This window comes from Polyangium sp. 6x1, assembly GCF_029946515.1.
Classification (GTDB): domain Bacteria; phylum Myxococcota_A; class Polyangia; order Polyangiales; family Polyangiaceae; genus Polyangium.
Genome location: NZ_JARZHH010000011.1, coordinates 115,344 through 199,836 on the forward strand (window position 1 = coordinate 115,344; position 84,493 = coordinate 199,836).

General features: G+C 69.5%; 65 protein-coding genes, 3 tRNA genes and 1 other RNA gene (1 of these 69 running past the window's edge). 36 read left to right on the forward strand and 33 right to left on the reverse strand.

The features are described from left to right. Together QHF85_RS13765 and QHF85_RS13770 are read right to left on the reverse strand one after the other, a co-directional pair. Positions 1-2,181: the 5' portion of a tetratricopeptide repeat protein gene (locus QHF85_RS13765; protein WP_281327615.1), read on the reverse strand. It extends 228 nt beyond the left edge of the window; only the first 2,181 of its 2,409 coding nucleotides appear in the window; it begins with the start codon at positions 2,179-2,181; the stop codon falls past the left edge of the window. A 177-nt stretch (positions 2,182-2,358) separates the two neighbouring features. Continuing rightward, positions 2,359-2,781 (reverse strand): CopD family protein, encoded by a 423-nt coding sequence (locus QHF85_RS13770; RefSeq protein ID WP_281327616.1) that lies wholly within the window; start codon positions 2,779-2,781, stop codon positions 2,359-2,361. 137 nt (positions 2,782-2,918) lie between these two features. Between QHF85_RS13770 and QHF85_RS13775 the strand changes: the two genes are divergently transcribed. The 3 genes from QHF85_RS13775 (at position 2,919) to pdxA (ending at position 6,218) form a co-directional block, all read left to right on the forward strand. Continuing rightward, entirely contained in the window at positions 2,919-4,367 is a 1,449-nt protein-coding gene (locus QHF85_RS13775; RefSeq protein ID WP_281327617.1) for a metallopeptidase TldD-related protein, read from the forward strand. A 61-nt stretch (positions 4,368-4,428) separates the two neighbouring features. After that, positions 4,429-5,169 (forward strand): response regulator transcription factor, encoded by a 741-nt coding sequence (locus QHF85_RS13780; RefSeq protein ID WP_281327618.1) that lies wholly within the window; start codon positions 4,429-4,431, stop codon positions 5,167-5,169. After that, on the forward strand, positions 5,166-6,218 hold the full coding sequence (gene pdxA / locus QHF85_RS13785; protein WP_281327619.1) for a 4-hydroxythreonine-4-phosphate dehydrogenase PdxA: 1,053 nt from the start codon (positions 5,166-5,168) through the stop codon (positions 6,216-6,218). The genes QHF85_RS13780 and pdxA overlap by 4 nt, the downstream gene beginning before the upstream one ends. Here the strand turns inward: pdxA and QHF85_RS13790 are convergent. From QHF85_RS13790 to QHF85_RS13805, 4 genes are read right to left on the reverse strand one after another with little or no spacing between them, the layout of a single operon-like run. Continuing rightward, a complete protein-coding gene (locus QHF85_RS13790) occupies positions 6,213-7,187 on the reverse strand; it encodes a 2-dehydropantoate 2-reductase N-terminal domain-containing protein (RefSeq protein ID WP_281327620.1) in 975 nt (324 codons plus the stop codon). The two genes, pdxA and QHF85_RS13790, sit on opposite strands and share 6 nt — an antisense overlap. Positions 7,188-7,231: 44 nt before the next feature. Further along, entirely contained in the window at positions 7,232-7,681 is a 450-nt protein-coding gene (dtd, locus tag QHF85_RS13795; RefSeq protein ID WP_348652736.1) for a D-aminoacyl-tRNA deacylase, read from the reverse strand. A 7-nt stretch (positions 7,682-7,688) separates the two neighbouring features. Then, positions 7,689-8,105 (reverse strand): hypothetical protein, encoded by a 417-nt coding sequence (locus QHF85_RS13800; protein WP_281327622.1) that lies wholly within the window; start codon positions 8,103-8,105, stop codon positions 7,689-7,691. After that, positions 8,102-8,710 carry a hypothetical protein gene (locus QHF85_RS13805; RefSeq protein WP_281327623.1) on the reverse strand — a complete coding sequence of 203 codons (609 nt, stop codon included), beginning with the start codon at positions 8,708-8,710 and terminating at the stop codon, positions 8,102-8,104. Before QHF85_RS13805 ends, QHF85_RS13800 begins: the two co-directional genes overlap by 4 nt. Positions 8,711-9,256: 546 nt before the next feature. Between QHF85_RS13805 and QHF85_RS13810 the strand changes: the two genes are divergently transcribed. Next, the gene (locus QHF85_RS13810) at positions 9,257-10,735 is read left to right on the forward strand and encodes a DUF882 domain-containing protein (RefSeq protein ID WP_281327624.1); all 1,479 of its coding nucleotides are present in this window, start codon (positions 9,257-9,259) and stop codon (positions 10,733-10,735) included. A 23-nt stretch (positions 10,736-10,758) separates the two neighbouring features. Here QHF85_RS13810 and QHF85_RS13815 read toward each other — a convergent pair whose 3' ends face one another. The 6 genes from QHF85_RS13815 to QHF85_RS13840 form a co-directional block, all read right to left on the reverse strand. After that, positions 10,759-11,217 (reverse strand): hypothetical protein, encoded by a 459-nt coding sequence (locus tag QHF85_RS13815; protein ID WP_281327625.1) that lies wholly within the window; start codon positions 11,215-11,217, stop codon positions 10,759-10,761. Positions 11,218-11,289: 72 nt separating this feature from the next. Next, on the reverse strand, positions 11,290-11,868 hold the full coding sequence (locus QHF85_RS13820) for an HD domain-containing protein (RefSeq protein WP_281327626.1): 579 nt from the start codon (positions 11,866-11,868) through the stop codon (positions 11,290-11,292). Positions 11,869-12,094: 226 nt separating this feature from the next. After that, positions 12,095-15,562, reverse strand: a complete 3,468-nt coding sequence (locus QHF85_RS13825; protein ID WP_281327627.1) for a UvrD-helicase domain-containing protein — start codon at positions 15,560-15,562, stop codon at positions 12,095-12,097. Then, positions 15,559-18,822, reverse strand: a complete 3,264-nt coding sequence (locus QHF85_RS13830; RefSeq protein WP_281327628.1) for a PD-(D/E)XK nuclease family protein — start codon at positions 18,820-18,822, stop codon at positions 15,559-15,561. The genes QHF85_RS13825 and QHF85_RS13830 overlap by 4 nt, the downstream gene beginning before the upstream one ends. Before the next feature lie 142 nt (positions 18,823-18,964). Continuing rightward, positions 18,965-19,996 (reverse strand): RNA 3'-terminal phosphate cyclase, encoded by a 1,032-nt coding sequence (rtcA, locus tag QHF85_RS13835; protein ID WP_281327629.1) that lies wholly within the window; start codon positions 19,994-19,996, stop codon positions 18,965-18,967. A gap of 5 nt (positions 19,997-20,001) precedes the next feature. Further along, a complete protein-coding gene (locus tag QHF85_RS13840) occupies positions 20,002-21,228 on the reverse strand; it encodes an RtcB family protein (protein WP_281327630.1) in 1,227 nt (408 codons plus the stop codon). Between the two features lie 153 nt (positions 21,229-21,381). Between QHF85_RS13840 and rtcR the strand changes: the two genes are divergently transcribed. Together rtcR and QHF85_RS13850 are read left to right on the forward strand one after the other, a co-directional pair. Continuing rightward, entirely contained in the window at positions 21,382-23,010 is a 1,629-nt protein-coding gene (rtcR, locus tag QHF85_RS13845) for an RNA repair transcriptional activator RtcR (protein WP_281327631.1), read from the forward strand. A 22-nt stretch (positions 23,011-23,032) separates the two neighbouring features. Continuing rightward, positions 23,033-23,827, forward strand: a complete 795-nt coding sequence (locus tag QHF85_RS13850) for a sulfite exporter TauE/SafE family protein (protein WP_281327632.1) — start codon at positions 23,033-23,035, stop codon at positions 23,825-23,827. Here QHF85_RS13850 and QHF85_RS13855 read toward each other — a convergent pair whose 3' ends face one another. Then, entirely contained in the window at positions 23,828-25,357 is a 1,530-nt protein-coding gene (locus QHF85_RS13855) for a hypothetical protein (protein WP_281327633.1), read from the reverse strand. Then, the gene (locus QHF85_RS13860; RefSeq protein WP_281327634.1) at positions 25,354-25,902 is read right to left on the reverse strand and encodes a hypothetical protein; all 549 of its coding nucleotides are present in this window, start codon (positions 25,900-25,902) and stop codon (positions 25,354-25,356) included. Before QHF85_RS13860 ends, QHF85_RS13855 begins: the two co-directional genes overlap by 4 nt. Before the next feature lie 164 nt (positions 25,903-26,066). On the opposite strand from QHF85_RS13860, the gene QHF85_RS13865 reads away from it, so the two are divergent. The 7 genes from QHF85_RS13865 (at position 26,067) to QHF85_RS13895 (ending at position 31,482) form a co-directional block, all read left to right on the forward strand. Then, positions 26,067-26,927, forward strand: coding sequence for an urease accessory protein UreD (locus tag QHF85_RS13865; protein ID WP_281327635.1), 861 nt, complete (start codon positions 26,067-26,069; stop codon positions 26,925-26,927). Positions 26,928-27,001: 74 nt separating this feature from the next. Then, a complete protein-coding gene (gene ureB, locus QHF85_RS13870) occupies positions 27,002-27,763 on the forward strand; it encodes an urease subunit beta (RefSeq protein ID WP_281327636.1) in 762 nt (253 codons plus the stop codon). A 30-nt stretch (positions 27,764-27,793) separates the two neighbouring features. Next, a complete protein-coding gene (gene ureC / locus QHF85_RS13875; protein WP_281327637.1) occupies positions 27,794-29,509 on the forward strand; it encodes an urease subunit alpha in 1,716 nt (571 codons plus the stop codon). 13 nt (positions 29,510-29,522) lie between these two features. After that, positions 29,523-30,191, forward strand: coding sequence for an urease accessory UreF family protein (locus QHF85_RS13880; RefSeq protein WP_281327638.1), 669 nt, complete (start codon positions 29,523-29,525; stop codon positions 30,189-30,191). Between the two features lie 17 nt (positions 30,192-30,208). Then, entirely contained in the window at positions 30,209-30,934 is a 726-nt protein-coding gene (gene ureG, locus QHF85_RS13885) for an urease accessory protein UreG (RefSeq protein WP_281327639.1), read from the forward strand. A 154-nt stretch (positions 30,935-31,088) separates the two neighbouring features. After that, positions 31,089-31,211 (forward strand) — tRNA-OTHER (locus QHF85_RS13890). Between the two features lie 145 nt (positions 31,212-31,356). Continuing rightward, positions 31,357-31,482 (forward strand) — tRNA-OTHER (locus QHF85_RS13895). A 90-nt stretch (positions 31,483-31,572) separates the two neighbouring features. Here the strand turns inward: QHF85_RS13895 and QHF85_RS13900 are convergent. The 4 genes from QHF85_RS13900 to QHF85_RS13915 all read right to left on the reverse strand — a co-directional run bounded on the left by QHF85_RS13900 (position 31,573) and on the right by QHF85_RS13915 (position 34,419). Then, positions 31,573-31,962 (reverse strand): hypothetical protein, encoded by a 390-nt coding sequence (locus QHF85_RS13900; RefSeq protein WP_281327640.1) that lies wholly within the window; start codon positions 31,960-31,962, stop codon positions 31,573-31,575. Positions 31,963-32,091: 129 nt separating this feature from the next. Further along, a complete protein-coding gene (locus QHF85_RS13905) occupies positions 32,092-32,607 on the reverse strand; it encodes a GNAT family N-acetyltransferase (RefSeq protein ID WP_281327641.1) in 516 nt (171 codons plus the stop codon). A gap of 102 nt (positions 32,608-32,709) precedes the next feature. Next, positions 32,710-33,324, reverse strand: coding sequence for a DUF308 domain-containing protein (locus QHF85_RS13910; RefSeq protein ID WP_281327642.1), 615 nt, complete (start codon positions 33,322-33,324; stop codon positions 32,710-32,712). Between the two features lie 141 nt (positions 33,325-33,465). After that, a complete protein-coding gene (locus QHF85_RS13915; protein ID WP_281327643.1) occupies positions 33,466-34,419 on the reverse strand; it encodes a hypothetical protein in 954 nt (317 codons plus the stop codon). Positions 34,420-34,546: 127 nt separating this feature from the next. Between QHF85_RS13915 and QHF85_RS13920 the strand changes: the two genes are divergently transcribed. The 4 genes from QHF85_RS13920 to QHF85_RS13935 all read left to right on the forward strand — a co-directional run bounded on the left by QHF85_RS13920 (position 34,547) and on the right by QHF85_RS13935 (position 39,368). Next, positions 34,547-35,218, forward strand: coding sequence for a response regulator transcription factor (locus QHF85_RS13920; protein WP_281327644.1), 672 nt, complete (start codon positions 34,547-34,549; stop codon positions 35,216-35,218). Continuing rightward, positions 35,215-36,690, forward strand: coding sequence for a HAMP domain-containing sensor histidine kinase (locus QHF85_RS13925; RefSeq protein ID WP_281327645.1), 1,476 nt, complete (start codon positions 35,215-35,217; stop codon positions 36,688-36,690). The genes QHF85_RS13920 and QHF85_RS13925 overlap by 4 nt, the downstream gene beginning before the upstream one ends. 297 nt (positions 36,691-36,987) lie before the next feature. Next, positions 36,988-38,622: a TROVE domain-containing protein gene (locus tag QHF85_RS13930; RefSeq protein ID WP_281327646.1), complete on the forward strand. Its 1,635-nt coding sequence runs from the start codon at positions 36,988-36,990 to the stop codon at positions 38,620-38,622. A gap of 56 nt (positions 38,623-38,678) precedes the next feature. Continuing rightward, positions 38,679-39,368, forward strand: a complete 690-nt coding sequence (locus QHF85_RS13935) for a hypothetical protein (RefSeq protein WP_281327647.1) — start codon at positions 38,679-38,681, stop codon at positions 39,366-39,368. Positions 39,369-39,371: 3 nt separating this feature from the next. On the opposite strand, the gene QHF85_RS13940 is transcribed toward QHF85_RS13935, so the two are convergent. Further along, positions 39,372-40,685 carry a hypothetical protein gene (locus QHF85_RS13940; RefSeq protein ID WP_281327648.1) on the reverse strand — a complete coding sequence of 438 codons (1,314 nt, stop codon included), beginning with the start codon at positions 40,683-40,685 and terminating at the stop codon, positions 39,372-39,374. A gap of 255 nt (positions 40,686-40,940) precedes the next feature. Here QHF85_RS13940 and QHF85_RS13945 point away from each other — a divergent pair, with 255 nt between their 5' ends. The 3 genes from QHF85_RS13945 to QHF85_RS13955 are packed head-to-tail and all read left to right on the forward strand — an operon-like array spanning position 40,941 to position 45,617. Beyond that, entirely contained in the window at positions 40,941-42,728 is a 1,788-nt protein-coding gene (locus QHF85_RS13945) for a von Willebrand factor type A domain-containing protein (RefSeq protein ID WP_281327649.1), read from the forward strand. A gap of 56 nt (positions 42,729-42,784) precedes the next feature. Beyond that, positions 42,785-44,041 (forward strand): phospholipase D-like domain-containing protein, encoded by a 1,257-nt coding sequence (locus QHF85_RS13950; RefSeq protein ID WP_281327650.1) that lies wholly within the window; start codon positions 42,785-42,787, stop codon positions 44,039-44,041. 37 nt (positions 44,042-44,078) lie between these two features. Continuing rightward, positions 44,079-45,617: a hypothetical protein gene (locus QHF85_RS13955; RefSeq protein ID WP_281327651.1), complete on the forward strand. Its 1,539-nt coding sequence runs from the start codon at positions 44,079-44,081 to the stop codon at positions 45,615-45,617. A 4-nt stretch (positions 45,618-45,621) separates the two neighbouring features. Here QHF85_RS13955 and QHF85_RS13960 read toward each other — a convergent pair whose 3' ends face one another. After that, on the reverse strand, positions 45,622-47,583 hold the full coding sequence (locus tag QHF85_RS13960) for an ABC-F family ATP-binding cassette domain-containing protein (protein ID WP_348652737.1): 1,962 nt from the start codon (positions 47,581-47,583) through the stop codon (positions 45,622-45,624). Positions 47,584-47,687: 104 nt separating this feature from the next. Between QHF85_RS13960 and QHF85_RS13965 the strand changes: the two genes are divergently transcribed. Then, positions 47,688-49,691: a protein kinase gene (locus tag QHF85_RS13965; protein ID WP_281327653.1), complete on the forward strand. Its 2,004-nt coding sequence runs from the start codon at positions 47,688-47,690 to the stop codon at positions 49,689-49,691. A 60-nt stretch (positions 49,692-49,751) separates the two neighbouring features. On the opposite strand, the gene QHF85_RS13970 is transcribed toward QHF85_RS13965, so the two are convergent. After that, positions 49,752-51,053 (reverse strand): DUF362 domain-containing protein, encoded by a 1,302-nt coding sequence (locus QHF85_RS13970; RefSeq protein WP_281327654.1) that lies wholly within the window; start codon positions 51,051-51,053, stop codon positions 49,752-49,754. Between the two features lie 115 nt (positions 51,054-51,168). Here QHF85_RS13970 and QHF85_RS13975 point away from each other — a divergent pair. Together QHF85_RS13975 and QHF85_RS13980 are read left to right on the forward strand one after the other, a co-directional pair. Beyond that, positions 51,169-51,251: transfer RNA gene (locus QHF85_RS13975), tRNA-Leu, on the forward strand. A 78-nt stretch (positions 51,252-51,329) separates the two neighbouring features. After that, positions 51,330-51,983 carry a DUF721 domain-containing protein gene (locus QHF85_RS13980; RefSeq protein WP_281327655.1) on the forward strand — a complete coding sequence of 218 codons (654 nt, stop codon included), beginning with the start codon at positions 51,330-51,332 and terminating at the stop codon, positions 51,981-51,983. Here QHF85_RS13980 and QHF85_RS13985 read toward each other — a convergent pair. The 4 genes from QHF85_RS13985 to purD all read right to left on the reverse strand — a co-directional run bounded on the left by QHF85_RS13985 (position 51,865) and on the right by purD (position 55,636). Further along, a complete protein-coding gene (locus QHF85_RS13985) occupies positions 51,865-52,734 on the reverse strand; it encodes an FHA domain-containing protein (RefSeq protein WP_281327656.1) in 870 nt (289 codons plus the stop codon). The two genes, QHF85_RS13980 and QHF85_RS13985, sit on opposite strands and share 119 nt — an antisense overlap. A gap of 9 nt (positions 52,735-52,743) precedes the next feature. After that, positions 52,744-53,682, reverse strand: a complete 939-nt coding sequence (locus tag QHF85_RS13990; RefSeq protein WP_281327657.1) for an FHA domain-containing protein — start codon at positions 53,680-53,682, stop codon at positions 52,744-52,746. Between the two features lie 79 nt (positions 53,683-53,761). After that, a complete protein-coding gene (locus tag QHF85_RS13995; protein ID WP_281327658.1) occupies positions 53,762-54,265 on the reverse strand; it encodes a hypothetical protein in 504 nt (167 codons plus the stop codon). Between the two features lie 27 nt (positions 54,266-54,292). After that, positions 54,293-55,636 (reverse strand): phosphoribosylamine--glycine ligase, encoded by a 1,344-nt coding sequence (gene purD, locus QHF85_RS14000; protein ID WP_281327659.1) that lies wholly within the window; start codon positions 55,634-55,636, stop codon positions 54,293-54,295. Positions 55,637-55,809: 173 nt separating this feature from the next. On the opposite strand from purD, the gene ffs reads away from it, so the two are divergent. The 4 genes from ffs (at position 55,810) to QHF85_RS14020 (ending at position 58,128) form a co-directional block, all read left to right on the forward strand. Further along, positions 55,810-55,897, forward strand: an RNA gene (gene ffs, locus QHF85_RS14005) — signal recognition particle sRNA small type. A 68-nt stretch (positions 55,898-55,965) separates the two neighbouring features. Then, positions 55,966-56,757 carry a hypothetical protein gene (locus QHF85_RS14010; RefSeq protein ID WP_281327660.1) on the forward strand — a complete coding sequence of 264 codons (792 nt, stop codon included), beginning with the start codon at positions 55,966-55,968 and terminating at the stop codon, positions 56,755-56,757. A gap of 64 nt (positions 56,758-56,821) precedes the next feature. Then, on the forward strand, positions 56,822-57,583 hold the full coding sequence (locus tag QHF85_RS14015; RefSeq protein ID WP_281327661.1) for a TerC family protein: 762 nt from the start codon (positions 56,822-56,824) through the stop codon (positions 57,581-57,583). Then, on the forward strand, positions 57,580-58,128 hold the full coding sequence (locus QHF85_RS14020; RefSeq protein ID WP_281327662.1) for a hypothetical protein: 549 nt from the start codon (positions 57,580-57,582) through the stop codon (positions 58,126-58,128). The genes QHF85_RS14015 and QHF85_RS14020 overlap by 4 nt, the downstream gene beginning before the upstream one ends. Before the next feature lie 39 nt (positions 58,129-58,167). On the opposite strand, the gene QHF85_RS14025 is transcribed toward QHF85_RS14020, so the two are convergent. Further along, on the reverse strand, positions 58,168-58,923 hold the full coding sequence (locus QHF85_RS14025) for a DUF4360 domain-containing protein (protein ID WP_281327663.1): 756 nt from the start codon (positions 58,921-58,923) through the stop codon (positions 58,168-58,170). A gap of 75 nt (positions 58,924-58,998) precedes the next feature. Here QHF85_RS14025 and QHF85_RS14030 point away from each other — a divergent pair, with 75 nt between their 5' ends. Further along, positions 58,999-61,731 carry a phosphoenolpyruvate carboxylase gene (locus QHF85_RS14030; RefSeq protein WP_281327664.1) on the forward strand — a complete coding sequence of 911 codons (2,733 nt, stop codon included), beginning with the start codon at positions 58,999-59,001 and terminating at the stop codon, positions 61,729-61,731. On the opposite strand, the gene QHF85_RS14035 is transcribed toward QHF85_RS14030, so the two are convergent. Beyond that, the gene (locus QHF85_RS14035; RefSeq protein WP_281327665.1) at positions 61,728-62,489 is read right to left on the reverse strand and encodes a hypothetical protein; all 762 of its coding nucleotides are present in this window, start codon (positions 62,487-62,489) and stop codon (positions 61,728-61,730) included. The genes QHF85_RS14030 and QHF85_RS14035 overlap by 4 nt on opposite strands. Before the next feature lie 170 nt (positions 62,490-62,659). Then, on the reverse strand, positions 62,660-63,061 hold the full coding sequence (locus tag QHF85_RS14040) for a DUF6184 family natural product biosynthesis lipoprotein (protein ID WP_281327666.1): 402 nt from the start codon (positions 63,059-63,061) through the stop codon (positions 62,660-62,662). 162 nt (positions 63,062-63,223) lie between these two features. On the opposite strand from QHF85_RS14040, the gene QHF85_RS14045 reads away from it, so the two are divergent. From QHF85_RS14045 to QHF85_RS14065, 5 genes are all read left to right on the forward strand, one after another. Further along, positions 63,224-64,009, forward strand: a complete 786-nt coding sequence (locus QHF85_RS14045; RefSeq protein ID WP_281327667.1) for a sterol desaturase family protein — start codon at positions 63,224-63,226, stop codon at positions 64,007-64,009. Positions 64,010-64,107: 98 nt separating this feature from the next. After that, a complete protein-coding gene (locus tag QHF85_RS14050; RefSeq protein WP_281327668.1) occupies positions 64,108-67,596 on the forward strand; it encodes a protein kinase in 3,489 nt (1,162 codons plus the stop codon). A gap of 56 nt (positions 67,597-67,652) precedes the next feature. Continuing rightward, on the forward strand, positions 67,653-69,032 hold the full coding sequence (locus tag QHF85_RS14055) for an NfeD family protein (protein ID WP_281327669.1): 1,380 nt from the start codon (positions 67,653-67,655) through the stop codon (positions 69,030-69,032). Positions 69,033-69,038: 6 nt separating this feature from the next. Beyond that, entirely contained in the window at positions 69,039-70,022 is a 984-nt protein-coding gene (floA, locus tag QHF85_RS14060; RefSeq protein ID WP_348652739.1) for a flotillin-like protein FloA, read from the forward strand. A 4-nt stretch (positions 70,023-70,026) separates the two neighbouring features. Further along, positions 70,027-70,425 carry a hypothetical protein gene (locus QHF85_RS14065; protein ID WP_281327671.1) on the forward strand — a complete coding sequence of 133 codons (399 nt, stop codon included), beginning with the start codon at positions 70,027-70,029 and terminating at the stop codon, positions 70,423-70,425. Positions 70,426-70,427: 2 nt separating this feature from the next. On the opposite strand, the gene QHF85_RS14070 is transcribed toward QHF85_RS14065, so the two are convergent. Continuing rightward, the gene (locus tag QHF85_RS14070) at positions 70,428-71,282 is read right to left on the reverse strand and encodes an SIMPL domain-containing protein (RefSeq protein WP_281327672.1); all 855 of its coding nucleotides are present in this window, start codon (positions 71,280-71,282) and stop codon (positions 70,428-70,430) included. A gap of 241 nt (positions 71,283-71,523) precedes the next feature. On the opposite strand from QHF85_RS14070, the gene QHF85_RS14075 reads away from it, so the two are divergent. Then, positions 71,524-74,934: an ATP-binding protein gene (locus QHF85_RS14075; RefSeq protein ID WP_281327673.1), complete on the forward strand. Its 3,411-nt coding sequence runs from the start codon at positions 71,524-71,526 to the stop codon at positions 74,932-74,934. Positions 74,935-74,937: 3 nt separating this feature from the next. Here QHF85_RS14075 and QHF85_RS14080 read toward each other — a convergent pair whose 3' ends face one another. After that, the gene (locus QHF85_RS14080) at positions 74,938-77,337 is read right to left on the reverse strand and encodes an FG-GAP-like repeat-containing protein (RefSeq protein WP_281327674.1); all 2,400 of its coding nucleotides are present in this window, start codon (positions 77,335-77,337) and stop codon (positions 74,938-74,940) included. 160 nt (positions 77,338-77,497) lie between these two features. Between QHF85_RS14080 and QHF85_RS14085 the strand changes: the two genes are divergently transcribed. Beyond that, positions 77,498-79,303, forward strand: coding sequence for an NYN domain-containing protein (locus QHF85_RS14085; protein WP_281327675.1), 1,806 nt, complete (start codon positions 77,498-77,500; stop codon positions 79,301-79,303). Positions 79,304-79,324: 21 nt separating this feature from the next. Further along, entirely contained in the window at positions 79,325-80,890 is a 1,566-nt protein-coding gene (locus tag QHF85_RS14090) for a carotenoid oxygenase family protein (RefSeq protein WP_281327676.1), read from the forward strand. Here the strand turns inward: QHF85_RS14090 and QHF85_RS14095 are convergent, their stop codons facing one another. From QHF85_RS14095 to QHF85_RS14105, 3 genes are all read right to left on the reverse strand, one after another. Then, a complete protein-coding gene (locus QHF85_RS14095) occupies positions 80,891-81,730 on the reverse strand; it encodes a hypothetical protein (protein WP_281327677.1) in 840 nt (279 codons plus the stop codon). A 1-nt stretch (position 81,731) separates the two neighbouring features. Further along, positions 81,732-83,348, reverse strand: a complete 1,617-nt coding sequence (locus QHF85_RS14100) for a PAS domain-containing protein (protein ID WP_281327678.1) — start codon at positions 83,346-83,348, stop codon at positions 81,732-81,734. Positions 83,349-83,457: 109 nt separating this feature from the next. Next, a partial coding sequence (locus QHF85_RS14105) for a plastocyanin/azurin family copper-binding protein (RefSeq protein ID WP_281327679.1) occupies positions 83,458-84,493 on the reverse strand: 1,036 nt, incomplete at its 5' end.

Genomic DNA, 84,493 nt, shown 5'->3' on the forward strand with positions numbered 1-84,493 from the left:
GGCGAGCTCGTACGCGAGCGCGAGCTCTTGCTCCCGCGTCTTCTGCCGCGCCTCGAGACCGCGCAAGAACGCGTCGATCGCCGCGTCCACGTTGCCGAGCTGCAGGTGGATCATGCCAATGACCGACCTGCACACGCATTCGCGCGAAGGGTCACGCGCCGCGACCTCGAATTCGTGGATCGCGTCCATGAACATGCCCATCTCGCGGTAGGCGACGCCGAGATCGTAATGCGTCGCCGAATCCGCGTCCGAGATCTGCGCCTGGACGCCCTGCTTGAATTCGTCGAAGATCTTCTCGACGTTGACCCCGGGGAACTCGGGCGGCGCCGCTGCGGCCTCGGGCGCGAACTCCAGCTCATTGATCATGTTCTGGATCGACTCGAAGTCGCTGTCGGCCGGGTACTCGCTCTTCTTCGTGAGGATCCCGCTGCCGCCGCCCGGCAGATCCGGCACGTACGACGGGCGCCCCATCTGCTCGAGCTCGGCGCGCTTGTAGAGCAGGAGCGGGTGATTCGGCAGGAGCGCGAGCTGCTCGTCGAGCATGACCCGCGCCTCGTCGATCATGCCCTGGTTCGCGTAGGAATCGATCGCCTCGAGGACGTCCTCGTCGAGGGTATGTCCCGTCGTGCTGCGCGTCGGCGCGGGCGGCTGCGGAGGCGCGTAGGGCTGCGCCGGATATTGCGGCTGCTGCGCGTACGGGTACGGCTGCTGCGCCGACACGCCCGCGAATGGATCGTCGAGCGCGCCGAGCTGGCCCGGCTGCGGCGCGTAGACCGGCTGCTGCGGCTGCGGCGGCTCGACCTGATAGCCGAGCGCGCGCAGCATCTGGATCGCCTCGGGCTGCGAGGGATCCATGAGCCGGACCTCGTCGAGCAGCTCCGCCGCGCGCTTCACGTCGCCCGCGACGCTGAGCTGCTGCGCGAAGATCAGCATCTGCCGGATCGCGCCCTCCTCGTCGCCGGCCTCCTTGAGCACGTCGACGAGCCGCGATCGCAGCTCGTGCGACGTGGGCACCATGGAGACGGCGTCGAGCAGGATCGCGATCGCCGAGGGGTAATCGTACTGGCTGCGGTACGCCTCCGCCCGCTGCAGGTGTTGCCGCGCGAGGAGCGCATCGTTGCCCGGGTGCGGAGGCTGGAGCTCGATCGGCGGGACCGAGGACTCGGGCAGCTCGTCGATGTCGACGTCGTCGTAGACCTCCTGCACGACGATGACCGAGTCGTCCTCGACCTGCTTGCGCACCGGCGCGGGCCGCTGCGCCGCGAGCTGCCGGACCGCGTCGTCGTTCGGCGCGCGCACGAGGAGCGCGTCGACGAGCTCATTGAACTCGTCGTTTTTCTTGGCGTCCTTCGCGAGGCGCGCGGCCTCCTTCAGAACCTCGGTCGCCTTCGGTCCCTGGCCGAGTTTGTCGAACGCCCTCGCCAGGAGGCCGAGCGTCTCGAGGTCCTTCGGGTTTTCCTTGAACGAGATCTGGAGCTTCGCGAGCGCGGTCATCGCGTCGGTTTGCTGCGCGCGCTCCAGGTACATCTTCGCCGCGACCTTGGCGTACTTGCCTTCGGCCTTGATCGAGAGCAGCCGGTCGAGGACCTTCAGCGCGTCGTCGCGCCGGCCCATCTTGACGAGGACCTCCGCGGCCTGCCCGAGCTGCCCGATCGCCGCCGGCGTGTCCTTGATCCTGCTGTACGCCTCGGCGAGGCGCAGGCGCGGCACGGGGTTGTGCGGGTCGAGGTCGACGACCTTCTTCAGCGGCTCGATCGCCTCGCGATCCTTGTTCGCCTTGTGCAGGCGGTTCGCGATGTCGTCGTACGTCGCGGCCGCATCACTCGTCAGGCCGAGCTGCGTGTAGAGCTCCGCGAGGCGCGGCAGGACCCAGCCGAAACGTTCGAGGAGCTTCGGCGCGCGTTTGTCGATGATCTCCAGGATCTGACGGTAGACGCGGATCGCCTTCAGCGGCTCGGGCGGCTTCTGCTCGATGTAGAGCCGCGCCACGATCTCGTACGTCTCGATGGCCTCGGCGTACTGCTCGATCTTGAGGTGGCAGTCGCCGATCTTGAGCAGGACCCGGAGGTCCTTCGGATCTTCGGCGATGAGCTTCTGGAACTCGGCGATCGCTTTGTCCCAGCGCTTTCCCTCGACGAACTTCTGCGCTGCTCGGAGCACCTTGTCGCGATCGACCGCCACGGCGATGGGATTCTCCTCGAGAGAGCGACCCGGGGACGAGCCGACGCGACGCTTCGCGCCACCTCATCCACGATTCATCATCTAACGGAAACACGACCCGCACAAGCACGGTCGCGTGAGAACGGACTATCGAAACGAAAACCGGGCGATCTCAGGTGAGCCGCGATCCCGGTTTTTTCAGTTCGGCAGCTTGAAAATCGCGAAGAAGGCGGCGATGACCGCCGACGCCGCGAGGATCGCCGCCATCATAGCAGTCGGCCCGGCGTCCTGCACAGTTCCCCGCGCGAGCTTCTTCGCCCGGCCGCCGATCACGTGGTGGATCCCGATCACCGCGAGCGCGAAGAGCAGCTTCGCGTGCATCCAGTGGTGCTCGACGAGGTAGTAGTGCGTGTCCATCAACAGCCGCGCCACGCCGGTCACGAACGAAAGCACGAACGCGGGCACGCTGAGCAGCCGGTAGATCCGCTCCCCCACCGCGCCGCGAACCTTCGGGTCCGCGCCGCCCGCCGTGAGAGCGAACGCGACCGCGAGGATCGAGCCGATCCAGACGAGGTTGCCCGACACGTGAAGCCACACGAGGGCGATCTGGGGTCCGTTCATCGTGAAACCGCGTTACCGCGTCGCCCGAGCGACGTCGACTTTTCTGCGCCCACGGTCGCGAGAAACCCCACGCCGAGGCGGGATTTCCGGGGCTTCGGCTCGACCGATCCAGAGGCGCGCTCTACATTGGGTGGCCCATGACCAGAAGCGCTGCCTATCGTGCCCCGTTCGCGCCGGGCGGGGACAACGAGATCGACGCCGACCTGTGCGGTCGCCTGCTCGCCGTCGCCCTCTCCAAGGGCGGCGAGTACGCCGATCTGTTCTTCGAATACCGCGCCGGCGGCGGCTTCTCCTTCGACGAAGGCATCCTGAAGGCCGCCTCGCGCGGCGTGTCCATGGGCGTCGGCGTGCGCGTGCAGCGCGGCGACGCGACGGGCTACGCCTACACCGAGGATCTCTCGTGGGAGTCGATGAAGCGCGCGGCCGAGACCGCCGCGCAGATCGCCACGAGCTCGGGCGGCGTGACGCACGTGCTGCCGAGCTTCCGCGACCTGCCGAACCGCTACGACGTGCCGCTCGTCTCGCTCGACGTGCCCGGCATGGAAAAACGCGCGCTGCTCGAACGAGCGAGCGCCGCCGCCCTCGCCGAAGGTCCGCACATCGTGAAGGCCGAGGCGAGTTTCTCCGAGGAGATCCGCGAGATCCTGCTGGCGACGAGCGACGGCGTCATGGCGCACGACGTGCAGCCGCTCTTCCGCTTCGGCGTGCGCGCGATCGCGGAGCGCGACGGCAAACGGCAGGAAGGATCGAGCGGCGGCGGCGGACGAACCACGCTCGCGGCCTACTTCGCCGACCATTCGCCGGAGATGCACGCCCGCGAGGCCGCGCGGCAAGCGGCGACGATGCTCGACGCCGAGGAGGCGCCGGCCGGCGAGATGAACGTGGTGCTCGCCCCCGGCGACAGCGGCATCCTCTTGCACGAGGCCGTGGGCCACGGGCTCGAAGCCGACTTCAACCGCAAGGGCACGTCGAACTACGCCGGCAAGGTCGGCGAGCCGGTCGCGAGCCCGCTCTGCACCGTGGTCGACGACGCGACGCTCACGTCGTCGCGCGGCGCGATCAACGTCGACGACGAGGGCAACGAGCCCGGCAGGAGCGTGCTCATCGAGAACGGCACGCTCGCCGGCTACATGCACGACCGGCTCTCGGCCAAGCACTACAAGCTGAAGCCCACGGGCAACGGCAGGCGTGAGAGCTTCGGCGCCGCGCCCTTGCCGCGCATGACGAACACGATCCTGCTCGCAGGCCCGCACGATCCGGAGGAGATCGTTCGCACCGTCAAACGCGGCGTCTTCGCCAAGAAGTTCGGCGGCGGCCAGGTCGACATCTCGAACGGCGACTTCGTGTTCTCGTTGACCGAGAGCTACCTGATCGAGGACGGCAAGATCACGCGGCCTTTGAAGGGCGTGAACCTCATCGGAAACGGCCCCGACGTGCTCGGCAAGGTCACGATGCTCGGCACGGACCTCGCGATCTCCGACGGCATCTGGACGTGCGGCAAGGACGGCCAGAGCGTGCCCGTCGGCGTCGGATGCCCGACGATCAAGATCGACAAGATCACCGTGGGCGGCACCAAGATCGGCTGAAGTCTCGGCGCGGCAGGCTCGTGCTTGCCGCGCCGCAGCATGAGCTTTATAGCGACGGCCGATGTCGCGCCGCTCGTCGTTCATCGTCATCGTCGGGCACGGGCCCGAGCTCGAGCGCGAGGAGGGCGCGGCGAGCGTGCTACGCGGCCTCGGCGCCACGGTGCGCACGCTCGACCTGTGGGACGAACCCGCGCCCTGTTTCCAGCGCGAGGAGGACGAGGCGCGGGCGATCCTCGTGGAGACGCCGGAGCGGCCGGACCTCGCGGCGGCGGCGCTCCGGGCGCTGCGACGCGAGCCGCGTCTCGCGGGCGTGCCGGCGATCGCGGCCGTCTCCGTCGCGCAGGTCGCGCGGATGGATCCCGCGAGCGGCTTCGACGATTTCGTCCTCTCGCCGTACGTGCCGGCGGAGCTCTACGCGCGCATCCGCAAGGCCGAGTGGCAAAAGAGCGAGTTTGCCACGGAGGAGCGCGTGAAGGTCGGCGCGCTCCTCGTCGATCGATCGGCGCATGAAGCGTGCATCGACGGTCACAGCGTGCCGCTCACGGCGAAGGAGTTCGCGCTGCTCTCGTATCTCTGCGAGAAGCGCGGCAAGGTCGTGTCGCGCGAGGAGCTGCTCGTGAAGGTCTGGGGCCCGCGGTACGAAGGCGGTCCGCGCACGGTGGACATCCACGTGCGGAGGTTGCGCTCGAAGCTCGGCGTCGCGCTGCCGCTCGTGACGCTGCGAGGCGCGGGCTACAAGCTCGAAGCGCCCGACACGCCGGCCCGGCCCACGACCGAGCTGCGGAGGGCGATGCTCGCATGAAGCGGGTGACGATCGCCGTGAGCGTGGGTTGCCCGAGCGGGATCGGGCCTGAGGTCGCGGTGCACGCGGCGGCGAACGCCGAGGCCGAGGCGCGGTGTGTGCTCGTCGGGGACGCCGAGGCGCTGCGGCGCGCGGCGCACGATGGGAAGATCGCGACGGCGAGGCTGCGCGTCGTGGCGAGCGCGGAGGAGATCCAGGCCCTCGCGCTCGGCGAGATCGGCGTGTGGGGGCCGAGCACGCAGCTCTTCCGGCCCGCGCGGCCCGGCGCGCCGGATCGCGACGCCGGCGCCGCGCAGCTCGCGTGGGTGAACGAGGCGCTCTCGCTCGTGCAAGACGGCACCGCCGCCGCGCTCGTGACCGGGCCGGTGTCGAAGCTCGCGATCGCGACGAGTGGCGCGCGGGGCGCAAAAGGTTTTTCGGGACACACCGAGCACCTCGCGGCGCGGCTCGGGGCGCGCGAGGTGGTGATGGCGTTTCGCGCGGCGAACATCACGACGGCGCTCGTCACGACGCACCTGCCGCTCGCGGAGGTCCCGACGGCCGTGACGCCCGTCGCGGTGGCGACGAGCTGTTACTGGCTCGTGCGGCTGCTTCGATCGCTCGGCACGGAGACGCCGCGCGTGGTCGTCGCGGCGCTGAACCCGCACGCGGGCGAGGGCGGGATGCTCGGGACCGAGGAGGTGACGTGCATCGAGCCGGGGATCGAGCGCGCGCGCGAGCGGCTCTCGGCCGGCGGGTTCTCCGCGGATCTCGTGGGCCCGCTCGGCGCCGAGACCGCGTTCCGCAAGCAAGCGGCGGGGGCCTTCGACGGGGTCGTCGCGATGTACCACGACCAGGCGACGATCCCCTGCAAGCTCGTGGGGTTCGGCGAAGCGGTGAACGTGACGCTCGGCCTGCCCGTGATCCGCACGAGCGTCGATCACGGCACGGGCTACGACATCGCGGGCACGGGCAAGGCCGATCCACGCGGGATGGAGAGCGCCCTCGCGCTCGCGCTCACGCTCGCGAAGGTACGCGGGCCCGCGGCGCTCACCGCGGGCGCGTCATGACGTGCGAAGCCGCTGCATGAGGTGATCGAGCTGGGGCATGTCGAGCCCCTGCTCACGGCCGAGCTCGCGGATGCTGTCGCCCATCGCGAGGTGCTGGCCGTGGAGCTTCGCGCCAAAGTGGCGCTCGACGAAGCGCACGGTCTCGGGGGCGAGGCGGCGCGCGAGGGCCACGCCGGGCTTGAGGGTGTACGGACCGACGAACCGCGTGAGCACGTGCGCCCACGGCGCGACCTTGCCGAGTTTTTTCGCGAGGCCGTCGCACTCCTTGGCGGCCGCGAGCGCGGTGTCGAGCAGGTCCTTGTCGTGGAGCACGCCGTCGATGCCGCGGCCCGCGTCGATCGCCGCGATGAGCGGAAAAAACGAGACCGTGCTGGCGGCGTCGAGCGAGGCGACGTCGCGCTCGAAGCGCGTGGGCAAGCCGCCGTTCGTGAGGCGACGGGCGAGGACCTCGAGCGTGTCGCGGGACATCGAGTGCGCCGGGCCCGAGGCGTCGTCGTCGAGCAGCGTCGAGGCGATGCCGGTCGACCAGTACCGAACGACGCCGCGATCGTCGACGTCGTCGACGTACCCCGCGACGCCGGGCATGGCGCTGACGGCGCGCCGCCCGATCGCCTTCTCCAGCGAGGAGAGCTGCGGCGGCAGGGCGGGCGTGAGCACGACGAGCGGCACGGCGGGGCCCTTGCGCAGCGCCTCGGCGAGCGCGTCGTCCTGGTTCTGGCGGAGCTCGTCGAGCTGATCGAAGCGCACCGCGAGGAGGACGAGCGTCGCGTCGTCGGGGATCTGCTCGATGCGGCGCGGCTCTGCGATGACGTCGCGACGCTTCTCCCCGTTCACCTGCTCGACGACGAACGAGTACGTCTCGGCGAGGCGCGAGGGCCGGACGACGAACGAAACCTGAACGCCCGCCGCGGCGAGGCGTACGCCATAGATGCGCCCGAGCGCGCCTGCTCCGAAGACGATCACGTGCATGGTGAGCGGTTACGTACCGCCGCGCGTGGCGCCTGGGAAGTCGGTCAGAACAGGCGACGCGAGTCGACGAGGATCGTGACGGGTCCGTCGTTCTCGACGAACACGCGCATGTCCGCGCGGAAGCGCCCGGTCTCGACCGGGACGCCACTCTTGCGAGCGGCCTCGACGAAGCGATCGTAGAGCGCCTCGGCGCCCGCGGGCTCCATCGCGCCGTCGAAGCTCGGGCGCAGGCCCCGACGCACGTCGCCGAAGACCGTGAACTGGCTGATGACGAGCAGGCCCCCGCCGACGTCGGCGAGCGCGCGGGTCATCTTGCCGCTCTCGTCGGGAAAGACGCGGAGGCCGAGGACCTTGCTCACCACGTAGTCGAGGTCGGCCTGCGCGTCGCCCTTCTCGGCGCCGACGAACGCGACGAGGCCCTGGCCGATGCGGCCCGTGACCTCGCCGTTCACTTCGACGCGGGCCGAGAGAGCGCGCTGCACGACCGCGCGCATCGCTCGATCAGCCGAGGCCGAGCTCGCGCGTGAGGCGGCTCGTGATCGCGAAGTACGTGCTGCGGTCGTAGGGCTTGTTCAGGATGTGGAAGTCCTTGCGAACGAGCCCGACGCAGCCGAAGCAGTACGTGCACTCGGTGCAGTCGACGGAGCGGACGACGTAGGAGCACTGGGTGCAGCGCTCGCACGCGACGCAGTGGTTGCAGCGCACGAGGTCGCGCGAGCCGCGGCAATGCGTGCTGTCCGAGCAGCGCTGCGAGTCGACGCAGTAGTGGCAACGCGCGAGCGCCTTCGAGTTCTTGCAGAACGTGCAGTCGACGCAGCGCTCGCAGCCTACACACTGCACACAGCGCTCGTTCTCGGTGCGGGACTCGTGGGCCTGGAAGAGCTTGCGCAGCTCGGCCTCGAACTCGGCTTTGTTCATTGGGCGGACTGGTTCTGCGTGTCGGGCCTGCCGCTCACCTGCCTGCGGAGCTGCGCGGCGGCGTCGCGGGTGGACTCGTCTTCGGCAAACTCCTCGATGCGGCGCAGGCGCGACTCGAGCACGGCGCGGCGCTTCGGCAGCTCGCCGACGAGGAGCGACGAGAGCGAGGAGAGCGCCTCACGCACGCGACCCTCGTCGCTGTGCTCGAGGAGCTTCAGGTGCACGTCTTGATCGTCGGGGAAGTTGAAGCCGGCGCCGAGGAACTCGTTCGCGGCCTTCGTGATGTGCGGTCGCCCCTCGGCGCCGAGGAGCTTCGACAGGAGCCGCTGGCGCTCCGTGGCGCGAGGATCGCTCTGCGGAGGCGGCGCGAGCACGATGCGGCCCGGCTTCGGTGTCGAGTCGCGGCCGTTCTTGCCGCTCTTGCCGCCCTCGGGCTCGGGGTCCCGGCGCGGCGCGAAGAGCGCCTCGAGCGCGGCGCGATGCTCCTTCGCGACGCGGCTGTCCTGTTGGGTCGTGTTGTTCCGGCTCGTCGCGCCGGCCTTCGGCGCCCGCGCGAACGGCGCGAGCTCGGGGTTGTGCCAGACCTTGGTCTCGTCTTTCCGCATCCGCCGCATAAATTCGTCCTTGCTGCCGCCGGAGGGAGATGGCTGGGCAGTGCTCGCGGTTCTTGGTCCCGGGACTCATGAGCCCGGAGGCAACGTTCATGCTCGACGTCCGCGCGTCGTTTCGTGCGCGTGCTCCGTGGCACTCGCTCGCTCACGCGCGGGCTCGCCGTGCGGCGCTACCCTTCTGGTTCTCCAAGAACGCTCGTCTGCTTCGAGCCGACCTTTCCCCCGGTGCGGGCCAACTGCGCGGGCGCCTCGGTTGGACTCTGCCCGCCGCCGTCCGAGCGACGGGACGTGCCATGAACGAGGGCGACGTCCGCGCCATCGAGGCGCGCTTGGCGCCGCGATGGGTGCCCCATCTCTACCACAGGGACCTGTGGAAGCCTCAGAAAATTAGGCCCGCGCACCCACCCCATGACACAACGCGAGACACCGGCGTACCCAGCGTCCCCCGCATGGACGGATGGGCGTCGGTGGAGAGCACGACACATGGTCAGCGGTCGTTACGGTCGGATCAGGCGTAGGGTTGCGTCCACGCTCGCGGCGGTGTTGACGCTCGCGGCGCCCTTCGCCTTCGGCGAGGCGTTCGCAGAGGAAGCGGCGGCGCCGAAGGCGGCGGAGCCCGCGAAGGCAGAGGCGCCCGCGAAGACGGAGAAGGCGCCCGAGGAGCCCAAGAAAACCGCCGCTGCGCCGAAGAAACGCAAGAGCCGCCGCAAGGCCCCGCCGAAGCGCATGGTGCAGGCCGAGCCGAAGACGGCCGAGGCCCCGAACAAGGCCGCGTCGACGAAGGCCAAGCCCGAGCCTGCCACGAAGCCCGCCACGCACGACAAGGGCGCGACCACGACCGCGAGCACGAAAACCGCGGCCGCGAAGAAGTCCGACGGCGCGACCACGACCGCGAGCACGAAGACCGCGGCCGCGAAGAAGTCCGACGGCGCGACCACGACCGCGAGTGTGAAGAGCACGGCGCCGGCGGGGAGCACGAAGACCGCGAGCGTGAAGAAGACCGAGGGCGCCGCAGGCGTGTCGCGCTCGAAGAAGGCGTCGACGCGGACGCCGAGCAAGAAGCGCAAGGGCACGAAGAAAGCCGAAGCCGAGACGGATCGCCCACCCTGCTTCGCGCCCGCGATCTCGATCGATCGGAACGGCCTCGAAGGCGAGACGTTCTCGCTCGTCGACTGCAAGGGCAAGGTGCTCGACGAGGCCCGCGAGAAGCTCAGCGTGCTCGCACGGCCCTGGGGCACGCCGCGGCCCGAGCTCCCGAAGGCGAAGAAACCCGAACCGCGCACGGCAAAGCAGGAGAAGCCGGGCTCGGCCAAGGGCAAGGAAGGCAAGGAGAAGGCGGCGACGCCGGCGCTCGCATCCCAGGAGATCGCGCCGAACGTGCGTCTGCTGGATCCGGGGCTCCTGTCGAGGGTCGAGGCGATCGCGAAGCATTTCCCGGGCAAGGGGATCTCGCTCGTGAGCGGCTACCGCCCGAAGAGCCGGGGCAGCTTGCACCAGAGCGCGCGCGCGCTCGACCTGCGCGTCACGGGCGTGTCGAACGAGGAGGTCGTCGCGTTCTGCAAGACGATCGCGGACACCGGCTGCGGCTACTACCCGAACAGCTCGTTCGTCCACGTGGACGTGCGCACGCCGGGGACGGGCTCGGTGACCTGGATCGACGCGTCGGGCCCGGGAGAAACGCCGCGCTACGTGAGCGAGTGGCCGCCGCCGCCCGAGCCCGCGGACGCGCAAGCGACGTCGCCCGTCGCCGCCGTGGACGAGGCGATGGAGCAGCAGGGCAAGGACGCGCCGGCCTCGAAGGAACAACCCGCGGCGAAGGAACAACCGGCGCCGAAGGAACAGTCCGCGGCGAAGGAACAACCCGCGGCGCAGGCGCAGCCGCCCACGAACCCCACGGCGCAGCCGCCGGCGGAAAAGGACGAAGATCCGAAGGAAGCCGACCCCAGGGATCCGGTGCCTCCGCCGAAGAAGACGCAGCCGACCCCGCCCCCCGCAGCGAAGTCACCGACGGCTCGATAACGCCCAGCCGAGGCGCGCGCGCTTCACGGTGTGCTCGTCGGAGCCGCCGGCGCGGTCGCCTCGGACGGGAACCGGAACTGCGCCAGCACGGCGAGTTGGTCCGGCGCGGCGACGGGTTTTCCGCCGAGCGCGCCCGTGACGCACGTCGCATCGACGCCTTCCGTCACGACCTTGCCGATCGTGCCCTTCTCGACGCGAAACCAGATGCCCACGTTCTCGCCGCGCTGCCCGGCTTTCACCATCTCCGGGCAGAGCTCGACCGCCGCGTGCAGGGCTGCGCCGATCACCGGGACGAGCGGCGCGAGGTCGGTCCCTTTGGTCACGGCGACGGCGATTTCATAGTCCGGCACCCCGCGCTTCGTCTCCATCCGAAGGCCGATCGGCTCTCCATACTCGACTTCGGGCTCCCGGGGCTCCGAGCGGCATGCGGAGGAAAGGACGAACAGGAGCGCGAGCCCTACCCACGAGGTTCGGTGTTTCATGCGGAATACGATCCGGGCGTCGCGCCGTCGGCGGCGCCGGGCGCATCCGCACATATCACAGACCCCGGGCGATCAGGCCGAGCGATGTTCGAGGGCGACGCCGGCCGGGGCGGCGAGGACGTCGGCGAAGGCGTGTTCGAACTCGTCGATCAAGGGGTGCGGCGGCAGGCGCACGATGCGCTCGCGCAGCGCGCGGAAGCCGGCGATCTGAGTGTCGCGGCCGCGGCGGAACATGGGCCAGGGGTCGCCGTGGGTGGTCGCGCAGACGACGATCGATTGGAAGTTGTCGATCTTGTCCGCAATGGTGATGGCCTGGGCGTCCCAGGGGTTCTTCGCGAATTGCTCGAGGTAGCGCTGTTTGCGCTCCTCCCAGGCGAACGACTTCGCGGGCTCGGTCACGGCGAGCACGAGATCGGCGACGCGGCGCCCGAAGAGCCGCGTGATGTCCTCGGCCGTCGCGCCGGTGTCCTCGATGGCGTCGTGCAGCGCCCCCGCCGCGATGACCTCTTCGTCGAAGCCATGCTTCGCGAGGAGGACCGCGACGCCGGCCAGATGGCTCACGTACGGCACGTCGACGCCGGGGTACTTGCGCTTCTGTCCCCGATGCCAAACCGCCGCCTGATCGAGCGCGCGCTTGAGGAGGGGCGTCATGCCTGGAATCTAGTGTCCGGAAGGCCATTCGGCGAGCGCCGAGCGCGCGCGTCTCGACAACTTCACGCCGCCGTCAAGCCGGCGCGCCTGCTTCGGGCCGCCTCGACCCAAGGACATGTGCGGGGCCTGCCGCGCCGGGCAAAATCGCCCGGACGGACATGAACACGCTGGAAAACCCGGCGCGCGGGCGAGCTTTGGAGGTACGCCCGTCCTCTCCAGATTCGATTCAAACCCGTAACAAAATGGCCGCGCACGCCTCGCCGGTCGCTCGGCCGATCGCCGTCGCATACAGCGACACCTGCCGCCGATACACGGGCCCCGCCCGGTCGATCTCGCGGTCCGTCTTGAAATCGACCACGGTCCATCCGCTCGGCTCGCGAAACGCGAGGTCGACGATGCCCTCGATCAGCGTCCCGTCCTCGGCCATCAGGCTGAGCGGCGTCTCTCGCCGGCATTCGCCCCGCGCCTCGGCCGCGCGTGCCCTCTCGATCACCGGATGCGCGAGCGCGAGGATCACCGCGCGCACCGCCGCCGCCTCCTCGATCTCCGTCGCGCCGAAGAGCCGCGCCGCGAGCGCCGCCGCCTGCTCCACGACATCGCGGTCGGCCGACAGCGGGACCTGCGCGAGCACCGCATGCACGAGCTCGCCGAAGCGAGCCCCGCCCGGCCGGCCGGCCTCGCGACCGACGTCGAGGATCGGCACGTCGAGGGCAGGTGCTTCGTTCGAGGTCTCGGCTCGCTCCGTGACCGTCTGGACCGCGTAGAGCGGCCGCGCTCCGCGCTCCCGATCGGCCGCACGCTCCCGCGCCCAGCGGCGGTACGTCTCGAGGTCCTCTTCCACGCGGCCGACGGGCGCGTCCTTGCGCAGCATGTCCTCGCGGCGCACGCCGAACGCAGGCTCGCGCGCGAGGTCGAGGCGCGTCACGTCCCACCACACGACGTCGCGGCCGTCGGGCAAACGATATCCGCCCGGACAAACCGTCGCCGGCCCGCGTGACACACCTGTCGGCCGCGACAGGACCGTATCGTCGCCGAACGGCGGACAGCCGGGCGCCGCGTCCTCGGAAGGCGTTGCGCCGGACGGAGGCGCGATCGCGGCGTGGATCGGCCCGATCCACGACTGCTCGGGGAAGCGCGGATCGTCGCCCACGGCCGGCACGACGACGAGGTCGCGCGCGCGCGTCGCGGCCACGTACACGAGCCGCGTGCCTTCGGCCTCGTCGCGCCGCATCTCCAGCGCCTCGTGCTCCACGAGATCCCAGGGCGCGACGCTCCCGAGCCGCAGCGCGCAGAGCGAGCGCGAGGCGTCGACGTAGCGGCTCACCGCTTGCGCGCCGAGGCGCGCGGTGACGTCGGCGAGCACCACGACGGGGAATTCGAGGCCCTTGGCTCGATGCGCCGTCATGATCCGCACGCCGTCGCCGCCCTCTTCGAGGATCGGCGCTTCGGGCGCGCGGCCGCGCTCGGCGTCCTCTTCGAGTTGCTCGACGAACGCGCGGAACGACGTGCCGCCCGATGCTTCGTAGGCGCGCCCGAGCTCGGCGATGTGCAGCACGTTGGCGAGCGCGCGTTCGCCCGAGGGGCGCAGGGCAAACCCCACGCAGGCGCGTGTCGCGTCGCAAAGCTCGGTCACCGTCGTCTCGATCGGCCGCGCGTTTCGACCCTCGGAGAGCCTCGCGAGCAGCGCGAGCGCCGCGGCGATCGGAGCGAGGTGCGGCGGCAGCGGGGCCTCGGGGATCCGTTGGGGGGAAAGCTTCCCGTAGGTGAAACGGTATTCGAGCAGCGCCTCGTCGCCGACGGCGAAGAGCGAGCCCCGCAGCGTCGCGAACACGGCGAGCTCGTCCTCGGGCCGCTCGATCGCGCGCAGCGCCGCGAGCATCGTCTCGACCTCCTCGCGGGCGTAAAACGACTTTCCGCCGACGAGCACGTGCGGGATGCCGCGCGCTTCGAGGGCCTCGACGTAGGCGCGCGTGACGTCCTCGCCGTGGCTCTCGAAGCGACGGAAGACGAGACAAACATGCCGCGCCGCGACGGGGACGAGCTCGCCTGGCTGATCTCGCTCGGTCACCTTCCAGCCGCTCTCGTGCAAGAGCCAATCGAGGTACGCGCCCACCGCGGCAGGCACGCTCTCTTCGACCGCGGCCGAGGTGAGCCGCTGCTTGCCGTACGGCTCGGGCACGGGCACGCACACGATCGACGGCTGCCCCGCGATGGCCTTTCGCGCGGGCCGGAGCGGCACGTACCGCGCGGAGAGCGCCTCGCGATCGCCCACCATCACGGGCGCGAAAGCGGCGTTCACGAGCTTCTGGATCGCGGGCACCGATCGGAAGCTCGTGCTGAGCTCCACGAAGAGCGCGCCGCGCCGGACGAGCAGCTCCTTGACCTCCTCGTACACGGAGAGATCGGCCCTTCGAAACCGGTAGATCGCCTGCTTCGGATCCCCGACGAGGAAGAGCTTTCCGGGCACGGGCTGCACGTCGCGGTAGGCGCGGACGCTCGGATCGTCGGCCGCGAGCAGCATGAGGATCTCGGCCTGGAGCGGGTCCGTGTCCTGGAACTCGTCGACGAAGATGCAGCGATAACGCTCCTGGAACGCGCGGCGCACCTCGCCTTGATCGCGCACGAGGTCGCGCGTGCAGACGAGCAGATCCTCGAAGTCGAGCGCGCCCACCTCGGCCTTGCGCGCCTGGTACGTCGCGACGAGCGCGCCGAGCTCCTCCTGCAAGAGCGCGGCGAGATCCCCGTCGGCCGCGCGCTGAAAGCCTTCGAGCGAGGCCACGAGCGCCGCGTGCGCCGCGAGCAGATCGGCCCGCGTCGTGTGCGCTCCGTAGCGTGATCCCGCGCCGCGGCGCGGGCGCATGAAGTCGCGTTGCCGGCCGAGCGCGCAGAGCTCGGCCTCGATCTCGTCGCGGTCCCAGTGATGTTCGCCCTCGGCGCGCAGGCGCGTGACGAGCGCGCGCGCTGGCTCGGTGTCGCGGTGCAGCGGATCGTTTCCGTGGAGCGCGCCCTCGCTCCCCTCGGCGAAGGCCGACATCTCCGCGAGGATCGCGTCGACGGCGCGGTCCCGATCGAACGCGGGACGCTGCCAGCGCGCGGTGAAATGTCGCCAGGCGATGAGCTCCTGTCCGGCGCGGCGCAGCCGCTCGATCGGCCCGGGGCCGTGCTCGCGCCGCCGCAGGAGCCTGCGAACGCCTTCGGGCGGGCGACCGAGGATCTGCTCGAGCCACCGATGGAACGCCTCGCCGTAGCGTCGATCCGCCTCGGCCTCGGTCATCACGCGGAAGGCCGGATCGACGCCCGCCTCGACGGGACGCTCGCGCAAGAGGTCCGCGCAGAACCCGTGGATCGTGCTGATGCGCGCCTCTTCCAGGTGCGCGAGCGCCCGCTCCAGGTTCGCGCGCTTTTCCTCGTCCGGGGCGAGCCTCCGCGCGCGCTCGATCCCGCTGCGCAGCCGGAGCTTGAGCTCACCGGCCGCCTTCTCGGTGAACGTGACCGCGACGATCTCCTCGATCTCCGCGCGCCCCTCGGCGAGCACGGCGACCATGCGCAGCACGAGCTCGGTCGTCTTGCCCGTGCCGGCCGCGGCCTCGACGATCATCGTGCTGCCGAGCGCGCCGCGGATCAGCGCGCGCGCCTCCGCGTCGGCGAGCCCCTCGCCTTGCAGCGCCTCGAACGCGATCGCGCCCTCGGTCACGGCTCACCTCGGAGCACGCGCAGCCGCGTGAACAGCGCGCCGCCGTCGAGCGAGGTCTCGTCCTTGCGCGCCGCGCGCCTCTCCTCATGCGGCCCGCACACGAGTGTGTAGCCGCACGTGTCACACGCGCCCGGCCTCGGCGCGGGCGGGAAAAACCCTTTGTCGATCGCATCGTCCACGAGCGAAAGGACCTCGATGGCCTTCGCGCGCGCCGCCTCGTCGACCTCGATCACGTGCTCGGCATACCCGCCGCGCGCGGTGCAGAACGACAAACACGCGTCCGTCACCGGCTCCTTCCACACCGCCTCGTACGCGAGGGCGTAGAGCACCGGCTGCAGCACCTCGCCGCCGTCGATCACGAGCCCCGGCCGCGCGAAGTTCGCCCCTGTCTTCACGTCGGTCACGCGCGCGTGCCCCGTCGCCGCGTGCCGCTCCACCACGTCGATCGCGCCGTGCAGCAAGTACTGCGCATTCGACGCTTGGGCCCGGATCACCGCGGCCTCGACCACGCTGCGCGGATCCTCGTGCTCGTGCGGCGGCAGCCCGAACGCGAGATCGTACCGCACCGGCCAGACGAGCCAGCTCTGATCGGCCACGCGCGCGAGCCACGCGTGGAGCTCCACCCGCGCGCGTTCGATCTCGTCGCGGAACACGCTCTCCACCGGCGGCAGCGTACGCTCCTCGTGCTCGCGCGCCGCTGCGTCGAGCCGCTCGTCGAGCACCGCCTCGGCCCGCGACAAACCTTCCGGCCCGAACGGCAAGGCCCCTTCCCGCTCCAGCGCCGCGAGCGTCTCGGCTTGCACGCGGTGAAACAAGACGCCCCGCGAGATCGGATCGAGCCTGTCGGGCGAGCCTCTCCGCTCGCGCGCCGGCAGCCGGTGGATCGCCGCCAGCAAGAACCGATACGGGCACGCCGCGAACTTCTCGAGCGCCGTCACCGCATACGGCCTCGCGTGGAGCCGGCTCGCCGCGAGCACCGCCGCCGTCGCCGCCGTCTTGCGCACGATGCCGTCGTGGTGCGTCACGGGTTTGTCCCAACGCGCCGACCGCGCGCGAAGCGAGCGCGCGAGGTGCGGGTTCAGGTCGAGCAAGTACTGCGCGCGCCCCGCCGCCTCGGCCTCTTCGCCTCCGTGCAGGAGCCGCCCCAGCATCGCGAGATCGTGCTCGGCGTCGTCGATCGCGTCCGCGGGCTCGGCCGGCGCGGGCCACGCGAGCCGCGCGCCCGACGCACTCGCCGCATCTCGCTCCAGCGCGTCGTGGTCGGGCAGCGTCCCCGTCGTCGCGCGCCTGACGTCGAGCCCGTAAAACGAAGGCACGCGCGGCCGCCCCGCCGCCACCTCGACGCGCGGATACGAAAGGTGCACACGCTCCCGCGCGGCACCCACGGACAAACGCAGAAGCAGCCGCTCGTTGCGGCTCCGATCCGCCTGCGTCCGCAGCGCCTTCGAGATCGCTCGCCGGTCGCCGTCGAGCAGGATCGGATCCTCGCGCGGCGCCTCCGGAAAGAGCCGCTCCGCGAGCCCGGGGACGAACACCACAGCGAACGATCGTCCTCGCGCGAGCTCCGGCGTCCCCACGAACACCGCGCCGTACCGCCTCCCCGACGGCGGCGTCACGCGTGACCCGAGCCGACCTTCGAGCACGCGCCGCACCTCGTCGAACGACACCGCCGGCAGCTCCGCCATCGGCGCGAGCTCGCTGAGCGCGGAGAGCACGTCCTCGGGCTGCTCCAGCGCCATCCGCGCGAGCTTGCCGAGCTCCTCGATCCACACGCCCCAGCTCCCATGATCGGGCAGCGACGCGAGCGCCTCGACGAGCGGCAGCGCGAACCGCGTGAGCTCGGAGAGCGCCTCGATCTCGCGCTCCACCGTCTCGATCCGCGGCGAGCTCGGATCCCGCCGCCGGAGCAGCGCGAGCTCGCGTTCGAACGCCTTCCCGAGCGCCGCGAGCCGCTCGGCCCATCGCTCCTTGCGCCCCACGATCGACGCCTTCGTGAGCAGCCGCTCCCACCCGATCGGCGCGGATCGCGCGGGCACACGCGCGCCCTCACGCGCCGCTTGCTCCCGACGCATCCGCTGCGCCGTCGGCTCGCCTTCGAGCAGCGCGCCGAAGAGATCGGCCCGCGGCATCAACGGCCGCGGCGCCGCCTCCGCCGGAGCGTCCTCCTTCGGCATCGGCGCGAGCGACAGGTACTCGGCGAAGCGCCGCGGCGACAGATCCTCGGCGCGACATGCGAGCAGCGCGAGGAACGCGCGCCCCGACGGATCCGGCCGCGCGGCGCCGATCGCGAAGTGCGCCGGGATCTTCGCGCGACGCAGCGCGCTCTCGAGCAGCGCCGCGTACGTGTCGGGCGCGCGCAGGAACACCGCGATGTCGTCGAAGGGCACGCCTCGTCGCGCCTCCGCGAGGATCCGACGCGTGATCTCCACGCACTCGCGCCCCTCGCCCGGCGCCGAGAAAAACGACACGTCCTCGCCCGCCTCCGCGGCCGGCAGCTCCGCGGCGGCGAACAGGTATTGATGCAGCCGCGACAGCGACGCGTGCGACCGCTCGCTCCGATCCGTCACGACCTCCGAAGCCAGCGCCGCGAGCGCATCCACCGCGCGATCATCCCCCGTCGGCGCCGTCGCGAACGCGACCTCCGCCGCGGCCACGAGCTCCGCGACGAACCTCTCTTCGAGCCGCGACGCGATCGGCACGTCGAGCAAGAGCAGCCGCGACGAACGAATCTCGCGCGCCTCGCGCACGGCCGCCGTCGCCGCCGCGAGCACCTCCGCGCGATCGGCGATCCGCGCCCGCTCCCGCTGCTCGTCGTAGCGACGCGCGAGCTCGCGTAGATCGCGGCTCCTCGGATCGTCTCCTCGGATCTCCGCGGGCCCGATGCCCTCCACGCGCAGCTCGCTCAACGTCGCCGCGAGCGTGCCCGCGAAGCTCGGCGTCCGCGCGACCGGCGCGAAATATCCGAGCGCGCCCGCTTCGAGCGCACTCGCCACCGCGCGCGCCACCACTGCCTCCACGCCGAGCGGCGTGGCCGGCGCGAGCCTCCGCCGCGCGAGCTCCGGCCCTGCGAGGCGCGCCGCGAGTTGCCCGAGCGTCAGCCGATGCAGCCCGAAGATCGCGCCTCGCCACGAGCCCACCCGCGCTGCGAGATCGAGCGCGGCCCCGCGGGATGGACCGACCAGGAGCGCGACCGCGTCGGCCCTCCCCTCCCCGAGGAAAACCTCCGCGGCCCGCAGCCGCTCCTCGCTTCGGGGGGACACGAGCAGACGCAGCACGTGCCCGTCATGCCCGGGGACGGCCGCGTTGTCGAGCGTTCCCTTGCATGCCGAGCACGAGCGCTTGCCCGCTCGCTCCTACCGCCGCGTGCTTTCGACGCTCGGGGGCTACGCGCGGCCAGCCGCGCTATCGCCCCCGAACCCCCGTCACCTCGATCACGCACTCTTCCGCGCCGCGCTCGTCCATCCGCACCTCCGTCCCGAGGAAGGTCCGGATCACCTCGACTTGCGTCCGCGTGTGCCCCGACGGGGGCAGCGTGCGAAAGGCCCCGCCCTCGCCGAGCGCCATCGGCAAGAGCAGTTGATCGGCGAGGTGCTCACCGACGGGCACGCCTGCCGCGAGGTATCGCTTCACCTCCTTCGCGAGCTTGTCCGCCACGATCTCCGCGCGCACCCCGCGCTCGCCGAACGACGTGAAGACCTCCGTCACGTGCTCGCTCTCCACGTCGGCCACGAGCGCGTTTCCCGGCCCCGGGCTGTTCTTCACGACCTCGGGACGCGCGCACGCCGGATCCCACGGCACCTCCGCGAGGAACGCTTCGACCTCGCGCACGCCGACCGTCCCCGGGATCTGCGACACGAGCGCGCGGAGCTGCGTCCTTCGCACCTCGCCGCGCTCGAGCAGCGACAGCGACGCGAGCCGCGGACACCCCTCCACGGTCACCTCCACGCGACCCCCGCCGGCCGGATAAAACCCGTACGACACGATCCGCGCGGAGACGCTCGCGCCCATGCGACGCACGATCGGCAAGAACGCGCGCTCCACGAAATCGTACGGCGGCGCCATCGGGTTATGCGTCCCGCCCTCGAACACGAGCGACGACGTCCCGGCCGTCGCGAGCAGCGCCGGCAGCACCGTCTGCAGGACGAGCGTCGCGCTCCCCGCGCTGCCGATCGCGAACCGATACGATCCGTGCTTCACCGCGCCCGGCCGGAACACGAGCTCGCGCGAGCCGATCTCGTCCCCCGCGACCGCCGCGCCGCTCACCTCCGCGGCCGCGCGCACGGCCATGAGATGTTGACGCATGAGCCCCGGCTTCGACCGCTTCGCGCGGATCGAGTGCACCCGGAACGCCTGACCCGTCACCATCGACAAGGCGAGGGAGGAGCGCAGGATCTGCCCTCCGCCCTCACCCGTCGCTCCATCCAGCGTCAGCATCGTCCTCACCCCTTCACGCACACCACTTGCCGCAGCGTGCGCACGACCTCGACGAGGTCGCGCTGCGCGTGCATCACGTCGTCGATCGACTTGTACGCGCCGGGCGTCTCGTCGATCACGTCCTCGTCCTTGCGGCACTCGATCCCGGCCGTCATGCGCGCGTGGTCCTCGATCGAGAACGCTCGCTTCGCCGCCGAGCGCGACATCTTCCGGCCCGCGCCGTGGCTGCACGAGCAGAACGAGTCGCGGTTTCCCAATCCGCGAACGATGAAGCTCTTCGCGCCCATGCTGCCGGGGATGATCCCGAGCTCGCCCTCACCCGCGCGCACCGCGCCCTTGCGCGTCACCCACACGTCCTTGCCAAAGTGGTGCTCCTTCGACACGTAGTTGTGGTGGCAGTTCACCGCCTCGTTCGTCAGCTCGAACGACGGCAGAAGCCCCGACGTTCGCACCGCCATGATCGTCGCCTCCATCATGAGCGCGCGGTTCGTCCGCGCGAAGTCCTGCGCCCACGCGAGCGCACGCCAGTACTGGCCGAACGTCTCGCTCCCATCGGGGATGTAGGCGAGGTCCGCGTCCGGCAAGTTGATGAACCACCGCTTCATGTCCTTCTTCGCGAGGTCGATGAAGTGGCTCCCGATGCGGTTCCCCACGCCGCGCGAACCCGAGTGCAGCATGAACCACACGCGGTCGCGCTCATCGAGGCAGACCTCGATGAAGTGGTTCCCCGTCCCGAGCGTCCCGAGGTGCCCGAACGACGTCCCGCGCCCGATCGACGGGTTTTCCTTCACGATCGCCTCGTAGCGGGGCGCGAGCTCTGCCCACGCCTTCTGCACGCGCTCGGGCGCGTCGCCCCACGCGCCGCGGTCGCCGGGCCCGCCGTTGTTCGTGCGCCCGTGCGGCACGGCCGCCTCGATCGCGCTGCGGATCCCCTTCAGATCATCGGGGAGCTGCGAAGCCGTGAGCGTCGTCTCCACCGCGATCATCCCGCAGCCGATGTCCACCCCCACCGCTGCGGGGATGATCGCGCCGTTCGTCGCGATCACGCTCCCGACCGTCGCGCCCTTCCCGGCGTGCACGTCGGGCATCACGGCGACCCACTTGTGGAGGAACGGCAGGGTCGCGAGACGCCGGACCTGCTGCTCCGCCTCGCTCTCGAACGGCACGCCGCGCGTCCAGGCCTTGATCGGCACGCCGTCGGTCTCGAACGTCTGGTGGGTCGTCTCGCTCATGATTCCTTGCCTTTCGCGTCACGGGTGGACGCGGACCGGTAGAGCACGCCGCGTGCCTGGCTCCTGGGGCCCTTTTTCGGGTCCCCTCATAGACACCTGGATAAATTCCGATACGGGGGACGAAGAACGTGCTATTCCGTCGCCCACCTTACCATGACCTCTCGACCGCTCGTCGTGTTCGGCCTCCTCGGCACCTCGCTCGACGCGGGCAAAGGCCCGGCGCGCTGGGAGAAGTGGCGGCCCACGGTCTCGCTTTGCCAGCACGACGATCTCCTCGTGAGCCGCCTCGTCTTGCTCGCGGAGCCCAGGTTCGGCGACCTCGCGGCGCAGATCGAGGAGGACGTCCGCCACGCCTCGCCCGACACGATCGTCGAGCGAATCTCGGTCACCTGGAAGGACGCCTGGGATTTCGAGGAGGTTTATGCCGGCCTCCACGACATCGCGCGCGCATATCCCTGGAAACCCGAGCGCGAGGATTACCTCTTCCACCTCACGACGGGCACCCACGTCGCTCAGATCTGCCTCTTCCTCCTGACCGAGGCCCGATATTTCCCCGGCCGCGTCGTTCAAACCTCGCCGCCCCGCAAGGAGGGCCGCGGCGGACCGGGCGCGTATACGATCGTCGACCTCGACCTCTCCCGCTACGACCGCATTGCCTCGCGCTTCTCGCGCGAGCGCCACGAGGGCCAGAGCTTCCTCAAGGCGGGCATCGACACGAAGAATGCGCCGTTCAATCGCCTCATCGAGCGCGTCGAGGAGGTCGCCAAGGCCTCGCGCGCCCCGATGCTCCTCATGGGCCCCACGGGCGCCGGCAAGAGCCAGCTCGCCGCGCGCATTTACGAGCTCAAGAAGGCGCGACGCCAGATCCAGGGCGAGTTTGTCCCTGTCAACTGCGCCACCCTGCGCGGCGACGCGGCCATGGCCACGCTCTTCGGCCATAAAAAGGGCGCGTACACGGGCGCCGTCGCCGATCGCCCGGGCCTTTTGCGCAAGGCCGACGGCGGGCTCCTCTTCCTCGACGAGATCGGCGAGCTCGGCCTCGACGAGCAGGCCATGCTCCTCCGCGCAATCGAGCAAAAGGCGTTTTATCCTGTCGGCGCGGACCAGGAGGTCAAGAGTGATTTCCTCCTCATCGCCGGCACGAACCGCGACCTCGGGTCCCGGGCCGCGCACGGCGACTTTCGCGAGGACCTATACGCCCGTATCAACCTCTGGACCTTCCGCCTCCCGGCTTTGCGCGAGCGCCCCGAGGACATCGAGCCGAACCTCGATTACGAGCTCGAGCTCGCGTCGCGCCTCCTCGGCGTGAACGTCACCATGAACCGCACCGCGCGGGAAACCTTCCTCGACTTCGCCGTCTCCCCGCGCGCCCTCTGGAGCGGCAATTTTCGCGACCTCAACGCCTGCGTCACCCGCATGGCCACGCTCGCGCAGGGCGGCCGCGTCACGAAGGAGATCGTCGCCGAGGAGATCGAGCGATTGGAGCTCTCCTGGGCAAGCGGGCGCATTCACCTGCCGAATGGCTCTTCCTCTGGCGGCGGCGAGATCCTCGCCGAGGTCCTCGGCAGCGAAGCATCGACCAAGCTCGATCGATTCGACCGCGCCCAGCTCGAAGAGGTCTTGCGGGTCTGCCGCGCCTCGCGCACGCTCAGCGAGGCGGGCCGCGTGCTCTTCGCCGAGTCGCGCAAGGAGCGCACCACGGTCAACGACGCCGATCGATTGCGCAAATACCTCGCCCGCTTCGGCCTCGACTGGCACACCGCGAGCGGACGCTCCGCCTGAATCGCATTCGAGGACCCTTCCCATGCCGCTCGTTTCCCAGGACCTCGGCCTCTCCGGCCAGAACCCACTCGCCCTCGCGGCCCTCTTCGCCGTGGGGTTCGTCGCCTCTTCGATCAATGCCGTCGCCGGCGGCGGCTCCCTCCTCTCCTTCCCGGTCCTCGTCGCCTTCGGCGTCCCCGCGCTCGCCGCGAATGCCACGAACTCGGTCGCCCTCTGGCCCGGCTCGCTCGCGAGCGCGTACGGCTTCCGCGACCAGCTCGCGCGCACGAAGCCTCATTTGCGTTACCTCACGCTCCCCACGATCGCGGGCGCGCTCTTTGGCGCGTGGTTGCTCACGCACACGCCCGAGCGCCTCTTCGATTTCGTCGTCCCGCTCCTCGTCCTGCTCGCCACGCTCCTCCTCGCGTTCCAGGCGCGGATCCGCAAGGCCGTCCTCGGTCAAAAGGCCCGCGTCCCCGTGGCGCTCGGCGTCTTTCTGCAATTTTTGGTCGCCGTCTACGGCGGGTATTTCGGGGCCGGGATGGGCATCGTCATGCTCGCCGTCTTTGGCCTCTTCATCGAGGGCACGCTGCACGAGCTCAATGCCATGAAGGCCTGGCTCGGCGTGGCGATCAACCTCGTCGCCTCGATGTTTTTCCTCCGCGAAGGCCTGCTCTGGCTCGTGCCTGGCTTCGCCGTCATGGCCGGCGCCGTCGCCGGCGGCTATTTCTCGGCGCGCGTCTCGCAACGCCTCGACCCGGACAAACTGCGCCGGGCCATCGTGGTGCTCGGATTCGCGATGACGGCCTGGTTTTTCCGGACCGCCTTCTTTCGCTGATCAGGGCGCCTCGGCGGGCCTGCGCACGAGCCTGCGTTCGAGGTGCGACGTGATCCCCTTCCCCTCGCCCCCCACGTCGAGCTCCTCCTGATCGAGGAGGAATACCACATCACCCCCCTCGGCCCACGTCACCGCGCGCGCAAAGTCCGTCCCGGATCCGCCGAAGGCCTTGGCCGAGATCACCTCTCCCTCGGGCGACAAAACCGAGAGCCACGTGTCGAGAGCGATCCAATCGGACGATGTCCCGCCATGCCACGTGCGTCGGACCCTCTTGGCGGTGAGGGTTGTCTTGCCAATCTCCATCGTATCCTGGAACGTCCCGAAGAGCGCGATTCGCCCGCTCGGGTCCACATCCATGGCCGTCACATTGCTGTCGTGCTTGCCGCCGAACGACTTCGCCCACAGGGCCGCGCCGCTCCGATCGAGCTTGGCCACCATCGCGTCGCCGTCCCCGCGCGCTCGAAGCTCCTTTCCGGCGAGCTTGATTCCGCCCGTGAATCGACCCGCCACGACGATCTCTCCGCCCGTCGTCGCCCGGAGCACATCGACGCGCGCCCGGCCTTCGATCGGGACCTCCCACGCCTTTTGCCCGAACGGGGCGAACGAAACGATCCGCGTCTCCCCATGGGTCGCTGCACCATAGGTATCGAGCCCACCCGCGACATACGCGACATGCACCGAAAGCGCCCCGTCCGTCGCGACGCGCGGCGCGTGTTCGCTGTTCGCGCCTCCGAGCCGAAGCACATCGATCGGCTTTCCCTCGGGCGAAACCCGCGCGACGAAAACGTCGGACCCCCCCGCGCTCTCCACCTTCTTGTTCCCCGCCTTCAAACTCCCCGCGAACGTCCCCACGACGTACACGTCCCCATTCGCGTCCACCGCGACGTCCGTCGCCCGCGCGTCCGGCCCCACGAAATCGAGTTCCCACACGGGCCCGCCCGATGCCGTCCGTTTCTCGACGTGCGCGGCGGGCGGCGACCCCTTCCACCCCACGACGACGATATCGAATGCTGAATCAAAAACGACGGCCGTCGCCGTCTTGTCGCCCCCGGTCATGTCCCACGCCTTTTGCCCCTCGCGGTCGAATCGACCGAGCCAGGCCTCCCCGGCCCCCGCCACGGCCGTGCCCCCGCCCCTATCGAGCGCGATCGCGCGCGGCGACGACGGGGCCATCGCACGGCCGGGGCCGAGGCGTCGATCGTACCGCGCGGCCGCGTCGCTGAACGAGGCCGCGACCCAGCGCGGCCGATCGAGCGGCACGACGCACGGCATTCGACCGGTGCACGGCCCGGAAAAACCATCGAAGCGCGATCCCGGGTGCGTGTGCCCGACGAGCCGCGCCGCCGCGCCTTTGCCGAAGACGTCCGGACAATCGAGCCCGCACCCCTCCTTCGTCAGCGAGATCCGCACCTCGCCGGTCCCGATGCCGTTCGTCACGACGAACACCTGCCCGGGCGCCGGCGGCACCGCGGGCCTCCCACAGCCCGTCGCAAGCGCGAGCAAGGCCCCGAGCGGCGCGATACGCCTCATTGCAAGGCCCGCACGAGCGCCGCGGCCCGCGCCCGCACGTCTTCGTTCGGATCGTCCTCCGCCATCGGCTCGGCGATGCCCGCGAATTCGCGCCACCGCGTCTGCTCCATCGCGTAAATCGCCGCCCGACGCACGCCGGCGTCGCGGTGATTCGCGAGATCCCCGAAGCAGCCGAAGAGCTCCGCGTCGAACGTCGGCCCGGCCGTCACCGCGAGCTTGTACGCCGCCCAGATCCCCTCGGCCTCGCTCCGCGCCTCGCTGCAAAGCGCGACGATCTCGGCGCGCTCGTACACCGGCAGGCTCCGCCGGATGACCTCGATCACGCCCTCGCACCGCGGCCCTTCCAGGTCGAACCACTTGAGCCCGAGCCGATGATCGTCCACGTATCGGATGCGGCAGTCGCTCGCGGGCGTCGCCCACTCGTAGACGAGCGGCTGGTTGTCGAGCGGCTCGATCCGGTTCCACAAAAACCAGTTTCCCTGGGCGAGCTGCCGAACCACCTCCGTCTGTACCCCGTCCTTGAGCAGAAGCCGCCTCGCCTGCATCGGAATCGCCTCCGAGCGCCGATGGTACAAGCCACGCCCGGGACGTCAATCCCATCGCGGCGAGAAAACAGGAGCCGCCCAGGCGAAACCTCGCCCGCACCGATTTTCTGTTCGTAATGCCCTTGACGCCCGGCCCCGCTCGGTGTGCATTGCCCTCTCTCCCCATGGACCGGCCCGGACCCGCGCTGCCCGCCACTTCCACCGCCGCCGGTGCCGGATCGCTCGTCGTCGCGCACGTCGCCTCCGCGTCCACGGTCCTCGGCGCTCGCGCCTCGGCGCCGCTCAAGCTCCTCGTCCCGCGCTCGCGCGGCCCCTCCGTCTGGGCCTATGCGTCGACCTTCGGCGGCGGCCTGCTCGAAGGCGACGCGATCACGCTCGACGTCCGCGTCGGCCCGGGCGCTGCTTTGCTCTGCTCCACCCAGGCCTCCACGAAAGTCTACAAGAGCGAAAGCGGCGGATCGTCGTGCCAAACCCTGTCGGCTTCCGTCGCCGAGGGCGCCCTCTTCGCCCTGCTCCCGGATCCGGTTTGTCCTTTCGCCGGCGCCATCTATCAGCAGCGCCAGCGAATCGAGCTCGCGCCCGGCGCCTCCCTCGTCCTCGTGGATGGCCTCGTCTCGGGCCGCGCGGCGCGCGGCGAGCGGTATCGCTTCACCTCGTACCGGGCCGTCACCGAGGTTGTCCAGGAAAACCGCCTCCTCGTACTCGACGCCCTCACGCTCGAGAATACCCCCGAATCCACTGTGGCCGAACGCATGGGTCGGTTCGACGCGCTCGCGACGGCCGTCCTGGTCGGGCCCCGGGTCGAGGCGGCCGCGGCCGAGCTCGTCGAATCGGTCACGCGCGCGCCCCTCCGCTCGCCGGATCGCGCCCGGAACACCCTGCTCGCGACCGCGAGCCCCCTCTCCGGAGGCGCCGTGCTGCGCGTGGCGGGCGAGGAGCCGGAAGACGTCGCGGCATTCCTCCGCGCCTTCCTCGCCTTCCTCGCCCCGCTCCTCGGCGGCGATCCCTGGGCGAGAAAATGGTAGATCTCGAAAAACGCTCTTGACGCAACGCATTGATGTGATGTAGTTGGGACCTGGGCGGGGGCCCCGGTGAAGCCATGCATCTCTCTCCTCGCGAGATCGACAAGCTGCTCCTTCACAATGCGGGTTTTCTGGCCCAGAAGCGCCTCGCCCGTGGGGTGCGCCTCAACGTGCCGGAGAGCGTCGCGCTGATCGCCACGCAGCTCCTCGAATTCATTCGGGATGGGCGAAGCGCCTCGGAGCTCATGGACCTCGGGCGCAAGCTGCTCGGTCGCAATCAAGTCATGGAGGGCGTCCCGGAGCTCGTGGCCGAAGTGCAGGTCGAGGGCACGTTCCCCGACGGAACGAAGCTCGTCACGGTCCACCACCCCATTGCGGCCGAGCACGGCGATCTCGACCTCGCCCTTTACGGCAGCTTCCTCCCCGTGCCCGATCGTTCGCTCTTCGCCGCGGCGCCGAGCGCTCCCACGCCAGGAGAGATCCTCGCCGCGGAGGGGACGATCGTGCTCAACGAGGGCCGCTCCTCGATTTCGCTCCGGGTCACGAACCTGGCCGACCGCCCGATCCAGGTGGGCAGCCATTACCATTTCATCGAGACGAACCCGTACCTGCGCTTCGACCGCGAAAAGGCTTATGGCCGGCGGCTCGACATCCCGGCGGGCACGGCCGTGCGGTTCGAGCCGGGCGAGACGAAGACGGTCTCGCTCGTGGAGATCGCGGGCGAGCGTGTCATCCGAGGTGGCAATGCCCTCGCCGACGGCCCCGTCGGCCCCGAGGGCCTCGCCCGCGCGATGGAGCGCGTCCGCGCGCTCGGCTTCGCCCATGAACCCGAAGGCTGACTCGATTCGACGGAAAGCTCCGAGGACGCCATGCCCCGCACCATCGACCGACGCACCTACGCCGAGATCTTCGGCCCGACCACCCGCGACCGTGTCCGGCTCGGCGACACGGACCTGCTCATCGAGATCGAAAAGGACTTCACCGTCTACGGCGACGAATGCAAGTTCGGCGGCGGCAAGGTTCTTCGTGACGGCATGGGCCAGCGCGCGGGCGTGGCCCAGCGGGACGCCCTCGATTGCGTGATCACGAACGTCGTCGTCGTCGACTGGACGGGCATCTACAAGGCCGACATCGGCATCAAGGACGGCCTCATCGCAGGGATCGGAAAAGCGGGAAACCCCGACGTCATGGCCGGGGTCACGCCGGGCATGGTGTTTGGCCCGACGACCGAGGCCATCGCGGGCGAGGGGCTGATCGTGACGGCCGGCGGGGTCGACACGCACATCCATTTCATCTGCCCCCAGCAATGCGACGAGGCGATCGCGTCGGGGATCACCACGATGATCGGCGGCGGCACCGGCCCAGCCACCGGGACGAACGCGACGACGTGCACCCCGGGCGCCCACCACCTCCGCATGATGCTCGAGGCGACCGACGCGCTGCCCCTGAATTTCGGGTTCACCGGGAAAGGCAATTCGTCCAAACCCGAGGGCTTGCACGAGCAGATCCAGGCCGGCGCGATCGGGCTCAAGCTGCACGAGGACTGGGGCACGACGCCTGCGGCCATCGATTGCTGTCTCTCCGTGGCCGAGCAATACGACGTGCAGGTGACGATCCACACCGACACTCTGAACGAGAGCGCGGCCGTCGAACACTCCATTGCGGCGTTCAAGGGGCGCTCGATCCACACCTACCACAGCGAAGGCGCGGGCGGCGGCCACGCGCCCGACATTCTGCGCGTCTGCAGCGAGCCGAACGTGCTCCCCTCGTCGACGAACCCCACGCGTCCTTTCACGGTGAACACGCTCGACGAGCACCTCGACATGCTCATGGTCTGCCACCACCTCGACCGGAGCATCCCCGAGGACGTCGCATTCGCGGAGTCGCGCATTCGCGGCGAGACGATCGCGGCGGAGGACATCCTGCACGACATGGGCGCGATCTCGATCGTGTCCTCCGATTCGCAGGCGATGGGCCGGGTCGGCGAGACCATCACGCGCACCTGGCAAACGGCCGACAAGATGCGCAAGCAGCGCGGCCGGCTCGAGGAAGAGCGCGGCGACAACGACAACCTCCGCGTGCGCCGCTACGTCGCGAAATACACGATCAACCCGGCCGTCGCGCACGGCGCCTCGCACCTCCTTGGCTCGATCGAGGTCGGCAAGCTCGCGGACCTCGTCCTCTGGCGCCCGGCGTTCTTCGGGGCCAAACCCGAGATCGTGATCAAGGGCGGCGTCATCGCGTGGGCGCAGATGGGCGACCCGAATGCATCGATCCCGACGCCGCAGCCGGTGCGCATGCGGCCCATGTTCGCGAGCTTCGGCCGCGCGCCGGGTCGTGCCGCGATCGCCTTCGTGAGCGGCGCGTCGATCGAATCCGGCGTGGCGGCCTCGTATGGCCTCGGCAAACGTATCGAGGCCGTGCGCGGGTGCCGCGCGCTCGGCAAAAAGGACATGCGGCTGAACGACGCCTTGCCGCGCATCACCGTCGATCCGGAGACGTACGCGGTGACGGCGGACGGCGTGCGCCTCACGTGCGAGCCCGCGAAGGTCTTGCCCCTCGCGCAGAGGTTTTTCCTGTTCTGAGCATTCACGCGCCATGGCCCTCTCGCTCCTCCTGCTCCAGCTCGCCGACTCGGCGTTTCCGACGGGCGGATTCGCGCATTCGGGCGGGCTCGAAGCGGCGGCGCAGCTCGGGGAAATCACGGGGGCTTCGGGCCTCGAACGATTCCTCCTGCACAATTTGGAGCAAACCGGCGCCGGCACGCTGCCGATGGTCACGGCCGCGCACGCCTCGCCCGACAGGTTCGCCGAGCTCGATCGACGTCTGGATGCGTTCCTGACAAACCACGTGGCGAACCGGGCGAGCCGCGCGCAAGGGCGAGCGTGGCTTGCGGCGGCGTCGCATTCGTTTGGCCTCGCGCCGCTCCGGGAGCTCCGCGCGCGCTCGCGCGAAGACGGATCGTTTTGCGGGCATTTCGCGCCGGTCTTCGGCACGGTCGCGGCGCGGCTCGGGCTCGAGCGTGGCGAGGCGCAGCGGCTCTTTCTGTTCTTGCACCTCCGGGGCCTCGTCTCCAGCGCCGTGCGCTTGAGCCTGCTTGGGCCGCTGGAGGCACAGGCGCTGCAATACCGCCTCACGGGCGCGGTCCTCGCGGTCCTCGCCCGATACGAGACGCGCGGGGCGGAGGACCTCGCGACGACCGCGCCGCTCGTCGATCTTTTCCAGGGCCACCAGGACCGGCTCTATTCGCGTCTCTTTTCGAGCTGAATTCCGCGGAGAGAAGCATGCACGGCCATTCACACGGACATGGGGACGATCACGGGCACACGCACGAGCCTCTGGAGCACCCGGGGCGCTTCGACGAGCGGGACCGCCCGCTCGCGCGCGCCTTCGACGAGCGAGCCTTTACGGTTGGAATCGGCGGGCCGGTGGGCAGCGGCAAAACGGCGCTCGTGCTCGCGCTCTGCCGGAGCCTGCGGGAGCGCATGAGCCTGGCTGTCGTCACGAACGACATCTTCACGCGCGAAGACGGCGAATTCCTCATTCGCAACAAGGCCCTGCCCTCGGAACGCATCCGCGCCGTGGAGACGGGCGGCTGCCCGCACGCGGCGATCCGCGAGGACATCACCGCGAACCTGCTCGCGCTCGAAGAGCTCTCGGCGCAGCATCGACCGGAGCTCTTGATCATCGAGTCCGGCGGCGACAACCTCGCGGCGAATTTCAGCCGCGAGCTTGCCGATTACATCATCTACGTGATCGACGTCGCGGGCGGCGACAAGGTGCCGCGCAAAGGCGGGCCCGGGATCACCCAATCGGATCTCCTGGTCATCAACAAGACGGACCTCGCGAGCGCGGTGGGGGCGGATCTCGGCGTGATGGAGCGCGACGCCAAGGCGATCCGCGGCGGCGGGCCGATGGTCTTCGCGCAGGCGACGAAGGGCGTCGGCGTCGAGGCGATCGTGAACCACATCGTCCACGCGTATCAGCATGCGCGTGGCATCGATCATTGAGCCCATGGGCTAGGCTTTATCCTTCCGGATAAGCCACCTTCTGAGCGTCGAGCCGTCTTCCGCGACCCAGATCACCAAATCAGACGAAAAACGAGTCCTGGCGGGGTCCTGGCCGGCTTGGCACGCCGCCTGCTTCAGGGGGGAACACGCAGACGCCAGGATAGCTCAGCGGTAGAGCACGTAAACACCTTGGCCGGTTTTCTCCGGCGACGGCAGTGATGGCCAGGGTTACTTCCATTTGAGGACGTGGTCGCGGGTTCGAATCCCGCTCCTGGTACCGCGGAGGGTTCGGGTTCCCCCTCGTTCCCTTCGCGCGCAAGCTCCTCGGGCAGTGAGGCACGCGGTTCCTTCGTTTTGGGTACGAAAAAGACCCCGCGGCCATTTTTCTCCCGAGGAGCGTGCGTTTTTTCAACGTGTTCGATGCCAGGATAGCTCAGAGGTAGAGCGCGTAAAACCACCTTGGTCGCTTTTCTCCGGCGACGGCAGTGATGATCAGGGTTACTCCGCTGTCGACGGCGAGGTCGCGGGTTCGAGTCCCGCTCCTGGCGCTTGGAAGGCTCTGGAGGAGCTTTCTGCCCGATCCCCACAATGGGGATCGGGCTTTGCTGTTTCGAAGGACGCTCGAGGGCTATCGACTCTCAGTCATCATCATCGTCGCCCCCGCCGGTCTCCGGCCCGCACGATCCCAGGATGTTGCCGAGCACGTCCTGACACTCCGGCACAGTGCGCGGACTGAACGCGGAGCTCATGCAGGAGAACTCCTGGATCCGCTTCACGCACGCGTCCACGTCCACCTTCGCACTGCAATAGGCGCCCTCGCTGCACGAGCCGATCTCGGTCTCGCAGACCTCGAGGGCCCCAACCGGGGCCTCGTTGCATCCTGCACGCACGCCGTTCACCGCGTCGACGAGCTTCTGGCAGGTGTCCTTGGCGTTGAATTCGTCCTCGTCGCAGCTGCACCCCACGCCGATCAGGGCTGTGAGGGCGAGGGTGAACGTCAAAGCAAGCGCGCGGGTCAAGTTTTTCAATCGCATTGAAGCTCCTTGGCTAAGGCCGGGCGGGCCGGTCCGCCGACCCTACCCAAGAGTCCCCTGCCGGTAAAGCTTGGACGCACGGATCCCGCGCCGGTCATTTTTGCTGCAATCACGCGCGCGCGGTCAAAGGTTCTTCTTCATTCGAATCGTCTCCTCGCCGAAGCCATGCCGCGCGTAGAGCGCGCGGGCGCGCGTGTTCGCTGGCCACACGTGGAGCGTCAATGCCGAGAGCCCCTGGTCCCGTGCCCATGCCTCGGTCGCCGCCATGAGCGCGCTCCCCACGCCCTTGCCCTCGTGGCCCAGCACCGTCGCGAGGTCTTCGAGGTGGCCCACCGGCCGCTGGGTGAAATGGTCGATGGACGTACTCACCCACGCGAAGCCGAGCAACTCCCCGGCCGCCGTCTCCGCAATGAGCACGACCTCGCGCTTCGGCGTCTCGCGCTGCGCAGCGGACACGGCCAGCCGTTCGAGCAGCGCCTCCGCGCTCTCGCGCTGGCGATGGGCGAGCAGCTCGAACGTGAACCACGCAGGGTGGCCGACGCTCGTCGAGCGCGCGATGAGGTCGAGCACGAGCGCGCGCTCGGCATCGCTATCGATTCGGAGAGGGCGAATGGTCAGATCGACCGTGGGCTGGGCCATGCCCGGCAAGATACTACGTCGTGGAAGGGGTTCGGCAAGCTCGGGCCGAGGGGGCCCCGGGGGGGGAGGACCGAAGGCGCGGCTCGGCCTGCGCATGCCGCGTCACGGACGCGTGGTGAGCATCGGTCCGCTCGTCACCCTTCCGGCGCCGAGCCCGATCAGAATCATCGACGTCCCGCCGAGGAGCATATCGATTCCGACGAGCAAACCGAGCGCCCAGGCGGCCGTGCTCGGCCAACCGGCGAAGATGAGCACGCCGAGCGCGAGCGAGACCAGGCCGTCGAAGAAGAGCCATCCCCAGGCGGGGATGTGGCGGTGCTGCACGGCGCGAATGAGCTTGATGACGCCATTGGCCATGAAAAAGGCCGAGAGCGTCAGCGTCAGGGTCACCGTGCCGGTCAGCGGGAACGCCACCACGAGCACGCCGGCGAGCACGAGCAGCGCCGCGCCCACGAGCGACCAGGCTGCGCCTTTCCAGCCGCGGGTCTGCACCGCCTGAAACGCCTGGAAGATGCCGCCGATCACCATGACGAAGCCGATCACGAGCGCCGTGACCAGCGAGGCGATCAGGGGCATGAGGAGCAAGAGAACGCCGAGCACCATGAAAGCGGCGCCGAGTCCGTAAAACCAGCCACGGTTTTTCCGTATCACGTCTCCGACCTGCCCGACCACCGTAATGCGGGTCGTGTCGACCGGCCCTTCCGGAGGCTGCATCATGCGGGTAACCCTCCTATTCCTGCGCGAAACAGGGTGCCACCCTCGGCGGGTGTCAAGGAGGGCGCCGCGCGTGAGGCGGCCCGAGCGATTGCAATGGCGGGCAGGCGTCGGTGGAGCGGGCGGGCTCGAGGTGCGCGTCGCTCAGGGCCCGGGAGGCGGGCCGCCGCCCGGGCCTCCCATTCCACCCGGCGCCTGGCATAGCGTATTCGCGAGCGAGGAGCGAATGACGAGCGTCTTCCACGCGAGCAGCGCGCCGTCCGCCATCTTCTTCGTCTGCAGCGTGTAATCAGCGACGGCGTCGGCCGCGATCACCGAGTCGTTCTCGTTCGTCGTGTCGCGCGCGCCGCGGTCCTTGTAGATGGGCTGCGTCGCGATGATCTCGTCGCTCAGATCGTCCGGGAGGAAGAGCTGGGACGTGACGTATTCGCTGTCGCCCACGCGCACCGTGAAGTGGATGTGGATCGTCCGGCTCGAATACCAGCCCGGGAAGCACGAATCGAAATCGACACGCCCGTTCGCGTCGGTCGTCTGCACGCCGCGGAACCAACGCGCCGCGAGCGCCTCGGCGTCGTTGCCCGTGCACATCTCCACGGAATCGTCGCCCGAATAGAGGCCCGTGGCGGAGGTGTGCCAAATGTCGACCTCCGCGCCCTCGACGGGCTTGCACGACTCGTCGACGACGCGCAGCGCGAGGCGCATCGGCAGGCCGGGCGAACCCTCGCTGATGTCTTTTCGAACGACCGTCTTCGCATAACACGGCCCGAGCGTCATGGCGCAGACGAGCGCGCACGTCGCGCCCGGATCGTCGGTGAACGGATCGGCGTACTCGCCGGACATCGAGGCCGTGCCGCCCGTGGCCCATTCTCCGTTCCCAGCGCCGCCGGTGCCGCCCGCGCCGCCCGAGCCGCCCGCGCCGCCCGAGCCGCCGGCGCCGCCCGCGCCGCCCGCGCCGCCCGCCCCCGTGTTTTCGTTGGTTCCTCCGCAACCGACGAACGCCGCGAGCGGCGCGGCGCAGAGGGCCGTACCAATGCCACGGAGCACGGATCGGCGCGTGATGGTTTTCTGGGAGCTGTCCTTCTTCGAGTGGCGAGGCATGCGCGTTCCTCCTGGACTCGTATGTAGATCGGAAATCTTACGAATTCCTTACGTCCCGGGACATGCCTTCCGTCCTCGGCTACGCTGGGGCTCGCGCCGCGGACGTCGCCGATCCAGAAGAGGGACCATGGGAAAGAAGGTTCTCGTCATCGAGGACGATCAGGAGCTAGGCACGCAGATCGTCAAGCGCCTCCGCGATGCCGGCTACGAGCCGACCTGGTGGAAAGAGGGGCGGCGTTTGTCCCGAGAGACCTTGCCCGACGTCGAGCTCGTGGTGCTCGATCTGATGTTGCCCGGAACATACGGAATGGACCTCTTGAAGGACCTGCGCGTCTTCTCCGAGGTGCCGGTGCTCGTGCTCAGCGCGCGCAACGACACGGCGGACAAGGTCCGCGCGCTCCGGCTCGGCGCCGACGATTACATGACGAAACCGTTCTGGCCCGAGGAGCTCGTCGAGCGCGTGCGCGCGCGCCTCCGCAGGCCCACGCTCGGGCGCGGGGAGGTCGTCGAGGTCGGCGCGCTCCGCATCGATCGCGGGCGTCGCGAGGTCTCCGTGCGCGGCGGGCGCGTCGAGGTCACGCGGCTCGAATTCGAGCTGCTCGCGGCGCTCGCCGAGCGGCCGGGCGAGGCCATGACGCGCAGCTCGCTCGCCGAGCGTGTGCTCGATCCGGAGCGCGACGGGACCGAGCGGACGCTCGACGTGCACGTCTCGAGGCTACGCAAGAAGCTCGGGTGCGGCGCGTTCGTCGAGACCGTGTGGGGAATCGGGTATCGTCTGGGCGACGGGCGCGACGAATGAAGCTCCGCACGCGACTCGCGGTCGCCACCATTGCGGTGATGCTCCCGATGACGTTCGCGCTGTTCTGGTACGACGCGGTGGCGAGGCACCAGGCGGCGGAGCAAAACCTCACGGAGTTCGTATTCGGTCAAATGCCCGCGGCGCGCGAGGCGTGCGAATCGGCGCCTTCTTCGTTCGGCGGCGAGCTCCGGCCGAGCCGGCCTCTGGGTCCCCCCCGCGGCAATCGTCCTCCGCCCGGAGATTTGCCACCTCCACCCGGGCCGGGGCCTGCGCCTCCGCCGAGGCATCCGCGGCCCAACGCGGCGAGGCCCGCGGTCGTGCATGCCTACGACGAAAACCTCCAATCGAAAAACCCCGACGCGCCCGACGTCCCCGAAGCGCTCGCTCGCGCCATTTCAGGGCAGGACGTCGCGATCGCCTCGTATGTCTTCCCGACCTCGTCGGTCGAGCTCCTCGCGCGAATGCCCTGGGGCACGGGCCCGTGCGCGTACGTCCTCGCCCGCGGGACGACCGATCCGACCTGGGGCGCGGTGCTGCCCGAATCCAACATATGGCTCCTGCCCACGGTCGCCGTCTTCGCAGCGATGCTCCTCGCCCTCGGGCCCGTGGTCCGGCGCATTCGTAAGCTCACGGAGGCCGTGCAGCGCTCGGCCTCGGCCACGTACGCGGACGCCGTCCTGATCGAGGGCGACGACGAGATCGGCGTGCTCGCGCGGGTCTTCAACGCGGCGAGGCGCGAGATTCGATCGCAGCTCGAAGAAAAGGACCGGCGCGAGCAGGCGCTCCGCCATTTCCTGGCGAACACCACGCACGACGTGATGATCCCGCTGACGGTGCTGCAGGGCCACCTCGCGACGCTGCGCGAGGACGCGGCCGCGGGAAAACCCGTCGACGTCGGCGCGCTCGTCTCGGCGATGGACGAGGCCCATTACATGGCCTCGCTCGTGCACAACCTCGCGGCCACGGCCCGGCTCGAAGCGGCGGACGTAAAGCTCCAGCGAAGCGAGGTCGACCTCGAGACGCTCGTGAAGCGTGTCGTCGGCCGGCACAGGCCCATTGCGAAGCAGCTCGGGGTGTCCATCGAGACCGCCGTGCCCGGCGAGCCCGTGACCGTCTCGGCCGACGTGACGCTGCTCGAACAGGCGATCAGCAACGTCACGTACAACGCCATTCGTTACAATGGCCCCGGCGGCCACGTCGCCGTCATTCTGGAGCGCGTCGCGAAGGAGGCTTTTCGTCTGCGGGTGGTCGACGACGGCCCCGGCATCCCGGAGGCCGAGCTCTCGCGGCTCGCGGAGCGTGGCTTTCGTGGCAACGAGGCGCGCTCACGCGCTCCGGACGGACAGGGGCTCGGGCTCCACATCACGCACCGCGCCGCGGAGCTGCACGGCTACCGACTGACGCTCCGGCCGTCGGAGTACGGCGGCCTCGAGGTCGAGCTCGAAGGAGAGCTCGACGCTCCCTCGGGATAAGCGTTTATCTCATCGTCTAAGCACGGTGCCACGGTCTCCTCCCCGAACGGCCGCATCCACAGAACATCGGCCCAAACGCCTGCGTTTTCCGGCCGCGCGAGGCGCTGGCACGAGGGCTGCAATGCCCTCTCCCCGAGCACCCTCCTCGCGAGGGCCGCTCCCCCGAGCCCCGGGCAGTGAAGGCAGCGGTTCCTTCGATTTCAACGAAAAAAAACCGCGGCCAATGGTTCTCTCGGGCTCCTCGGGTGTTTTTTGATCCGCGCGGCGTGTGTCGCGCGGGGAACCGGTAGGTTCGTCATGGCGTTTTTCAGCTTCATCAAGAAGGAGAAGGCTCGCGCGAAGGCGGCGTCCCAGACGCCCCCGGCCTCGGGACACCTGAATTTCATGGGCGGCGTCTCGTACGACCTCTCGTCGCCGATCCCGCGCCTCCGCCTCGCGGCGTCGACGTGCTTCTTCGGCGAGCCCATGTATTACCACCGCGACGAGAAGGACGCGCGGCCCGCGAAGGCCGCGGCGAATCCGTGCCGGCTCTCGAACAAGGAGGTCGATTACCTCCGCGCGACGCTCGACGCGGTCGATCCGCAGGCGTGGCGCAAGCTGTCGCCCGCGGAGCTCATCGAGAGCGCGATCGACGAGGCGCTCGAGCACGACGCCGAGGCGACGCTGGAGGAGGCGGCGCGGCTGCGCAATGACGAGCACATCCGCACGACGCCGCAGGTCATCCTCGTGCGCGCGGCGAACCACCGCGCCCTGAAGGGCACGGGCCTCGTGCGCAAGTATGCGCCGCGGATCGTGAAGCGCGCGGACGAGCCGGCGGTGGGCCTGGCCTATCAGATGTTTCGTTATGGCAAGCCGATCCCGAACGCGCTGAAGAAGGCGTGGCGTGACGCGATCACGCGCTTCGATACGTACGGGCTCGCGAAGTACCGGCTCGAGGATCACGCGGCGAAGACCGTGGACGTCGTGAACCTCGTGCACCCGAAGAGCGAGGCGGTGCATAAGCTCGTGAAGGGCGAGGCGAAGAACACGGGCCGCACGTGGGAGGCGATCGTGAGCGCGCGTGGCTCGAACCGGACGGCGTGGAAGAAGGCCATGGCGGTCATGGGCCACATGGCGATGCTGCGCAACCTCCGCAACATGCTGGAGGCGGGTATGAAGGCGGACGAGATCGTCCCGTCGCTCCTCGCGGGCGCGAAGGACGGCAAGCAATTGCCTTTCCGTTACTTCTCGGCCTACAAGGCCGTGGAGGAGAAGGCGCCGGGGCCGCTGCTCGATGCGATCGAGAAGTGCCTCGTCGCGTCGCTCGGTGAATTGCCGCATTTCCGCGGCCGCGTGATGGTGCTCGCGGACAACAGCGGCTCGGCGCAGAGCACGACGACGAGCGCGATGGGCACGATGAAGGTCTCGACGATCGGCAACCTGACGGGCGTGCTCGCGGGGATGCGCGCGGACGAGGGTCACCTCGGCGTGTTCGGTGACGAGCTGGAGACGTTCGCGATCCGGAAGGGCGCGTCGATCTTCGATCAATTGAAGCGCGCCGAGGGGCTCGCGAAGGACATCGGTCAGTCGACGGAGAATGGTGTCTGGCTCTTCTTCGACCGGGCGATCCGGATGAAGGAGCACTGGGACTCGATCTTCGTGATGAGCGACATGCAGGCGGGCCACGGCGGCCTGTACGGGACGAACAAGGCGCAGTATCGCGAGTACGGCTGGGGCACGGGTGGGCAATACATCGACGTGGCGAAGCTCGTGTCGACGTATCGCAAGCGCGTGAACCCGAACGTGAAGGTGTTCCTGGTGCAGATTGCCGGTTACAAGGACACGCTCGTGCCGGAGTTCTACGACCGTACGTACATCCTCGGCGGCTGGGGCGAGGGCCTGCTCCGCTTCGCCGCGGAAATGGAGAAGGCCTCCTCCGGGAAGGCTGCGTGATCGAGGGGGCGGGGCGCGTCTTGTGCCTCGCCCCCCGATCTGCTCTCCTCGGGCGCATGGCCCCTCCGCAGGATCGAAGCTGCTACGTCCTCGAGCTCTCCGTGGGGCCCGGCGGTTCTCGCTGGGCCGAACTCCACGCTTATCCGAATCTCGACCACATTCGCGCGTGCCTCGACGTCTTCCTCGAGAATGGCGGCGGGACGAGCGCGTACCACGCAATTTATTATGGCGCGACGCTCGGCGTCTGGACGGTCCAAGGCGGCAACGTCGTGGGATTCGTCGACCTGCATCCCTTCATCCAGGTGCGTCACCGCGACAAACCGCCCGTGGCGCTCACGGACGAGGCGGGCACGAGCGCCCTCGTGTACGCGAGGCGCAAGGAGCGGTATCAGCAGGACCGCGAGGGGGCGGACCTCGAGGACGAGGATGAGGACGACGAGATCCCCGGCCCGAACGAGTGGGACGATTCCGATCTGACCACGTACGAAGAGATGACGATGGCGGTCGATTGGAGCGGCGTCCTCGCGCGCCTGCCCGCGCTCGAACCGCCGCTCCTCGCCCCCGGCGAGCGCGCAATGGTCCGTTACGATCGCTGGAGGAAAACGCCCCGGACCATGTACGCCAGCAACGAGAGCGTCAGGTTCGGCTCCTACGATGTCGAGTGCGGTGAGAAGCTCGACCCCCCCTTCGAGATCGAGATCCCCGAGCCGGACGACGAGGACGAGGACGACGAATTCGACGATTGAGCGTCACTCCTCGCAGCGCGTCTGCTCCACGGAGGCGCATTTGCCGCCGATGCAGACGAGCGAGGCGCAGGCGAGGGTCACGCCGTCGACGGCGCAAGGCTCACCCGCGGCCGCGGGCAGGACGCAGGTGTAATCGGTGAGGATGTCGCAGAAGCCCTCGGCGCAGGCGAACGGCGTGAGGTTCGCGAGCATCTGCTCCTGGCAGCTCGCGCCGAGGCCCGGCGCGGGCAGGCAGCGCTTTTCCGTGCAGCCGTCGTTGTCGCAGGTGCAGGCCGTGCCGAGCGGGCACGCGCCGCTCTCGACGCAGCTCTCGCCCTCTTCGAGCAGCGGGAGCTCGGCGACGATCGGCTCTTCGTCGCCGCATTTCCCATCGACGCACGCGAGCGGATGCTGGCAAGCGCCGAGCGAGTCCCCGCACGCCGCGCCGAGCCCGCCGCGCTTCGAGCAGCGGCCCTCGTCGTCGAAGTTGCAATAAAGGCCGTCGTCGCAATCATACGCCATGTTGCAAGGCTCGCCCTCCGCGCGCGCGGGCCGGCAGGCATAATCGGCGTCGCTCGCGCAATTGGCAGGGTCCGCGCAGACGCAAGCCGCGCCTTCGCCGCACGCGTGGACGCTCGCCCCGGCGCACGCCGCGCCTGCGTCAAGGTCGGCCACGCAGACGGCGCCCTCGCAATGGGCGCCGGCCACGCAGGGGCCGTCGCGCAGGTTTTCGAAATCCACCCCCGCCTCGTCGCACGCCGCGCCGATCGCCGCACGGTCCTGGCAGGTGCCGTCCGAATTGCAGAACGCATTCGGGCCACACGAGCCCTCGCTGCAACGCTCGGGCGCGCGCGTACAAGTGCCCGGGCACGTGTTCCCCTCGAACACGCACGAGAGGCCCGCTGCGCAATCGGAGACGGTGCCGCCGCGGCAGCTCTCGCCCTCGGCGCGCGTGCCGACGACGTAATGCGCGCAGGAGGGATCGATGCCGAGGCCCTGCGCAGCGAGCGCCCCGCAGCTCGCGGCCTCGATCGCCGCGGTGCATTTGTCGACGGCGGCGGGGTCGACCACGACGTCGGGCGAGGTGAGCACGTCGGCGACCGACTCGCAGCGCTGCGCTTCGAGGCAAGCGTCGACGTCACCCGGCGTGTTGTTGATGAAAGGATGCCCGCACGCGACCTGCCGCTCGCACGCGGCGCGCATGAGGTCGCAGACGAGCGTGACGGCGTCGTCCGGTTTGTCGGGACCATCTCCCGGGTGGGGCTCGCTGGGCCCGGGGCCGCCCGAGCAAGCAGGAAGGAAAGACGCGAGGAAAAGGAAAGCAAACGAAGATCGCACGCGTTTGGCTCCGCGAAAGGGTTCGTCCCGCCGCATTGCAAAGGGAGGGCCAGGGTGAAATCGTCGGCGCGCGCCGGCATTCGAGGCCCCGGTTGCGCCAGGGCTGCTCGACTTGGGCAGGGGCGGCACCGTCGTTTCGTTCACACCGCCCCGGAGCCCCGGACACCCCTCCCCACGATCGGCGCGAGGGACGTGTAAGGTTCGCCGGGCGCCGCCGTTTCCTCAGGCGAAACGCCACTCGGAGGAACTTCTGCCATGCTGCGCTCCCGCCCCCTCGTCGCCCTCGTCGCGCTCGTCACCCTCGCCCAGACCCTCGCCGGTTGCGGCGCCGCGTCCTCCTCGTCAGGAGGCGCCGCCGAACCGCAGACCACCGCGGCGGCGGTCGACGATTCCTCCTACCCGCGCCAATACACGGCCACCGGCGAGGCCGCCGCGCCGGCCGCGGACGAGGCGGCGCCCATGGTGACCGGCGCGGCCGCGCCGATGGCGCAGCAGCCCGTGAATCCCGCGCCCACCATGATGGTGCCCGCGCCGCCGCCGCCCGCGCCGGGCACGCCCAAGAGGGCCGAGGCGAGCAAGTCCGAGGCCGAGCGCAAGGTCGCCGTCGTCGCGCCAAAGCCGTCGCCGCAGCAGCCCGCCCCGATCGCCGTCTCGCCGCCCGAGCCGAAGGGCACCGAGGACTACAAGGATTACGGCGTGAACCCGGTCGTCGACCCGGCGAAGGATCGGCTCTCGACGTTCGCCATCGACGTCGACACGGCGTCGTATTCGATTGCCCGCCGGAAGATCATGGAGGGCACGCTCCCGCCGTTCGCCTCCATCCGCGCCGAGGAGTTTTTGAACTACTTCGATTACAGCTACGAGGCTCCGAAGAGCGGGCCGTTCGCGGTGCATTTCGCCGCCGCGCCGTCGCCGTTCACGAAGGGCCATCACCTCGTGCGCGTCGCCGTGCAAGGCAAGCGCGTGCCGGAGAGCGCGCGCAAGCCCGTGCACCTCGTGTATCTCGTCGACACGAGCGGCTCGATGGAAGCGGCCGACAAGATCCCGCTCGCCAAGCGGAGCCTGAAGCTGCTCACGAGCTCGCTGAAGAAGGGCGACACCGTGGCGCTCTGCACGTACGCCGGCAACGTGCGTGAGGTGCTCGCGCCGACCGGAATCGAGGAGAAGGACAAGATCTTCCGCGCGATCGACGACCTCTCGGCCTCGGGCTCGACCGCGATGGCGAGCGGAATCGAGCTCGCGTACAAGCTCGCCGAGCGGACGCTCGTGAAGGGCCACGTCAATCGCGTCATCGTGCTCTCGGACGGCGACGCGAACGTGGGGCCGACGTCGCACGAGGCGATCCTCGACATGATCGGCCGTTACAAGGAGAAGGGCATCACGCTGAGCACGGTGGGCTTCGGGACCGGCAATTACAAGGATACGATGATGGAGCGCCTCGCCGACAAGGGTGACGGCAACTATGCGTACATCGACAGCGAGGTGCAGGCGAAGCGCGTGTTCCAGGATCAGCTCTCCGGCATGCTGGAGGTCATCGCGCGTGACGTGAAGATCCAGGTGGAGTTCGACCCGAAGGTGGTGAAGGAGTACCGGCTCATCGGCTACGAGAACCGCGACATCGCGGACAAGGATTTCCGCAATGACAAGGTCGACGCGGGCGAGATCGGCAACGGCCACGCGGTGACGGCGATCTATGACGTGGTCCTCAAGGACACGAAGACCTCGCCGATCGTGCTCCGCCTCCGCCACAAGCAGCCGCTCGCCGGCGATACGGCGAGCGAGAGCGAGTTCAAGATGGATCCGGCGACGATCGCGGCCTCGTTCGACGCGGCGGGGCGCGATTTCCGGTTCGCCGCGACGGTCGCGGCGTTCGCCGAGGTGCTGCGGCAGAGCCCGCACGCGCGGGATTGGTCGATGAAGGACATCGCGCGGCTCGCCGATCAGGCCGCGACGACGCAATCGGATCAGCAGGAGTTCGTGAGCCTCGTGCACCGCGCCGAGAAGCTTGCGACGGGCAATCAGGGGCCCGCCGTGGCGCGCTGAAAAAGAGCGCCCGGACCTCGACGAACGCACTCGATCCTCCTATTCTGGCGCGGCTGATGTCGCGCCTCGCCCTTCCCCTCGCCGCCTCGCTCCTCGCCCTCGCCGGTTGTCCCCACGAACCGGCGACGCAAACCCCCGCGCCCGCGCCCACGCCCGCGCAGCCGGTCGCCGCGGCGCCGCCCATCGAGATCGTCGAAACGCCGCCGGCCGAGACCACGCTCGATCACCCCGACGTGCCGAACGCCGCCGACGTCTGGCTCGCCATGATCCAGGGCGCAAAGCGTTCGATCGACATCGAGCATTTTTACATCAGCAATGCGCCCGACGGAAAAAGCGGCAAACTGGAGCCGGTGCTCGTCGCGATCGAGGAGGCCGCGCGTCGCGGGGTGCGCGTGCGGCTCCTCGTCGACATGAAGTTTTACCTGCGATACCCCGAATCGGTCGATCGGCTGGGCTCGCACGGGGTAGTCGTCCGCAAGATGGACCTCCGGCCGCGGGACGGCGTGCAGCACGCGAAATACATGGTGATCGACGATTCGGACGCGTACGTCGGCAGCCAGAACATGGATTTCCGCTCCCTCGAACACATCCAGGAGATCGGGGCGCGGGTGCGCGTGCCCGAGGTCGTCGCGGCGTTCGCGCGGGTGTTCGAGCAGGATTGGCGGTCGTCCGGCGAAGAAAGCCATGCAGAGCCGCCGAAAGCGACGCCGCTAAAGATCCCCGCGCGCGTCACGCTCGGCGGCGAGGAGGCGCGGATCCTGCCCACGGCGAGCCCCAAGGATCTCCTGCCCGCGGGCGTACCGTGGGAGCTGCCCGAGCTGCTCGCGCGAATCGACGGCGCCGAGCGTACGCTCGACGTGCAGGTCCTGACGTACCGCACGAAGATGCGAAACGGCGCGCCGTGGACGGACCTCGACGACGCGCTCCGAAGAGCGGCGAAGCGCGGCGTGCGCGTGCGTTTGCTCGTCTCGGATTGGAGCAAGCGCGAGGCGTCGCTCGATGGGCTGCGCGAGCTTTCGCGCGTGCCGGGGATCTCCATCAAGTTCATCGTGATCCCGCAAAGCTCGTCCGGCTTCATCCCGTTCGCCCGCGTGGCCCACGCGAAATACATGGTCGTCGACGGCAAGAGCGCCTGGATCGGCACGAGCAACTGGGAGGGCGACTATTTCACGGTGAGCCGGAACGTCGGCCTGTTCATCGACGGCAAGGCTGTCGCCGAGCGGCTCGGGCGCATCTTCGAGGACGGGTTCGGCGGCGCGTACGCCGAGGTGCTCGATCCCAACCGCAAGTACGAGCCGCCGCGGATCGAATGAGATTGACGGGCGAGGTCTTTCGTTTTCTCATCGGCGCGTGCACGACCTCCGCCGCGTAGCCCCGCTCCTCCCACTTCTCCTCGTCGCCGCGTGTGACCGCGGGTCGAGCGACATCAAACCCGCACCCACGCCCTCGGCCTCGCCCACGCCCTCGGCCGCAGCGGCGGCCTCGGGGGCGCCGGCGGGCTCCGTCGTCGCCGCGACGACCACAGCCGCGCCGCTCAAGCCCCCGCAGGGCCCGGCCGCGTGCAAGGCGGGCGAAAAGAAGGTGTGGGGCGCGGGCGCGAACAAGCTGACAGGCCTTTCGGTCGTGGACCTCGGCGAAGGCCGCCAAGGCGTGGGCCTGGCGATGGGCTACGACCCGTACGTGCTCGTCGTCGAGAAGTCGGGCGAGGGCCGGCTCGTGAAGGTCGCCGTGGGCAAAAGCTCGCCCCTCGCAAAGCCGCCGAAGGCCGAGGAAGGGACGCGCAAGGTCATGCGCGTGACGCCGTCGAAGGTCGACGGCGACAAGGTCTACGCGTTCGTCGATTACCACGACGAATACAAGGACAAGCGGCGCCGCGTCGCCTGCGGCCCGGCCGATACGAGCGACGCGTGGAACCATTTCGAGGGCACGCCGTGGCTCGATCGTCCGGAAAAACCCACGGGCGAGGAGCGGGCGAAGCTGCTCAAGGGCCACGATTACGATCGGGGCGACGCCGAGGACGACGCGAAGGCGAAGGTCGACAAGGCCGAGGACGAGAAGGGTTATCACGAGCTGCGCGATTGCCGCACGTTCTCGGACGGCGGCGGCAAGGCGTGGATCGTCGGCTCCGAGCTCGAAGCGGACGAGAAGGCCGAGGGCGCGCTCGAATGGAAGAGCACGCTGATCGTGGATACGGGGAACAAGGAGAACGAGGTCCACCTGCATGAGATCGTGCTCAAGGGCGATCCGCCCGCGCTCGCCTCGTTCGAGGTGCCGATCTCGCACGCGCTCGACGATGGCGGGCTTTTGCTCGCGACGCGGTTCAGCTCGACGCTCCGCGTGGGGATCCTCGGAAAAAACAAGCGCCTGAAGAGCAAGCTCGTGAGTTATCCGGGCTTCCCCACGATCCCGCACGCCGCCGAGGACGGCGACGACCTCGTGATCGTCACGTCCGTGGCCAAGGAAAAAGGTCAATTCGCGCTGCGCGCGCTCCGGGTGCCGAAGAGCCTGGAGCTGCCGAAGAAGCTCGCCGCGGTCGACACGCACATGGGCGACGCGGGCCACGACCACGCGCACGGGCACGACGACGAGGCCGATCACCACGACCACTCCGAGACGGATCCGACGTTCCTGCGCGACACGCAGGGGCGGCGCTGGCTCGCGTTCATCGAGGGAAAGCGCGGCAGCGGCGACCTCGAGCTCGTGCCGATCGACGAGAAGTTCCAGGCGATCGGCAAGCGCTATTCGGTGCTCGACGACAAGAGCCTGGCCTCGGAGGTGCGCCTCTTGCCGCTGCCCGACGGCAAGATCCTCGTGGTCTCGCTGCGCGAGGGCACGGGCGGCACCGAGCTCGTCTCCGAGGAGCTCACGTGCGATATCGTGAAGGAATGAGGGGTTAAGCCCCCGCCTGCTTCTGTTCGAGCTCTTCCCAGCGCGCAATCAAGGTCGCCGCGCGCGCCTTGGCCTCGTCGAGGCGCTTCCCGAGCACCGGGACGTCCGCCCCGCGGGACGAATACAGCGCCGGATCCGCGAGCTCTTTTTCGAGCGACGCGACCTCGCCCTCGGCCTCCTCGATCCGGCCCATGATCCCTTCGAGCTCGCGCTGCTCGGACCAGGTGAGCCCCTTCGATTTCGGCGCGGCCGGCTTGCCCGCGGCGGGTTTGTCCTTGCTGGTCACTTTCGCGGCCGCCGCCGCGGCCTTCGCCGCCTCCTCCTTCGCGGCCTCCGCGGCGGCCTTTTGCTGCAAATAATCCTGGTGCCCGCCGGCATACCGCACGACGCGGCCGTCGCCCTCGAACACGAGGAGCGAGGTCGCGACCCGATCGAGGAACCACCGGTCGTGCGTCACGACGAGCGCGCTGCCGCCGTACTCGGTGAGCATCTCCTCCAGCGCCGAGAGCGTGGGCAAATCGAGGTCGTTCGTGGGCTCGTCCAGGATGAGCAGGCTATGGCTCTGCGATAACATCTTCGCGAGGACGACGCGCGCCCGCTCGCCGCCGGAGAGCGATTTCACGGGCTGCCGCTGCGCATGTCCGTCGAAGAGGAACCGTTCGAGGAACGAGCGGACCTCGATCGGCTGGCCGCCGAGCTCGATCTTGTTCCCCGCCGCCGCGACGTTGTCGTAGATCGATTTGTCCTCGTCGAGCCCGCTCCGGTGCTGATCGAAATAGCCGACGCGGGTGTTTTTCCCGACCACGATCTCGCCGCCCGCCGGCGCGACGTCGCCCAGGATCGCCCGGAGGAGCGTGGTCTTGCCCGTGCCGTTCCGGCCCACGATCCCCACGCGTTCGCCGGCCGCGAGCACGAAATTGAAGTCTTTGAGGAGCGTGCGGCCCCCCATCTCCAGCGTGAGCTTGCGCAATTCGAGGACGGTTTTCCCCGTAAAACTCGACTCCGCCAGGAGCTTCGTGGTCTGCTCGGCGCGCGCGGGGACGGCCGCCTTCGCAGCCTCGGCCCGCTGGATCCGCGCCTTCTGCTTGGTCGTGCGCGCCTTCGGCTGGCGCCGCAGCCATTCGAGCTCGGTCCGGAGCAGGTTCTGCCGGTTCTGCTCGGTACGCGCCTCGATCGCGAGCCGCTCCGCCTTCGCTTCGAGGTAGTCCTCGTAGCCGCCGTCGTACGAATACACCTTGCCGCGGTGGAGCTCGATCGTCCGGTCGACGACGCGGTCGAGCAAATACCGATCGTGCGTCACGATGAGCAGCGCGCCCTTGTACTCCTCGACGAGCCAGCGTTCGAGCCAGTCGATCGTCTCCGTGTCGAGGTGGTTCGAAGGTTCGTCGAGGACGAGCAGCGCAGGCGGCGCGATGAGCAGACAAGCGAGCGCGACGCGACGTTTGTCCCCGCCCGAGAGCTCGGCCGTGGGCGCGTCGGGACGCGTGACGCCGACGTGGCCGAGGATCTCGTCGACCTTGTGGAGCTGATCCCAGCCGCCGAGCCGCTCGATCTGCGCGGCCACCTCCGCCTGCTCGGCGAGGAGCGCGTCTTGATCGCCCTCGCCGTGGCCGAGCCGCGCGGAGATCGCCTCGTATCGCGCCTTCGCCGCGGCCCACGGGCCGAGGCCCTCGACGACCAGCATGCGGCCCGTTTTCGCCGGATCGAGCGCGGGTTCCTGCGCGAGATACGCGACGTCCGCGCCGCGCCGCTGCGCGACCGTGCCCGTGTCGGGCTTGTCGAGGCCCGCGAGGATGCGCGCGAGCGTGCTCTTGCCTGAGCCATTGGCTCCGACGAGGCCCACGCGTTCTCCGCTGTGGATGGAAAGCGAGACGCCATCGAGGATGCGCCTCTCACCAAACGACTTCGTTAACTCTTGTGCAACAAGGACGGGCACGGAGCCGAGCGTAGCACTCGGGCGAACCACCGGTACGGCAGGGATGCGATGCGAACGACAGAGCTTCCGTCACGGAGGGCCGAACGGCGCGTTGACGGCGCGAGGGACCATCGGCTAGAGTCAGGAAAATCCTCATGTCCCACCGCCTCATCGCCGGCAAATACGAGCTCGTGCGGCAGATCGGGCGTGGGGCCATGGGCCACATCTGGGAGGCGCTCGATCTTCAGCTGCGCCGGCGCGTGGCCCTGAAGCTCATGTCCCCGGACCACGTGGCCTCGACCACCGCGCGAACCCGGTTCGACCGGGAAGCGAAGGCGATTGCCCAGCTCCGGAATCAGCACGTGGTGCAGATTTACGATTACGGCATTGACGAGGGTTCGCCGTACATCGTGATGGAGCTCCTCGAGGGCGAGGACTTCGAGAGCCGGCTCGAACGGATCGAGCGTATGCCGCTCGGCGCGCTCGTGCCAATCGTGACGCAGGCGGCGATCGGCCTCGCCGCCGCGCACGCGAAGGGCATCGTACACCGCGATTTCAAGCCCGCGAACGTGTTCATGGCGCGCGGCGAGGCCGACGAGACGGTCAAAATCCTCGACTTCGGCGTGGTGTCGATGCTGACGAGCGAGGAGGACGCGACGGAGGACGAGCTCCAGCTCACCTCGGCGGGCAGCATCGTGGGGACGCCGCTCTACATGAGCCCCGAGCAAATCCGCTGCGGCGCGGTGGATCTGCGCAGCGATCTGTGGTCGCTCGCGGTGCTCGCCTATCGGGCCCTGACGGGGCAGCACCCGTTCCCCGGGCAATGGCTGGGGATGCTGATGGTGCGCATTTGCACCGATCCGTTCCCGCCGCCCTCGACGTACTTGAAAGAGCTATCGCCGGAGGTGGATCGCTTCTTCGAGCGGGCGCTTTCGAAGGACCCGGACAAGCGTTTCCGCTCGGCGCGGGAGTTCGCGAGCGCATTCGCGGCGCTCGCCGATCGCAACCAGCCGGGGACGGCGAAGATCCTCGTCGTCGACGACGAGCCCGACGTCCCGCACCTCATCAAGCAGCGCTTTCGCCACCAGATCAGGAAAGACATTTATAGCTTCGTCTTCGCGACGAACGGCGAAAACGCGCTCGAGGAGCTGCGCAAGCACGGCGACATCGACGTCGTCCTGACCGACATCAACATGCCGGGCATGGACGGGCTCACGTTCCTGTCGCGCGTGGGCGACGTGAACCCGCTCGTCCGGACGATCATCGTCTCGGCCTACGGCGACATGAGCAACATTCGCACCGCGATGAACCGCGGCGCGTTCGATTTTCTCGTCAAACCGATCGATTTCAAGGACCTCGAGGTCACGATCGAGAAGACGCTGAAGCACGTGACGGAGCTCCGGACGAACGCCCGTTCGAGCGAGGAAAACAGCGTGCTGCGCATGTTCGTGAGCCCGAGCCTGGTCGACCGGCTGAGGTCGACGTCGACGTTCAACGCGATCGATACCTGGCAAGGCACCGTGGTGTTCATCGACGTCGCGGGCTTTCACGCGAGCTCCAAAGAGCAGGAGCCGAGCGAGCGCGTGCGCACGCTGAACGCGAATTTCGAGGTGATCGTGCCGGCCGTGACGAACCGCGGCGGCGTGGTCGACAAATTCCTCGGCGACGCGGTGATGGCGACGTTCCGCGGCGACCACCACGTGACGCGCGCGCTCGAGGCGAGCCTCGACGTGCGAATGCAGCTCCGCACGCTCGCATTGCGCGCCGGGCAGGATTCGCCGTTCGCGCTCGGCGTGTCGATCGGCGTGGCGACGGGGGATATGCTCTCGGGCGAGATCGGGTCGAAGGCGTTCGGCCGCCTCGATTACACGATCCTCGGCGAGGTGCCGCGCGCGGCGGCGATGCTCCAGGCCGCGGCCACGAAGAATCAGATCCTCATGAATCGAGGCGCGTTCGACGTCGCGCGCGAATCATTCGATTGCGTGCCCGTGCACCCGAATACGATCGAGCCGATCGAGGCGTTCGAGCTCGTGCGTCGCGCGGGCACCGATATCATCGGCGGCCGGGGCGGGCCGAATTCGATGGCCGAGACGATCGACCTCACGGGCGGCCCGTCAGGCGGGAATGCGGCGACGGGCGGCGGGTCGCCGCTGATCTGAGCTTTCCCTCACCCCCGGGCCCCTCTCCGCGAGGCGGAGAGGGGAGAGGGAGGGCTCGGGTCAGGGATGCTGGTTGCGCACCGCCTCGCGCTCCTGGCGCATCTTGCGGTGCTTGAGCTCGGGCGACTCGGCGACGGCCATGCCGATGAGGCGGAAGGCCTCGAGGAAGTGCTTGAGGCCGATCCGGATGAGCTCGGGGCTGACCTCGCCGACGTCGGGATACCCGAGGCCCTCGGCGTCGGGCTGCACCTTGCCCCAGTTCGCGAAGAGCCGGCCCCACTCGCTCGCGAGCACGCGCTGCACGTTCTTCTGCGCGTACATCGGGTACCAGAACGCGTCGTGGTACGCGACGGACGCGACGTAGGCCCACGGCGCGAGCCACGTCTTCAGCGACCACTCGACCGGCTTCTTCAGCGGGCCCCAGTAGATGCGGTGCTGGTTGCGCGAGGCGAACGTCATCTCCTTGAAGGGGCCCTGGAAGTCCCACTTGTCGTTCAAGGCGTCGACGTCGCCGACGATCTCGATGTCGCGCACGTCGCCGCAGCCGAGGCCGAGGTCGTGCGCGAGGCGGACGAACTTGAGGTCCTTCAGCGGGTCGAAGCCCATGAGCTTGCCCGCGACCGCGTCGATCGCGACCTGATCGGCCGACGCGAGGATCACGTTCTTCACGTGCGGGATCATGCAGCGCGGCCCCGGGCCGTCGCCGGCGAAGGTCCCGTCCATCACGGCGAAGACGCCGCGGTGGATCTTCTTCTGGATCATCAGGAGATCGACGAGCGTCTCGTGGATGACCGGGTGCGTCCAGTGGCGGTGCTCGTTCAAGAGGCCACCGAACGCGTTCTTCATCGCGCCCGTCGTCGTGGTGAAGATGTGCGTCTTCACCGTGGGCAGGTGGATGATGTTCTCGCCGATGAAGCGCTTCGGGATGCTGAAGCCCTTCGGGTAGACCTCGTTCAGGCAGAGGAATTTCTTCGTCAGGTCACCGACGGCGTCACGCACGTCGATCCACTCCTCGCCCTCGTAGAGATGGACGTTGCGCAGGCCGTGGGCCTCGACGACGTCGATCTGCTTGTTCTCGCGCTCGCCGAGGTGCGCGTCGATCACCACCGTGCGGTTGTGGCAGGCGTGGATGAGGTCCTTCGCGTAGCCGTCGCGCTTCATCGCGCGGATGACGCCCTCGAGCTGCCAGGGCACGGTGGACGAACCCGGGAAGAAGAAATGCCAGGAGATGTTGACCTTGAGGGCCGTGTCCGCGTCCTTGGCGACGACGTCCTGGTAGCCCGCCAGGTTCATCAAGCGGTGGTAGTCCTCGAGGACGGTCTGGGGAGACGTCCGGAGGATCGCGACTTTCGACTTGCTCATCTAGACCTCGGCGCTTTCGGGCGTGCATATAGCATGGGGGGCGCCGGTGGCCGCCGCTGCCGCCTCGGGCGTTGCAGATCGCCCCTGGGGTAGGTAGAGTCGGAGTTCAAGACGAGCCGAAGTGGCGGAATGGCAAACGCGGTGGATTCAAAATCCACTGTCCTCACGGGCTTGTGGGTTCGAGTCCCACCTTCGGTACCGAGTTCGTCGCTCTGAAGAAGCAGGCTGGAGCGACGCGAAGAGGCCAGGTTGAAGCGGAGAAGAGGGCGTTCGGGGATGGAGCCGCTCTTCGCGGTTCTCGCCCGCGAGCGTGGCGTCGCGCCGCCGTCGGACGCGTCGCGCTCGCCCGTCTCCGCGCGTGACTGGGAGGCCGCCGTGGGCTCGCGCATCGCGGCGCGCGCGCGGCCGGTCAAGCTCGAGCGAGGCGTGCTCCACGTGCGCGCGGCGAGCTCGACGTGGGCGCAGGAGCTCTCGATGCTGTGCGAGCCGATCCTCGCGCAGCTCAAGGCGCGCGGCGTCGCGGTCGAGTCGCTGCGCTTCCGCGTGGGCCCCGTGGACCCGCCCGAGCGCGCGAAGACACGGAACGACGTGCGCACCGCGCCTCCCGCGGTGAAGCTGCCCGAGGCGCTCGCCACGGAGATCGAGCACGTGGCCGACGAGGCGCTGCGCGATGCGATCCGGCGCGCGGCCGCGAAGAACCTCGGCTGGCAACGCATGCGCACGAGCCGCAAGCGGACCGCGGCGCCCGAGGCGCGCGTCGAGAACGACGAGCGCGGCGCGCGCGCGCAAGCGCAACAAGAAGACGCGCCGGTTACGACGACGACGCGAGCCGCTCGAGGCCCTCGACCCGCTGCACCAGGAAGCGATCCGCAGGACCGAGCTGGGGCGCAATCTTCTGCAGCTCCGCGACGTACGCGCGGATCATCCTGATGTCGTAGCCCTTCGCCTTGCGCACGATCGTGTAGAGCTCGTCGATCACGGAGCCGGGCAGCGGCGCGCTGATGGTCGTGTAGAGATCGAAGACGTAGTCGATCCACGAGCCCTTCGTCGTCGCCGCAGCGAGGCGCGCGGCGTAGAGCGCGGCGTACTCCGCGACGCCGCCCTTCGGGCGCTGGCCCGTCTTGGCGCGCTTCAAGATGCCCTGCAGGAGCGAGGCGAGGATGCGCTCGGCCTCGTCGGCGCGGCCCATCGCGAGCGCCTTGTCCGCGACGCCGCAGAGCAGGCGAACCGACTGGAAGCGTCGCGATGTCTCCGAGCGACCGCCGAGCCGGATGTCGACCTCGCCCTTCGAGTCGATCGCCGCGGCCTCGATGGAGGCATGGATCTCGGCGACCTGCATGCCGCCGATCGTCTGCATCGCGCGGCGATGCTCCTCGTCCGCGAGCGGGCTCGAGCGCGGCTCGTCGGTCTTGTAGATGATGATCTCCTGGTTGCCGATGCGGATCTTGTCGCCCGGCACGAGCTCGCGCGGGCCCTCGATGCGCACGCCGTTGACGAGCACGCCGTTGCGGCTGCCGAGGTCCTTCGCGACGACGCCGTTCGTGCCCACGACGAGCGCGGCGTGCTTGCGCGACACGAGCGGATCGTCGACCGCGAGCTGGCACTCGGGCCCGCGCCCGACGACGAACTCCCCGAACGGGAGCTCGAGGTCATGCGCGAGGTAGCGGATCCTGAACGGCATGTCCGAACCTCACTTGAGCCCGCCGAGGCGCTCGAGGCCCTCGATTCGTTGCTGTACGAACCGTTCGCTCGGACCGAAGCTCGAGGATCGGCTCCGAAGCGACTCGGTGTACGCCCGCATCTTGCCCATGTCGAGCGTCTTGACCTTGCGCACCGCCGAGTAGAGCTCGTCGACGACCGTGCCCGGCACGAGCTGATCGATGCGCGTGTAGAGTTCGAAGATGTAGTCGATCCAGATGCCCCTGCCCGTCGCCGAGGCGAGCTTCGCCGCGTAGACGGCGGCCGTCGCCGCGAGGTCGAGCGGAGGTTCTTTCCCGTCGCGCGCCTTCTGCAGCACGTCGTTCAGCGAGCGCAGGAGGATGCGCTCGGCCTCCTCGGAGCGGCCCATCGCGAGCGCTTTGTCCGCGACGCTCCCGATGAGCGAGAGCGCGTTGACGTGCCGATCGGGGTGCGCGTTCGCGGCCGCGACGAGGTTCGCGCTGTTCACGCTCGGCGTCGGGGACGTGTTCTGCTGCTGCGACGCGACGCCGGGCGTCGTGTAGTCGCTCCAGAAGTCCTCGCGCGTCTCGAAGCTCTCGTGGCCCGCCACGGTCGGCATGCGCGCCGAGCGCGCGGCGCTGCGCGGGTGGCCGAACGCGATCGACTCGGGCACGCTCGAGAAGCCCTCCTCGGGGATGTTCTCGAGCACCATCTCCTGACCGCCGATGGTGATGTGATCCCCGTGCGCGAGCTTCTGCTGCCCCTCGATCTTCGTGCCGTTCACGCTCACGCCGTTGCGGCTGCCGAGGTCCTCGATCGTCACGCTGTCGCCGCGCACCGTGAGCAGCGCGTGCCTGCGTGATACGAGCGGATCGTCGAGCGCGAGCTGGCAGTCGGCGCTGCGGCCGATCACGAACTGGCCCAGCGGCACTTCGAGCTCGTGCGACAGATACCGCAGTCGGACCGCCATGTTCGAGCCATACCAATGGCGTAGAACGCCGTCAAAGCGGCTCTTTTCGGTCCGGTTGTCCCACCCCCCGAAAAACGGCTCAGCCCCGGCCCGGAGCTCCCTCGGACAGAACCCGCAAGAGGAAGAGGAGCAGCCGCGGATGCGAGAGGAGCCCGTAAATCGTGAGCTTTTCGTCGGCCATCGCACGCGCGACATCCCACAATGTCGCACTCCCCTCCGGCGTGCGCATGAACACCTTCGGGAGGCGCAGCCAGCGGGACAGGCCGACGTTCGCGAGGCGCCGGAGGACCGCTTCGTCGCCGCAGAGGGTCACCGAAGGGATGCCCACGGTGCCGTCGTGGATCGTCAATCGGCCGTGATCGAAGCGCATCGTGAGCGTCTGCGTCGTGTCCTGCGCCACGACGAGCACGGAGCCACGGAGCGCCCGAAAGTCCTGCGTTTTCCGAGCGGAGCTGCCGACGTTCTGCCGGATCCGGTCGGCGAGCAGGATCGCGAGGGTGTTTTCTTCCGTGCCTTCGGCGAGGTCGATGATCGGGTCCACGGTGCCGCTCGTCCCAGGCTCCGCGCCCGGTGAGAGGAGCATGACGAAGGCGCGCCGCGCGGTCGAGCGCTACCGCGCGCCCACGATCGCCGAGGCGCCGATGTCGGTCCGGAAATGCGCGCCTGCGAAGGAGATGCGCCGCGCCGCCTCGTAGGCGCGCTCCCGCGCGAGGGCGATCGAAGCCCCGACGGCCGTGACGGCGAGCACGCGCCCGCCCGCCGTGACGATCCCCTCGGCCGTCCTCTTCGTGCCCGCGTGATGCACGACCACGCCGGGCACCTCGGCCGCCTCGTCGAGCCCGCGGATCACGTCCCCTGCGCGCGGCGTGGCCGGATACCCAGCCGCCGCGAGCACCACGACGACCGCGCTTCGCCCCGGCGCGACACGCACGGCCGTGGGATCGAGCTTGCCGCTCGCGACCGACGCGCACATCGCGCCGAGGTCGCCGTCGAGCAGCGCGACGAGCGCCTCGCACTCGGGATCGCCGAAGCGGACGTTGTGCTCGAGCAGCAAGGGATCCCCGGCGGGCGTGATCATGAGCCCGGCGAAGAGCACGCCACGGAAGGGCCGGCCCTCGACGCGCATGCCGTCGATCGTCGGTCGCAAGATCTCTCGCTCGACCCGCGCGAGCAGATCCGGCCCGACCTGCGGCGACGGCGCGAACACGCCCATGCCGCCGGTGTTCGGGCCCTGGTCGCCGTCGAAGACACGCTTGTGATCACGGGCGACGGGGAGCACGAGGAGCGAGGTGCCATCGGTGACCGCGAGGACGCTCGCTTCCTCACCAGCGAGGGCCTCTTCGATCACGACCACGCGCCCTGCGTCTCCGAAGCGACGCTCGACGAGCATCGCGCGCGCCGCCTCGATCGCCTCCGCTTCGGTCTGCGCCACGACGACGCCCTTGCCCGCGCAGAGGCCGTCGGCCTTCACCACCACGGGCGCGCCGCGCCGACGGATCTCCGCCTCGGCGGCGGCCATGTCCGTCACGATCTCGAAGTCCGCCGTCGGGATGCGGTGCCGCGCGGCGAACTGCTTCATGAACGCCTTCGACCCTTCGAGCCGCGCAGCTTCCGCGCTCGGCCCGAAGACCCGGATCCCCGCCGCTTCGAGCGCGTCCGAGACGCCGGCGCAGAGCGGCCCTTCGGGGCCCACGACGACGAGGTCGACCGCTTCGCGCTGCGCGAGCGCGACGACCTCCGCCGGGTCGAGCCGCGCGCCCTCGATGGAGCGGATCGGCGCGCAGCCCGCCCCGCCTTCGTCCACGGTGCCCGCGTTGCCCGGCGCGACGAGGATCTCGGCCGTCGTGCTCGACCTGGAAAGCGCCCTGGCCAGGGCATGCTCGCGCGCACCTGAGCCGAGCACGAGCACCCGCCGCCCCGACGACCGCTCCGATCCGGAAACCCGCTGATTCACGGTGCGGCGGCTACCACGCGCCCCGACCTCACGCGAACGAAAAGTGATCCCGCGCGCCGAACGAGCGAGGACGTGAACACGCGTCCGGAACGCACCTCCATCTTTTTTCGGTCGAGCGCTCGACAGGCACGTCGCGATGAAGTACGACTCTGCCCGTTCGGGACCCGTCCCGTTGTGGGTCCGCCGACAGCGCACTGTGAACCCCGCCAGGCCCGGAAGGGAGCAACGGTAGCAGGAAGCGGGTGTGGCGGGCCCTTTTCCTTTTTGTCCCCTAGCCTAGCCGCGACGGGGGTTGCTCTCCCGACGCCTGGCCGTACGCTACGGGCGTCGTGGATTTTCTGTCCCCGGGCAACGGCGAGCCGCGTGAGGGCCGCGTGTTTCGGTGGGTCGCGTTCGTCGCGTCCGCCGCCCTCGTCGCCGCGTGCCTGCGGTTTGCCCTGCACAAACCGATCGTCGCCGCCGCCGTGATCGGCATCGTCGTCGCGGCGTCGGTCGGCCGGTGGCTGTCGCGCAGGCGCCTGCGTCGCGTGCTGCGCTCGGGCGACGTGATCGCGGTCCTGCGGAGCTGGGCGGGCACGCTCGAACGTGTCCCCTACCCGGCCACGATGGCGCCGCTCATGGCGGCCACCGCGTTCGCCGCGTGCGGCTGGATCGACAAGGCGCGCGCCGCGCTCGCCGCCGCCGAGCGAGGGCCCGTGTGGGAAGCGGCGATCGAACATCGCCTCTTCCTCGACACGTTGCTCCTCACGTTCGAGGGCGACCGCGACGCCGCGCTCGAAAAAGGCCGCCGCCTCGTCCGTTTGCCTCTGCCCCGCGGAGCGAGCGCGCTCAGGGACCGCGTCCTCGCCTTGCGCTCCGCCGCGTTCGCGCTCGCGCGCGCCTTCGCGCATCAGAGCGAGCCCGGCGACGACGAGCTGCTCGAACGGGCGAGCGAGAACAGCCCGCTCGTCTTCTGGGCGATGCGGTACGCGGCGGCCGTCATCGCGATCGATCACGGCGACCACGACAAGGCCACGCGCCTGCTCGTGGGCGCGCCGCCCTGGCCGGAGGAGTCGATCTTCCGCGCCTTCCACCTGGAGATCGAGGAGCGCGCGCGGCTCGCGCCGTCGGCTTGTTCGTGAACGAACGATGCGCGCACGAGGTCGTTCGGCAGCCGAACGGCCGCCGTGCTAGAGCGAGCGCCTGATGTCCGGCCTCGAAGTTTTCAAGCACGCCGACAGCTGGGCGAGCCTCGCGACGCTCACGGGTCTCGAGGTCGTGCTCGGGATCGACAACATCGTCTTCCTCACGCTCACGACGAACAAGCTGCCGGCGAAGCAACAGCCCGCGGCGCGTTCGCTCGGCCTCGCGCTCGCGCTGTTCATGCGCCTCGGCCTGCTCTTCGGGCTGACGTGGGTGATGAGCTTGACGAGCAATCTCTTCTCGCTCCTCGGCCATGCGTTCTCCGCGCGCGACCTCATCCTGCTCGGCGGCGGCCTCTTCCTCATCGCGAAGAGCACGCACGAGATGTTCGAGCGCCTCGAGGTCGAGGGCGAGAAGGACGGCAAGCCCGTCAAGCACATCTCGTTCGGCTTCGCGGTCGCGCAGATCGTCCTGCTCGACATCGTCTTCTCGCTCGACTCGGTCATCACCGCGGTCGGCATGGCGCAGCACCTGACGATCATGGCCACCGCTGTTGTGATCGCCGTCTTCGTGATGCTCCTCTTCGCCGGGGCGATCGGCCGCTTCGTCAACCGTCACCCGAGCATGCGGATCCTCGCGCTGAGCTTCCTCCTGCTCATCGGCGTGCTGCTCGTGGCCGAGGGCATGGGCCAGCACATCAACAAGGGCTACATCTACTTCGCCATGGCCTTCTCGCTCGGCGTCGAGCTCATCAACATGAAGCTGCGCGCGCGCCAGCAGGCGCCCGTCGAGCTGCACAACCCGTACGAGGACCGCGCGCCGTGATCCGCGCTCTTCATCTCGCCGCGCTCGCCGCTTCGATGCTCGCCCTCGCGGGTTGTCCCGAGGGCTCCGCCGCCGTCGCGCAAAACGCCGACGCAGGAGCGCCCGTCGACGCGGGCGCCTCGGACGCACAGGGCACGGTCCCTTGGCAGTCGTCGTCGTCCGCGCCTGCGTCTCCGCCTGCCGAGCCGAGCGGCGAGCGCGCCTCGCTCGAGCTCCTTCAGCTCACGCTCACGTCCGACGTGCAGAAGAAGGAGCCCGTCGACACGCTCGACGCCGCGCCTCCCGGGACGCGCGTCTACGCGCACCTGAAGCTGCGCAACCGCTCGCAGGACAAGCGCAAGGTGCACGTCGACTTCCTCGTGAACGGCAAGCTCCGCACGCCGCTCGACCTCACCGTCGAGCCGTCGTGGTCGTTCCGCACCTGGGGCTACAACACGATGCAAGCCGGCGACACCGGCGAGCTCGAAGTGCGCGTGCTCGACGACAGCGGCGCGACGCTCACCACGGCGCGGCTGCCCATCAAGGCCAAGTCGAAGGCCAAGTAGGCGCCGCGCGCGTGGCGCGCCGTCTTCGCGCTGCTTCGTTCAGCCGCAGCGCCTCCAGTGGAGCCGCAGCACCTCCATGCCCCACACCGGCGTGAGCTGGATGCGGCCCGCGCCCGTTGCGCTTCCGAGCGTGCTCACGTTCACGGCGGTGCGGATGTTGAGCGGCCGCTGCGCCCCGCACGGCGAGAACGGACCCACCGCGCCAGCCGGCTCGCGCAGCACGAAGCGCTCCGCGAACGGACCGCGCAGCGTCGTCTGCACCGGGTTCTCGCCGAGCTCACCCGTGAAGTACCGCTCGACGTCGACCGTCGCGGTGACGCCGTCGTCGAGCTCCGCGGAGCCGCGGTACCCGTACTCGTTCGTCACGGCGTACGACCAGCCCGGCGTGTGATCGAGTTCGAGGATCACCTGGCAAAACACACGTTGCGCCGAGAGCGGCACGCCGGGCCCTGCGGAGGCCGCGAGCGCGCCGTCGAGCAGGACGATGTGCTGACCGTCGCTGCCGAGGACCGCCCGCACCGCACCTGACGGGCATCCGGTGCCGAGCGCCGTGATCGAGCGGAGAGAGACCTCGGGCGGCGTCTCTGCCTTCGCGATGGCGGGCGTGACGAGCGCCGAGAGCCCGAGCCCGAAGAACACCCGAGCGGACGTCTTTTTCATGGAATCCTCCCCTGGGGCCCGTGCCCCGGTATCGATGTGGGCGGCGCGCGCGCCTCGCACGCCGGCCGTGAGCACCTCGAGCCGATCGAGCTCGTCGGCAAGGCGATCCGCGCCGGACTCGTTCGCTCTGTTCACCACGGATTCCCGGGGAAAAACCGATTCGCCCGTTCGCCGTCATCTTCGTCTTCGGCTCGGCGTACACTCCGCGGTATGAGCCGCGAGGTCGACGCACCGCTCCGCTCCGACGTCCGTTTCCTCGGTCGCTTGCTCGGCGAGGTGCTCGTCGAGCAAGAGGGCGAGGCGCTCTTCTCCGTGGAAGAGGTGATCCGCAAGCTCTCGATCCGCAGGCGTCGAGGGCCCCGCGCGGGCAGGTCCGAGGCGCAGAAGGAACTCGTGCGGCAGCTCGAAGCACTGCCGATCGAGCAAGCCGAGCCCGTGCTTCGCGCGTTCGCGATGTACTTCCGCCTCGTCAACATCGCCGAGCAGCACCACCGCATCCGGCGCGCGCGCGCCCACGCGAGCAGCCCCGGCGAACCGCCGCAACGTGGCTCGCTCGCCGCCGTGATGCTCGCCGCGAAGAGCGCCGGCGTCTCGGCCGATGCGATGCGCGAGGCGCTCGCGCGGCTCGAAGTCACCCTCACCCTGACGGCGCATCCCACGGAGGCGATGCGACGCACGGTGCTCGAAAAACTCTACCGCGTCGCGCGGCGCCTCGAAGAGCGCGACCGATGCCGCCTGCTCCCGCGGGAGGAAGAAGAAGCACGCGCGGCCATCCGCGAGGAGATCACGCTGCTCTGGCAGACGGACGAGGTGCGTCGCGAAAAACCCACCGTCGGCGACGAGGTGAAGAACGTCCTCTGGTACGTCGAGGAGATCTTCTGGGACCTCTTGCCCGAGCTGCCGCTCGAGCTCGGGCGCGCGTTCGAACGTGCGTACGGCGAACCGCTCGACACGCTGCCGATGCCGCTCCGGATTCACGCCTGGCCCGGCGGCGACATGGACGGCAATCCGAACGTCACGCCGGAGGTCGTCGAGGATGCGCTCCGCGGGTATCGCGCCCGAGGCCTTCGGCGATGGCTCGGCGCCGTGCGCGAGCTCGGCGGAGCGCTCTCGCAGTCGGCGCGGCACGCGCGTGTGCCCGAGGCGCTCATCACTTCGCTCGCGGCCGATGCGATCGCGATGCCCGGCGTGGCCGCGCAAGAGAGCGCGCAGACCGAGGGCGAGCCGTGGCGGCGCAAGCTGCGCTTCGTGGAGGCGCGGCTCGCGGCAGCGCTCGAAGGCGTGGAGCAGGAGCGGCACGCGGCGAGGCAACGCGCGCCGCAGTCCCGGAGCATTCCGCCGCTCTCGCGGGGTCATGCGAGCGCGATCGGCAGTCACGCCGAGCTCGGCGTCGCGTACCGCACGACCGAGGAGCTCCATCGCGACCTCCTGCTCATCGCCGACACGCTGCGCGAGGCGAACGCCTCGAACGCGGGGGAGAAGCGGGCGCGCGCGCTCGCCGAACGGGTGCGTGTGCTCGGCTTGTCGATCGCCGAGCTCGAGCTTCGCGCGCCCGCGGAGGACGCGGTGGCCGCGGCGGCGTGGCTCGCGGGCGGCGGCGAGGAGACGCCCGGCGCCGCGCGCCTGCTGGCCGCGCTCCGCAAGCTCGCCGAGGCCCAGCGCGAATATGGCGAGCGCGCGTCCCGCACGCTGATCCTCTCCATGACCCAGCGCGCGGAGGACATCCTCGCGGCGCTCACGCTGGCGCGTGCCGCGGGATTGTACGACGTCGACAAACAGGCCGTCACGGTCGACATCGTCCCGCTTTTCGAGACGCACGACGCGCTCGTCTCCGCGCCGACCATTCTGCGCACGCTGCTCGCGCACCCCGAGTATCGCCGCCACCTCGCCGCCCGCGGCGCGCAGGAGGTCATGGTCGGCTACAGCGACTCCGGCAAGGAAGTCGGGCTCCTCTCGGCGTCCTTCGCGCTCCGCAAGGCGCAGACGGAGCTCGCGAAGGTCTCGCGCGAGGCGCGCATCGCGCTCCGCGTGTTCCACGGCCGCGGTGAATCCGTCGCGCGCGGCGGAGGGCCTGCGCAGCAGGCCATATTGGCGCTCCCCGCGGGCAGCGTGGCCGGGCGGTACAAGGCGACCGAGCAAGGCGAGGCGCTCGACCACAAATATGCGCGTCCCGAGCTCGCCCTGCGCACGCTCGAGCTCGTGGTCGGCGGCGCCCTCTTGCATACCCTCGGCGCCGAGGAGCGCTCCTCCGAGGAGGACGAGCGTCGTTACATGGAGGCCTTCGAGGAGCTCGCCGAGGAAGGGCGGCGCGTCTATCGCACGCTCGTCTGGGAAAACCCTCGCTTCGTCGATTTCTTCACCACGGCGACCCCGGTCGACGAAATCGCGCGATTGCCGATCGGCTCACGCCCGAGCAAGCGCAAGACCGGCGGCCTCGAAGCGCTGCGCGCGATCCCCTGGGTCTTCGGCTGGACGCAGACGCGCGCGATCCTTCCCGGCTGGTATGGCGTCGGCAGCGCGCTCGACGCATTCGCGCAGCGTGAGGGCGGCGCCGAGCTGCTCGTCGAAATGACGAAAAAGTGGCCCTTCTTCCGGACCGTGCTCGACAACGTGCAAATGGTGCTGGCGAAGAGCGACATGGAGATCGCCGCCCGGTATGCCGCCCTCGCCTCGCCCGCGACCCGCAAGGCCGTCTGGCCGGCGATCGAGGAGGAGCACGCGCGCACGGTGGAGTGGATCAAGCGCCTCTTCGGCGTGAAGCGATTGCTCGACGGAAACCCCACGTTGCAGAGGTCGATCGACCTCCGCAACCCGTACGTGGACCCGATGTCGTTCTTGCAGGTGGCGCTGCTTCGCCGGAAGCGGGCGGGGGACACGTGCTGCGACCGGGCGATCCTGCTCTCCATCAATGGGATCGCCGCGGGAATGCGCAATACCGGCTAGAACAGGCGGTTTCCGTCGAGATCGCAGCCGGGCTCGCCGGGCAGACACTTGCCGCCGCCGGGCTTCGGGCCCTCGTTTTGCTTGGGCGCCGGCCCCCTCTGCCCCGGGCGCGCCGCCGGGGCCTCGTTCGCCGCGTTCTTCGCCTCTTCGAGCTCGCGCGCCCGGCGCTTCTCCTCTTCGAGCCGCGCCGCGGTCTCGTCGAGGCGCTTTCCATTCGCGTCGAGCTTCGCGCGCAGGCGCGCCGCCTCCTCGCGCGTCGCCTCGACCTCCGCCGACTGGTTCGCCAGGGACGCGTCCTGATCCGGCTTGATCTTGCCGAAATACAGGCCCAGCCCGCTGCCGAGCAGCGCCGCGGCGCCCACCACGCACGAGACCAGGGCGCGCTTCAGCTTCTTTTTCTTCTCGTCCTCGCGCAGCGCCGCGAGCGCCCGCTCGTGCTCGTCGGCCTTGCGCATCATCTCCATCCGGGCCTGCGCCTCGACCTCGGCGCGCGCGCGCTCCACCTCCGCGAGCCGCAGCGCCTCGAGCCGGGCCGCCTCCTCGCGCCGCACCGCTTCTTCCCGGGCGATCCGCTCGGCCTCGGCGCGCGCCTGCTGCTGCAACGCCTCCGCCTCGCGCCGCGCCGCCTCTTGCCGGGCGATTCGCTCGGCCTCGACACGCGCGCGCGCGGCCTCTTCTTCCTCGCGCATCGCCTGGTCATGCAGAGAAAGGAGCTGGTTCAGCGAAAAAAGGACGGAGTTGTCTCGCGTGGCAGCCATGGGGGAATGCCTCCCGATAGGGCAAAAGATCACGACATCGACGCGGCACCGCCGAGGCGGCCATCACGTCGTGCGCATGGATTGGACGCGCAGCCCCCGTGGAACTTTGAACCCATCCGGTAAATTTTTCGCCAGTCGCGTCCGTGTGGGGTGGGCGGCGCGGATACGCCTCAGTCGCGGCACATGTCGCTCGGGCGGCAGTCGGCCATCGCGCTGAGGGTGTCGAAGGTTGCGTCGCAGCCGGACGTGTTGATCTCGCTCAGACACTCCGAGAGCTCCTCCTGATCGATGCCCTCGGTGCATCCGTACAGGTTCAGGTCCTGCCGCTCGTTTTTTCGCACGGATTGGAGGCACGCATCGCGGTTCGCGAAGCGCTCTCCCTGGCCGATCTGGTTGCAGCGCATGGCGCGGTCGCAGCGCGCATCGGCCAGCGATTGCAGGGCCCGGTTGACGTCGCTGCGGGGCGATTCGCCGAGGGCGCGGTCCTCGCGGCGGCATGCGCCGAGCGCGACACTGGCCCCGAGGACGACGAACAGCAGAGCGGGAGCGTAGTGGGTTCTGGTCTTCGCCATGTCGCGCCCGCGGTGCAATCGGGGCGCCAGCGTCGCGCCGCGCAGGACGGCACGAGATGGCAGCGGACGGACGTCGCGAAGGGCCTGAGAGCGCGGACGGACCGAGCGAGCCCGACCACCGGATCTCTTGAATGCGCGGCCTTTCGCCGCTACGGGTGGAACATGCCCGACCTTCTTATCCGAGCCTCCTTGCCCGAGCTGGCCTTGATCGTGCTCGCCTTCTTCGGGGGTTTGACGATCTTCAACGTGCCGATCGGGTTCGCGCTCGAGCGCCTGTTCCGGCACCGCCGCATTTACGACGTACCCCTCGCGGCGGGCCAGTACCGCTTCGAGCTCGTGGGAAACCTCGTCTTTCTCGCGGTCGTCGTGACGACGTTCACGGCCGTGCTCTCCTCGGGCCTCGTGCGCTTCGGCGAGACCTCGCTCGTGCGGGACGGCCTCACGTTCTTCACGATGTCCGCAGGTTTTCAGGTGTTTTATTACTTTCTCCATCGGGCCATGCACCACCGCACGCTCGTGCGGTTTCACAGGTGGCATCATCGCTCCCACGTGACGACGCCGCTCACGGGTCAATCGATGAGCTTCGTCGAGTCGTGCGCCTGGATGATCGGGTATGCCGGGCTGCCACTCGCCATGTCGTACGTCGCGCCGATCGGCTTCTGGGGCTGGGCCGCGTATCTCGTCGTCAACGTCGGCGGCAACATCGTCGGGCACGCGAACGTGGAGATCACGCGCTCCATGAAGGGCATCCGGTGGCGCTCGATCAACGCGAATCCGTTCGTGTATCACGCGCTCCATCACGCCCGCTGGACAGGCCATTACAGCTTCCAGTCCGCGATCATGGATCGGCTCTGCGGCACCGAATGGAAGGACTGGCCGGTCCTCCTCCAGCGCGTCATGGACGGCCATCCGATGAAGAGCCTCAAGGAGCGCGCCGATCCGTCCTGACCCGGCCGTCCAGGACCTACCGCCGCATGGGAAAAAAGCACGACCACGCCGCTCCGCTCCCCTGTGCCGGCCAAACGCAAATCGGATAGTCTGCGTCCGTGCCGGCAAACCCTCCCCTCGACAGGCCCTCCATCGACGAGCTCGAGATCTCGGACGCGGAGATCGCCTCCTTCCGCGACGCGCCGCCTCCGCCGCCGCCGGCGGCACGCCCCGCGCTCACGCCCGCGTCGCTCCCGCTCGTCCAGCGCACGGCCTACGCCATCAGCGGCGTCTTCGCCGAGGGCGGGATCGGCCGCATCATGAAGGCGCGTGATACGCGGCTCGACCGCACGGTCGCCATCAAGGAGCTGCTCTCCACCGACGCGGCCGAGGCCGAACGCTTCGTCTACGAGGCGATCATCACGGCGCGCCTGCAGCACCCCTCGATCGTCCCCGTGCACGAGGCCGGCCGCTGGCCGACGGGCGAGCCGTTCTACGCGATGAAGCTCATCACGGGCAAACCCCTCGGCGACGTGATGAACGAGGCGCACACGCTCGAACAGCGCCTCGCCCTGCTCCCGCACCTGCTCGCCGTGGCCGACGCGATGGCGTATGCGCATAGCCAGCGGATCGTCCATCGCGACCTCAAGCCGGCGAACGTCCTCGTGGGTCGGTTCGGCGAGACCGTGGTCATCGATTGGGGCCTCGCGAAGGACCTGAACGACGCCTTCGCCGAGCCGCTCTCCGGCAGACCCCGGCCGCCGGCGTCCGAGGAGAAATCGGTCAGCAGGAGCGCGAATTTGACGTCGGTCGGCGCGATCATGGGCACGCCCGCGTACATGCCCCCCGAGCAGGCCATGGCCAAACCCGTGGACGAGCGCGCGGACGTGTATGCGATCGGCGCGCTCATGTATCGCGCGCTCTCCGGCGTGGCCCCGTACGACGTCCCGGGCGGGGACGTGATCGACGTGGCCCTCAAGGTCCTCGAAGCGCCGCCCGTGCCGCTCGCCGAACGGCAAAAAGGGATCCCCGAGGACCTGCTCGCCATCGTGGAGAAAGCGATGGCCCGCGACGCGGCGAAGCGATATCCGACGGCGAAGGAGCTGGCCGACGACCTGCGCCGATTCCAGATGGGCCAGTTCGTCGCGGCACACACGTATTCGCGCGGCGAGATCGTCCGCCGCTTCATCAAGCGCCGCCGCACGCCGCTCCTCGTGGGCCTCGTCGGCGTCGTGGCCCTCTCGGTCGTCGGTATCTTGAGCCTCACGCGCATCATCCAGGAGCGCAATCGAGCGCAGGCGAACGAGATCGAGGCGCAGCAGCAAAAGGCCGAGGCCCAGGCGCAGCGCCTCGAAGCCCAGCAAAAGCATGCCGAGGCCACGAAGCGCGCCGACGAGCTCACGATCTCGCAGGCCCGCGGCCTCATGGAGCGGGACCCGAGCCAGGCCATCGCGTGGCTGAAGACGCTCTCGCCGAACAGCCCGCGTTTCCCCGCCGCGCGCACGCTCGCCGCCGACGCGCTCGCGCGCGGCATCGGAAAGGTCTTCCGGGCGCACAACGGCGGCATCAACGCGGTCGCGTTCGCGCCCGACGGCCGCACCATTGCGACCGCGAGCGACGATCGCACCGTGCGGGTCTGGGACGTCGAGGCGGGCACGCACAAGGTCCTCGCGGGCCACGGCGACGAGGTCTGGGCCGCGGCATTCTCGCCCGACGGAAAGCTCCTCGCCACGGGCGGCAAGGACAAGAGCGTGCGGCTCTGGGACCTCGCGTCGGGCACCTCGCGCATCCTCGCGGGCCACGAGCAGTGGATCACGAGCATCCGCTTCTCCGCGAACGGCCAATGGCTCACCTCGCAGGGCTTCGGCGACGGCGTCTTCCTCTGGAACGTCGCGGCCGGGACGGGAAAGCGGGTCGCCGTGAACACGGGCATCGAATTGAGCCGCGGCGCGGTCTTTTCGAGGGACGGGCGCATGCTCGTCCTCGTCGAGAAGGGAAAACTCGTCGTCTGGGATCTCGCGACGGACAACAGCCGCAGTTTCTCCGGCCAAACCTCGACCTGCACCAGCATCGCGGTCTCCGGCGACGGGCTGTTCGTGGTCACGGGCGGCGTCGACGGCTCGCTTCGGCTCTGGAACACCTCGAAGGGCGCGCTCCGCACGTTCCCCGGCCACACGAAGGAGGTCACGGCGCTCGCGTTCTTGCCGAACGGAACCGCGTTCGTCTCCGGCGCGAAGGACCGCGCGGTTCGTTTTGCGGATCTCTCGAATGGCGCGACCCGGCTGCTCGGCCAGTACGGCGGCGAGGTCAAGACGCTCGCGGTCTCGCCCGACGGCAGCCGCGTCGCCGCCGTGGGGCAGGACCGCAACGTGGTCCTGTGGGACGTCAGCAATGGCCAGCGCCGCACGCTCGGCGGATTCCAGGATTGGCTCGGCCTCCACGGCGTCGCGTTCTCGCCCGACGGAAAGCGCCTCGCCGCGGCCGGGTTCGACCAGACGATGCGGGTCTGGGAGCTCGGCACGCAGATCGATCGGGTGGTCGGCGAGCACGAGGGCGCGGCCACGACCGCGGCCTTCCTGCCCGACGGAAAACGCGTCGTCTCGGCGGCGGACGACGGCACGGTGCGCCTCTTCGATCTCGCCTCGGGCGCGCCGCAAATCGTCGATCGGCACAGCGGCAAGGTCAGCGACCTGCGGGTTTTTCCAGATGGAACCGCGATCGCCTCCGCCGGCGAGGACGGCGCCGTGCGGATCGCCTCGCTCGCGGGCGAGCCGCCCAAGGTATTGCGCGGCCATGCGGGGCGCGTGGCGCGCATTGCGATCGCGCCCGACGGAAAGCACCTCGCCTCCGGCGGCGCCGACAAAAAGGTCCGGCTCTGGGACGTCGCCACGGGGCAAGCCGAGGTCCTCTTCGAGCACGAAAAACCCGTCGAGACGCTCGCGTTCTCGCCGGACGGCGCGGTCCTCGCCACGGGCGGCGCCGACAAGACCGTGCGCATTTATCGATTCGCGACGAAAGAAGCGAAGACGCTCGGCAGCTACGAGCGCCCGGTCCGCGCGGTCGCGTTTTCACCGGACGGCAAAACGCTCGCCTCGGGCAGCGCCGACCATACCATCGGGCTCTGGGACCTCGCGACCGAAAAGGGCCGCGTGATCGACGCGAGCGGCAATGGCGTCACCGAGATCGTGTTTTTCCCGGACGGCGCCACGTTCGCCTCGCTCGGCTCGGAGCCCTCGGTGCGCCTCTGGGAGACGGCCACGGGCAAACCCCGCGACATCCTGCGCGGGCACGGAAAGACCGTGGTGAGCATCTCCGTCTCCTCCGACGGAAAACGTATCGCGTCGGCGAGCCTCGACGGCAGCGTCCGCATCTGGGACCTCACGAGCCACGAGGATCGGCCGCTCGCCGGGCACGCGGGCGGCATTGCGTCGATCGCGTTCTCGCCGGACGGCCGCGCGCTCGTCTCGACGGGCCAGGACCGGACGGTGCGGCTCTGGGGCGACGACCTGCCCTCGGACGAGGCGGGCCTGCGGGTCTGGCTCGACGCGGCCACGAAGGACGTCGTGCACCTGGACGATCGACCGGCTTCGCCCGAGCCCACGCGCTGACATCCTCCCCTTCCGCCTCGCCGCGGGAGCCCTAGCCTCATGGTGGGGGTTTCGTGGTGCATCGCGCCTCGCTTCGACGTCGCGCCTGGGTCCTCGTGCTCGCTCTCTATGCCCTCTTGTTCGGCGCGTTCGCGCACGGGCAGCAGGAGGCGGCGCGGCCGATCGTGTATGTCGCGCCCCTGCGCGGGGAGATCGACAATGGCCTCGCGCCTTACGTGCAGCGCGCCGTGCGACAGGCCGAGCAAGCCGGCGCCGCCGCGCTCGTCTTGCCGATCGATACCCTCGGCGGACGTGTGGACGCGGCGCTCGTCATTCGGGACGCATTGCTCGACGCGCGGATCCCCACGGTCGCATTCGTCGATCCGCGGGCGATCTCCGCAGGCGCGCTCATCGCGCTCGCGGCCGAGGACATCGCGATGGCCCCGGGCGCGACGATCGGCGCCGCCGCGCCCGTCGTCGCCGGGCCCGAGGGGCGAGCGGAGCCCGCCGGGGAAAAGGCCACCTCGTTCGTACGCAAAGAGTTTCGCGCGACGGCCGAGGCGCGCGGCCGGCCTACGGCGATCTTCGAGGCCATGGTCGACGCGGACGTGGAGATCCCGGGCGTCGTGGCCAAAGGAAAGCTGCTCACGCTGACGACCGAGGAGGCGCTCGCGCTCGGCGCCGCGAGCTATCGCGCCGAGACGCTCGACGACATCCTGGCGAAGCGAGGTTTGTCCGGCGCGGAGATTCGCACGCTCGCGCCGAACTGGGCAGAGAAGCTCGTGCGTTTTTCGACCTCGCCCCTCGTCAGCTCGCTCCTGCTCGGGTTCGGGCTCATGGGGCTGTTCGTAGAGATCCGCACGCCGGGGTTTGGCGCGCCAGGCATCGCCGGGCTCGTTTGCCTCGCGCTGTTCTTCTGGTCGCACGCGATCCTCGCGCTCGTGGGCTGGGAGGAGCTCGCGCTCGTGGGCGGCGGAATCGCGCTCCTCTTGCTCGAAATCTTCGTGATTCCAGGGTTTGGCCTGGCGGGCGTCCTCGGCGCGGCAGCCGTGCTCGCGGGGCTCGGGATGAGCTTCGTCGGCCCGGGCGTGACCCCGGCCGGCGCGGTCCATGCCGCGGCCGGGGTCTCCCTCGCGCTCGTGGTCACGCTCGTCGGGGCCGCGCTCCTTTTGCGGCTCCTGCCTCGATTGCCGTTCGGCCGAAGGCTCGTCCTCGAATCGGGGCCCCGCGAGCACGCGCTCCCCTTCGCGGCGTCGCCGCTCGACGCGATCTTGCCCGGCGACCTCGGCAAGGCGGCCTCGCCGCTCAGGCCTTCGGGCATCGCGGAGATCACGGGCGCGCGGGTCGATGCGCTCTCCGAGGGGGAATACATCCCGGCCGGCGCGCCGCTCGAGGTGCTCCGCGTGGAGCGGAGCTACGTGGTCGTGCGGCGCGCCGCCGAGAAAGAAAATGGGTGAATGGCCATGTTCGGCGTGGAGCTCGGGATCATCGGGATCGTCGGCCTCGTGCTCGTGGGCCTCTTCGTCGTCCTTTATCTGATCCCGCTGCCGCTCTGGATCGCGGCGTGGGCTTCGGGGGCGTACGTGGGGCTGTCGTCGCTCGTGGGCATGCGGTTTCGCCGTGTGCCGCCGGGCGTCATCGTGAACGGGCGGATCAGCGCGGTGAAGGCCGGGCTCGACGTGTCGACGAACGACCTCGAAGCGCATTACCTCGCGGGCGGCAACGTCACGCGCGTGGTCAATGCGCTGATCTCGGCCGACAAGGCGAACATCCACTTGCCGCTGAAGCGCGCCGCGGCGATCGACCTCGCCGGGCGGGACGTGCTCGACGCGGTCAAGATGTCCGTCTTGCCCAAGGTGATCGAGACGCCGCGGGTCGCCGCGGTGGCGAAGGACGGCATCCAGCTCATCGCGATCGCGCGCGTCACGGTGCGGGCGAACCTCGACCGGCTCGTCGGCGGCGCCGGGGAGGAGACGATCATCGCGCGCGTCGGCGAGGGAATGGTGAGCACGATCGGCTCGGCCGCGAATCACAAGGAGGTGCTGGAGAACCCCGATCACATCTCGAAAAACATCCTCGCGCGCGGGCTCGACGCGGGGACGGCGTTCGAGATCCTGTCGATCGACATCGCGGACGTGGACGTCGGCGCGAACATCGGGGCGAAGCTCCAGATCGACCAGGCGAACGCGGACAAACAGATCGCGCAGGCGAAAGCAGAGGAGCGCCGCGCGATGGCCGTGGCGCTGGAGCAGGAGATGCGCGCGCGGGTCGTGGAATCGGAGGCGGACGTGCCGCGCGCGATGGCCGAGGCGTTCCGGTCGGGCAACCTCGGCATCCTGGATTATTATCGAATGCGGAACATCGAAGCCGACACGGCCATGCGGCATTCGGTCGCGAACGACGTGCCGAGCGACGTGAGGCCGGCGATCGGGCAAGGGAGACGGTGAAGCCGTGGAGGGGCTCGTCTCGCTGCTCGTGGTGCTCCTGTTCTTGATGATGCCGGTCGTGCCGGCGCTCCTCGAGCGGGCGACCCGCAAGGCGCGGGAGCGCGCCGCGCGGGAGGCCCGAGAGCGCCGAAAAGCGCTCGTTGGAATGAAGCCGACGATGACGTTTCCCGCGCCGCCGCGCCCCCTGCCCGATCCTCGCTCGCCGGTCGAATATCAATCGCTGGAGGAGATTCCCGCGCGCCCGCTCTCGCTCGAAGAGGCGCGCCCCGCGCTCCCGCATGCACCCGAAGCGGCCCCGGCCCGCCCACGACGCACGTCACGGGTTCTTCTCGAAAAACCCGGCGACGTGCGTCGCGCGATCTTGCTCGGGGCGCTGCTCGGTCGGCCGCGCGGCGCCGATTGAAATCACTCCGCCGGGGGCGGCGGGGGCGCCTTCTTGATGGCGAAGATGACCTCGATCGAGGTCGCGTACGTCACCTCGCCCATCGAGAGCGGCGGGCCGCCGCCAAATTTCGCCTCGGCCGACGCCATCATCGGCATCGGGCCGATCGGGCCGCGGCCGATGACCTCGCTCACGCTGATCACCGGCCCGAGCTCGACCCCCGAGAGCTTCGCCAGCGCCTCGGCCCGCGCCTTCGCGTCCGCGATCGCCTTCTCCCGCGCCGTCGCTTCGAGCGCCTTCGTCTCGTCGATCCCGAAGCTCACGTTCCACACGCTGTTCGCCCCGGCGTCGACCGCCGCCTGCACGACGCGGCTCGCCTTCGACACGTCGCGGATCGTCACTTCCACGGTGTTGCTCACCCGGTATTTCACGGACGGCGGCGGCGGCGCCATGGGGGCGGCCGCCCCCGCCGTCGTGGCCGCGGCAGCCTTGCCGCCCTTCGGCGTGGGCGCGGGCTCCGGCATCGGCACGGCCATGGGCATGGGACCCTCGAAGGGCCGCTCGATCGAAATCGAGAAATTCGCCGTCTGGATGTCCTTCTCCTCGAGGCCGAGCTTCTTCAGCGCGTCGAGGATCGCCTTCATCCGCGCGCTCGTCTGGTTCATCGCCTCCTCGACCGTCGGGGCCGAGGCCTCGACGCCGAGGCTCGTCCGGGCGATGTCGGGTTTGCCCTGGGCCTCACCGTGGCCGACGACCGTGATGTGACGGACCGCCTCCTGCGAGGCGCGCGCGCCCCCATGATGCGCGCTGCCGCAGCCGATGAGACCAAACGAGGCGGGGACGAGCAAGACGAACGCGAGCACGGGACCGAAGCGCATACGAAAAAGCCTCCTTACAAGCAGATAACGCCGAACGACCGCCCAACTTACAGGCGATCGCCCCGACTCTGGCAGATGGCCCCGGTGGTGTCGAGTTCTCCCAGGGTTCCCGAGACCGCTCGATCCGATTGGAAGGGTTCATGCAACAGGGTTGAATCGTCCCCCTCGCGCGCAATGTTCGTACCCGACGCGCACGGGGGCGTCGCCGAGCGGCGAAACACGAGCGCCGCGGAGCTCGACCATGTTAGGGCGTACCAAACACCAGGAGCGAAGGCAGGACCCGCGCGCACGCGTCGACGGACGGGACGGCGAGTCCTGCAGGCGAGCGGGCTCGTCGAGGAGCGAGCCCGATTTCCGCGCGCTCTTCGAGTCCGCGCCCGAGTGCTACCTCGTCCTCGCCCCGGACTACACCATCGTCGCCGCCAGCGACGCTTTCCTGCGGACGAGGATGGTCTCCCGCGAGGCGACCGTCGGCCACAATCTGTTCGAGCTCTTCCCCGACAACCCGGACGATGAGAACGCCACGGGCTCGCGGAACCTGCGGGCCTCGCTCGAGCGTGTCTTCTCGACAGGGCTGCCCGACACGATGGCGGTACAGAAGTACGACATTCGCCTGCCCGAGTCGGAGGGCGGTGGCTTCACGGAGCGGTACTACAGCCCGACGAATACGCCGGTCATCGACGACAACGGGAAAACCACGCACGTCATTCACCGCGGCGAGGACGTGACGGAGTTCGTGCTCCTCAAGCAGCAGCGCGGCGAGCAATGCAAGATCGTCGAGGCAGAGCGGACGCGCGCGCACCAGATGGAGGACGAGCTCTACCACCGCGCGCAGGAGATCCAGGGCGCCAACGAGCGGCTCCGCGTCGCGAACGAGCAGCTCAGCCGATTGGACGAGCTGAAGACGCGCTTCTTCTCGAACGTGAGCCACGAGTTCCGCACGCCGCTCACGCTGATGCTCGGCCCGGTCGAGGAGCTGCTGCACGGCTCGCACGGGCCGCTGCTCGACGAGCAGCGGCGCGAAATCGAGGTCGTGCGGCGCAACGCGCGGCGCCTGCTCAAGCTCGTCAATACATTGCTCGATTTCTCCCGGATCGAGGCGGCGCGCCTGCACGTGGCCTACGAGCCGACCGATCTCTCGGCCTGCACCGCGGAGCTCGCGAATACGTTCCGCTCGGTCGTCGAGCGCGCGGGGCTCCGGTTCCTCGTCGATTGCCCTCCGCTGCCGGAGCCCGTCTACGTCGACCGCGAGATGTGGGAGAAGATCGTCCTCAACCTGATCTCGAACGCCTTCAAGTTCACGTTCGAGGGGTCGATTGAAGTGTCTCTGCGCTGGGCCGGCGATCGGGTGGACCTCGCGGTCCGCGACACGGGCACGGGCATCCCCGAGGACGAGCTGCCGCGGCTCTTCGAGCGGTTTCACCGCGTGCAGCGCGCGCGCGGGCGGACGTTCGAGGGCTCCGGCATCGGCCTCGCGCTCGTCCGCGAGCTCGTGGGGTTTCACAAAGGCGCGGTCGCCGTCACCAGCGCCCTCGGCGAGGGCAGCACGTTCACGGTGAGCATTCCCGCCGGCGCAGCGCACCTGCCCGCCGAGCGCATCGGCCCCGAGCGCGAGCTCGGGCTCTCGGCGACGAACGCTTCCGCATTCGTGGAGGAGGCGGAGCACTGGGTCGAGGCGCCCGGGCGGGTCACGAGCGAGCGCCCGCCGCCCTCGCGCGTCGTGCCCACAGGCCCACGCGCCCGCGTGCTGCTCGCCGAGGACAACGCCGACATGCAGCACTACATCCGCCGCTTGCTCGAACCGCACCACGACGTCGTCGCGGTCTCGGACGGGATCGAGGCGCTCGCCCACGCCCGCGCCGAATTGCCCGATCTGATCCTCACCGACGTCATGATGCCGGGCATGGACGGCTTCGCCCTCGTCCGCGCGCTGCGCGCCGATCCGCGGACGCAGGCCGTGTCCATCGTCATGCTCTCGGCCCGCGCCAGCGAATCGGCGCGCGTGGAGGGGGCCGAGTTCGGCGCCGACGATTACCTGGTCAAACCATTTTCGCCGCGGGAGCTCCTCGCGCGGGTCGAGGCTCGGATCGAGCTGTCGCGACTGCGCCGGCAGGTGGCGCGGGAGACCGACCGCCTGCGCGAGAGCGAGATGCGCTTCCGCACGCTGGCCGACAACGCGCCGGTCATCATCTGGATGACCGACGCGACCGGATCGTGCAATTACATCAACGCGACCTGGAAGCGGCTCACGGGCCAATCGCTGGAGGACGCGGAGGGCACGGGCTGGCTCGACCCGATTCACCCTGAAGATCGCCCGCGGGTCGGGCAGATCTTCGCGGCTGCCGTGGAGAACCGCGAGCGCTTCCATTTCGAGTATCGCCTGCGGGTCGCCGACGGCTCGTACCGGTGGTTCCTCGATTACGGCCTCCCGCGATGCGGCAAGGACGGCGACTTCCTCGGCCACATCGGCTCGTGCACCGACATCACCGAGCGCAAGCAGGCCGAAGAGCTCCAGGCCGAGGCGGATCGGCGCAAAGACGAGTTTCTGGCCATGCTCGCGCACGAGCTCCGCAACCCCCTCGCGCCGATGCGGATGGCGCTGCACATCATCCGGGCGCGGCAAGAAAACGCGGCCACGGATCGGCACCTTCAAATCCTGGAGCGCCAGACCGACAACCTCTCGCGCCTCGTCGACGACCTGCTCGACGTCTCGCGCCTGACCCGCGGCAAGATCGAGCTGCGCAAGGAGCGGCTCGACATCGTCACCGTGGTCTCGCGCGCCGTCGACGCGACGCGCGGGCTCATCGAGGGCCGGCACCACACGCTCACGGTCGAGCTGCCGGACGAGCCCGTGCCCGTCTTCGCGGACGCCGTACGGCTCGAGCAGGTGCTCGTCAATTTGCTCACGAACGCGGCGAAATACACCGATCCCGGCGGGCACATCACCCTCTCCGCGAGGCGCGTCGGCGCGCAGGTCGAGCTCTGCGTGCACGACGACGGCGTGGGAATCGCGCCGCACATGCTCGACCGGGTGTGGCACATCTTCGAGCAAGCGGAGCGCACGCTCGATCGGTCCCAGGGCGGGCTCGGGATCGGGCTCTCCATCGTGCGACGCCTGGTCGAGATGCACGGCGGGACGGTGGAGGCGCGGAGCCCGGGCCTCGGCCGCGGCAGCACGTTCCTCGTGAGGCTGCCCCTCGCGCCCGCGGAGCCGGCGCGCGCATTGGTGGAGCCGGCTTCTCCCATGAGGAGCCTCCCGACAAACCATCACCGCGCGGGCCGGAGGCTGCGTGTCCTCGTGGTGGACGACAACGTCGACGCCGCGCACATGATCGGCGAGCTCGTGCGCCATGAGGGCCACGAGGTGCGAATCGCCCACGACGGGCTCGCCGCGCTCGCGGTCGCGGACGAAGAGCACCCGGACGTCATCTTCCTCGACATCGGATTGCCCGGCATGGATGGCTACGAGGTCGCCCGGCGCCTGCGCGCCTCGGGCAATTGCCCGGACAAACTCGTCGCGCTCACCGGGTATGGCCAGGAATCGGACCGTCGCCTGGCCGCGGCGGCCGGCTTCACGCAGCACCTCGTGAAGCCGGCCCACCCCGACGAGGTCCTCGGGCTGCTCGACGCGGTCTCGGCGGCCGCGGCTTGACGCTTACTTGGGCGAATTGCAGGCGCCGCTCGCGGGCGCCGAGACGTTGTTGTCGGTGCGGCACTCGGTCCAGGCCGGGTGCGGTACGTTCGTGTCGTCGACGACGGCGTAAATGGGCACGATCCCGTTCACGACGTCGCCCGGCGCCGCGGGGAGCGGGAGCAGGACCGACTCGGACTCCGCCGGATACAGCACCTTGGAGGTCGTCCCCTGCCCGAGGAGCTCGCCGCCGGGGTGGTTTCCCTTGTAAAACCCGACGACGACGCCCGCGGGCAAGGACGCCTCGCCGACATTACGCACGACCGCGACGAGCCCGTACGGCCCGAAGCAGACGGGCGCGAGCGAGACAACCGCGTCCGGCGCGGCGAATTCGCTGCCCGGCTGCTTGTTCTGGCGGAAATTGTTGAGGCCGGGCTGGAGGTAGTTCGGCAGCTCCTTCGCCGGGATCGTCCCGTCCTCCTCGACGTTCGTGATGTGGTAGGCGTGCTCGTTCCACACCCGCCGCGTGCGCACCCACTTGCCCGAGGTGTCGCCGAAGATCCGCACGCCCGATTGCGCGATGCTCACGCCGTCGTCGCATTGCAAGCTCGCGCTCGCCTGTCCATAGGCGTTCGACACGGCCACGATGTCGGCGTGCCCGTCGTTGTCCACGTCGGCCACGACCGGGTTCTCGATCAAGGTCGCGGTCGTGTTGCACCGCTCCCAGAGCACGTTCCCCGTCGGGCCCTCGTAGACGCGCAGGCGCTGCTGATCCGAATAAACGACCTCGGCCTTGCCGTCGCCGTCGAAATCGAAGACCGTGCTGCCCGTCGACGCGCTCGAGCAATCGGACGTCTGCTTGATCCAGAGGAACGCCTCGTTCCCCGGCACGGCCGCGTCGACGAGCTTCTTGCCGTCGAGCACCGCATACCCCACGCCGCCCGCCATCGCCACGTCGGGCGTCCCATCACCATTGAAATCGGCGATCGTGGGCGGGCCGCCGCCGTGCGTGTTGCCCCAGCTCCCCGCGGGGCAAAGCGAGGGCGAGAGCGTGCCGTTGATGTCGAGCGCGGGACGCACGATCGTGAATTTGCCCGGCGCCGCCGCGTCGTACCGCCACACGACGAGCGCGTGGTTCAGGTTGTCCACGACGACCACCTCGGGCTTGCCGTCGCCGTCGAAATCGGCGACGGCCGGCCAGGGGCTCTTCCAGTCCTGCGTCGCGTAGAAGTTGCTCTGGTTCGCCGTGCCCGTGTCGAGCACGAGCGCGCCGGCCGCGTCGAAGACCTGGCTGCCCGTCACGATGTCGAGCACGCCGTCGCCCGTCACGTCGCTCGCGACGAACGAGCTCGCGAGGTCCACCGAGAACGAGGCCTTCACCGCGCCCGTCGCGCCGTCGAGGATGCCGCCCTCCACCACGACCTCCACCGCCCCGTCGCCGTCGAGATCCGCGACCGTGGGCATGAAGCAGCGCATCGGCGGCGTCGCCCAGAGCAAGCTGCCGTCGCCCTTCAGCGCGCGCACGCCCGCGTCCGCGCCCTCGGCGCACGCGACGACCTCGTTGCCCGCCGCGCCGTCGATGTTGCCCGCCGCGAGCTGCTTCGTCGGGTGGATCCCGGCCACGGCCCACTTCTCCACGACCTGCCCGGAGACGACGCTGATCGCGTGCAGGATCCCGGTGCTCTGGTACGCGCCGCCCGTGAAGGTCGCGAACACGATCTCCGGGATGTCCTTCGCCGTGACCTTGCCGTCGCAGTCGTCATCGTCGAGCTCGATCACGATCGGCGACATCATCACGTCGGTCGAGAACGGCGCCACGAGCTGCCCACCCCAGGCGAACTTGAGCTCGGGCGCGAACGCGGACGCCGCGGGCTTGTATTGGCAGGACTCGAGGCACGTGAGCGGATCCCCCGGGTTCGGCGCGGGCATGCCCGGCGCGCACGTCGGCGGCTTCGGCAGGCACTTGCCCGCGGGCACCTGCGCGCCGCCCATGCACCCCGCGTCCATGCCGCCGTCCATGCCCTGCGGATCGCCGAGCGAGAGCTCGCAATACTCGCCCGCCGCGCAGTCGCCCGACTCGACGCAGCTCGCCCCCGGCGTCACGCACTTCTGGAACGAGCAGACCTGGCCGCCGCCGCAACACGCGTCGCCGCACGCGAGCTCCACGGCGCAGCACACGCCGCTCACGCAGACGCCGCCGTCGCACGCCTCGCCGGTCGGGCAGCTCCCCGCGTCGAAGAACGTCTCGTCGCCGCCCGTCCCCGTCGACGAGGATCCGCCCATGCCACCCGTGCCGGTCGCGCTGCCCGTCGCGCCCGCGCCCTCCGTGGACGAAGATCCGCCGCCGCCGCACCCCTGACCCAGCGCCGCGAGCAGCGCCGCGGCCGATGAAGAAAGCACCAGGAACGCAAACCGTCGTCGCATCCCTGCAGGATTGGCACTGGGACGCACGGGCGTGAAGGACAAATCTCTGACGCTGGCCCTTCCAGACTCCGGTGACGCCCGAGATCCGCGTCGGGGTTCGCTTGACGCACCTCGCTGCCCCATCCTAGGCTCGTTGTCCCGGATGGTCGGGGGGAACTCCATGCCTCAAGCCGAGCGGATCAGGACCGCGCTTTTCGTCGATTTTGACAACATCTACCTCGGGCTCCATCGGGTCGATCCGGAAGCGGCAGAGGTCTTCGCCACCGAGCCAACGCGCTGGCTCGCGTGGATGGAGCGGGGTCTCGTGGGCAAGGCGCAGAGCAGCGAGCGTCCCCAGACGCCCCTCTCCGTCCTCGTCCGCAAGTGCTACCTGAACCCGAAGACGTTCCACAAGTACCGGCCGTACTTCACGCGCGCCGCGTTCGAGGTCGTCGATTGTCCGCCGCTCACGTCGCTGGGCAAGACGAGCTCCGACATCCGCATGGTGATGGACCTCCTCGACACGCTCGGTCACCCGACGCGCTTCGACGAGTTCGTGATCATGTCGGGCGACGCCGACTTCACGCCCGTATTGCTCCGGCTCCGCGCCCACGATCGGCGGACCGTGGTCGTCGCCGTCGGGTATGCGGCCTCGGCCTACATTGCCGCGTGTGACAAGCTCATCACGGAGGACCGGTTCATCGAGGACACGCTGCGCGTGCCGGGCGAGGGCGAAGGGTTCGAGTCGCCGGCGATCTCCCCGCCGCTGCGCGAGCGGTCGTTCTCGATGTTCCCGTCCGCCTCGATCATGCCCCCGCCGGCCTCGCTGCCCGCGGGCGACGCGGGCATGGAGCTGCTCGCGCAGATGGCCGCGGCCGTCGTCGGCGCCGCGCGCGCGGCCGGGAGCCTGCCCGCCGCGAGCCTGCCGCGCGTCTACCGCCGCTTCCACGAGTTCTCCGCGGCGAGCGACTGGCTCGGCTTCAAGAGCTTGCGGGCCCTCACCGAGGAGCTCTGCCGGCGTGACAGCCGCCTGCGCATCATCGACGACGAGGCCGAGAGCTGGCGCGTCACGACCGACCTCTCGGTCGCGCCCGCGGCGCCCTCGCTCGCCGTGCCCACGGCGCCCACGCAGGGCCTCGTTCCTCCGCCGCCGCTCGTGCCCATGCCGATGTCGAGCCCGGCGCCGAGCATCCCCCTGCCGTCGAACCCGAACCCGAACATCCAGCTCACGACCGCGATCGAGCCCTCGCCCGACACGCTCGCGCGACCCTCGGATCTGCGCGCGGAGATCGTCCGCGTGCTGCGTGATTTCGTCTCGAGCTCGCCGCGCCCCGTGACCATGGCCTCGGCCTCGCAGGAGGTCATCCGGCGGCTCGGCAACGTGGTCGTCGACAGCCGCTGGGCCGGGACCGGCAGCTTCAAGGATCTCCTGCTCCACGCGAGTGATCCGGGGTTTGTCGTGCACACGGCGAGCCCGGGCCACCTCTACGATCCCACGCGGCACGACGCTCCGGAGGCCGAGAGCGAGGACTGGCCGCCGCCCTCGCGCGACGAGTTCGGCGTGCTCCGGCGCGTGCACGAGATCACGGGCGTGCCCGTCCTCCGGCCGCCGGAGTTCGGCCTGCTCTTCCGGACGATCGCGGACATCCTCGGCAAGAGCTCGTTCCAGGTCACGGCGACCTCGAAATCGGTGCGGGACGTGCTCCTCGCCGAGGGCCACTCCGTGTCGCGATCGGCGGTGACGTTCGTGCTGCGCGGCATCATGTACGGCGGGCTGCCGCTGCACGAGGCGCCGAAGCCCTGGGGCCCGCGCCTGCTCGCCGAAGCGTTCCAGCGCAACGTGCTCGCGATGTGCGAGGACGCCGAGCTGAACCTCTCGGCGGCGGAGCGCGCGGCGATCGAGCGGTGGCTGCTCGGCGCCATCGAGGACGCGCCGCTCGCGGAGGCGGGCGACGTCGACGGGACGACCGAAGAAACCAAAGTCTGATCCTCGAAAGGACGGTTTGCCGTGGGACTCGCCGAAGACCTCCTCCTCGCGCTCGACAAGAAGAGGCCGAGGCCTCGTTCGTTCCGGCCAAACCCTTACCTCGAAGGCAATTTCGGGCCCGTGGGTCGGGAGAGTGATGCGCCGTCGCTCGAGGTCTTGCGGGGCGAGGTCCCACGCGCGCTCCGCGGCACGCTTTATCGAATGAGCCCCGGCCCCCGGTTCGAGCCGCCGAACCCGGATCTTTATCATTGGTTCGACGGCGACGGGATGATCGACGCCTTCGCGCTGGAGGACGGCCGCGTCTCCCACAAGAATCGCTGGGTCCGCACGGAAAAGCTCGCCTACGAAGAGCGCGCCGGCCGGGCGCTGTACGGCGGGATCCGCGACCTCGCCCTCTCCACGACGATCGAGGGCTGGCTCGCGCTCGGTTTTTCCGGGCAGGAGCTGCTCACGCTGAAGGCGCAGTCGATGCTTGGAAAAGGGCCGAGCGTGGAGCAGCTCGAGCGCATCCTGCGCGCCGTCGACCGGAGCAACACGAGCATCCAGAAAATGGCCGGCCGTCTGCTCACGCTCGTCGAGGGCTCGGCGGCGCACGAGATCGACCCGGTCACGCTCGCGACGAAGGGCCGCTTCGATTTCGGCGGCGCCGTGCATCCCGGCAAGGGCGGCATGGTCGCGCACCCCAAGATCGAGCCGGGCACGGAGACGACGTACACGTTCGGTTACTGGGGCGGCCGCGGCGGGCTCACGTATCACGTCTTCGACAAGGACGGCGCTGCGCGCTTCTCGCGCGACATCGAGACGCCGTTCCCCTCGATGATGCACGATTTCAGCGTGACGGAGACCCGCGCCGTCTTTTATCACCTGCCGGCCGTGTTCCGCGTGGACGACGCGAGCAGCACGAACACGGTCCGCTGGCAGCCCTCGCGCGGCGCGCGGATCGGCGTGGTTTTACGGGACGACCCCGCGGCGCCCGTGCGCTGGTACGAGATTCCGCCCTGCTACGTCTTTCATCCGATGAACGCGTTCGACGACGGAAATGCGGTCGTCCTCGACCTCGTCCGCTACCCGCGCTTGCCGCTCTTCGATCCGGGCGGCGAGACCATGAACCCGCACATCGAGGAGTATCCGCCGGGCCTGCTCGTGCGGCTCCGGCTCGACCTCGACACCGGCACGATCAGCGAGACGGTGCTCGACGACGCGCCCTGCGAGTTCCCCGTGGTCGACCCGCGGTTCGCGACGCGCCGCCATCGTTATGGCTGGGTCGCGGCGCGGCTCGCGCCGACGTGCGGCCGGGGCATCATGAATGCGATCGGCCGCGTCGATTTCGAGACCGGCGAAGTTCGTTATCGCAACCTCGGCCGATCGACCTACACGAACGAGCCGCTCTTCGTTCCGCGCACGGACGACGCGCCGGAGGGCGACGGGTATCTGCTCACCACGACCTACCACGCCGACGAGGGCACGAGTGATCTCCTGATCCTCGACGCGGCGCACCTCGACGCCGAGCCCGTCGCCGTGGTCCGCGCCCGCCAGCGCGTCCCGTTTGGCTTCCACGGCACGTGGGTCCCCGCCTCGTCGAGCTGATCAGGCGAGCGCACCCCAAAGCTCGCAGAGCTCCTCCGTCGACAGCTCGCGCCGATAGTCTGCCGGGTCGTTCCCCTTCCCCGCCTCGTACGCCCGCAGGTACCTCTTCACCACCGCCGCGCCGAGCCCGGTGATCCGGCTGATTTCCTCATTCGAAACCCCTCGCTGGTGCAGCCCGACGACGAGGTGGGGCCGTCCTTTTTTCGTCCGCGCCGGCTCGATCGTGAATCGATACGGCCGCGCCAGAAAGGCCCGCCGCTCGGGCGTCGCGCCCTTCTTCAAGGTCAAACCCACCCGCGGCGAATCGAAGACCTCCGCCGCGCCGCCCTGCGGGTCCTCGTGGGAGAGGAAGAGCGGCGAGCCCTCCTCGGGATCGATCGACCCATCGAACGAGCCCGCGAGCGCCGCGACGCTCTCCTTGCCGGTCCGCGAAAGCACGTGATCGACGCACGTGCACGACCCTTCAATCAGCGCGCCGTCCGTCGGGTCGACGATGCTTCGAATCAGAATGCCGACGTAGGTATCGGGCCTCCGCCCCATCGCGATGTCGACACCCTTGTACGTCCCGCCTTTGTACGTCCCGCCCTGCCGATGAAAATACCAGATCCCGGAATCGACCTGGATCGGATCCCGATGCGCGAACGGGTCCTCGTGCCCGGGTCCGTGCCAGTAAAACTCGATCTCGGCCAGGCGATAGGGAGATCCAGCAATGAAGAGCGTCGCGTGATTGAGCAGGACATCCGCCACGCGATGAAATGAACTTCCGTAAAGCTCGTCCGAAGCGCCCGGCCCCGGCAGCATCGACGCGAGCACGGGCGTGAGCGCGGCCGGGCTCGGCATTTCACGTCCTCGGGCTCGGCCGCCCCTGGCCTTGGCCTGCTTTCCCGGCGAGCCGACGCCGCCTCCCCTCCTCCGCCCCTCGCATGCCCGCACGCAGGTCCGCATACGTCACGAGCGCGCCGAAATCGACCCCGAGGTCCACGATGGTCCGCGCGACGTCCGGCGACACCCCCACGAGCGCGGTCTCCGTGCCGAGCAGGCCCGCCGCCCGCGTGGCCCGGAGGAGCTGCTCGGCCACGGACGCGTCGATCGAGGGCACGCCCGTGATGTCGATGAGCACCGTCTCCGCCTGGTGATGCTGGATCCCCGCGAGCAGCGCCTCCATGAAATGCTGCCCCCGCGCCTCGTCCATCTGCCCCACGAGCGGCGCCACGAGCACGCCTTTCGCCAGCGGCAAGAGCGGCGTCGAGAGCTGCCGGACGAGCTCCATCAGCTTCGTCTGCGTCTCCAGCAGCACGAGCTCGCGCCGCTTCGCGTCCTCGGCCGATTTCCGATCCGTGATGTCCTCGCTCATTCCAATCAGGAAGAGCGGCTGCCCGGCCTCGTCGTAAAGTGGGATCTTGCGGGTATGGCAGATGCGCTCGCCCTTCTCGGCGATCCAGACGATCTCCTCGGGAATGTCGACGATCATGCGACGCGCCAGGATCTCCCTGTCCTGCTCGATGAAGATGTCGGCCTGATCCTTCGAGAAGACGTCGTAATCGGTCTTGCCGACCCACTGGATGCCGAACGCATCATCCATGTACCGGTTCGTGTGGATGTACCGCAGGTCCCGAGCATCCTTGATGAAGATGAACATCGGAAGGTTGTCGAGGATCGAGTCGAGGAACTGCGACGTGCTCCGGAGCGATTGCTCGGTCTCGCGCTGCTTCGTGACATCCTCGAAGATCGAGCCCACGCATTGACCCGAGAGCGGGAAGGCCTTGATCGCCCAGGCGATGTCCTTGCCCGTCTTCGCGTCCGTCGTCGTGTAATCGATGTCCACGGTCTTCTTCTCGTGGATCACCTCGACGTAGCGATCGATGAGCCCATTTTGCCGCGGGACGCTGGAGACCTCGTCGAGCAGCTTGCCCACGAACTTCGCCGTGGGCCGCTGCGTGAGCTGCTCGGCGGCGGGGTTTCCGTACACGCAACGCAGCGCCGCCGTGTCCCCGCCCGATTCCTCGAATCGGTAGACGTAGAGCCCGAGCTGCATGGCCTCGACCACCTCGGCGCAGCGCGCCCGGTGCTCCTCCTCGGCCGTACGAAGGCGCACCCGCACGAGCGCGCCCCGGCCGCCGTCGACCGCGCATGCAATCGCGAGCAGGGAGCTGCCCGGGGCCCCGAGGTCGAGCTCGAGGCGCTCGCGCGCCCCCGCGAGCACGTCCTCGATCCCCCGCGCGGCCGCGAGCGCCGCGCCCTCGAGCACGCTCGTCGGCAAGAGCCGAAAAGCGCCTTGGCGCTCGAAGAAAGGCAGGAAACGCGTGCCCTCCTCCGAGGCGAAGAGGCGGTCCATGCGCGGGTTCGTGAGCCGAATGCGACCGCGGCCGTCGACCAGCGCGGTCGCGTCGTCGAGGACCGAAAGCAGGAGATCCGGGTGGATCGAGAACGAGGCTGGCGCTCCGTCGGGGGTTGCCATGACTTTTGCCGGGGACGATAACACGAGCCGGCAAGTTGGGCGACGGCGCGCGAGTGCGGGCACGCCTCGAACGAGGGCGCCCGCACTTCACGCCAGCGTCATCGCGCTGTCACGGAACGACGAACACAGCGCCGTTCATGCCGAGCGAAGCGTGCGGCACGCAGTAGTAGGGATACGTGCCCGGCGTCGACAGCGTGAAATCCTTCGAGGTGCCCGCGTTCGTCACCGGCACGAACGGGCCGCTCGCGGCGGGCGTGGGCAGGTTGGCGAGGTCCATGTACCCGCCTTGCAGCGGGTGGTTGCCGAAGCTCCCCGAGAACGTGACGACCGTGCCCGCCTTCACCTTGATGCACTTCGGGCTGTAGTTGTTGCCGAGCGCGCCTCCGAACGACACCGTCGTCGTGGACGAACCGGTGAGGTCCGTGGCCGACGCGAGCGTGCAGCCATTGACGTCCGCCGCGCACAGGTTGCCACTGCAGACGCCGCTCTGGCATTCGTTATCGGCCGTGCAAGCGCTGCCGTTGCAGGCGAGGCAGGTCGCGCCGCCGCAATCGACGCCCGTCTCGTCGCCGTTCTGCAGGCCGTCATTGCAGGTCGCGGGCGCCACGCACTGGTTGTTGACGCACGTGTCCGCACCCGTGCAATCGGCGGTCTCGTTGCATTCGACGCACGAGCCCGTGGCGTTGCAGAAGCTGCCGCCGGACTCCATGCACATGGTCCCCTGCGCCAAGGGGGTATACTCGGCCGAACCATTGTTGCAGGTGTCCGTCGTGCAGGACTTGTTGTCGTCCGGCAGGTCGAGGTCGTCATTCTCGACCGTCGTGGCGCCGAGGCCATCGCAGACGGCCTGCTTGCAGTCGCCGGCGATTTGCGACGCGGTCGGCGTGCCGGCTGCCTTGGGCGCCACGCCGCACGAGCCGTTCTGGCACGTCGCCTGCTCGCACTCGTTCGCAGGGGTCGGGCATTCGGACGGCATGGTGCAGACGGCGCCGCCGCCGCCCATTCCACCCATGCCGCCAGCGCCGCCCATGCCGCCAGCGCCGCCAGCGCCGCCCATGCCGCCAGCGCCGCCAGCGCCGCCCATGCCGCCGGCGCCGCCCATGCCGCCCATGCCACCGGCGCCGCCCATGCCGCCCATTCCGCCG

Coding starts and splice junctions, on each gene's coding strand:
- QHF85_RS13770 (WP_281327616.1), bottom strand. CDS start 2,781: ATGAACGGACCCCAGATCGCCCTCGTGTGGCTTCACGTGTCGGGCAAC.
- QHF85_RS13775 (WP_281327617.1), top strand. CDS start 2,919: ATGACCAGAAGCGCTGCCTATCGTGCCCCGTTCGCGCCGGGCGGGGAC.
- QHF85_RS13780 (WP_281327618.1), top strand. CDS start 4,429: ATGTCGCGCCGCTCGTCGTTCATCGTCATCGTCGGGCACGGGCCCGAG.
- pdxA (WP_281327619.1), top strand. CDS start 5,166: ATGAAGCGGGTGACGATCGCCGTGAGCGTGGGTTGCCCGAGCGGGATC.
- QHF85_RS13790 (WP_281327620.1), bottom strand. CDS start 7,187: ATGCACGTGATCGTCTTCGGAGCAGGCGCGCTCGGGCGCATCTATGGC.
- dtd (WP_348652736.1), bottom strand. CDS start 7,681: ATGCGCGCGGTCGTGCAGCGCGCTCTCTCGGCCCGCGTCGAAGTGAAC.
- QHF85_RS13800 (WP_281327622.1), bottom strand. CDS start 8,105: ATGAACAAAGCCGAGTTCGAGGCCGAGCTGCGCAAGCTCTTCCAGGCC.
- QHF85_RS13805 (WP_281327623.1), bottom strand. CDS start 8,710: ATGCGGAAAGACGAGACCAAGGTCTGGCACAACCCCGAGCTCGCGCCG.
- QHF85_RS13815 (WP_281327625.1), bottom strand. CDS start 11,217: ATGAAACACCGAACCTCGTGGGTAGGGCTCGCGCTCCTGTTCGTCCTT.
- QHF85_RS13820 (WP_281327626.1), bottom strand. CDS start 11,868: ATGACGCCCCTCCTCAAGCGCGCGCTCGATCAGGCGGCGGTTTGGCAT.
- rtcA (WP_281327629.1), bottom strand. CDS start 19,996: ATGCTGACGCTGGATGGAGCGACGGGTGAGGGCGGAGGGCAGATCCTG.
- QHF85_RS13840 (WP_281327630.1), bottom strand. CDS start 21,228: ATGAGCGAGACGACCCACCAGACGTTCGAGACCGACGGCGTGCCGATC.
- rtcR (WP_281327631.1), top strand. CDS start 21,382: ATGACCTCTCGACCGCTCGTCGTGTTCGGCCTCCTCGGCACCTCGCTC.
- QHF85_RS13850 (WP_281327632.1), top strand. CDS start 23,033: ATGCCGCTCGTTTCCCAGGACCTCGGCCTCTCCGGCCAGAACCCACTC.
- QHF85_RS13855 (WP_281327633.1), bottom strand. CDS start 25,357: ATGAGGCGTATCGCGCCGCTCGGGGCCTTGCTCGCGCTTGCGACGGGC.
- QHF85_RS13860 (WP_281327634.1), bottom strand. CDS start 25,902: ATGCAGGCGAGGCGGCTTCTGCTCAAGGACGGGGTACAGACGGAGGTG.
- QHF85_RS13865 (WP_281327635.1), top strand. CDS start 26,067: ATGGACCGGCCCGGACCCGCGCTGCCCGCCACTTCCACCGCCGCCGGT.
- ureB (WP_281327636.1), top strand. CDS start 27,002: ATGCATCTCTCTCCTCGCGAGATCGACAAGCTGCTCCTTCACAATGCG.
- ureC (WP_281327637.1), top strand. CDS start 27,794: ATGCCCCGCACCATCGACCGACGCACCTACGCCGAGATCTTCGGCCCG.
- QHF85_RS13880 (WP_281327638.1), top strand. CDS start 29,523: ATGGCCCTCTCGCTCCTCCTGCTCCAGCTCGCCGACTCGGCGTTTCCG.
- ureG (WP_281327639.1), top strand. CDS start 30,209: ATGCACGGCCATTCACACGGACATGGGGACGATCACGGGCACACGCAC.
- QHF85_RS13905 (WP_281327641.1), bottom strand. CDS start 32,607: ATGGCCCAGCCCACGGTCGATCTGACCATTCGCCCTCTCCGAATCGAT.
- QHF85_RS13910 (WP_281327642.1), bottom strand. CDS start 33,324: ATGATGCAGCCTCCGGAAGGGCCGGTCGACACGACCCGCATTACGGTG.
- QHF85_RS13915 (WP_281327643.1), bottom strand. CDS start 34,419: ATGCCTCGCCACTCGAAGAAGGACAGCTCCCAGAAAACCATCACGCGC.
- QHF85_RS13920 (WP_281327644.1), top strand. CDS start 34,547: ATGGGAAAGAAGGTTCTCGTCATCGAGGACGATCAGGAGCTAGGCACG.
- QHF85_RS13925 (WP_281327645.1), top strand. CDS start 35,215: ATGAAGCTCCGCACGCGACTCGCGGTCGCCACCATTGCGGTGATGCTC.
- QHF85_RS13930 (WP_281327646.1), top strand. CDS start 36,988: ATGGCGTTTTTCAGCTTCATCAAGAAGGAGAAGGCTCGCGCGAAGGCG.
- QHF85_RS13935 (WP_281327647.1), top strand. CDS start 38,679: ATGGCCCCTCCGCAGGATCGAAGCTGCTACGTCCTCGAGCTCTCCGTG.
- QHF85_RS13945 (WP_281327649.1), top strand. CDS start 40,941: ATGCTGCGCTCCCGCCCCCTCGTCGCCCTCGTCGCGCTCGTCACCCTC.
- QHF85_RS13950 (WP_281327650.1), top strand. CDS start 42,785: ATGTCGCGCCTCGCCCTTCCCCTCGCCGCCTCGCTCCTCGCCCTCGCC.
- QHF85_RS13965 (WP_281327653.1), top strand. CDS start 47,688: ATGTCCCACCGCCTCATCGCCGGCAAATACGAGCTCGTGCGGCAGATC.
- QHF85_RS13970 (WP_281327654.1), bottom strand. CDS start 51,053: ATGAGCAAGTCGAAAGTCGCGATCCTCCGGACGTCTCCCCAGACCGTC.
- QHF85_RS13980 (WP_281327655.1), top strand. CDS start 51,330: ATGGAGCCGCTCTTCGCGGTTCTCGCCCGCGAGCGTGGCGTCGCGCCG.
- QHF85_RS13985 (WP_281327656.1), bottom strand. CDS start 52,734: ATGCCGTTCAGGATCCGCTACCTCGCGCATGACCTCGAGCTCCCGTTC.
- QHF85_RS13990 (WP_281327657.1), bottom strand. CDS start 53,682: ATGGCGGTCCGACTGCGGTATCTGTCGCACGAGCTCGAAGTGCCGCTG.
- QHF85_RS13995 (WP_281327658.1), bottom strand. CDS start 54,265: ATGCTCCTCTCACCGGGCGCGGAGCCTGGGACGAGCGGCACCGTGGAC.
- QHF85_RS14015 (WP_281327661.1), top strand. CDS start 56,822: ATGTCCGGCCTCGAAGTTTTCAAGCACGCCGACAGCTGGGCGAGCCTC.
- QHF85_RS14030 (WP_281327664.1), top strand. CDS start 58,999: ATGAGCCGCGAGGTCGACGCACCGCTCCGCTCCGACGTCCGTTTCCTC.
- QHF85_RS14035 (WP_281327665.1), bottom strand. CDS start 62,489: ATGGCTGCCACGCGAGACAACTCCGTCCTTTTTTCGCTGAACCAGCTC.
- QHF85_RS14040 (WP_281327666.1), bottom strand. CDS start 63,061: ATGGCGAAGACCAGAACCCACTACGCTCCCGCTCTGCTGTTCGTCGTC.
- QHF85_RS14045 (WP_281327667.1), top strand. CDS start 63,224: ATGCCCGACCTTCTTATCCGAGCCTCCTTGCCCGAGCTGGCCTTGATC.
- floA (WP_348652739.1), top strand. CDS start 69,039: ATGTTCGGCGTGGAGCTCGGGATCATCGGGATCGTCGGCCTCGTGCTC.
- QHF85_RS14070 (WP_281327672.1), bottom strand. CDS start 71,282: ATGCGCTTCGGTCCCGTGCTCGCGTTCGTCTTGCTCGTCCCCGCCTCG.
- QHF85_RS14075 (WP_281327673.1), top strand. CDS start 71,524: ATGTTAGGGCGTACCAAACACCAGGAGCGAAGGCAGGACCCGCGCGCA.
- QHF85_RS14080 (WP_281327674.1), bottom strand. CDS start 77,337: ATGCGACGACGGTTTGCGTTCCTGGTGCTTTCTTCATCGGCCGCGGCG.
- QHF85_RS14085 (WP_281327675.1), top strand. CDS start 77,498: ATGCCTCAAGCCGAGCGGATCAGGACCGCGCTTTTCGTCGATTTTGAC.
- QHF85_RS14095 (WP_281327677.1), bottom strand. CDS start 81,730: ATGCCGAGCCCGGCCGCGCTCACGCCCGTGCTCGCGTCGATGCTGCCG.
- QHF85_RS14100 (WP_281327678.1), bottom strand. CDS start 83,348: ATGGCAACCCCCGACGGAGCGCCAGCCTCGTTCTCGATCCACCCGGAT.